Source organism: Paraflavitalea speifideaquila (assembly GCF_032395985.1).
Taxonomy (GTDB): domain Bacteria; phylum Bacteroidota; class Bacteroidia; order Chitinophagales; family Chitinophagaceae; genus Paraflavitalea; species Paraflavitalea speifideaquila.
In genome coordinates this window covers 1,234,097-1,346,059 of the sequence record NZ_CP135920.1, presented here as the reverse complement: position 1 = coordinate 1,346,059, position 111,963 = coordinate 1,234,097, and the positions used below count along the sequence as shown (strand labels likewise).

Below are 111,963 nucleotides of genomic sequence, written 5' to 3'. Positions count from 1 at the left end.
CCTGTTGAGCCAACTGACTGAAGGACTCGGGTGAAAAAGATTCAAAGAACTTTTGGTACTTATCCTTATCCCAGATCTCAATTTTGTTCATAGCCGCCACCAGCACAATGTCTTTCTCCAGTCCGGCATGATCTTTCAAATTGGGCGGCACCAGCAATCGTCCTGCACCATCCAGCTCCAGCACCGTCGCCCCGTTTAGAAAGTATCTCCTGAATTCCCGAACTTTCGGATCAAAATCATTCAATTTGCCCAATTCGGAGAATATAGGGTCCCAGCTTTTCATGGGGTATAGCGTAAGGCACTTTTCAAACCCCCTGTTAATAACAAACTGGCTTCCTGCCTCTTCCGGCAACTGCTTTTTAAAGCCAGCCGGTAAGAGGAAGCGACCTTTGCGTCTAAAGTTGCTTCATATTCACCTAGAAAGCCATTCATTTCTAACCACTTAACTACCTATCGCTTTTAATTACCACAAAATAACACATTTTCCCACTTTCTAACGTGGATTTGGAAACTTTATTTTTTCCACAGGTCTTGATTTACATACAACTGGCCCTGCATCACCATTACAGCCCCCGTAGTTCAGGCGGGAGCTTTTATCCTGTGCATTTACCGTGAATTAGTGTGCATATCCTGTGGGAAAGCCCCGCTTCAATGTGCATTGCCTATTTTCCTGGATTTACATCCCTTTTCTCCAACACCTGGCTCCGATTAATCGCCCCTTTTCTTTGTCTGAAGAGTGGGATTTCCTCCTATTTAGGTACTAAGAAGAGCCTATCATCTTAGGGTCATCCTAGGGTTTTCTTAAGGTATTTTTAAGGTTATTAAAGGGTATTTTTCTTAGGAATACCCTAAGTAGACCTTAAGAATAAGCTACAAATCAAGGAGGTAAAGAGGAGGAAAAGGAGAAGAATTGGCCTTCTTTCGGGGAAGATTGGCTGATATGCCCGGTGGCCAGTAAATTTGCGGAGACAACTCAACCAGGATTATTCCCACTAAATCCCCGGTATGGCAACAGCAGGTTATTCAGGTACGCCACTTTTGAAAAAACTGGGTATTAAGGAAAACATGAAAGTGCGCTTAATACAGGCGCCCGCCAATTACATGGATTTATTGGAAGTTGATATTCAAGGCCAGGTCGTCGGTAAAAAGACATTCCCGATCTCATTCACCTGTTTGCATCCAGCCAAAAGCAATTCGAATCAGAAATGCACAAATTGAAAGCGGTATATAAAAGCAACTCATCCGTTATTACCTGGGTCAGTTGGTATAAAAAAGTGCAGGCATACCAACCGATCTCAATGAAGAGCATATCCGCCAATATGCCTTACAGCATAACCTGGTAGATATCAAAGTATGTGCAGTGAATGAACAATGGAGTGGCCTGAAACTGGTAGTACCTAAATCAAAGCGATAAAAACTACGGCTATTAGGCCGTACCCACTATGCATCCCAAAAGTTTAGCCATTAAAGATTTTACATACGAATTACCGGAAGAACGGATTGCCAAGTATCCATTGCCCGAGCGAGATGGGTCCAAGCTCCTCATCAACCAGGATGGAAAGATCCGGGAAGATATTTACCGTAATCTCGACCAATACCTCCCCCTGATTCACTCCTTCTATTCAACAATACCCGGGTAGTAGAAGCCAGGTTACTGTTTCAAAAACCCACCGGAGCATCCATTGAAGTATTTTTGCCTGGAACCACATCCACAATACCCCGATATTACCACGGCCATGACGCAAAAAGAACGCGTCACCTGGATGTGCCTGATCGGTGGAGCCTCCAAATGGAAAAGCGGCCAGGTATTGGACAAACGTATCCCCATGGCAACGAAACCATTGTATTACGCGCCAAATACTTGGAGAAAGTAAAGGACAGCTTTGCCATTGAGCTTTCCTGGACACCAGCCCATCTCAGCTTTGCCGAAGTATTACACCTGGCAGGTATGATCCCCCTGCCTCCTTACATCAAAAGATCGGTCGAGCTATCGGATGCCACCCGCTATCAAACCATCTATGCCCTCAACGAAGGTTCGGTGGCAGCACCTACTGCAGGCCTGCATTTTACGGATGAACTTTTTGAACGACTGGATGCCCGCCATATCCTGCGGGATTATGTAACCCTGCATGTAGGAGCGGGTACTTTTCAGCCAGTAAAGGCCGATGTAATGGAAGGGCATCATATGCATGCCGAATTTATCGATGTGCCAGCTACCCTGATACAACAGCTTATTGATTATTCCAATAAGCACATCACAGTGGTAGGAACCACCTCTTTGCGTACAGTAGAAAGCCTGTACTGGCTGGGCGTGAAAACCATCCTCCATCCCTCTCTGAAACCCGAAGAACTGGTTATTCATCAATGGGATGCTTATGAATTGGAGGCTTCCCATATCTCTGTACAGAAAGCCCTGACTTCCCTTTTGCAATATATGGGTCAACAACGATGGGAACGACTGATCACCAAAACTCAATTATTGATCACCCCAGGTTATACCATTCGTATTCCCAAGGCCCTGGTAACGAATTTCCACCAGCCGCAATCTACCTTGTTATTACTGGTAGCAGCTTTTGCAGGAGACAATTGGAAAAAATGTACCAGTATGCGCTGGAACATGAATTCAGGTTTCTAAGTTATGGTGATGGATGCTTGCTGTTTCGCTAACCGCTTTTTTCTTGAGCAAGGGCAACTCTAAGGTAAATGCCGAACCACGGCCCAGTATACTTTCCACCTTGATCTTTCCATTGTGGGCATCAACGATGGTTTTTACATAACTAAGGCCAAGTCCAAATCCCTTTACATTATGGAGGTTACCGGTATGAGCCCGGTAGAATTTTTCAAAGATGCGACGCACCGTTTCTTTTGTCATACCTATACCATTGTCCTCCACCCTGATCACCAGGTTCTTATTGGTGCTATGAGTAGTTATTTTCAGTACCAGGTTTTCCTTGGAGTATTTTACAGCATTATCTATCAGGTTGGAGATCAGGTTACGGAAGTGCACAGGGTCAGCTTCTATATAATCCTGGCGGGCGCTCAGGTTAAGGTCGGCCCTGCCCTGCTTTTCATCCAGCTGCAAGGTATAATTGTCCATGATCTCATGGATCAGGTCATGCACATGGAGAGGCTGCTTATTCAATTGCAGTTCCTGCCTGTCCATAACAGCTGCCTGCAAAATGGTTTCCACATGCTTGTTCATCCGCTTATTCTCTTCCTTGATGATGCTGCTGAAATAATCCATCTTGGTTCGATCCTGCAATACTTTATCATTCCTTAAAGCATCAACAGCCAATGAGATAGTGGCCAGGGGTGTTTTGAATTCATGGGTCATATTGTTAATGAAATCATTTTTGATCTCACTCAGCTTTTTCTGGCGCAACAGGGCTGTCACGGTCACATAGAAAGCTGCTATGATCATGATGGTAAAAACACGGCTCCTATAATCATCCACTTCATCTGCTGCAGAATGATCTTTTTTACGTTCGGTACTATTACCGACATAATTTCTTCCGGCACCAGGTTTTCCAGGTCACTGCCGCTGGGAGGCTGGAAGATATAAATGAACATCAGGTTATTGCCGGTGGCTGTATCTATATCCTGCTCCGCCTTGATATATCCTCTCGATTTCAGTTCAAAAGAAAGTAAGTTAAGATTGGAAGTAATGGCAAACTCAAACTTCAGGCTATGCAAGCCCTGGTTGTCAAATGCCTTGCGTAATTTTTCCTCTACTTCAAATTCCGTAAACTTCTGCGCAATCGTTGGCGGCTTCATCAGCTCCATCTGGAACTGCTCGGAAGGCCAGGTAAAATTGGGCTTGGTACGGTAATTTTTAATGACGGAAGGGTGCCTTTCTGGTCCATGAGCAGTTTGCCCACATCATCCATGCCGCGCGTCATTTTGTATTTAAACTCTTCTTGCTTATCCACCAACATTGTTTGCAGCCAGTTGTACTGCACATAAATGGTTCCTATCAGCGATAAGCTGATCAATACAATGATGATAGGAAATACTTTCCGTAATTGCAACTGATATAATTTTAACGCCACTTCCATTTACCTGCCTGTTTCTCAACATCTCAGCCACACAGTGAGCCCCGGTCATCGTCAATTTATCCTGCAGGTAATTTCCAATCGGCAAATTTAATAAATGGGTTACAGAACCACTATAGGTACCCATTCGGGAAGATTTGATTTAACTAAGTTTTACCATGATACAGCAAAATCACTCCTTCCGGAGTGCCCTGGCAGTACCCATTTTCCCGGTGTACCAACCGCTAACTTATGAAGTTTTACTTAACGAATCCCATTTTTAAACAATCATTTTGCCAGCAGTATATAAATCTTAATTTAGAAATATGATAAAACCGGGACCTGGAACCTTGTTGATAGCCGAGCCTTTTTTGAAAGATCCTAACTTTATGCGCACGGTTGTATTCCTTTGTGATCACCAGGAAGAAGGCAGTTTTGGATTTGTGTTAAACCGGGCTTATGAACACACGCTGAATGAGTTAATGAATGACCTGGACGAGCTGAAACTACCTGTTTTTACGGCGGTCCCGTTCAGATGGATACCATCCACTTCCTGCACCAATACCCCACCCTCATTCCCGGTAGCTTCCAGGTACTGGACGATATTTACTGGGAGGCGACTTTGAAACAGCTATCAATCTCATCCGCGAAGGATCGATTGACCCCGATAAAATACGGTTCTTTATTGGCTACTCCGGATGGGGCAGTGGTCAACTGAATGACGAATTAAAAGAAAACTCCTGGCTGACCACCGAAGCCACCCAGAAACTGGTATTTCACCGGCATACCGACGAGATCTGGAGAGATGCCTTAAAGCACCTGGGCGGTGATTATGAAATGATGGCCAATTTCCCGATAGACCCGCAATTGAATTAGGACAGTGGCAGTCGGCAATCGGCAATCGATTTGTTGGAATAGGTTGGTCCGTCTATTATCCTTAATGGACGATTAAATAGGTTTCAAATTACTTTCTATAAAAAACGAGGCCCCGCAAATCAATTGCAGGGCCTTTCTCATCAAACTTTCAGCACCTAAAAATCTATTGTAAGGGGAATTTTACACCAATACCGGCGCCCCAGTTATCCATTCCTTTTAAGTCATTGTAGTTGACCGGCATGTAATTGTAATCAGCCCGTACGGTAATACCAGCCGGACCACCTTTACGAAAAGGTATAAATACACCGGCTTCTGGCCTGGCCGCAAAGCCAAACTTATTCTTGCTATTTCCAAATTCGCCCAGGTACTGGCGGTAAAGGATGATATTACCACCCACACCAATACCTACATAAGGCTGCACAGCGGCTTGTGGCGTGAAATTATATTGCACCTGTGCCAATAAAGGAATAGCTTGTACCGAATTGGAAAGCACCGCCGAAATATCACCACCGCCTTCCAGCTTATATACTTGACGTGGATACTTCTGATAAAAATCCTGGAACCCTGTTCCAAAACCTACCGACAGTTTATCATTGATACCATATAACAGACTGGCTGCCCAGCTGCGATAACTTGTTTTATTGACAAAGTCCTTAAAATCGCCGGTGGGCGTATTGATGGAATAATTGATATTTACGTTCAATCGTCCCACCTGCGCCTGTGCCATACCAGCTGTAAAAAGACCGGCCATCAGCACTGCTATTATTTTATAGGAAGTTTTCATTGTTGTAATCTTTTTTTTGTTCGTGGAATTATTGATTCGCTTTAAAATAGGGAGACTGATCAAACAGGCTCTTGATATGATTGGGTACATTAGGGGTACGGAAAATGCCCGATCCACGAACCAATCCCATCCACACACCATTGATCTTTTTATCCGTACCTACATCTTTCAAATCGAGCGCATCAATAGAAAGTGCACCTTCCCTGATCTGGTAAGTACCATAATAAGCAGGGAACCCATAACCATAACCCGGGTAACCCCAATAGAAAGGATCCCAATAACCATAATAACTGCCCCAATAATCAGGATAGCTTACAATACCTGTATATGTATTGTAGATCCTGCTTACATTAATACCCAGATCGGGGTCCTGGCTTTTATTAACCAACGTATATCCTTGTTCCCCATCCGGCTTTTGATACTTGCTATAACGGCAGCATCAAAATCCGTCAGGGCTTTCTTATCCAGCTTATTATTATTGATGATGGATACCGAATCTACAATACTGAATGTTTTATAATGATTAAAAACAGCCGAACTATCGTAGTTGGTAATGTAAATGCGGCTTTCATCTTCTGTGATGTTGTTCAGTGGTTCTTTGGTACAACTTCCCAACAATCCCATGATCGAGACCGCGCTAATCGCTAAGAATATGTTTTTCATTGCGTTATTTTTTACGCTTATTAGACGGAAAAAGAGGTGCCAGGGTTTATCACAAAGGGATAGTTAACAGGGCTATAACAGTAATTAAATTTATATTAAAATGCAGGGGATTATAAACGAAATCTTATCAAATAAGATGTAGGCAATCCTACTTCACCTTCCTGCATAGCCACAAAATGATGAACCCAAGCAGTGATAAAAGCATCAGGGCAAAGCGCAGTCCGGTTTGATGAGCAATAAAACCAATCATAGGCGGGCCTACCAAAAACCAGAAAAACCTACGGTACTCACAGCTGCCAGGGCGGCGCTGGTACTCATAGTAGTTGTTTTGGCGCTCAAACTATATACTATAGGAATTACCGTAGCAACCCCAAAACCAATCAATCCAAAACCAACGATCACTACCGGCGGATAAGAAAAATAGTAGCCAATAACAAGCCTGCCGTAATGAGTGCACCATCCAACATCAAAGCCCCTTTATAACTCAACCTGCCAATCACCCCATCACCTACCAAGCGCCCCAAGGCCATCATGCAGGCAAAAACCATATAACCTGTGGTGCTTACATGGTGCAGATCGTTCAGTACTTGCTTGTAGTAAAGCGAACTCCAATCGGCCATCGCTCCTTCACAAATAGCACAACAAAAACAAATAGCCCCCAATAACCAAAGCGTTTTGTCGGGCCAGGCAAATATCTTCTGCTCTCCTGCAGGTTTCGTCCTCCGTATCAGATAGAAGACACCGCTGATGGATAATAGCACCACAATAATGGCCACTATTATAAAATGTTGGTTGGTAGTAGCACCCGTCTTCATGGTATAACCTCCCAACGCAGCCCCCATCATTGCTCCAATGCTCCATAAACCGTGAAAAGAAGACAGCAGGGATTTATTATACATTGCAGACTGTACCAATAGCGCCTGGGTATTCATGGCAATATTGAGTACATTACCACAAAAGCCAAAGAAGAATAAAGCAACAGACAAAAAGAACACGGTATTACTGTACCCAATGCACATCAATACCAGGACGTAACTAATGGCAGCACCAAAATTCATGATCCTGCTGCCCAGTACCGAAACAGCCCAACCCGCAAATGGTAAAGCCACCAGGGCGCCCAGCGGCAACATAAACAATACAGCTCCTAATTCAGCTTCATTTAAACTAAACTGCTCTTTGATAGCAGGTATCCTTGATGCCCAGGTAGCAAATACAAACCCGCATACAAAAAAGAAGCAGGAAGCGGCAATACGATGTATGAGGGGCTTGTTACTTATCATGTTTGCGCAAAGATAACCTCACTGGTATTGAGATAGATCAAAAGCAGGCGACCAGCTTTTGCAGCATGTTGTTTTCCGGACCATAAATCTACCAGCTATTCCATGTGAAATCTACTATGCCCCTGCAAAACCCCTCGATTTTCGGCCTTTTCTCCAATGGTAACCTGTCAATAGGCCGAGTGGTATAGTAATTGTTGCTTTGGGGCAGGTACATTAATCCGTATCGGGGCGCCCTGCAATGGCCGGCATCGCAGGGAAAAGTCGGCCCCTTGTTCTATACCCAAAATCGAACCTCTATGAAAACCACTTTACTCATGGCAGGCATCCTTATGTCTGTACTTGTATCCGGACAACAGGTAGCCAAAGGCCTGGTTGCCACCAATGGCGAATCAATCGGCTTTTACCAGTACACACCTGTTGATTACAATCCCACCGGCCCCAAGTATCCCCTGATCATTTTCCTGCATGGCATGGACGAACGTGGCAACGGCACCACCGAGCTACCAAAGGTTACCATAAATGGTATTCCTAAATACATTAAGGCCGGTCATAAAATGCGTTTCTTCTGGAATGGTAAATGGCAAACTTTCCTGGTATTAGCGCCACAGCTTAGCAACTCTTATCGCTGGTGGCAAAATTTCTATACCGAAGAAATGATCAAATATGCCAAGGCCAACCTCAATATAGATACCAATCGTATTTCCCTGTTGGGACTTAGTTTGGGTGGCGGTGGTACCTGGGATTTTGCAGCCCAGTCGGTTGAAAAAGCCAAACAACTCAATGCGATAGCCCCCTGCTGTCCTACTTGTCAAACCAATGGGTACTGCCCAATTGCCGAAGCCAATTTACCCTTGTGGGCCTTCCATGCACAAAATGATGGCACCACGCCGGCCAACTGTACCAGCACCATTGTTAATTACATCAATGATAACTGCCGGGCAGCCGCAAAAGCCTATGTAACCATTTGGCCTGATGGCGGACATGGTGTTTGGGACAGGGCCTATGATACGGTATACAGGTGGCAAAATCCCAACGTATATGAATGGTTGCTGGGACAGGACAAAAGCAAACCGGTGAATAAACGTCCGGTACCCAATACTGGTCCTAATTTCACCATCTCTACCTCGCCGGGCTTTGCTTATCTCAGTGGTGCCCGTTCTACCGATGAAGATGGCACCATCCAACGTTATATCTGGAAACAGGTATCAGGGCCCGTTAACGGCGCCCTGACCAATTCAGTATCCACCAATGGATTAACCCGCATCAATGGCCTTACTACGGCTGGCACCTATGTTTTTGAATTGACGGTGGTAGATGACCGGGCCGATTTTGTGAAGAAAACCATCACCATAACCGCAATCAATGGAACAGCACCCAATATCCCCCGGTTACAGAAGCCGGCATCAATATTACCACGGGCCTACCTTCTACCAGCTTACATGGCAGTGATTCCTATGATCCCGACGGCTCGGCATTGACCTACAAATGGACCCAGATAGGCGGCCCTGCAGTGTATACATTATCCAGTGATGCAGTAGCCAATCCCGATCTCACCAACCTGCTGGTTGGTACTTACCAGTTTCAACTGGAAACGACTGATGATAAGGGAGCCAAAACTCAAGACCTGGTATCCGTTTTTCTTCGGCTATGACTTTGTCAACCAAATTAACCTGGTTCAAGGGCAGTGCTCAATCGGGCCAAACCCGCTTAGTATGGGCTACTGCACAGGAAGAAGACAATGACCATTTTGATATTGAGCGCAGTGCCGATGGCAAAAACTTTACAGCTGTTGGAACTGTACAAGCGGCCGGCAATAGCCTGCAACAACAACAGTATTCCTTTACCGATGCCCAGGAATATGGTGGTGTTTGGTATTATCGCCTGAAACTGGTCAATGCCAGCGGAAAAACCACCCAATATTCAACGGTAGTACGGGTTGAGAATAACCGGGCAGCCGCAAAGTTCGGGTATTTCCCAAATCCGGTCCAGGACCAACTCACCGTGCTGATAAATGATAACCATAAAGGGTTGTTACAACTACGCTTGTTGAGCATGGATGGCCGGATCATACTGCAGAAACAGTGGATGAAGAAGGAAGAATTGATCACCACCGTGATGGACGTTAAGCAGCTATTACCGGGTATTTACCTGGTGGAAGTAACGATTGGTAACCAGTTACGAGAGATCAGGAAGATCATTAAGGAATAAACGCAGATAATCGCTGATTTTGCTGATTGGCATGGATTACGCTGATTAATACCAATGAACAATAAAACGTTTTTGCATCGAGACCATAACCATGAATGTTGATTACACCGCCGGGCCGCTTTGTGCGGCCTGGCTCTTTATGACTGTTTGTTAAGTATTGACAGCCGGAATTAATATTTATATTCGTTGGGTTAAATAGCCATTCAATATGAAAGCAACCAAACCCATAAGAGCATCCCTACTGGCCTTACTGATTACCTACTGCCTCCAGGCACAAAACAGCGCCCCGCTTAACATCATGCTGAAAACAAATCATCCGCGGGAGGTTCAAACCAAAGAACAACTATTGCGACTGATGAATGAATATGATCTGTCGGGATGGACCTTTACCAATACGGTTACTATTGAAAATGGATTCAATGTAATTCCACATAGCCATCCCATATTAACCCTGAATACCCGGCACTTGAGAGACGATGAATTGTTACTGGCTACCTACCTGCATGAACAGTTACATTGGTTTCTGGACACGGCTGCCGGAAGCGAGGGGGCGTATAAGGAAATAAGAACGCTCTTTCCTCATCCCAAAACAGCTATTCCCCAAGGTAGTGGCGACAGTACCAGCACCTGGTACCATATAATGATTTGCTACCTCGAATACAGGTCATTGGTACAGTTCATCGGAGAATTGAGAACCTTCCAGGTGATCAACTTCTGGCAACAGGATCATTATACCTGGATCTATAAAATGGTATGGGATAACAGACAAAAGCTGGAAGGCATCGTCCAAAAGCACCGGTTAATTCCTTGACTATATGTTTGAACACCTTTTAAAGTAAATGACTTAGCTCAAGGAGCATTGATTATTGACGACTCTTCTGGGTTCCTGCCTAATCAAGGAGTGCTTTACTTGCCGGTCCATAGACCAAAAATAATCAATAATTCAATAATCACCTAAACGGCTGATAGAACGCATGCGAAGCCAACGCCAGCATGGGCTTATCGCCACTGGTATCGCCATAGCAATACACTTCTTTGTAAGCTGTGAGGTCGTATGCCTCTTTAATACGGCGTACTTTTTCTTCCCCGTGGCAGTTATTCCCTTTTATCTTACCGGTGATTTTATTTTTACTTACTTCCAGTTGAGTAGCCAGCAGGGGCAGGTTGAGGGTTGCACACCAGGGCTGTAGCCAGTTTTCGGGAGAAGCGGAAACGATCACCACTTCAGCGCCCGCTTTTTTTAACTGTTCTATTTCTTTCAACGCTTTTTACGCAACAGGCCGGGTATTTTCTCGGCAGCAAAGGACGTACAACATTGGCTAAACTGCTCAACCGTCACCCGGCCAAAGAAAAGCTTCAATACCTTTTCCTTAGCGGTTTGGTTAGAAATAATGCCGGCCTTATAAGCAACCAGGTAAGGACTGTGCAACAGGAAACCCAGGTAAAACTTAGCTTTCCCATGCCTGTATTTGATGATCTCCAACAAGGTGTCCTTGGTGGTAATCGTTCCATCAAAATCAAAAAATGCAATAAGCTGACTCACAATTTCAGTTTTTTGAACATGAATTCTGGAATACGCTTGATGATCAGCATGATCCACCGCCAAAACCATTTTACATACACCACATTCTTTTTCTTCGCCACGGCTTTATACACTGTATTGGCAACCGCCTCTGGCTGGGCTGTTAATAAGGGCGGCAAGCTGATGTTTTCTGTCATTCGCGTATAAACAAACCCTGGCTGCACACTCACTACATGAACATTTTCATGGAATAGCCGGTTGCGCAGGCCCGATAAGTAAGCGGTAAAACCTGCTTTGGCGCTGCCATAGATATAATTGCTTTGCCTGCCCCTTTCACCGGCTACCGAACTGATACCGGCAATTACCCCTTTATGCTGAGCAGCATAGTAATTGCTTACGACATTGAGGATGGATACCGCGCCTGTATAGTTAGTATGGATGATCTTTTCACTTTCGGCCCAATGCGTACGAGCCGTTTCATTTTCGCCCAGGTAGCCAAATACACATACTGTAATATCGGGCTTTACTGGTAACTGATCGAAGAATGCCTGGTGAGAGTTGAAGTTAAGCGCATCAAATTCATGTGCTGTACAACTGGTATTGTAGCGGATGCTGATATCCGATTGCAGGGCTTTAAGCCGTTGTACATTGCGGGCAGCCAATTGAATGGCATGACCTTCGGCCGCATACTTTTTAGCAATGGCCATCGCCATATCAGATGCTGCACCAAGTATTAAAATAGTCGACATGAAATGCTAAACATTGTTTTAGTAGAAGTAAAAGAAACTGTTGCCAATTACCGGCATCCGGGGCACTAGGTCAGCAGCAGCCGGTCCGATTGCGTAGAACGTATCTTACCGTCCGGGTTATATTTTTTACAATGGCTTTAAATTCTTCCAGGCGGGGATACCCTGCTTCCAGCACCTGGGGTTTCATACGGGCATCTTTACTCATGTACAGGCGGCCACCGTATTTCAATACGATCTGATCCAGCTCATCCAGGAATTCAAAAGCCCTTTACGTACCGGAATGTCCAGTGCCAACGTATATCCTTCTTCGGGGAAGGAGATCATGCTTTCCTGTTTGCCAAATACTTTCAGCACAGCCAGGAAAGAGCCAATGCCCTTATCGCTGATGCGTTGCAGTATTTCGATCAATCCCTGCTTGGCATGCATGGGCACTACAAACTGGTATTGTATAAATCCTTTTTGCCATACCCCGGTTCCAATGCAAAATGGCATCCAGCGGGTAATAGAAAGGCTCATACCCTACTACATTGTTGATCTCCTTTTTGAAGTTCCTGCCGTAGTACAGGAAGTTAAATGCTTTAACCGTAAAGGTATTCAGTACCCAGGAAGGCAGGTTGAAAGGGAAAGTGATCTGTTTCTTTTTAGGCAGCTGCAAAGGGGCTTTGCGCTGCTTGTCGTTGAGGTCATTCACCGTGGCATGCTCACCCAAAATCAGGATACTCCGTCCAAACCCTTTGCCTTTTTTGAGGCAATCGATCCAGGCCACCGAGTACGTATAATCCTTGTATTCATCAAAAGGCGGATGATATGTTCCAGGTTATCTGCCTTGATCTGCTTTTTTGCCTGATATAGGAGGTCTCGATCTTTTTAAGCCTGAATTTCACCCGGCTGATCATCCCTGTAAGGCCCATACCGCCGCAGGTTGCTTCAAAAGATCAACATGCCGGGTGGGTGAGCAGGTGATGAGCTGGCCATTGGCCAGTACAATATCCATATCTACAATATGGTTGGAGAAAGAGCCATCCACGTGGTGGTTTTTACCATGCACATCACTGCCTACGGCGCCCCCTACGGTAATAAATTTGGTACCCGGTGTTACCGGCAGAAACCAGCCCTTGGGCACAATTACTTCAGTAATTTATCCAGCACCAGGCCACTCTGACATTCAAAAACCCCTTGCTGCACATCAAAAGAAAGGATCTTATCGTATTTGAGGGTAGAAATGGTTTGTACACCCAGGAAGCATCACCATAACAACGGCCATTACCACGGGGAATAAAGCCGTTAGTGGTCTTCACTATTTGCTGCAACTGGTCGTCAAAGCTGAACTGTTGTTCATTACTTTCCATCACGGGGTAATTTCCCCAGTTGGCAATTTCTTTTTCATGCGAATAGTCGTTTTTATTTTTCGAATACAGTGATATCCTTCAAATAAAGGATAAAATAAAAACTGGCTATCCATAGAACGAGGGTAAGCTGAATAAAACGGTCTTTATAAAGGATTTCGGTGGGTGAGCCTGCTTTGTTCAATACAAAAGTGATCTGCAAATATCGCATAATACCGGCGATCACGAACAGGGATGTATAATATAAACGGTGACCAAACTCTTTGTACAAGGCGCCTGATACGGTGTAATTGATATAGGAAACAATCAGGATGGCGCAGAAAAGCCCCAGCAGGGTATTGAGGAATTCCAGGCTATACCCTTTAATGGCTTTCCGCATATCGGTGCCGGTAGCAACCTTCAGCATCACATCATCCCGGCGTTTGGCAATGGCCATGAACAGGGCCAGCAGGAAGGTCATGATCACCAGCCATTCGGTGATATGGATATTTCCCAGGGAAGCGCCTCCTTTTACCCGCAATACAAAACCTGTTGACACGATCAGGATATCTACAATGGATATATTTTTCAGGCCAAAACAGTAGCCCAGGTTCAGCAGATAATAAATGCCGGTGATGAACAGGAACTTGAAGGAGGGGTCAAGCAGGTAACTCATACCCAGGCCGGCAATTGCCAGCAGGATACAAATGACCAATCCTGTTCCTTTCTTTACTTTGCCGGAGGCCAGTGGCCGCTTGCTCTTTTGGGGTGCTTGCGGTCGTCCTCAACATCCCTGTAATCGTTAATAATGTAAATACTACTGGCAAGGAAGCTAAAAGCAAAAAAGCCGCCAATCAGCAACAAAAATTGCTCTTTGAACTCCGAGGGGTTAAACAGTTTACCTGCAAAGAAAGAGGGGATGAACAGGAAAAGGTTTTTTGCCCAGTCTTTAGGTCGTAATAATTTGATATAATCCCGCATTGAACGTCAATTCCGGGCACAAGATACAGCACAAAAAGCGCCCCTGCAAGCCCCCGGGGCAATCGGCAGGCAGGAATTAAAGAATAATTTACAGGCAGGCTTCAATTTACCCACTCCCCCTTAGTATCAGAAACACAGCTTTTTATAATCAAAGTACAATTACTTGCAATTTATTTTTCCATAGGCTACTTTCGCGTAACCTTAAACCGGCTTTCGGTACGCTTCACTACATTCAACCGATATGAAAAGAATTCTTTCCTCCGCAGAGTTACTGGTCATCGTGATTATTGCCATGGTGCCTGTATTTGCCAGCTTTCCCTATCGCATTAATATTTTTCTTTCCTGGGAAGGCGCCTACCGGATGTACCAGGGGCAGGTACCCTATAAGGATTTCGGCATGCCGGTGGGATACATGTATTGGGTAATTCCCGCCACCTTCTTTAAAATATTCGGGCCCCAGCTTATTACCCTTATCAAGGCCCAGGCATTTCTTAACCTATTGGCCGGATTGGCATTCCGCTCTATTTTCAAGAGCCTGGGCGTGCAGCCAGGCATCCGTTTTGCCGCCGTACTGGTATTCTGCCTCTCCTATACCTTTTTCAATTATTGGCCCTGGTACAACCATACGGTAATCGTATATGAGCTGATCGGTTTGGCCTTCCTCATGCATTTTATCTTCTCCCCATCCACCGGCAAGTGGCAGTATGCCTCCCTGGTGACTTCGGGCTTTTTCATATTCTGCTCCTTCTTTACCAAACAGGATGGCGGCGGGCTGGCCCTGCTTATTTGCCTGGCCTTATTGGGTTATATCGCCCTCTCCGAAAAGAAATGGCTGCCACTCCTGGTCTTTATCGCTTCGGTATTCATTACCGGCCTGGCCATGATACTGCCGGTAACCGGCACTTTTGGCTACTGGTTCAACCATGGCCAACCGCCCCATAGCTCCCGCATGTCGATCAGCGATATTTTACGCGATTTCCTGGCAGGCTCCCAATGGCTAAAATTCTACCTATTCCTTATTGTATTGCTGCTGATGGTAGCCATTAAGAACTGGAAAGCGTTTTGGCTCAACAAACAGCAAATGATCTTTACGCTGCTTACCCTGGGTATCCTGGCACAGGCCGCTATTTTCCAGGTAACAAGCTATGTACCGGTCGACAACAATATCTTCTTCCACAGCTTTGCTTTTGTGTTCATTCTTTCTTTGCTCTCTTTATTGCTGCCCATACAATTCGACAGCTGGAAACCCGTCATCATTTGTGCTGCCGGGGTCATGCTCTGGTGGAGTCATGTTTACTGGCGCTACATCGACCGTTTTGTATTGAAAGGAAGCGGTGAATCTTATACCACCATGACTCATGAAGGGCATATCTATGCCGACGTAGTGAACCGCAATACCTACATGATCAATCTTGACACCACCGATATTCCCCTCGACCAATGGCGTACCCCCAAGCTGAAGTCATTTGAAAAAGTACTCCTGCCCAATCCCACAGTAGATGGTATTGAACGCCTGATGAATATGGACCTGGTTCAACATGGCAAGAACCTGAATGTGCTCAACATGAGTGAGTTGACGCCCCTGGCAGCCGAAATACCTTACGAGTTGGAACGTGGTCCCGAATATCCCCTCTGGTTCCATAAGGGCGTAGGTATGTTCGATAAGGAAACCAATATGTTCATCAACCGTATTCAAAACAAACATTATGACCTGGTTTTGTTTGAATACATTCCTTACCTCAACAATTTCTATCCCTTTAAAATACGGGAAGCATTACAAGCCAACTATAAGAAAGTGGATGTATTTGTAGCGCCCCGCAAACCCAGTACCGATGCCTGGGTGGAAGTATATGTGAAGCCATAAGTTGATAGCCCGTAATTGGTTACCGGATGGTTATCAGCCTGGCAACAGGCATATAAAGGGATTAATTTAGTATATTTAGTAAAATTAATCCCATGAAATATCTCCTGTTATCTTTGACTATGATCGGCTGCCTGTTACACCTGCCAGCAGGCGCTCAACAGGAACAGGAAAGGCTGGACCTGCCGGGTGATAACCTGAATCTCTACGCAGTCCTGAAGCTTTTCCAGTCTTCTGAAACCCTGGAAGGATTTGAAAGAGCCCTCAATGATCAATCCAACAATATCAACAACCTCGACCTGGATGGAAATAACGAAACTGATTATATACAGGTAAGTGATAATGCAGAAGGCAATATCCACAACATTATTCTGAAGGTGGCCATGAGCCGTAATGAAGACCAGGATGTGGCAGTGATCGTTGTAGAAAAGACAAAGACGGTCAGGCCAAAATCCAAGTAATAGGTGATGAAGACCTGTATGGTAAGGACTATATCGTTGAACCCAATTATAGTTCGGGCACCAATACCAGCGGCGAAACACCCAATCCGGGTTATTCGGGCAATGCCAGTACTGGCAGCGCCCGCGCCGACAATAACAATGCCACTGTTCAATATACCACTACCTACCAGGTAGCTACCTGGCCCATTGTGCTGTTCATGTATCAGCCCGTATACATAGGTTGGCGCTCACCCTGGTATTGGGGTTATTATCCACCTTATTGGCGGCCCTGGCGGCCTTTTTACTGGCACCAGTACTATACCTATCATTACTATTGGGACTATTATTATTTTGGGCATTACCGTCGTTGGCACTATTACCGTTTTCCCGGCTGGCGCAACCGCTATTATGGCAATGGCGGCTTCAGGCGGCGGGCCCCCATCTACCAAACCCGGTTGCAGCGAGGCGACTTCCGCACCACCTATTCCCGGCCCGACCTTGCCCGCGAAGGCTCGGCCATGTTCAAAAGAGATCATCCCAAAGCGCCTTCCGTCAACAATAAACTGCCCGCCTTCGATAATGGTGGCCGGCCAGTGATGACCCGGCCAGCCGTTACGCGGCCTACCCGGCCCGGTACGACCACCCTGGCACCACCCGGCCTGTTACACGGCCCACCAACCCAACAACCAGACCGGTGACCCGGCCTGCCCCCAATCCGGGAAGCGGCACCCGACCCACCACCCGGCCATCGCAACCTACCACCCGGCCAACGACAAGGCCTACGCAGCCCACTACCCGTCCGGCTACCCGGCCTTCCACCCAACCCACTACCAGACCCACCACCCGTCCCGCAGGCCAAACCCGACCGGTTACACGGCCAGCACAGAAGCCGGGTTCATAAACCTTAAAGACGAGTAAAAAATATTCAACCATCAACAAATCTGAAAAATCATAATATCGTACATAAAGGCGGATCACCCCGGGAATGGATATACACTAAGCTTGAAAAACGGAATCAATGCATTTGGACAGGTACGATTGCCAGGCTGTTGAAGGCACCGATAGCTTTGTTTTTGAAAGTATTGGCCCTAAAGGAGCCATCAAAAGGTGGTTAACTACCAATTAATGCCATGGCATATAGGTCATATTCAGGTAGTTAACCTTGCTTTTGGAGATTGGAACCAGGAGGCACAAACAATAGATGACCTGGTTATTTCCAATAACAATGACCGTGATAAGGTATTGGCTACAGTTGCATTTACTGTATTAAGCTATACTGAAAAATGTGGCAATATAGCTATTCATGCAGTAGGTGCTACGCCTACCAAAACCAGGCTTTATCAAATGGGTATCAACGCCTACCGGCTGGAAATAGAAAAAACATTCCTGATCTTCGGCTTCATTAAAGATGAATGGTATCCGTTTCACTCCGGTATCAATTATGAAGCTTTTTTAATATTTAAAAATAATCGTAAATTCGATTAATCAAAAAAGAGGTTGCTATGTCATCCAAATTTTCCAATGAGTTAAACAATGCGAAAGGCAAGTGGAAGGTGGCTACTGTTAAGGACACAGTAGATTATAGCAAGGATGAGTTTTTTATAAAGAAAGCTGAAAAAGCAAATGAAATTCTTTCCAAATCCAAGAAAGTTCTACCCAATGGTATGATTCTAAGAAGAATAGAGCAATAATCAGAATACAACCTATCTAAATAATTCCAGCCTCCAACCAGAAGGCTTTTTCATGCCCTCATCTGTCCAACACTCTCTATCACAATGGTGTCAGAATAGCAGGGATATGGTAGGATACCAGCTCCGTTACTTCACTGTAAAAAGTCAGGTAAACAACCACTCCTTATCTTAACAAAAAAAGGGGTAAACACCGGTCAAATAGACCCGCCACCCCATTTTTGTCCGAGTTTGGTCCCTGTTTGGTCCGTCTTTGGTCCCTGATTGGTTGGAAAAAGATTGCCTTAAGGTTGTCTTAACCTAGCCTTAAGGTAGGCACTTAAAGCGCACTTACTAAGGGTTGATCATGCAGCGAGGCTACTAAAAACACCAGGAGCCTCCCAAATCAGGGTTCAGACACTTACATTTGCGCAAAGAATTCACTATCAGCAGCAGGGGCACAAATATCCTGGCCAGTCCAATTGAATACCTGAAGGGGGTAGGCCCCCATCGGGCCGAGCTTTTGCAGAAAGAGCTGGGAATCTTCACGTTCAAAGACCTGCTGGAGCATTTTCCCTACCGGCATATCGACAAAACCAAGGTGAGCCTTATCCGGGAAATTGGGCCACAAACTGATTTTATCCAGATTGCCGGACGCATTACCAGCATGGGTATTATGGGCGAAAAACGGTCCAAACGGATGGTCGCCGAAATCAAAGATGCCTCAGGCATATTGGAGCTTACCTGGTTCCAGGGCATTACCTGGATCGAAAAATGCTGGTGGTAGGTAATTCCTACCAGGTATTTGGAAAAGTAAGTTTTTTCCAGGGCGCCCCTCAAATGACCCATCCCGAAATTGAGCCCCTGGCAGAGGAGTCGCCCAGTGCCCGGAATTTCCTGGAACCGGTATACTCTACTACCGAAAAATTAAAAGCCCGGGGCCTCGGCGCCCGGCAGATCGCCAAACTTACTCAGGGGCTTTTCATGCACCTGGGTGAAAAAGAACTGCCAGAAAACCTGCCCGATTATATATTACAACCGCTCAATTGGTGCCCCGGTACCGGGCCATTAGCCATATACATTTCCCCCTTCTACCGAAGCCTGGCAACAAGCCATGAACAGGCTCAAATTTGAAGAGTTCTTCATCGCCCAGCTAAGAATGCACCTGGTCAAGGCCAAAAGGCACCGCTATTCCAGGGGAGTCGTTTTTGGTCAGGTAGGCGAACTTTTCAATACTTTCTACGAAAAATACCTGCCCTTTGAACTTACAGGGGCGCAGAAAAGGGTGATCAAGGAAATCCGGAAGGATACAGGCAGCGGCAAACAAATGAACCGCCTGCTGCAGGGTGATGTAGGCAGTGGCAAAACCATTGTAGCCCTGCTGGTTATGTTACTGGCTGCCGATAATGGCTATCAAAGCTGCCTGGTAGCCCCCACAGAAATATTGGCCCGCCAGCATTTTGCCGGCCTCACCAAACTATTGAAAGACCTGCCGGTGAATATCCGGATCCTCACCGGTTCAAGCAAAGCAAAAGAACGCCGGGAGATCCTGAAAAAGCTGGAAGCAGGTGAGATACAATTACTGGTGGGCACCCATGCAGTAATAGAAGATACGGTGGTGTTCAAAAACCTGGGTATGGCCATTGTAGACGAGCAACACCGCTTTGGAGTAGCTCAAAGGGCCAAATTATGGGGCAAGGCCTCCATCCCACCCCATATGCTGGTGATGACAGCCACCCCATTCCACGCACCCTGGCCATGACGGCCTATGGTGACCTGGATTATAGTATCATGGACGAATTACCTCCCAACCGAAAACCCATTTTAACCGTACATCGTTATGATACGGCGCGCAGCCAGGTAATGGGTTTCATCAAGGCCGAAATTGCACAAGGCAGGCAGGCTTATATCGTGTTCCCCCTCATCGAAGAATCGGAGAAACTGGATTATGAAAATCTCATGAAGGGATATGAAAATGTGAAAGCTTATTTCCCTGAGCCCAAATACTGGATGAGCATGGTGCATGGCCGTCAAACCACCGATGTGCGGGAAACGAATATGCAACGTTTTAAGAACAACGACACTCAAATTCTGGTAGCAACCACCGTGATCGAAGTGGGTGTAGATGTGCCCAATGCCAGTGTAATGGTGATTGAAAATGCAGAGAAATTTGGCTTATCACAATTACACCAGTTGCGTGGACGTGTAGGACGGGGTGCTGAAAAGAGTTTTTGCATATTATTAACAAGCACCAAGCTCAACAATGATGCGCGTGAGCGGTTAAAGACGATGGTGGAGACAACGGACGGGTTCAAAGTGGCGGAAAAAGACTTAGAATTGCGCGGACCAGGAGATATTGAAGGTACCCGGCAAAGTGGCCTGCTGAATTTCAAACTGGCCAATATTGTAGAAGACAGGCAATGGCTGGAAGCAGCCCGGACAGTGGCCGAAAAGATTGCAGAAAATGATCCCGATCTTACTGCTGCAGAAAACGGGCGACTAAAGGAATACCTGCAATCATTACAAGGTAAAACAGCCTGGAGTAAGATTTCGTAATTTGCATTTCAAGTTCAACAAACGATCTATACAGTATTCAATATCCGGTGAAAAAAACGCTACTCTTTATTAGCCCCATAATCGACTGTTTATACTGCTTAAAAATTGGATTAAAAACCCCTTGGTACCTATAAGAACCGGGGCGAATTGACGTTTTTATTAAGTAATTTGTAAAAAATAAATCTTTGGGTAGGAAAAGTTTGATAGTTACTGTGCTTCTCATAGCCGCCACCCTACAGATTGCTGCACAGAGTGGCTCTTCGGCTTTTGAATTCACAGAAAATAAAGGTCAATGGGATAAACAGGTGCGCTTCAAAGGTGAAGTATCCGCCGGCGCCTTTTATATTCAAAAGAATGGCTTTACCGTAGTACAGCACAATGGGGATGACCTGAATAATTTCTTTCGCCGTCACCATAAAGTGGATGCGCAAGGAGGTGGCGGTGGCGGGATCAGCCGGCCCGACCGTGGCCCCAATAGCAAGCCGGGAAAACCAGGCACCGGGCAACCTGCTCCTACGCCTACCGGTCCTGTGGTCCGGTCTCATGCCTACCGGGTACAGTTTCTGGGCGGCGATGAGAACAGTGTGGTAGTGCCCGACAAACAAGTCCAAACCAATACCAGCTATTTTATTGGCAATGATCCTTCCAAATGGGCCGTTAATGTATCCGTCTATCAGGCCATCGTTTACAAGAATATCTATCCCAATATTGATATTCGCTATTATTCCGAATATGGCCGCCTGAAATACGACCTCATTGTACATCCCGGTGGTGAAGTGAGCAATATTGCTATGAAATACGAAGGGGCCGACAAAATATCGGTTAAGAACAATGAACTCATCATTAAAACCTCTGTAGGTGAACTGAAGGAACTATATCCTTATACTTACCAGTTTGATATGACCACCGGCAAAAAGAAGTGACCTGTAACTATGAACTGGTGGATAAAAATACGGTGAAGTTCAGGGTGGCCAACTATTCTAAGACAAGTACGCTGGTAATTGACCCTACACTGGTATTCTGTTCCTTTACGGGCAGTCCGGCCAACCAATATGGTTATACGGCCACACCAGGCCCGGATGGCTCCCTGTTTTCGGGAGGCATTGTTTTTGGCAATGGTTTTCCCACTACGCCCGGCGCTTATCAAACCGGATATGTGGGTGGCGATAATGTGAATAGCCTGGGCGGTATTGATATGGGCATCTTTAAATTCACACCCGATGGCCGGCGTTCTTATGCCACCTACCTGGGTGGTAATAGAAACGATTACCCGCATAGTCTCATCGTCGACGGGCAAGGCAACCTGGTCGTAATGGGAAAAACCTATTCTTCCAACTGGCCAGGTACTGTAAGGGGTACAGGTGGCGGAGCTGATATTGCTGTAGCCAAATTGAATGCTACCGGTACCGGCCTTATCGGCGCTTTACGCATCGGTGGTAGCGGCGATGATGGCGTAAACATCAAGAACCAGATTGAAGGTGGCGGACAGAAAACATCTACCGTACGTTTTTATGGCGATGATTCACGCAGTGAAGTAATACTGGACAATAACAACAATATTTATATCGCCGCTCAGACGCAATCTACTAGTGGCGGTAGCCTGTTTCCCGTCACCGGGGGTGTATTCCAGGGTACACCAGGAGGCAGACAGGATGGTGTGGTGATCAAGATCAACCCTTCCTGCAATGATATTATATGGGCCAGTTACCTTGGTGGCGCCAATGATGATGGCGCTTTTGTATTGGCCCTGAATCCGCTCAACAATGAATTGTATGTAGGCGGTGCCACAACCGATGGCACACGCTTTCCCGGCGCCAATAGCCCGGGCGCTTACCAGGGTACTTACCAGGGCGGTATAGCCGATGGTTTTGTATCGAGGATATCCAATAACGGCGCTTCGCTTATCAGTACTACCTTTTTTGGGCACCGGCTTTTTTGATGCCGTATATGGCCTTAAATTCGATAGGGCAGGTATCCCCTATGCTATGGGTGTTACAGAAGGGGCCTGGCCGGTATTGAATGCCGCCTATAGCATTGCTAATTCGAAACAATTTATCGTTAAACTGAAAGCCGATCTCACGGGACTTATTTATTCCACTGTTTTTGGTAATGGTTCGGCAAGACCCAATATATCACCGGTAGCCTTCCTGGTTGACCGTTGTGAGAATGTGTACATCTCTGGCTGGGGTGGCTGGCTGGAGCCCGGCAGCGATCCTTACCAAATGGATGGTGTAGGCAATATGCCCACCACGCCGGATGCCATCAAACTGACTACTGACAATCGCGATTTTTACTTTATCGTGATCAAGCGTGATGCCTCGGAATTATTGTATGGTACCTATTTTGGGCAAAGTGGCGGTGAAGGGGAACACGTAGATGGTGGTACCAGCCGTTATGATGCCCAGGGTGTGATTTACCAGGCCATCTGCGCCAACTGTTTTGGTTCACAGGAGTATCCCATTACCCAATCCTTTCCCACAACGCCGGGTGTTTGGGCCGAGCGTAATGGCAGTCCCCAATGTAACCTGGCCGCTGTTAAGATCGCCTTCAATTTTGCCGGCGTAGCTTCGGGGCCCAAAGCATTTTTTAATAACCTCCCCGATACGGTAGGCTGTGTACCCTTTACCCTCCAGTTCAGGGATACGGTACGCAATGCCAAATCCTATGAGTGGGATTTTGATGGCGATGGCGTTACCGACCGCATCACCACCAACTTTGAGGAATCCTTTACGTTTACTACCATAGGCACTTACCGGGTACGCCTGATCGCTGTTGATCTTTCTACCTGTAACCAGCGGGATACCGCCTATGTTACTATCCGGGTAAGAGACGATCCGGCTGTTATTGACTTTGATGCAGTGAAAGACGGCCCCTGCGAATCCCTGGGTTTCAATTTCATCAATAATTCCACCCCCCGGCAAGTAAACCATTTGGTGCCACCAGTTTTGCCTGGGATTTTGGTGATGGTACGCCCATTGTACCTACCAGTAAAGATCCGGTGAAGCACTATTTTACAGCGCCCGGCACTTATCCCATCCGCCTGATCCTGCTGGATACCAACTATTGTAATGGGGGCGACTGGAAACAGGTCAATTTAGGGGTAGTAGCTAATGTGGAAGCCAGGGTAGAAACGCCCAAGATGGGTTGCGCTCCGTATGATGCCTATTTCAACAATACCTCCCTGGGCGGGCACGATTATTTATGGGATTTTGGTGATGGAACTACATCCACAGAAATGAGCCCCACCCATCGATACGATGTTATTGGCACTTATAATATCAGGTTGATCGTGATAGACTCCAATACTTGTAACAAAAGAGATACCCTCGATTTCAGTATTGTTGTCAACACCAAACCCACCGCTGCATTCAGTGTTACGCCTATACCACCCCAGGTGAATAAACCCACCATTTTCCTGAACCAATCAATTGGTGGCAAGGAATACCACTGGTTCTTTGGCGATGAAGATTCTACCAAAACCTTTACCATGGAAAATGTATCTCATCAATACAATACAACTGGTAAGTTTACGGCTAAGCTGATCACCTATAATGAATTTGGCTGTACGGATACGGCCCTGCGCACGGTGGAAACCCTGATCGATCCCCTATTGGATGTACCCAATGCCTTTACACCAGGCAGGGGTAATAAGAGCAGTATTGTGAAAGTGGCAGGATTTGGGATCGATAAGATGACCTGGCGTATCTATAACCGTTGGGGACAAAAGGTATTTGAAACTACCAATCGCAACCAGGGATGGGACGGCACCTTTGGAGGCAAGCTGCAACCCATGGATGTATACACATATACCCTGGATGTGGTGTTTACTGATGGTAGACCTTTGCGAAAAACGGGCGATATAACTTTGATCAGGTAAAGAATAATGATTGGTAAAGCCAACCGGAACAGCGGGGATAAACGTATATTGTATAAGCATAGGTTGTAAAGGGATTCTGCAATCGAAATATTAAAAATTGACTATGTGTGAGCCAAGCGGAATGAATCAGGAAGCAGCAGGCGATTCTGCCGGTACAATGTCATATTGTATCAAAACCGCCCTCTTTTTTATGCTGAGCGGGCTACTGATCAGCACTCGATCGGCCGCGCAAGACTTACACTTCTCCCAATGGTTCAATTCTCCGCTTACTACCAATCCGGCCAATACAGGTTTTATTCCGGATGCTGATTACCGTATCGGCGCCAATTACCGCAACCAGTGGTCCAATGTGATGGCGGTTCCTTATAAAACTTACAGCATCTGGGGCGATGCCCAGGTATTCCGCAACCGCATTGAAAGCGGCTGGCTGGGATTGGGTGGTGTAATATTGCGTGATGTAGCAGGTTCCAGCCAACTCACTTCCACCAAAGTGTATGCCTCGGCTGCCTACCACCAAATGCTCGGTATATCGCACCTGTTATCAGCCGGTTTTAACGTGGGCTGGTCCAACAAACGCATCAATACCAGCGCCCTGAAATTTCCAGACCAGTTCGATGGCAAGTTCTTCGACTCTAATTTCCCTTCAGATGGTATTCCCGAAGCCACCAATATCAATTATTTTGATGTGCAAGTGGGCCTCAACTACGCTTTTTTTTCCTAGTGATAAGGTCTACGTCAACGGCGGCGTGAGCGCCTGGCATATCAACAGGCCGCGGGAATCATTTTTTAGTAAAGACCCTGCAGGCTACGACTCACGTATATCACCCCGCTACAATGCCTTTGCCAATGCCAGTCTGAAGGTAACCGATGAGGTGATCCTGAATCCCATGGCCTATTACAGCTTACAGGCCAAATCGAATGAACTGGTGGCTGGCGCTTATGCACAGTACAATTTATCCGGCGAAGGGGAGAAATGCAAGTATTGGGCGGTTTATACTACCGCAACGGCGACGCCTTTATTCCCATGATCGGTTTTGAATACAAAAATATACGGCTTACTTTCACTTACGATGCAACTACTTCCTCTCTGAAACAATACAATAATACCCGGGGCGCCTACGAATTTGCGTTGATGAACCGGGGATTTTATGACGAGTACAATGGGGACAAAAGGCAATCCTTGTGTCCAACATTTTAAAGGAGCATACAACACTTAGAACACAGCATTCGGACGAATACGGCGTTTAGCATTCGAACATAGCATGCAGATTGGTGCAACACACCAACTTATTTCTATTGATCCACCTTAAAGCCATTGCCATTGACCTGGAAAAAATTGCTTGTAATGCCATTCCTCTTTTCCACCCTGCAAATGATTGCCCAGGGCGGCGCCGCTACTTTTGAATTTACCGAAAACAAAGGCCAGTGGGAAAAGCAGATACGTTTTAAAAGCAGCGTATCCACCGGCGCTTTCTTCCTCCAACAAAACGGATTTACGGTATTGCAACACAACGGCGATGACCTGAACCGCTTTTTCGACCGCAACCATGAAGGAGAACAACATACAGACAACAGTCATATACGGTTAAGCCGGCCCGACCGGGGCCCGGAGGGCAAACCCAATCCACCCAATGACGGCCCTCCGGTAATACGTTCCCATGCTTACCGCGTACAATTTGCCGGCGCCAATGAAAACTGTTTGGTGATACCCGAAAAACCAGTGCCCACCAATACGAGCTATTTCATAGGCAATGATCCTTCCAAATGGGCGCAGGATGTACCCGTTTACCAGGCCATTGTATACAAGGATATTTATCCCAATATCGATATCCGCTATTACTCCGAAAACGGCCAACTGAAATATGACCTGGTCATCCATCCCGGTGGCGATGTAAGTAAAATAGCCATGCAATATGATGGGCCCGACAAATTATTGATCAGGAACAAAGAACTGATCATTAAAACATCAGTGGGCGACCTGAAAGAATTGTACCCTTACTCCTACCAGTTTGATATGACCTCCGGCAAAAAGAAATAACCTGTAGTTATGAACTGGTGGATAAGAACACGGTAAAGTTCAGGGTAGCCAATTATTCCAAAACCAGTACCCTGGTCATTGACCCTACCCTGGTATTTTGTTCTTTTACGGGCAGTTCTGCCGATCAATATGGTTATACCGCCACACCCGGCCCCGATGGTTCCCTGTTTTCGGGGGCATTGTGTTCGATAAAGGGTTTCCTGTTACCACCGGCGCTTACCAGGTTGATTATTCAGGTGGTTCCAGTTCGGGCGGCGGGAAAGGCGTTGATATGGGCATTTTTAAATTCACGCCCAATGGACAACGGGCTTATGCCACTTATCTCGGCGGAAACGGGAACGATTACCCGCATAGTCTTGTGTGTGATGCCCAGGGCAACCTGGTGATTATGGGCAAAACATTTTCCAACAATTATCCGGGCACCCTCAAGGGCAAAGGAGGCGGATCGGATATTGTTGTTACCAAACTAAATGCTGCCGGTACCGGCCTTATTGGCTCCCTGCGTATTGGCGGCCTTGGCAATGACGGCGTGAACATCAAGGACCAGTTGGGATCTACCATGGTGCCCAATGCCACCTTTCGTTTTTATGGCGATGATTCACGCAGTGAAGTGATCCTCGACAAATCGAATAATATCTATGTATCGGCTCAAACCCAATCTTATGGACCTGACGATGGCATGCCGGTAACCCCTGGTGTATTTCAACCTGCTTCCGGAGGCGACCAGGATGGTACGGTAATCAAGATCAACCCAACCTGTACAGATATTACCTGGTGCAGCTACCTGGGTGGCAATAATAAAGATGGCGCCTTTGTACTGGCCATCAACCCGTCCAACCAGGAACTCTATGTAGCCGGCGTAACCACCAGCGGTAATTTTCCACCCACCAGCAAACCGGGTGTATATCAGTCCTCTTTTCAGGGAGGCGTTACAGATGGCTTTGTTTCCCGTATTTCCAATGACGGCACTACCCTTATCAATACCACTTATATGGGTACCTCTTCTTTCGACGCCATCTATGGTATTCATTTCGACAAGAGCGGCATCCCGTATATCATGGGCGTTACGGAAGGCAACTGGCCCGTTATCAACGCAGCTTATAGTAATCCCAATTCCAAGCAATTTATTGCCAAGCTAAAGCCCGATCTCTCCGGGTTTATCTATTCCACTGTTTTTGGCAATGGTTCGGCCAGGCCCAATATATCACCGGTGGCTTTCCTGGTAGACCGTTGTGAAAATGTATACATCTCTGGCTGGGGTGGCTGGCTGGTACCCAATGCTAACTCTGCCAATATGGATGGCGTAGCCAATATGCCCACCACCCCCGATGCTATAAAAACCACTACAGACAATCGGGACTTTTATTTTATTGTGATCAAGCGTGATGCTTCGGAATTATTGTATGGCTCCTATTTTGGCCAGGAAGGCGGCTTTGGCGAACATGTGGATGGCGGTACCAGCCGCTACGATGAACAGGGGTTATTTACCAGGCTATTTGCGCCAATTGTGCGCAGGACAGGGATTTTCCTATTACCCGGCGTTTTCCCACTACGCCAGGCGTGTGGGCTCCTACCAATGGTAGCCGTGATTGTAACCTGGCAGCAGTAAAGATCGCCTTCAATTTTGCCGGCGTAGCCGCTGGCCCCAAGGCTTATTTCAATAACCTGCCCGATACCATGGGCTGTGTACCCTTCACCCTCCAGTTTCGCGATACGGTACGCAATGCCAAAAGTTATGAATGGGATTTTGATGGCGATGGCGTTACGGATAAGGTAACCACCAATTTTGAAGAAAGCTTTACGTTTACCGCCATTGGTACCTACCGGGTGCGCCTGATCGCGATTGACCCCAGCACCTGTAACCAACGCGATACGGCTTATATTACCATCCGGGTAAGGGATGATCCGGCAGTCATTGATTTCAAGCCTGAAAAAGATGGCGATTGCGAGTCACTCACTTTCAAGTTTACCAACCTTTCCCAGCCTCCTCCTGGTAAACCTTTTGGCCCCAAAAGTTTTGCCTGGGATTTTGGAGATGGTACGCCCATAACCCCCACCAGTATTGCACCTGTTACGCATGGCTACGTTGCTGCAGGTACCTATCCCATAAGATTGATCTTATTGGATACCAACTTCTGCAACCAGGGTGATTGGAAACCATTGAACCTGGGTGTGGTGGCTAATGTGGTGGCGCGGGTTTCTACACCAGCTATGGGCTGCGCTCCCTATAATGCTTACTTCAACAACACTTCCCTGGGTGGTCATGATTATTTCTGGAACTTTGGCGATGGCAGTACCTCTACCGAGATGAGCCCTACCCACCTGTACAATAATATCGGCACTTATAATATCCGCCTGATCGTGGTAGACTCCAATACTTGTAATAAAAGGGATACCCTCGATTTCTCCATTACTGTCAATACCAAACCCAAGGCGGCATTCAGTATTAACCCCATTACACCCGATGTCAATAAACCCACTACTTTCCTCAATCAATCCATAGGTGGTGTACGGTACAAATGGTTCTTTGGAGATGGCGATAGCACGCTCACCACGGATATGCAAAATGTACAACATCAGTACAATGCCACAGGAACTTATACCGCTATGCTGATTACCTATAATCAATTTGAATGTACCGATACCGCTACGCGCACGGCGGAAGCGCTTATTGATCCCCTGCTCGATGTACCCAATGCCTTTACACCAGCCAGGGGCAATAGGGCCAGCATTGTGAAAGTAGCCGGATTTGGTATTGGTAAAATGACCTGGCGCATCTTTAACCGCTGGGGACAAAAGGTATTTGAAACCACCAACCGCAACCAGGGATGGGACGGGTTTTTCCAGGGTAAACTGCAACCCATGGATGTGTACACGTATACCCTCGACGTAGTGTTTACCGATGGCAGAACACAACGTAAAACGGGAGATATTACTTTGATAAGGTGAGGGGAGAATACAGCATTCAGAATACAGGATACAGAAGCCAATACTCGGCAATCGGTATTTGATTAAAGGCAAACACCTATAAAGTAATTTTTGTTACATTGTAGTAAATAGCCTTCCATGAAAATATTACTTCCCATCCTTTTACTGGCCTGTACCTATTCATTGGTAGCCCAGGAACTTCCCGACTCCAGGAAACAGGAAATTGTAATCCGCAATGTGAATGTGATCCCCATGGATAAGGAGCAGGTAATGCCCAATCAGGTAGTGGTAGTGAAAGATGGCAAGATTTCATTGCTAGGTGATGCCCGTATGGTCAAATACAGTGCCGGCGCCCTGGTGATTGATGGCACGGGTAAATACCTGACGCCGGGCCTGGCCGAAATGCACGCCCATGTGCCGCCAATAGATGATATAGCACCCATGAAGGAAGTGGTATTACTCTTTGCCCTGAAAGGTGTTACCACCATACGGGGTATGCTGGGCCATCCCCGGCATCTTGAACTACGCAGTAAACTATTAAGCGGCGAGATCATTGGTCCACGCTTGTATACCTCTGGTCCCTCTATCAATGGACAAACAGCCAACAATGAAGCTACCGCCATTAAAATGGTACGGGATCAAAAAGTGGCCGGATATGACTTCCTCAAACTGCACCCCGGTCTTACCGTTCCCAATTTCAATGCCATCGTACAAACGGCCAAAGAGGTCAATATCCCCTTTGCCGGCCATGTTTCTTTTGCAGTAGGTGTATGGCGGGCCATCGACGCAGGTTATGCTTCGATCGACCATATGGATGGCTTTGTAGAAAGCCTGGTGCCCGGTATTGAAAATATGACCGAGCAACAAATAGGGCTATTTGCCACCTTCATTGGCCACCAGGCCGATACCAGCCGTATACCCAAACTTATGAAGGGCCTGCGCGATCATCATGTATGGGTAGTACCCACCAGGCACTGGCCGAAAGATGGATCTCGCCCGATCAAACACCCGAAGCATTGGGCCAGGAGCCTGAGATGATCTATATGTCGGCCAACACCCGGACTAATTGGATCAATGCCAAAAAGAGCTTACAGAACAACCCCAACTATAAAACTGCTGAAGTGCAGAAATTTGTTGCCATACGCCGTCAACTGATCCTTGCCTGCCAAAAGAATGGCGTAGGCCTACTGCTGGGCTCTGATGCCCCACAGATATTTGATGTGCCCGGCTTTTCCCTGCACCATGAATTAACCTACCTGGTCAATGCAGGACTAACTCCTTATGAAGCCCTGCGCACGGGCACCGTTAATCCCGCTGTATTCCTGAAGCGCGAAGATGTAGGGGTCATCAAACCCGGTGCGCTGGCCGATCTTATTTTATTGAATAGTAATCCACTCACCAATATTCGCGCCACACAAGATATTGAGGGGGTATGCCTGGCAGGCAGGTGGCTTAGTAAAACCTATATTGAACAGGAACTGAAAAAGCTGGAGAAGAAATAAGGCAACCAGGCATAGAGGCAACGAGTGAAGACAACTGCGCCGCAAGTGCCTGAACTATGCATCCTGTATTTTACCCCTCGTTGCCTGGTTGGCTTGTTGCCTCGATGCCTGGTTGCCTTCCTACCGATGCTGATCGTAATAATTAACAGGCAGGGCTTGTCTTAATATATCCAGCTCCGCTTCGGAGAGCAAGGGCGATTCAATGGTTTTCACAGCCTCTGTCAATTGCTGTGGCGTACGTATGCCCACGATGGCGCTGCTTACCCCCGCTTGTTGCAATACATACCGGAGGGCTACTTGAGTAGCATCACGTAAAGGGGTAGTGAGCGAATGTACGGCAAGAGCAGCATGGCTCACGGCTTCCTTTGTGTAATTCAGGTAGGGGGCGGCCGGTTTATTGATCAGGAATCCTTTGGCCACACTACCCCTGGCCAATACGCCAATATTGGATTGTTTTAATAAAGGCAGGCAAGTTTCTTCAGGCCGCCGGTCCAGTAAACTATATTGCATCATTACACTCGATATGGCCGATCGCTGTACATATTCCCTGATTACATTAGGCCGGATAGAAGAGATACCATAATAACGGATCTTTCCTTGCTGCTGTAGTAGTTCAAAGGCCTCGATTGTTTCGTCCATGGGATCTTCCAGCGTTCCGCCATGCAATTGGTACAGATCAATATAATCGGTTTGCAATCTTTTAAACTGTCTTCGGCTGCTTGCAGGATATAGGCTTTACGCGGATTCCAATCCCAACCATTGCCATCTGCACGGGGTTGGTTACCCGCTTTGGTAGCAATTAACACTTCCTGCCGTTTACCCACTGCAGCGATCGCTTTACCCAATGCGATCTCGTTTTGCCCTTGCTGATAAATATCCGCTGTATCAAATAAGTTAATTCCTGCTGCTATAGCCTGATGAATCAATGGCTCACTCTGCGCATAATCATCACCCAACGACATGCAACCAAATCCTATAGCGCTGACTTCCAGTGTAGATTGACCGAGTATATGGTAATTCATGAGTAATAGGTTGAGTGCATTAACAGATGTATAACAACCGACATTATGATTTCTTTAATAAACCATTTTGCCCTTCAACGGTCTTAATAGGGTAGCAGTTAATTAGTCATTAAGAACTTAAACATAAAATTATGAAAACAATATTAACATTCCTGATGCCGCTGATTGCAGTAGTTACAGGATTAGCCAGTTACAATCTTTTAATGAAGGAAATTATATGTTATCGGCCGGACTGATCGTAGTGTCTTTCCTGTCTACCAGTGCGGGTGTATACTTATTGACCAATAATAAGAAAGCGGCATTTCAATAATCGATTTGTACAGGGTTTAAATAGGGTATATTTCAGGTGTTATTCATCGGGGTGCTATCATGGCATCCCGATGTTTTTTATAGCGTCAGAGGTGACACCTTTCGTTTTTCGGGGCCAGGGAAAGGTGTCACCTCTACCGTAGCAACAGGTATGCCCTTTGCCTGACTTTTGCCAGCAGTAAAATCCGCAGTATATTGGTGGTATGAAAAAGATCATGACTAAGCTCCTGCTTACCTGTTTGGTACTGACTATTATTTCTATGGGCAGTATTGCACAAACCAGGAAACCTGAACTGAACCATATCGCCCTATCGGTAAAGAACCTGGTCAAAAGCACCTCTTTTTACAGTAAGATCATACATCTGGATACGATTCCTGAGCCATTTCATGATGGCAAGCATACCTGGTTTAGTATTGCCGCACACAGTCACCTCCATCTGATAGAATACAGCGATCCCATCATCGTACCAGGCAAGGGCACGCATTTATGCTTTCGTGTTGCTTCCATAGAAGGCTTCATCCAACGCCTGGAAAAGAACAATATTCCTTACTCCAACTGGCAGGGCGACAACAAAGAGGTGACTACGCGGGTAGATGGCGTGAAGCAATTGTACCTGCAGGATCCGGACGGATACTGGATCGAGATCAATAATGATAAGTGAAAACCTGTAGAAGCCGCTCCCAGCAGGCTATACCCACGCGTATAAAAACTTGATCTAAGACAAAAACTAAAGCGCTTACTCCATCACGCGTAAAAATCAGTAATACTACGGAATGTTGCAAAGCAGGTAGCTGGTAAATTGGAATACTGTTTTAAATGTATAACCCAAGCCAACTAACTATGCCCGGAACTAATTATCCTTTCCTAAACAAGTCTATTAAAGATATCAGGAACGAACAATGGAGAGACATCCCCGGTTTTGAAGGCATCTACCAGGCTTCCACGTATGGCCGTATTAAATCACTCGACCGCACCATCCTCCACGCCCGCCTGGGACAACAATTTGTAGGAGGTAGGATATTAAGCCAGTCCATTGCAGAGAACAACAATATTAAAACAGGTGAACCCATGATCGACCTGCGGGTTTCATTAAGTATGGATGGTGTACAACATTACTTCAATACCCGGCGCCTGATCTACCTGACGTTTATAAATAAGAAGATCAATTACCAGCGCGATGGTTTGTATGTGATAAACAAAGACGGCGATGGCTATAATAATAAAGTAGCCAACCTGCAACTAGTCACCAAAAGTGAAAAGCAAAAGCGGGTATTCACACGCGATCGCCAGGATAGTTACCTCAAAATAGCCGACCGCTCTAAATGGCCTAAAACCTATGGCGGCTATACCCGTCGCAAACCCATTAAGCAATATACCAACCGGGGCAAGCTCATTGCCAAATACGAAAGTGTGAGTGAAGCCTCCCGCCAAACCGGTATTGGTGAAAAAGAGATCATACAGGTAGCCAAAGGCGTATACTCCCAATGGAATGGGTACAAATGGAAATATGTGAACCCATAAGAAAGCTGTTAGCGATTAGCTTTTAGGCGATGTTCTCCATCTATTTCATGAGGTCTTCCCAACGGTAAAAGTGGAAAGTTTTGTCGGTGCTCATGGCTACAAACAGGCCCTTGGAAAAGGTACTATTCAATGGCGTTGCCACCACTTCCGATCCATCACTTTCCAGGGTAGCCAGGTGCACAGTTTTTACCAATACATGGTTGTGCGGATTACCAGCACTCCCTCCCGGGTGAAAATATGAAAGCGATTGGTTTGCTGATCCGATACCAGGATGTAGCCGGTACTATCCGTTAAAGGATAGATAGAAATGCCTTCGTGGTCCTGCTTGAATCCCTTCCTTCCAAAAGCAGCCAACTCCTCCCCTCCTTTTGCCGGATCGGCATAATACTTCCGAACGCCATAACCTTCATCAGAATAATATATATACCCCAATGCATCGTCTACGGCAATGGCTTCAATCTCCTTTTTGCCGCTGAACTTACCAAACTTACGTACCAGGGCGCCTTTAACTACGCCCCGACCATCATCTTCCAGCAAATACTGCCATAAATAGCCACCATCACGGGGACCTGTCTTTCTGCCTACTATGGCATAGATCTTACCATCGGGAGCTTTGTACAGGGCAATCCCCATCAGGTCCCTGTACTCCTGGCCTGTTTCACCAACAAATACATCTACTCCTCCTCCATCAATGGGTTTCATATCCGGCACGGAAAAGATGCGGAGTTTATGGGTAAACCGCTCGGTGACGACAGCAATATCGGTGGCCTTTCCTTGCAGCATCAACCCATATTCCACATCCACATTGTTGGGCCGTTGCAGGTTGGGCACCACTTTACTGGGTATGATGTGGCCCTGCAGGTCAAATACATACAATGCCCCATCCTGGTCCTTATCCGTACCCAGTACCAGGCTGGCAGCAGGATCGGCAGGATTGATCCATATGGCCGGGTCGTCAGTATCATGGTGCACCGTATCGGTTATAATCACCGGCCTTATGATACCGGCCGTATTGGAGCGTCCTAACCCGGCAGTTGACCCGCAACCTGCATTCGCAATAAATCCTATTATTAAAAAGCCGATGCAAAATAGCGCATGTGTTGTAGATAATTATTGATCAATTATTTTTCAAGGGTAAGAACAATAGTGGCTGTTTTATCATCATCCAGTTCGCCTTCCAGTTCCAACTCCAATTTACTGCCTGTAATTTTGAAAGAACCGGCATACTTAAATTCTTTAAAGGAGTCATTTTTCAGTTCCAGCCTTTCTCCAAATTCCATATCACCTGCCAGCTTATCATCATCCAATTCTTCTATCTCCGCTTCTATTTCTATGACCTTGTACTTTGTTTTTACCTTGCCGCAGTCATTTACCTGTTCGGTAGCCTTCAATACCACCACCGCTTTTACTTCTTCAAACTCAACTTCCAGGGTGATCTCTTTTACGTCAGCCGCCCGAAGATCTTTAATATCGGCATTCACCAGGCCAAATAGTTCTTTAAAATGTGCAAAGGCCGCTGCATCTGTATGATCCAGGGTCCACTCGCCATAAATACCTTCATCATCCTGCACCTCGTACTTGAATTTAGCTGTTTTATTTACCTGTACCTGGCTATTATTGGTACCAATACCAGTAAGCTGAATGGTAAGTTCCCGCTTTTTTGTGTTGAACACCGCATCATCAAACAAGTCCTCATCCACTTCAAACTCAATCTCCACTTCTTCTACGCCGGCCGGAAGAGTAACGGTACCTGTACCATTGTTAACATCAAACTGCAAGGGCACTACAATACCTTTATCTGCAGAGGTAGTACAATCATCTATTTCATAAAACGCTTCCGCTCCTTTGATGTAATCGGCTATTTTGGAGAATCCTTTAAAGCTGGCAACTTTAAAATTAACCTGTACGGCTTCTTTAAGGTGCACTACTTTTCCGCCCAACTCTTTACCAGCGGAACCTACCCGGTCGGACAAAGTGATCTTGAAACTGAAAGCGTCTTCATCTTCGAGGCCGCCATCACCTTTATCAGACAATACCACTACCTGGGGAAACTGGTCGCCGGTTAATGGTTTTACCAGGTCATCATTTTCTTTGTCACAAGCTGCGGTGCTTAATAGCGCTACCAGCACAGCCAGTTGTATTCCTATTTTTTTCATACTGCTATAATGGAGAGGATGAATGAGATTTTTAATCCGGGTGAGCCGCCTTTGAGAAGGTGACCCACCCTTTGATTTGTATCCGGTGAGCCGCCTTTTAGAAGATGATCCACCCTTGATTTGTATTCGGTGAGTCGCTCTAGGTCGGTAAACGGTGGGTCACCCTTTGGGGTGGCTCACAGTTTACGGCTTACCAATCGAACTTGACACCGAAGCGGCCCCATTGCTGGTAATATTCCCGCTGAATGAGTTGGGTTTTATTGGCCATATACCGTTCAAAAGGCTGGTTGGTAATATTGAGTGCTTCGGCAAATACGCGCCAATGGGCATTGAAAGCATATCCTGCACTGATATCGGCCTGTAGTCTGTTCTTAACAAAAATATCTTCTGATGCCGTACCGCCTACTTCACTCAGGTATTCACCATTGAAGTTGAACGATACGCGGACATTGAATTTCTTCCTTTCAAATGCCAGGGAGATATTGCCTACATGGGTAGCCTGGCCAGGCAGGCGCAACTTTTCGGTAGCATTGGGGTTGGCTTCATTGGCCTTACGGCTCTGCAGGGTGGCCGATGAATGGGCATAGGTATAATTGAGGTACACACTGAAATACCGGAGGGCGCCCGGCAAAAAGCTCAGGTTATTCTGAAAAGCCAGTTCAACGCCTGTGACATTGGCTTTATTGCCATTTTGCGCCTGTACCACATCAATGCTGTTGATATAAGGAGTGCCGGTAAGTGGGTAAGGGCTATTGAACAATACCCGGCGGTAAATAAAATCATCCAGCCGCTTGAAAAAGAACCCGCCCGACAATACGCCTACATTGCCAAAATAATGTTCGGCCAGCAGGTCGAGGTTGAAGGCGCTCACCGGTTTGAGGGCAGCATTGCCGGCAGTGGCGATACGATCTTCCTGGTTAATTTCCTGCGAGGGGATGATCTCACTGAAGTTGGGCCTGGCATACGAAAAAGTAGCGGCTGCCCTCAGGTTGGTAAAGCGGCTAAGCTGGTAACGAATGCTCACCTGGGGCAATAGGAAATCATAATTGCTACTGCCGGTAACCGGTACAATTTCTTTCAAATCACCAGCCCCATCAATCACCACATCCTTTGAACGATAGTTTACGTTTGTATTTTCATAACGCAGGCCTGCCAATACCATTACCTTATTGAATTGCTGCCTGGCCATGAGGTAAGCAGCATATACATTTTCCTCCGCATCATAAGCTTCCAATGCTTCATCGATCGCTTTATCTTCCAGCGAGGCTTCAAATTCGGAAGGGTTGGCATTGAAGTAGCTGATAAACTTACCTACTGATAAAGGGCGACCCAGGTTATAACGTCCATCCAGGAAACTGTTCTTAATGGGGTCTTCATCAAATGCATCAAGTGTAGGTACATCGGCAATGGCGCCATAATAATCCTGACTGATGGTATAGCTTTTTCTTTGCGGCGCATCTTGGCGCCCAGCTTAATGAGGCCATTATTATTGTGCCACTTATAAGGAATACCGAGGTCGAACTTGGCCGTGATATTACGGTCTTTGGCAAGCGTATGACCAAAACCGGCTTCATCAAATTCATAAGCCTTATTGTCGGTAAAATTATCAGCCGCAATAGAAGGATATTTAGGATTGTTGTAACCAAGCGTAGATGGAATGCCAGCTATGAAACCAATTTCATTATCATAAGGCGTATTCTGCCGCCCCATGGAAAACTGGGCTTCATAATTAAGGAAGAATTGCTGAAAATTGTGTTTGGCGCCCAGGTTGATGCTCGTCACTGACTGTGCTTCAAAACGGTCCTTGGTGAGTTTTTCAATTTCTTCATCTTCTGGCTTAAATACATACCTTCTTCTCCACTCCCGGTCGGTAAAGCGACTGTACAAAGTGCGCAGGTATATTTCATGGCGCGGATTAAACCGGTAATCGATGGTACTACTCAATCCCAGTCGGGTGCGTGTAAGTGCATAATCGCGCAACTCCACTTCATTGTCTTGCGGTGATCTTTCCAGGTTATCCGATCCCAGGTCATTGTGGTAATAACTGCTGTTGAACATAAGCCCCAGCTTTTCATTCTTACCCAATCGTTGTGCATATTGCAGTTGCCCCTGGATATTGGCCTTGCGCATCAGCTGGTTATAGCCACCCGCTACCGACGCATTGATACGAGGCACCTTGCTTTGTGCAGTTCGGGTAATGAGGTTCACCGACCCACCCACCGCATCGCCATCCATATCGGGTGTTAGGGATTTGCTGACTTCAATAGATGCCAGTTGATCGGCCGGGATGGCATCCAAGGCAACAAAACGCACATCGGCTTCGGGCGAAGGTATCTGCTCACCATTCACACTAACATTGGTAAACTGTGGCGCCAGCCCCGTACAAACACGTAGCGTCCTTCACCCTGGTCGCGCTCTATATTCACACCCGGCACCCTTTGCAAGGCTTCGGCAGCATTGGGATCGGGAAAGCGGCCTATCTGGTCGGCAGCAATTACATTCTTTATATTATCGGCATTCTTCTGTTGGTTAAGCGCCTTGGCCTGCCCTTGCAATAATCCCATGACCACCACACTACTCAGGCGGGCATAACTGCTCGACAGATCAATTTGCAGGGAACGGGTTTCATTGGCTTTCAATTGTAAAGTGATGGTGGTATCCCGATAGCCAAGGTAGCGTACCACCAATTGCCGGTTGCCCGGTGTAGCATATAGAAAAAGGAACCATTGACATCAGTAACTGCTGCATTGTTGGTACCCGACAGGGTAATGGTAGCGCCGGTAAGCACTTCCTTATTGACGGCATCGGTGACCTTCCCTTTAATAATTGCCTGCTGCGCCCAGGCCCCCATACTGGTGGTGAGCAATAAGCAGCAGGTGATCCATTTTGTTCTCATAATTGGTTTTTGTTCGATGCGCAAATTTGATCGCTAGCCTGCTGGAAAGGAAGAAACCGGCGTGAACAAAAGGTATACAGGCCCGTCAACAGCGTGAACAAAGAGGCAACAAGACCGTTACCAAATTCACTAAGCAATTTGAGATCAATTGATTGAGTATCGCCAAAACAGGCATTAAGGAATTGTTACGGGAAGATGAACGCAATATTACCAGTTGCCGGTTACCTGTACCAGGTTCCGGTTGCTCCCGCCACCTGGCAGGAATGAATGCTGGTTATAAGTTATGAGATCCACCAGGATTTCCTTCCAAAACTCGAAGCTCACAGCTCATAGCTTGTATTTATAATCCTCCAATAAAAGCAGTGAGGGATTCTCCTTCGGAGAGGTTCAATTTTTGCGCAGGCGGTAACGGGCTACCCGCAGGCTATCCTGCGAAATACCCAGCAAGGTGGCAATATCGCCCGAGCTTAGGTTCATGCGCAGCAGGGCTACCAGGCGCAGTTCGGCGGGCGTGAGGTTATCAGCATGCTGTTTGAGGTTGGTAAAAAGGTTTGGTGCACCTGGTCGAAGATGGCCCTGAAATCGTCCCAATAATTATCCTGACTAAAATTGAGACTGATCTTTTGCACCAGCTGCCGCAATTGCTTTTTCTGGTCCCGTTTGTCATCTTCGGCAATCTCCTGCAGTTTGCTACGCAATTCCTCCAACAGCTGGTTCTTTTGTATGAGGTGCAGGGTATGGGCCGACAGTTCCTTACTACGTACTTCGAGGATGGTTTTTAGTTTCTCTTCCTCCAGTTGATTGTTGCGGATCTCGACTTGCATCAATTCCTTCCCTTTCTCATATATGTCCTTGTTCTGTTCGTTGAGGGCTTTCTCATTCCTGATGCGTAGGCGCTGGCGGCTAATGATCACCACGCCCAATACAATCAGTAAGGCCACCACCAATGCAATGGCAATGGCTACCACCACATTGACCTTTTTCTGTGAGGTAAGCCTGACGAGCTCGTTGTTCTTCTTTTTCTACTTCATACACGGTTTCCAGGAAAGCGATCTGCTGGTTATTGGCCGAGGCATAAATCTTTTCCACCAGGCTGCGCGACTGTTCATTGTATTGAAAGGCGCTGTCAAACTGTTTTAGCAATTCAAATCCCTGGCCATATCCCGGTAAGCGCTGGCCAGTTGATATTGCGACTGGGTTTGCAGGGCCAGTTGCAATGCCTGCCGGGTATATGCCAATCCTTCCCGGTAACGACCTGTTTTACGATCCACATCGCCCAGGTTATTCAATATTTCAATTTGGGCAATGGTATTGTTGTGCTGTTGGTTGATGGCCAGGGCTTTCTCAAAACAAAGCCGGGCTGAATCGTAGCGGGCATAATCCTCTAAAATGCTGCCCATGTTCTCAAATATCTTGGCCATGCCTGTACTATCGCCTAATTCATGGTAAAGTGTCAGCGCCTTATGCTGGTATTGGTAGGCCGTATCATACATCAGCTTCTTTTCGTACCAGTGCCCCAGGTTGCCATAGGAAAATGCCTGCCCTTTTTTATCCTTGCGGTCAATGTTGATCTGCAGGGCTTCCCTAAACTGGTGGCCTGCCAATTCTATCTGCTTGTTGGAATAATACACCGTGCCCAGGTAATTAAGGGTAGCCGCCAGCCGGTTGGATTCTCCTAGCCTCCGGAAGATCTTTTCGGCTTGCAACAAATGGTCAATGGATTGGGTAAAATTGCTGTAATTGTAAAATACCTGGCCTATCTGCTGCAAACAGATACCCTCTACCAGTAGGTCATTCTTTTCTTTGACCGTAACTACCAGCTCTTTTAAGATGATATAGGCCGAGTCGGGTTGGCGCTTCGCCAATAATTCAGTTTGGTCCAGCGTAAACAACCATTGTTTTTGTTGGGCAAAAGATGGCCTGGTTACCAGCAGCATAACCATGATCAGGAGCAGTACACGAAAGGGAAATAATGTAACAAACCGGGCATCATACATAAGTCTCGGGTAAATTCGGCTGCTAAAGTAAGTTGCTGCCGGGGTGTTTATAATTCCTTAACGCAAACTTAATAAAGCCCCGACCCAGGCAACACATGCCATAATAAAATATACGTAAGCAGGCCCGGGGATTTTTGGTAAATTGGGTATATGAGAAAAATTGACTCCAGCAGCACGCTCCTGCTACTAATGCTATTAGTCAACCTGCCGGGATTTTCCCAAAATCTAATGACACTCAGCGATCGGGAAGGTTCTAACCTTTCTCAGTTTGAAAGATCACTCAGCGGACGTCCTGTGATGGAATTCGGTGCCGATATACAGGGCACAGCCTTTTACAGCAATGACTGGTCACCCGGTGTAGTACAATTCAGGGATGGCAAAATTGCCAAGGGTCTTCCTTTGCGGTATAATATCTACAACAACAAGGTATTTTTTCAGCGTGAAGAAAAGCAGCTGGAATTCACCGAGCCGGTAAGGGCATTCTGTTTAGGTATGGACAGTGCTACTGCTCCATTGTTCCGCAATGGATATACACCCATAGACAAAAATGATGCGGAAACATTTTACGAGGTACTGGTCAATGGCAAGGTGCAATTGCTCAAGTACAGGCAAAAACCGTGCGGGAGTTCCGGGAATTGAGCAAGCCCAAGGAAAAGCAGTTTGAAGATATTGAAGCCCTGTATGTCTTTCTTCCCAATTACAGGATAGAGAAGATCAAAAGAATAAGAGCGATATCCTGAAACTACTGCCGGAATATGCTGATGCTATAAATAAGATACTGGATACCCAAAAACTGAACCTTAGGAATGAAGAAGACCTGGCCACGTTGTTTCGTGAATTGAATAAACAATGACTTGACCAATAGATGGCAGGTTCTATTTCGCATTTATCCAGGCCGAGTAGATCTTGTTGTTATTATACCGGGAAGGCATGTCGTTGATCTTTTCAATAGTGTCATAACCCAGCTCCTCAAACAATTGCTTCAGCATAGTAAAACCAATGGGATAGGGTACCCATTGATTGGCCTTGTTGGTATCGTACTCAACAATCAGGAAGGCGCTTCCCTCACTCATACTTTCCCGTATTTTATCAAGAAAGGAAAACTTGTCCTTCACAAAGTGTAGTGAATTGGCCATGAGAATACCGGTAAGGCCCGTCAGATGTAATGGATCATTGATAAAATCGGCCTTCAGGGTTTTAATAACCACCTGCGCTGGCGCCTGGATCTGTTGAAGATCGGCTATATTCTTATCTACGGCATAGATGGTACTATTGTCGCCTATTAAATGAGCCAGCGCCTTTGTGAACATACCAGTGCCTGCGCCCAGGTCAGCCCAGGATTGAGGCGTTATACTATCCAGGTAGGGCGTACGAATAAGGTCTATGGCCTCTTTTAGTTCCATGTGGTTAGTGCGGTTTCTTTTTAAACAATCCCCAAATCTGATCATGCCAGGAAATAAGGTTGCCGATCAGAAAATATTCTTTGAGGTTATTTTTGATGCTGCTGCGCATAATGCGTACTACCACATCTTTTTCAACCTCCCTACTTCTTTTACCCGGATAAGGAATTCCAGCGAAAAGAACGCCAGGGCGGCGCCTATCAAAAATAGGAAATTCATATCGTGGAGTGATACCAGGTGAAGTACTTTATTGACCTGCGGCCCCGCCCATTCGGCATTGATGACGAGTGAGCGGTGGGCAAAATAATCGGCCAGGATACCACCAATGAGGGGCGCTACTGACGAAAAACAGCGGTGATAATATTTTTCGTAGACAAATACACAATGGCGTGTTCGTTGGGCGCCAGCTTTAAACCAATATTGGTAAGCGAGAGGTTTATACCTGCCGTAGCTATACCCGTAAATAAATGAATGAACCCCAGTAATACCAGGTTGGCTGCAAAGCGCGAATAAATACCTACAAAACACCAGGCAATAATGCAAAGGATGTACACTGGAGCAGCAATGGCCAGGATGGTTTTATTACTGTACCTGTCCGAAAAACGCCCCCACATGCGTATGGTGAATATGCTGCTCAACTGACTTAGTACCGTTAGTCCAATGACATAGGTCATCGAAAGGCCCAGGTGTTTCAACATGTACACCGTAAAGAAGGGGATGGCTATGTTTAACGCAAATACCCAGGCCGAATTGAAGAGGAGTAGCTTTCTGAAATTGTTATCCTTTAGCGGTCGTTTGAATAGCTGGAAAATGTTTTCCCTGGCCAACATGGATTGAGGCTCGGGCACTTTAGACAATACGATGGCGCCGGTAATGCCAATTACACCGGCTATGATAAACATAATGGAGTAGGTAGTAAGCTCCTGGTTGGGATAATGGTCTTTCACATAATCAATGGTAAAGGCCAGTAACAGGCTCAATAGAACATTGAGCAACTGCATATAGCTGCTGCGACGGGAGAAATAAGTACCTAACTGGTTACCCGGTACCAGGTCCTTCATCCAGGCGTTCCAACTCAAACCGGCAATGGATGCAAAGAGGTAATAGAAAAAAGGAAAAAGATCAGCACCTGGATGGAGCCAGTGGCAAAAAAGGCATCACACCAATTACCGCCAGGGGTATACGTGCCAGCAGGGCACAGGTTACACTGATGGCCCGCCGGTTATTGTAACGCCGTACCAGCCAGATAGACAATAGCTGAAAAATATTGGTAAAAGTGGGCAAGGCAGCCAGTAAACCAATCTGCAAATTGGTGGCCCCCAGCAATAAGGCCATGGCTACCAGGAAGGCGCCACCCGTAAGGGTCGTCATTGCTTCGGTGGCCATACCTTCTGTGACAACCAGCCTGAGGCCTGTTTTCACTTCCTGTTCTGTAAGCAATTTCTTCGGCCTCACATCCATAGGTTAAATTCCATTCAATTTTTACCAATTTATGATTACTGGAAAGTTAGGTAGGATTAAGTGTGCAATAGAAAATATTCATTCAGTTACAATACCCTACACCAAATTCACCCTATCGTTGCAAAATAAATGCCTGCCTTCAGTATCCACGCAATCCGAAGTGCAAACAACAAATGTATGCAATCGTATGTTTTGGTCAGCTGTTTGTAAGTAGTTCTATTTGCATAATTGTGTACTTGGATTATTCCGTTTTTTTGGTTTACCTTGGACATACGATTCCAACTAACTGCTATTGCCCAACCATATGGAATATAAAGTATTTGATGATGAGATTCTGTTGAAATTGCTCAAAACAGGCGACGGAGCTGCCCTGGAAGAGATCTACAAAAGATACAGTGAAACCGTATTCTTAGCTGCTTTTCGTAAAGTACGCTCAAAAGAAGTGGCTGAAGAACTTGTTCAAAACCTGTTCATCAGCTTATGGGCCAAGCGGGAACAAGCCCAGATAGAAAGGTTGGAAGCCTACCTCCATACTGCCATCCGCTACCAGGTAATCGACTATATCAGGTCAAAAATTCTCCGGGAACGTTACTCCCAATTTGCCAAAGAACAATTGCATGTAGACGAAAACCCTTCTGAATCAAAGCTTTTATTACAGGAGTTGAGTATTGCCATTGACAATACCATCAAAAAACTGCCCCAAAAAACCCAGGAAATATTCCGCCTTAGCCGCTATGAACATCGCTCAGTGAAAGAGATCGCCCAATACATGAACCTTTCCGAAAAAGCTGTTCAATACCATGTAACCCAGTCTCTTAAATTCATGCGCTTACACCTGCGCGACTTTATTCTAATGAACACCCTATTGGGTGTCTTCACCCGTTTACTATTGGATATCAATTGAGGAGGACCTTTTAAGTATCAATTACCCTTTAGCAGTTAGCCTTAAGCTACCAGCTGTTAGCTTGCAGTACCTGCCTATTCCTACTAGCTAACACCTAATACCTAACACTTGAAACCTCATCCCTAGTAGCATTAGTTTTTTTAACATTTCCCTTAGGGTACCGCAAATCTTAACCGACAGATAGTTAAGTCCTTCTACCTGAAGACGGATTTAACTATCTCCCATGAACCGAAGAGCATTTTATCATTTATTACAGCGATATGCTGACGGCAATTGTACTGACGAAGAAAAAAAGTTGGTGGAGCAGTGGTATGAATTATTGGATGATGATCATGAGCCCGCCATTAGCCAGGAAGAAGTAAAATCAACCGTTGAACGCCTTTGGCCGGTTATTAAGGAAAAAACATTACCCATCCCTGCTTTAGCCATACCAGCTAAAACAGGCAGAAAAATACCAGCATATATACGCTGGAGCAGTGTTGCTGCCGCAGTGGCTGCCATATTTTTGGCATTTATTGGTTGACCGGCTCCTCTGAAAATGTGGAATCGTATTTGTATAACCAGCTCCCTGAAAACCTTAACCAGGCTAAAAATCAAGGGTCAGCTCCCGATACGGTTTACCTGCCCGATAAGAGCCTGGTGATACTGGAACCGGGCGCTAAGATCTATTACCCGGACAGCTTTGTGTTGTCAAAAGAGAAATATACCTGGAAGGCAATGCATTTTTTAAAGTAACCAAGAATGCGCAATCGCCTTTTTATGTATACAGCAATAACCTGGTCACCCAAGTACTGGGCACCAGCTTTTTTGTAAAGACCAATACGGTAACCCATGATGTAGAAGTATCGGTACGTACCGGTAAGGTGGCGGTATATGAACATGAAGGACAGACAAGGAACAATAAAAGAACGGACGAATCAACCGGTGTGATCTTAAAACCTAACCAGAAAGTGATCTATAACCGGCAAGACGGTCACTTCAGAACAACGCTGGTGGATGTTCCCTTACCCTTTTGCCCAATAGCCAACAGGAAGAAACGGTAACCGAATTGAATTTTGTTTTTGAAGAAACCCCTATCACCAAGGTATTGTCCTGCCTGGAGGACGCCTATCATATTGAGATCATTACAGAAAATGACAACCTGGGCAAAAGTCTTTTTCTCGGGTGATATCAAGGGGCAAAACCTGTATGACCAGCTGGAGATCATTTGCCAGTCAATACAGGCGAGCTATGAAGTACGCGGTACACGTATCCTTGTAAAAGGAGATTCAGATAACTAAACGGCTAATAACATTTATTCAACTCACCAAAACTAGCGTATATGAAAAAACACTCAAATAACATACCACCCCACTAAAAAAGCAAAAAGCTGACAATGCTACCAACATTGCCAGCCGGGCATCCGTCCGGCGGACGGATACATTATTGTACGTGCCTTGAAATTCAGCGAACAATAACAATCAAATTTATGAAAAAACAACGACTTGTTGCCTTAACTGCCATTGCAATGAGAATAGCGTTTATACAGATTTTCCTGGTCTTTTTCTGACTTCCATGGCCTACGATCATCATGCTGATGCACAAGGAATAATGGATAAAGTAGTGACCCTGACTGTAGACAAAGGACAACTGAAAGATGTATTCAATTCATTGAAGATCCAAACTGGAGCACGATTTGTTTTCAGCTCCAAAACCATTGAAGCAAACCGGAAAGTATCTATCAAAGCGAAAGAAAAAAAAGTTAAGTGATGTTTTAGAGGAGCTGTTGGCTCCCTTTGGCATCAACTATAAAATCGTAAAAGACCGTATTGTGCTGTACAGGCCTAAAGCTATGGGATTTATCTTCAACAGTGCTGCCGAAGATAATGAACTGGTAGTAAGCCTTGAAACAGCCGATAAAGAAATAAAAGGACAGATCACCGATGATAAGGGCAGCCCCTGGCCGGTGTAAGTGTAGTGGTAAAGGGTACCACCAAGGGGGTCAATACCGATGCCACTGGCTCATTTACTATTAGTGTACCGGATGATCAAAGTGTGTTGGTGATCAGTTATATCGGTTACCAACCCCAGGAGGTAAGCATAGGGGGTAAAACCTCGCTTAGTGTTGCCATGACACCGGTATCGGGACAACTTAGTGATGTAGTGGTAGTGGGTTATGGTACCCAAAAGAAAGTAACTGTTACCGGTGCGGTGGCCCAGATCAAGGGTACTGAACTCGCTAAATCGCCTACGGTGAACCTGTCCAACGCATTGGCTGGCCGCCTGCCCGGCGTTACAGCCATACAATCCGGGGAGAGCCCGGATACGATGGTTCTACCATCCGTATCCGTGGTTCCAATACGCCCAATAACAGTGGCGCACTGGTGGTGGTAGATGGTGTCCCGGATAGAGCTGGTGGCCTGGAACGTTTAAACCCGGCTGACATTGAAAGCATGTCGATCCTGAAAGATGCTGCAGCCGCCATCTATGGATCCCGCGCTGCCAACGGGGTAATCCTTATTACGACCAAACGTGGTAAAACAGGTAAACCGGTGCTTTCCTATGATTTCAACCAGGGATGGTCACAGCCTACCCGGCTTCCCAAAATGGCCAATGCTGTAGAATATGCCACCATTGTTAATGAGCTGGTATTGTTTGATTCCAAGTTAGCTGCTGATCAATGGCCTGCTGCATGGAAAGCGCTGAAAGAAACGGGTGAATACCTGCCCGCCGGGGGCGGTACGAAGATCACTGCCGATTATGCGCCCGACATCATCAAAAAACACGGGGATGGTTCGGATATCTGGCGTTATCCCAATACGGATTGGTTTAAAACAGCGCTCAAGAACTGGTCGCCTCAGTCCAAACACAACCTGCAAATATCCGGTGGTTCTGAAACTGTTAAATACCTGGCCTCTATTGGCTACAATAACCAGGATGGTTATTATAAAAATTCGGCCACTGGTTACAAGCAGTATGATATGCGCCTTAACCTGGATGCCAAGGTAAACAAGTACATCAGTACCAGCCTGGGTATTACAGCAAGGGAAGAGTTCCGCTTTTCCCGACCAAAGGAGCAGGTGCTATCTTCCGTATGCTGATGCGTGGTAAACCTACGGAACAGGAAGTATGGCCCAATGGTTTGCCGGGCCCGGATATTGAGAATGGTGAAAACCCCATTGTGATCACTACGAATGCTACGGGATATGACAAGGATAAAAGGGATTACTTTCAAACCAATGGCCGCGTGGAATTCCAGGTGCCTGGTGTAACCGGATTGAAGATAACGGGAACCGCGGCGCTGGATAAATACATCCGCCGTACGAAGCGTTGGGAAACACCCTGGTATCTCTATTTCTGGGATAAGAAAACGTATGAAGCCGATGGTGTAACGCCCAAGATGACGAAGTCGATGCGTTCTACTTTTACTGATCCCCGGCTTACTGAGTCGCATGAAGATCAACTGAACGTAAACCTGAGTGGCTTTATCAACTACGACCGTAGCTTTGGCCGCCATACGCTCAACCTGTTGGCAGCGGTGACCAGGGAAACGATCGACAACGAAAATTTCAATGCCTTCCGCCGGAACTATATCTCTCCTACCATCGATCAGCTCTTCGCTGGTGGCGATGATGCGCAGAAGAATAACAATGGCGGCGCCTTTAAACGTGCACGCCTTAGTTATTTTGGCCGGGTAAATTATAACTACGATGAGAAATACATGGCGGAATTCCTGTGGCGCTATGACGGTTCCTATATGTTCCCGCAAAGCGACCGGTATGGATTCTTCCCTGGTATCCTGTTGGGCTGGCGTTTATCGGAAGAAAACTTTATGAAGCCGCTTCATTTTATTGACAACCTGAAGCTGCGTGCCTCCTGGGGACAGATGGGTAATGACAATATCATCTTTGGTGGTGTGTTACAAGAATATCGTTATCTCTCTACTTATGGATTCAACTCGTATATCGCCGGTGGCAATATTGTGAAAACGCTTATAGAAAGCGGCGTACCCAATCCGGGTTATACCTGGGAGGTAGCCAACAATTCGAATGTGGGCCTGGAAGGCGCTGTTTTAAACAACAAACTTACTTTTGAGCTGGACTACTTCTACAATATCCGGAGCAAGATCCTGATGACGAATGAGGCCATTGTACCCGCTTCTGCCGGTATGACCTTACCTCCCGAAAACCTGGGTAAGTTAAAAACAAAGGCTGGGAATTCAACATCGGCTATAGTGATAAGGTGAGCACTGATTTCAGGTACAGCATCAGCGTTAATGGCGGTTATGCTAAAAATGAGGTGATCAAGCTACCTGAAAGTCCGGGCCTGAAACCGCACCAATTGTCCAAAGGTCATACCTATGGCACCAATGGAGCTGCGTTTCTGGTATATGAATATGATGGTGTTTTTAAAGACCAGGCCGACATTGACAAAAACAAGATCGATTACAGTGCCGCTACGAATAAGCTGCTGCCCGGCGATATGAAGATCAGGGATGTGGATGGCAATGGCAAAATTGATGCTGACGACCGGGTAAGATTGGACAAGAACCGTGACCCACTCTTTACAGGCGGTTTAAATATCAACCTGCAGTATAAGAATTTCGATTGTACCATTTTGTTCCAGGCAGCTACGGGTGGACTGTTGTTCTTTGGCACCGAGTCGGGCACGATCGGCAACTTTCTTAAATACTCTTATGATCATCGCTGGACGGTTGAAAATCCCAGTAGTACGGATCCCCGCCTGGCCAACCGCGGTAATACGTATTATTCCGGCGGGGCCTTTGGAGCCAATACTTACTGGCTGCGTAGCAGCAACTACCTGCGACTGAAAAACTTTGAAGTGGGTTACAATATGCCCGCTGCCATTTGTCAAAAGGCTGGTATGAGCAGCCTGCGTTTGTACGTGAATGGCATCAACCTGCTTACAATGGATAAAATGAAAATATGGGACCCTGAGTCCACCAGTGGTAATGGTCAATATTATCCGCAGTCGAGGATCATCAATGTAGGCGCAAGAGTAACCTTTTAAAACCGATCATCATGAAGAAACGCTTTTTATACTTTACAATACCCTTGTTTGCCGCAGCCGTTATTGCAGGCTGTAAGCAGGAATTCCTTGATACCAAACCGCTTGACAAGGTTTCTTCTGCCGATACCTGGAAGGATGGAGCCTTGTCGGAAGCCTTTGTAACAGGTATCTATTCCGGTCTCGGACAAGGAGGCTTTGATGAACAGATGCTGGCTTCTTTAAGTGATGAAGCCGTATTTACACATCCTGGCCGTGGTATCAATGTAGTGAATGAAGGTACCCTCAACCCGTCTAACCTGGGATGGGTAAATGTTAATTATCGCTGGGGCAAAGATGGAGGCAATAACGATATGTACTCCAAGATCAGGGCAGCCAACCTGGCGCTTGAAAATTTGCGGACAGCCACCTTCGAGAATGTTAATGGCCTTAAAGAGCGCTTGCAGGGTGAAGCGCATTTTATGCGTGCTTTCTATTATCACCAGTTGGTACGTTATTATGGCGCGGTGCCTATTGTAGACAGGTCGTATGGCCTGGGTGAAGATTATTCTATAGCGCGCAATACTTTTGATGAATGTGTAACCTTCATTATAAAGGAATGTGACAGCACGATCCTTTTGTTGAAGGACAAGACGCTTGCTACCGGCAGGGCCAATGAACTGGCGGCCATGGCCCTCAAGGCGCGTATGCTGCTCTATGCAGCCAGTGACCTGCATGATATGCCGACGGCAAAAGCCAAATCGACCACGCTTAATGCCTATGCAAAACCTGAGCTGCTGGGCTATCCCAGTGGTGATCGTATAGCGCGGTGGACGGCTGCTAAAAATGCCGCCAAGGCGCTTCTCGACAAAGCTGCCAGCAAAGGTTATAAGCTGGACCTTACGGCACCTGCTTCGGCCGAAGATGGCAAGAAGAATTTTGTATCTCTTTCGATGGGCGGGGGCAGTAAAGCACCCGGCGTAGATGAAGCTGCTAAAAATGAGATCCTTTTTGGACGGTACTGGACGCTTGCCCGTGAAGAAGGGGGTATGCAAATTGGCTTGTATAATGGTCCTAATGGCTACCACAACTGGGCAGGCAATGCGCCGATCCAGCAATTGGTAGATGATTATGAATATATGGATGGCAACCAGGGAGCTGTAAAATTCAACTGGGCAGTTGACTCGATGAAAAATGCACCGTATAAGAACCGGGATCCCCGTTTCTATGCCAGCATTCTTTATGATGGAGCCGACTGGAAGCCACGTGATAAGGTATCGGGTAATGTAGACCCAGCCAACCAGATACAAAGTGGCCGGTATGATGCAGGTGGAGGTACGCTGGCGGCGGGACTCGATACCAGGTCCAGCTCAATAGAAAACTGGAACGGAAGCTGGACGGGTTATTATATACGCAAGTTTACTGATCCCGATCCGGGCATTGCAGATAACAATACACGCCAAACGATTCCCTGGCCCTTCTTCCGGTATACAGAAGTGGTGCTTAACTATGTAGAAGCTTGTATAGAATTGGGTGAGGATGGTGAAGCACGTACCTGGCTTAATAAAATACGTTACCGCGCCGGCATGCCTGCGATCACAGAAAGTGGCGCAGCGCTGAAAGACCGTTACCGTAATGAAAGAAGGGTAGAAATGGTTTATGAGGACCAGCGTTATCATGATGCCCGTCGCTGGATGATCGCACCCAGTACGCTTGGCCGTAAACTGCTGTACATTGATGTAATAGGCAATTTAAAAGCAGGCGCTACGGCTCCATCACCGTATAAACGCGATGAAACAAAATATAAGTACAGCTATACGCCCATAGAAGTTAATTCACTGGAAAACAGACGATGGGATGATAAAATGTACTTCAGGCCCATACCACAGGATGAAATGAATACCAACCTTAAGCTGGTACAGAATCCGGGGTACTAAAGAAAAGATGGCAGGTATTAGCTTTTAGGTGTTAGTGAGCACTAATCAATCGACAGTCGCTTTTCGTTTGGTGTTTTAGTTTTCGTTAGCAAAGTCAGGTCGCTGTAAAGCGGCCTGACTTATTTTAAACAACCAGCCTATGATCTAATAATACACGTAAATTCAGTTAATTAAAACGTACTGCCTTGTATTTAATCAACAACAACTGCCCCCGCCTTCTGGCCGCCTGCCTACTGCTGGTAGCCAGTTGCCAGAACCACCCTGCTGCAACCTACACCACCCCGGCCAAACCGCCGCTCTTTACGTTGATGGCCCCAGAACAAACGCAGGTACATTTCTCCAATACGCTTACGGAAGGGCTCAACACGAATGTATTGATGTATGAGTATTTCTATAATGGTGGCGGCGTGGCTGTTGGCGACCTGAATGGCGATGGTCTTACGGACCTGTACTTCTCAGGTAACATGACGGATAATAAGTTGTACCTCAATAAAGGGCAGCTACAATTTGAAGATATTACGCTTGCTGCCGGAGTAGCCGGCAGACCAGGGCCCTGGAAAACGGGTGTTACTACGGCCGATGTGAATGGCGACGGGAAACTGGATATTTACCTCTGTTATTCGGGAAAGCTACAAGGAGAGAAAAGAAGGAATGAACTGTATATCAATGAAGGGAATGATGCCGGAGGAAATCCGCATTTCAGTGAGCAAGGGATTCAATATGGCCTGGGCGACACAGCTTACAGTACGCAGGGCTATTTCTTCGATTATGACCAGGATGGGGACCTGGACCTCTTCCTCCTGAACCACAACCCCAATTCATTGCCCATACTGGAGGAAGCCCGTACATCTGTGATCCTGCAACAGGAAGACCCCGCCACTGGTGTTCGGCTTTATCAAAACAACCAAAATCATTTTAAAGATATTACGCGCCAGGCAGGTTTCAGCAGTTCATCGCTGACCTATGGCCTTGGTGCAGGCATTGCCGATGTGAATGGGGATGGGTGGCAGGACGTTTATGTATCCAATGATTATGCAGTGCCTGATTACCTGTACATTAATAATGGCAATGGCACTTTTACGGACAGGCTGGCGCAAAGTGTGGGGCATAACAGCCAGTTTTCGATGGGTAATGATATTGCCGATGTGAACAATGATGGACTACCGGATATTTTCACGCTTGATATGCTGCCTGAAGACAATCGGCGGCAAAAGTTATTGTTTGCTCCTGATAACTATGAGAAATTCGAGCTCAATATCCGCTCGGGGTTTCATTATCAGTACATGCGTAATATGCTGCAGTTGAATAATGGCAGGCGGAAAGCAGACAAAGGGTTCAAAGCAAATGACGTGTATTTTAGTGAGGTAGGGCAACAAGCTGGCATATCCAACACAGATTGAGCTGGGCGCCGCTACTGGCGGATTATGACAATGATGGATGGAAAGACCTCTTCGTTACGAATGGGTACTTACGTGATTTTACGAATATGGATTTCATCAAGTACATGAATGACTATACGCAAAGTAAGGGCAGGTTGCGCCGGGAAGAGGTGTTGGAACTGGTGCATCAGATACCTGCCTCCAATATTGTAAATTACCTATTTGTCAATAATGGGAATGGATCGTTTACCAATACAACCCAAGCATGGGGCATTCAAAAACATCGAATAGTAATGGTGCTGCTTATGCGGACCTGGACAATGACGGCGATCTGGACCTGGTGATCAACAATATCAATGAGCCGGCCTTTATCTACCGCAATGAAAGTAATGGACAGCAGCACTACCTGCAAATAAAATTACAGGGGGCGGGTGGCAATACACAAGGTATTGGCACCCGGGTAATGTTGTATTACAATAATCAGCAACAATACCTGGAGCAAATGCCCTCCCGTGGCTATCTTTCTACGGTATCCGCGATCCTGCATGCCGGTTTGGGTGCTGTAAATATGATTGATTCGCTGCGTATTGTTTGGCCTGGTGGCAAGACGCAATTACTGAAAGGCATCAAGGCCAACCAATTACTTGTGGTGACGGAAAAAGAAGCTACGGGTATATACCATAACGCTGTGATGCCTGCCCCTTTATTTGCTGAAACTACCTCCCTATTCCGCACGGTTATGCGGCTAATACCATCAATGATTTCAAAAGGCAGCCTTTGCTGGTGAATCCCCTCTCCTTCAGCGGGCCTTGCCTGGTAAAAGGGGATGTAAATGGCGATGGGCTGGAAGATATTTATGCAGGTGGCGGCAGCGGGCAGGCAGGGGTATTGTACCTGCAACAAAAGAACGGGCAATTTACGGTCAGCAAGCAAACTGCCTTTGAGGCGGATAAGAATTGTGAGGACGCCGATGCCGCCTTTTTCGATGCCAATGGAGATGGCCATACGGATATATATGTAGTCAGTGGCGGCTACCACAACTACCTGCCCGATGATGGGCTGCTACAGGACAGGGTCTATATCAATAACGGCAAGGGGGTATTTACAAAAATGCGGATGCCTTACCAGCGATGCGGGTAAGCAAAAGTTGTGTACGGGTGAACGACCTCAATGGCGATGGCTTTCCCGATCTTTTGTTGGAGGCCGCGTAATACCCGGCAGGTATCCCGAAGCACCTACGAGTTATTTATTGATCAATGATGGTAAAGGGCATTTCGCTGATCAGATCAGTACGATGGCCCCGGCGCTGCAAAAAGCAGGTATGGTTACGGATGCTGCCTGGGTTGACCTGGATGGGGATCATAAGAATGACCTGGTTATTACGGGTGAATGGATGCCAGTACAGGTATATCTTCATAAAAACAATGGGCTGCAGGAATCCAGTTCCCGGTACTTTGACAAAAATATAGTGGCTGGTGGAACAAACTTACTGTGGGTGATTTCAATAAGGATGGCAAGCCCGATCTGCTGGTGGGCAACCAGGGTTTGAATACGCAATGCCGGGTAAGTGAGGAGCAACCGGCTTCGCTCTATTACAAGGACTTTGATGATAATGGTTCCATTGATCCTATTTGTTGTTTCTATGTACAGGGCAAAAATTATCCTTTCGTAACACGGGATGAACTGCTGGACCAAATGAGCATTATGCGCACCCGTTTCACGGATTATAAAAGTTATGCCGACGCTACCATGGAAAGCATCTTTACGAGGGAAGAACTGGAAGGGGTGAAGGAGTTAAAGGCCAATTACCTGGCCACCGCTTATTTTTAAGTGATGCCCAAGGTAAATTCCATTTGCAGGCATTGCCTGAACAAGTGCAGCAATCGCCGGTGTATACGATTACGCGCCTGGATTACGATAAGGATGGTATGGACGATGTGTTATTGTGTGGCAATATTAACCGTGCGCGTTTGAGGTTTGAAATTATGATGCCAATTATGGCGTGTTGCTGCGCGGTGATGGCAAGGGGCATTTTACCTATGTAAGCCAGCAGCGATCGGGCTTTCATCTCAGTGGTGATGTACGTAGTGTAGTATCCATCAATAAGCAATTGCTCTTCGGCATCAATCAGCAACCTATTAAAGCCTATACAACTCATTAAGTATGCGTATCCTTTATTGTTTGATAATCATGTTATGTTGCTGCCTTGCCGGCTGCCGGCAGGCAGCCAGGCCTTTGCCGGTCTTTACTACAAGTCATATCAGTCAGGTACTTACGCAAATGACAGAGGTAATGATCCATGATATTACCAATCCGCCACTGGCTGCCCGTTTTTTTCTTATGCCTGTCTGTCGGGATATGAAGTGATGGTCCAAAATGACAGCAATTATTATAGTATGCAGGGTATATTAAAAGCATATCCAGCTTTGCACAAGCCCGATTCGCTGCAAGGGTACGATACTATGCTTAGTGCTTTGCTGGCGATGATGGAAACAGCGAAGAAGATGCAACCATCGGGTAAAATGATCAACGACTATGAGCAGCGGTTCCTGGACTCCTGCAAGAAGATCGGTTTTCCGGAGGAGGTGATAGATCGATCGCTGGCCTATGGTTCCTGGGTAAGCAAAAAAGATACTTGCCTATGCCAAGGCGGACGGATATAATAAGATCAGCAATTATGCCCGTTATACGCCGGTGAAAAAGCCTGGCTGCTGGTTTCCGACCGGTCCAGCATATATGCCAGCCGTAGAGCCCTATTTCAACACGGTAAGGCCCTTTACGCTTGACTCCTGTTCGCAGTTCATCCCCCGCCGGCCTATAGTCTATGCCACGGATAAAAACTCTGACTTTTACCAGTTGGTATTGCGCAACTATACAACCACCAAAGATATGCCGATGGAATACCGTGTTATAGCAGCATTCTGGGATTGCAATCCTTTGCGGTGCAGGATGACGGGCACCTGCTGCTGGGCTTAAAAGATATCCCCAGGCGCCCATTGGCTGGGCATTACAGGCATTGCCTGTCAGCAGGCGCATAAAGGTTTTGGCGAAAGCATGCAGATCCATACGTCGGTAGCCATGGGGCTGATGGATGCATTCATTACGTGTTGGGATGAAAAATACCGCAGTAACCGCATTCGTCCGGAAACGGCTATCCGTCAGTTGATCGACCCTCATTGGCAGCCCTTGTTACAAACACCTCCTTTTCCTGAATACCTAAGTGGGCATTCAGTGATCTCGACTGCTTCGGCCACTATTCTATCCCATTACTTTGGGGATCATTTTACTTATACGGACAGTGTGGAGGTATCTTATGGGCTGCCGGCCCGCCAGTTTGGTTCATTCAGGCAGGCGGCTGAAGAAGCAGCCATCAGTCGTTTCTATGGTGGTATTCATTTTATGGATGCTATTGAGCAGGGTATGGTACAAGGTACCAAAGTGGGTGATCAGTTGGTAAAGAAAATAACGCGGAAACAATAAGCCTTTACAACGGCGTACTTGCTATATTGGTCAACGATTTCAAAATAACGAACTTTGATGAGCCCGGAAAAATTGACTTGGTGAGTTATATGGAAAAGAATTTCATGTTCAATATGCCCATGGAGAAATTCGGTTACCTCACAGGCAGAAGCCTCACCACTTTCAAGCGCGACTTTAAAAAGGCATTTAATACCACGCCCCAAAAATGGCTTACGCAAAAGCGGCTGGAACTGGCGCACTATCACCTTGTAGATCAAAAGAAGAAACCTATTGATGTTTGCTATGAAGTAGGTTTTGAGAATTTATCGCATTTCTCGTTTGCTTTCAAAAAGCAATTTGGATACGCCCCTACGGAATTATTAGCGGGCAACAAATAATAAACTTTGTCACCCTACCTTCCTCAATACAGGGCAGTTGAATTAAGGTAAGATGTCAGGTACTTGTCAACTTTCAGCCTTGTTGAGGGTGAGCCGCCCTTGGAGGGCGACCCACAGACGGTTTCGACAAGCTCAACCTGACATCGCAGTCTAAAGGAATAGGATGTTGTGTCTAAACGACAAAGGACTGCGCAATGGCAGCCCTTGTTCGTTTAAACGGGTTGGGGAGTAATCATTTACTGTTTGATCAGCCGGATGGTTTCGGAGCCTTGCATCCCTTCCAGTTTCAATATATACACGCCGCTTTGCAGGGCACTGATGTCCTTGCTGATGCGTGCTTCGCCCGGACGGATAGCCCATTGATGAATCAGCCTGCCATTAAGGTCCAGCAGCTTCAGCGAACGCCAGCCCTGGCCGGCCAACTGCAATACAAAGGGCCCTGCAGTAGGATTGGGAAACACCCCGGTTTTAACGGTGGTATTTGCTTCATCAGTTGTGATGGCCGTAAAGGTCTTTGGGCCGCTATTGGCAGCTTCGGTAATCCTGATGCAATCATCAATACTGAACCAGTTGAATTTAAAGCTGCCTGCTTTTACGTGGATGCCTGTATAAGTAAGTGCCGGGAGGGTCATGGTATCCTTAATGGTTTGCCAGGCACCGCCGGTATTGGGAATATCTATCAGGCCAAAGATCACGCCGCTATGTCCTACGCCTGCCTGGGCCGGAGCGGTAGTGGATACGCGCAGGCTCACGGTATATACGCCTGCCACGGGCACGCTGAGGGTATTGTAAGCAAAGAAATTATTGAGGGCCAGGCCGGCAAAATTTTGTCCGCCGCCAATATCGGTACAGGCTTGCAGGTAAGGCCCAGGTGAACGGTTGGAAGCGCTTTCGGCTTCGTATTTATTATTAACGCCACAGCTAAGGTTGTACACAGCAACGGGGGCGGTAGCAACAATGGTATCGGCGTTGACGGTTACTGTATAAGCACCCGGGTTGGTACCGGCCGTGAATAATCCCGATTGACTGATACTATTGCCCGCGCCGCTTACAGCCCAATTAAGACCGGATACTGGCATTACGTTGTTATTGCCATCATAACCAGTAGCCGCGAACTGCCGGGTTTGCCCACCCGCTATTTCCAATACAGCAGGCAGTAGTTCCAGGCGCGAAAGTACAGGCGGAGGCGCCGCGCAATTATCAATGCTGAACCAGTTGAATTTGAAACTGCCGGACACTACATGAATGCCGGTATAGGTTAAAGCAGGCAGGTTGATGTTGGCTTTGATGGTTTGCCAGGCGCCGCCGGTATTGGGCAGGTCGATGATGCCAAAGGTCAGCCCGCTATGGCCAACCTTCAACTGAGCCGGTGATGTGGTGCTGATCCTTATGCTGATGGTGTATTTACCTGCTACGGGTACGTTGAGGGTGTTATAAGCAAAATAATGCCCTACGGCCAGGCCGGCAAAGTTTTGTCCGCCGCCAATATCCGTACAGGCTTGCAGGTAAGGTCCGGAGGCGTAATTGGAGCTGCTTTCCGCTTCGTACTTTCCATTTACTGTACAACCGTATTCTACCTTCACCGGGGCTGTTTTGGTAACAGCACCGGCTGTAATAGCAAGCAGGTAATTACCGGGCGTGTTGCCCGCTGTGAAAATGCCTGCTGTATCTACACTATTACCCACACCGCCCACTGTCCATACCCTGGTAGTGGGTAAGCTCATCAGGCTATCAAACTGATCATAGCCCGTGGCTTTGAATTGGTGCGAAGCGCCTGGAGGAACGGTAGCCGAATCGGGCACCAGGGTAATACGTGTTAGTACCGGCACGGGCACAATCTTCACCACGGCTTTCCCAATGGCCTGGGGCATAATGGCCCGCACGGTATAGAAGCCGGTGGAATCGCCGGCTGTGAGTAAACCATTTGAATCGATGCTATTACCTGCTCCCGCCACATGCCAAAAGGGGCCCGCCAGCAGGTTCATATAGTTGTTGTTTTGGTCATAGGCAGCGGCTTTGAACTGTTTGATTTGCCCGGCCATTACCGTACTGCTATCGGGTGTTACGACGATCTTAGTAAGGTTTACATCACCGGCGGGAATGAATTGCAGCCAGTTGAAGTTCCAGCCACTGGCATTGGATTGAATGCGAATGGTCTTTTGTCCGGGCGCCAGCAGGAAGGGCGAAGAATTGACGGTAGCCCAGTTTTGCCATCCGCCACTGGCAGGTAGCTGTACGGTGTGGATGGTAGTGGTATCGATCAGCATTTTCAAACTGGTAGCTGAATTCACGGCCACCCGGTATTGTACGCGGTACAGCCTCCAGGAAGGAACCTGTATATCGTATTCAAACCAGGTATTGGCGCCAATATAACTTATGTTGCGGTTGCCGCTGGTATCGGCAGTAGGTTCGGTGCAACAGGCGTTGGAGTTGTCAAAGCTCTCGGCTTCTATGCGTGCCGGTATCAATTTATAATTGGTAGGCCGCACGTTTACGTTGGTTGTGCCGGCAAGGGTTACTGTATCTATAGTAGCGGTGGCTGTAACGATGCCTTCCGCTTGTACGGTGGCCAAACCACCAGCCGTAATGGTATTGCCGGCGCCGGTAATGTTCCACACGGGGTTGATGCTCATGGCCCGGCCATTTTGATCAAAAGCCTTTGCCGTGTATTGTTGTGTTTTGCCTGGCAACAGTAATAGATCGGCGGGCGTTACAGCAATGCTATCCAATATGGGTGTGCCCAATCCTTTTTGGTATACGCGCACATAATCCACCTGCATGCTATCGGGCCAGTCGGCCTCTGTAATATTGCCTCCCATACCACCGCCAATAGCGAGGTTAAGAATGATATGAAACTTTTGATCAAAGGGCCAGTCTTTCCAATCGGTATGTGGATTGGCATAGGTATAACAAACGGTACTATCATAAATAAACCGTAGGGAATCGGGGCTCCATTCCAGCTTGTACACATGCCAGGTGGTATCGGCATCGGGCAGGAAACGCGAAGCGGATAGATGACCTCCATTGGTCCAGTTATTGTTTTGTGTATGCACGGTAGAAAGTACGGTGCCAAACTTATTGCCCACATGTTCCATAATATCTATTTCACCGCTTCGGGGCCAGCCGCCATAAGCGCTGGTAGTAGGCATGAGCCAAATTGCTGGCCAGGAACCACGTGCTCTTGCCAGTTTGGCCCTTACTTCCACCTTGCCGTATAAGAAATCCATCTTGCCCTGGGAGATCACGCGGCCCGACGACCAGGGTTCGGTGGTTGTGGTATTGGGAAAATCTTTTTACCTACAATCACCAGGCTGCCATTGTGCACCCGGGCATTGTCGCGGGTGGTATCGGTATAAACCTGTTGCTCACCATTGATCCAGCCCTTGGGTTTGGGATCAACTGTCCACTTGCTTTTGTCGGGCACACCATCTACTGTAAACTCATCATTGTAGATCATGGTCCAATTGGGATTGCCTTCAAATACTACATTGCCTTTGGCAGTATAAACGGGGGTATTGGGGTTTACCAATTCCTGTCCGGCAACCTGTAATTGCAAGGTGGCACGGGAATAGTTGGCCGGCGAATTACCGCTTAACGTGATCGTGGCAGTAGTATCGTTCGTGCGTTGCACACTGCCAATCGTTACGCCCGGCGGCAGGTTGGTAGCCATCCAGTTGACAGTTGTCAATGTGGGCCTGAATACATCACCGTACAGCTTTGCCTGGAGCACTACCCCATCTTCCTGTCCCATGTTTACCCGCGTATCAGTAAGGGTAATGCTTTTAGGATTGGGAGCTTGCACCAGGTCGAAATACAAAGTACCCTTGGCTTTTTTGCCGTCGATATAGTGTACTTCAATCCGGTTGAAATCGGCTCTGTTGCTGACGCTTTGAAAATTAAAACTGGCCTGCTCCCAGCGGTTTACCTGACCTACTTTGTAGGTAAAATAAACAGCCCTGGTATAATCGGTCCCAGGCTGGAGTTTAAACATGATCTCATCGGTGGTGGTACTGTACACCAACATTTTGAAAGTTGCATTGCTCAGCAAGTCGAAAGTGGCGGTCATGTTGCAGCCTGCACTCATGTATTCAAAGCAGGTTGTGTCTTTAGTAAATTTGGCCACCAGGGGCTTGTATTCAAACCCCGGGGGCGGGATTGGGCACCCCAAATTCTACTTTACCGGTGGCGCCGGGTCCTGCGTAATAAGTCCAGCGGCCGGAGCAGGAGCCATTGCCTTCCATATCGTCGAGGAGTAATAGTTGTGCGCTCCCGTTACGGCATAGCAGTAGCAGGAACAACACGAGGAGTGTTGTAACTTTTTCATATGACAGCGTGTTTGGTTTTTTAGCGGGGAATCAACAGTACGGCATCGGCTACTACGGTACCGCCGGCGCCATCTGCTGTAATGGTTATATAAGATCTTTTCCCGGCAGGCAATTGGTACGAGCCTATGCTTACCCATTCGCCGGAGGTTTGGCCTGCTACCTGTATCGAGGCAGGGCTAATGGTAACCGGGCTATTCTTTTTCCATCATATACCTGCATCGCGATCTCACGCGCCATGTTGCTGTTTTTGGGCAGGTAGATGTATACATCGTATTTGCCAACCCGGCTAATGGTGGGCGTAAAGGTGATGGCTTTCTTTTCGGTTGTACTTTGTTGGGCTACCAGGTGCGAGGGGCCATAACCACCCTTTTGTACCGTCCACTGGCCGGTAGTCACCACTTTTTCTTTATCGTCATTATCAACAATGATCTCCGGCGCCGATCCATTGGCCAGGGGATTGGCTTTTAAGGTAGCCTGTAGTTTTGTGATGTTTACTTCCTGTACGGGTTTCTTTGCATTGATGGCCATCACGGCTGCTACGGCTGCCGATTGGCCCAAGACCATGAACACCGGTTCCATCCTGATAGAGCCATAAGCTATATGGCTGGCCGATAAGCAAACGGGCACCAGCAGGTTATTACATTCTGCAGCCTTGGGAATAATGCAGCGATAAGCAATGGGATAAGGACCAAAGCCACCTATTTGCACATCGCCTTCATTTTTACCATACCATTCACGACGAGCCGCTGGCAATTGTGTGAGTCCATGGTATAAGCTGCCATGCCTATACCATCGGTTACGGTTTCCTTGCCTTCGCAATTGGCTTGGGTCATTACATATTGGCCCATCATTCGGCGTGCTTCGCGTACATACATCTGGGGCGACCAATGACCATTGTTGGTATACTCATCTTTGGGATAACCCCACTTCAACATTTCTTTGCGCAGGTGTTCGGGCATACGGGGATCGTGGCCAATAAAATACAGGAGGCCCTTGATATAACTAGTATGAGCTTCGGTGATCTTTTTACGGGTAGCATAATCAGCTTCGGCATAATCATAGTTCATACCGATCATATCGGTTGAGAAAGGTCCATTGTTGTTGATATCTGTTTTATGGTTGGGCATGAGGTCAAACTTGAGAAAACCCCATAGGTCACCAACAGGCTTTTTCTTCAGCACGCGCAATAGCAATTCATATTTTTCCGGGTCGTATCCTTCGGGCTGGGTAATGGGTAGCAGGTTATCGGGCTGGCTGGTAAGGCAGATCCTGAAATTGTAAGCCTGGACTTTTTATCGCCTTGTCCTTGTGGTTCTAATGCAGCGGGGCTAATGCCCCAAACCAACCCGCTTTCGGGCTTACCGGGTTCTTTGTAAGGATCAATGCCATCGGGAAACTGGTGTTTTTCTCTTAGCTGCACGCCGTTGTAGGCTTCGTTGTACAAGCTATTGGCCTCACGCCCCACGGTATAGCTAACACCAGCTTTGGCCATGAGATCGCCCTCATAGGAACAGTCGATAAACATTTTAGCCTGAATCTTTTTGGCGGTTTGCGGTGTGGGTGTCAAAGGATCATTCACTTCAATTTCGCGGATGGTACCCTGTTCTTTTTACAGCAAAAAGAGCGGCATTATAAAGCACATCGACTTTGGCTGCCTGGATATAATATTGAAAGGTTTTTCTGCTATGCCGGGTTCAAATATCCAGGATTCAAACTTACCGTAATGATGGCCCAGGCGACGATAGAAATCAAGCGCCAGGCCGGTAACGGCATATTTATTCCCGATATCAGTATAGCCCAATCCACCCGAGCTAAGACCTCCCAGGCGTGTGCCGGGTTCTATCAGCAATACTGTTTTACCCGATTGTTTGGCGGTATAAGCTGCTATTACGCCGGCACTGCTGCCTCCATAAATGCAGATATCGACTGATTGGGTGGTTTGTGCGCTTGCCTGCAAGGCAAAACACGCGCAAAGGATAGTTGTCAATTTTTTGATCAGCATAAGTGTGCTTTATATGGTCATTATCGTTGAACAAGGCTGGCTTTGACAAGCTCCTTTAGAGTCCGGAAGTCGGAAAGTCCGGAAGTCCGAAAGGAAAACTTTTAGTTGCCTTCGACCAGCCTTCGACTACAAAGCCGGAGGCTTTGAAATAGGCGTCATCCGCCATACGGCGGGAAGGCTGGCGACTGACTAAAGACGGCTTCTTAATATCCCGGATTTTGGTCTTTTAGGGGATCGATGGCTTTGTTATAATTGGTTTCATTGACGGGTATGGGCCACAGCAAATGTTTATCAGTTACTGTTTTTCCTTTAGCCGCCAATATGGTTTGTTTTACTATGGCCAGGCGTTTCAGATCGAGCCAGCGCTTACCTTCATAACAGGTTTCATACATCCGCTCGCGCACTACCAGGTCGAGGAAGGATTGCAGGGTATTGTAGTCGGCCAGTTTAAAGTCAATGGTTGCATTGGCTACGGCAGGATTAACGCCATAAGCCCGGCGGCGCACCATATTCAACTTTTCCATGGCATCGGCAGTAGGTCCGTTGTTAACCCGGTTGGCCGCTTCGGCATACAGCAATAACAAATCGGCATAGCGGTACATGGGATAATCATTACCCGCATTGCTGGCCGCGGTAGCTTTGAGGTCCCTGAACTTACGATTCAATACGGTGGTGGGCCCCAATCCAAAAGTCTTAGGATACCAATTGTAAATATACCGCAGGTCGTTGCGGTCCCAGTTTTTCATAATGGGTATTACCTCCGAATCGCTGTAGTTGGTATAAAAAGCCGCCTGGCGGAAAATAACCTGAGCCGGGATAATGGGCATACATCACATAATGAAATCCCTGGTTGCTGCCCAGGCGGGAGAATTTAAAGTAAAAGATCTCTTCGGGAGTGCTCACTACTTCGGCGCCATACAGCTTTTCAAAATCATCGGCTACGGTAACATTTACCAGGGAGTGTTTTCCGGAAAGGATCACTTCATTGGCTTTGTTGCTCGCTTCGGTCCATTTGCCCAGGTTGAGGTATACATCAGCCAGGAGGGTTTTGGCAGCCCATTTGGAAGGGTGCCACCCAGGCGGGCTATATCGGGCAGGTTGGTTTCGGCAAAGAGCAGATCGTCGAGGATCAAAGCATATACTTCGGCGGCTGTATTGCGTTTTACATCTACTTCTTCCATATTGTTTTCCGTGCGTAGGGGTACGCCGCTCCAATTACGCACCATGCAGAAGTAGTTGAGGGCACGCATAAACTTTGCCTCTCCTACAAATTTGGCTACATCGGCGGGTAGTATCTTGGTGCCCAGGGGAGCTCTTTTAATGATGATATTGGCATTGCGGATAGACTGGTAAAAGTTGCGCCACATATCGCCAATGCGGGTAACATTGGTATTGTCGAGCCCGGCATAATCATTCAGGGGTGCATGGCTGCCACGGCCATACATGTAATCGGCATAACATTCGAGTTGTATGGTATACAAGCCGCCTATGCTGCTGACGCCACGCAAAGGGGTATAAATAGCATTGGTGCCCGCTGCCACTTCAGCAGCAGTATTGTAAAAAGTTTCTTCGGCTATGGAGTAAGGGCTTTCTTCCAGGGTTTTGGAGCAGGAGCCCAATAGCAGGGAGCAAGCTATGAGTTGAACAAAGTGTTTCATATAAAGAGTTGTAATCGTTAGTGATGAGATCAAAATGCACAGCGAATACCTACGGTAACGGATTTGGCAGTAGGGTACGAGAAATAATCAATACCCTGGGTAACGGAATTGGAACCACCAAAAACATTCATTTCGGATCGTACCAGCTATAGCTGGTAATGGTGATCAGGTTTTGCCCGCTTACATACAACTGGGCATTCCTCAACCATTTGGCCCTGATAGCGGTGCCGGGGAGGTTATAAGCCAGCTGAATATTTTTTGAACCTCAGGTAAGAACCATCTTCTACAAACCGGCTACTCATATTGCCGGGCAGGGTGCGGGTCAGCTTGGGATACTTGGCATTGGTATTGGTGGGCGTCCAATGATCGGTAAACACTTCGGCCGGCATATTGAGGCCCATACCCAGGTCGAGGGTAGCCGCCTTGTTAAGGTTAAAGAGGTCATTGCCTTGTGATCCTTGGATAAAGAGGGAAAACTCAAATCCTTTCCAGGCCAGGTTGGAATTAAAACCATAAATGAAATCAGGGTTGGGATTGCCAATAAAGACCTTATCGGCAGCGGAGATACTGCCATTCTTATCTACGTCTTCAAAAACAGGGATGCCTTTGTCGTTGTATCCTGTTTCTTTGTATCCATAAAAGATGCCCATGGGCTGACCTTCGCGCAATAGGTTCACTGCATCATTGAGATTGCCTGTATACAAGCTGCTACCTGGGATATCCTGTCCGCCATATAATTTCAGGACTTTATTCCTGCTGCGCGATACGTTGGCGGATACATTCCATTCAACAGGTCCGTTCAGGATATTGGCATCTATACCGATCTCAAAACCCTTGTTCTCTACCTTGCCTACATTGCGCAATACATTGGTATAACCCATTGAGGCAGGCAATTGTACACTGTTGAGCAAGTCGCGGGTTACTTTACGGTAATAATCAAAAGTGATCTTGATGCGGTTATCAAGGAGGCTCGCATCAAAACCCAGGTCAAACTGGTCGGTTGATTCCCATTTCAATTTGCCGGGCAGGGTACTGCCGGGCGCCAGGGCATTGTACAAAGCATCGCCAAAAACAGTTTTGGAACCCGAGAGTTGGTTCAGGGTAGCATAAGGACTAATAGAAGGATTACCAACGGATCCATAGCTCACCCGCAGTTTGAGGTCTGACACAAATTTTACCGGTTCAAAGAACTTTTCATCCGATACCCTCCAGGCAAATGCAGCAGAGGGGAAATGGCCCCATTTCTCGGTAAAGCGAGAAGAACCATCGGCGCGGAAACTTACCGTAAGGAGGTATTTATCCAGCAGGCTATAGTTTACCCTTCCCAGCCAGGAAAGCATTACCCATTTTTCGTAATAGGAACCAGGTATGCCGGGTGTTTCGGCCAGTCCGAGGTTGTAGGTGGCGGTATTGTCGCTGATAAAACCGGTACCGTCTGCATTTAAGGAAGTATAGGTATTATCCTGGTAGGTAAAACCACCGGTGGCGGTAATACCATGGATGCCATATTTAGCGGTCCAGGTAGCTACATTCTCATTGAGGAAACTGGTGCGTTGGGTTGAACTCACACTGGCATAACCAGTATAGTTGGTAGTGGTATCAATTTTAGCATAGAAATCCGTGCGATCAGTAGCGCGTTCTACACCACCCGATACTTTGAAGGTAAACCCTTTAAAAGGTTTGATGGTAAAAGCTACATTACCCAGTATACGGTCGGCATCAATTTTATCGGTTACATTATCAATGGTAGTAAGCGGGTTATTGATGGCATTGGAAATAAAGGGGTAGGCGGTATTCAAGCGCCGGTAGGCGCCGGTTGGGGTATAGGGCGATAAAGTAGGCGGCGCGCCAAGCATACCCGAGATCAGGTCACTGCCCCTGTTGCCCCGGCCTGAGTTCTGCCGGTTGCTTTTGATCTTTACGAGGGAGAGATTGGAAGCAACGCTGAACATTTTGCTGATCTCATGAGTAAGATTGGTACGTACGGAATAGCGGTCAAAATCGCTGTTGCGCACAATACCATCCTGCAAAAAAGCACCAGTAGAAAAGGAGAACTGTGTTTTATCATTACCGCCACTTACGCTCAGGTTGGTAGAATAAAGAGGCGCATTGTGCATCACCAGTTTTTGCCAATCCGTGCCTGATGACTTACCAAACTCCTCAATTTGTTGCTGGGTAAAAAGGGTGCTACATTATCATTTACTGCTTGTTCATTGTAGAATTGGGCATACTGTTGCGCATTCATCAGCTTCAGTTTCTTAGAAGGCATTTGCAGGGTATATGCACTTTCAAAATCAACATAGGTACGGCCGCCTTTACGACCACCCTTGGTAGTGATCATTACCACGCCATTTGATCCCCTGGCGCCATAGATGGCCACAGAAGAAGCGTCTTTGAGGATGTCAATCGACTCGATGTCAGCATTCTGCAAAAAAGTAGGATTGCCATTTACCGGGAAACCATCTACTACATACAAAGGCTCATTATTACCAAAGATGGAGTTGGTGCCCCTGATGCGGACACTGATGCTGCCACCTGGCGAGCCATTGTTTTGCAATACCTGCACCCCAGGCGCGCGGCCCTGCATGGCCTGCACCACGTTGGTAGTAGGGAAACTATTTACCTCCTTACCACTTACCTGGGCTACTGATCCGGTAAGGTCTCTTCTCTTCACGGTTCCATAACCTATCACCACAATCTCATTGAGGTTGCGTACTTCTTCCTGCAACTGGATGGCGATGGTGGTTCTATTGTTTACGGGTTCTTCATGTCTTTTATAACCTACATAACTAAATACCAGGGTAGCGTTTTCGGGCACGCGGATACTGAAGGAGCCATCAGCACCGGTATTGGCGCCTTTATCGGCTCCTTTTTCCAGGATGGATACACCGGCCAGGGGTTGGTTCTTGCTATCGGTAACAAGGCCATTGACCCTGATCTCCGGATCGCGGGTGGCCTGTTCCTGTTGCCAGTCAATATTCATCTGCAGGTCCTTATCGATGGAATCGCGCTGTAGTTTTTCTATCACTACAATGGTATTGTTCTTTACTGCATATTCCAATAAAGTATTGTCGAATAGCAGTTCCAACGTGGTGAGTAGTGAGCGGGTACGCAGGGGCAGGTTCACTTTTCTATAAGGTGATATCTGGGACTCCACATAGGCAAATCGGAAGTTGCTTTGCTTTTCGATCTGACTAAAAGCATTTTTAAGCGACTCGTCCTTCAGGCCCACCGATACTTTGGTATCTCGTAGTATTTGTGCTTTCCCCGGACTGGCCACCAGCAGGTTAGCAGTACATAGCAGGGAAGTAATGATGAAGCAGTTTAGTTTCATAATGAATAGCCATTTTTGTGAAACTGGTGTTGGGTAATGGACACAAAAACTCCCATTCCTGGCAAGAAATCTCATACCTTTAATAAGTTTTAAATGTTACGCAATATTTAAGACCCGGCTACTCTAACTTCCACTTAGGGTAGCCATTTTTACTCATACACTTGTTGTATTATTCGTTCTTACATCCTTCGCCTTCCAGCCATATTATATGCCCATCTTCTTTGCTCCAGGATGACCGGGTAAGTTGTCCCAGGATATCCAATATTTCTTCCAGCGATTTGCCGGCAGGATCAACGGTGAACCGGCAGTTGCGCAAGGCTTCGTTACGGAACCGCAGTTCCACATTGAAATGATGGCCAATAAGCTGGGCTGCTTCTTCAAACCGGATATTATCAAACAACAGGTCATTGTTTTTCCATTGTATTACTTGTTTTACATCGGCCTTTGTCAACAGGGGAACTTCGGATTGTTTATCAATGATGAGTTGATCGCCCGCCACCAAAATGCTAAGGGGCTTTTGATTGTTCTGTCGCTGCACCTGCACCTTGCCACGCTCTACCGTAATAGCCACCAGGCTGTCTGTTGAATAGGCTTTGATATTGAAAGCAGTTCCCAATACGCGGGTTACAAAAGCGCCGGAATGCACGATGAATGGCTTGTGGGGATCGTGTTGTACATCAAAATAAGCTTCGCCCGTAAGGGTTACCACCCGTACGGAATCGGTAAAAGCAGCGGGATAATCCAGGTGGCTATTGTGGTTGAGGATAACTGTGGAGCCATCGGGCAGGATAATTTTTCTACGTTCATTTTCTTTGATATGACCGGCCAATGCAGGCGGTTGCACCGGCACCCTGTTAAAATACCACCAACCTATTGCCATACACAGCAAGAGGGAAGCAGCCACACTTATATACAGTCTTCGACGACCCAAGCGGAGTACGGGGGTAGTAGTATACCCAGATTCGTACTTATCAATCTTTTGTTGTACGCGCTCAAATACGCGGTCCAATTCATCATGGGTGGTGGGATGGGCATGCTCTTCGTGGTGCCATTGTTCCTGCAACTCCTGGAGTACCAGGTCATTCTCTGATAGTTCGGACATGAGCTGCCAGAATTCTTCTAGTTCTTGCCGGGAGCAGGCATTGTCCAGGTATTTTCTAAACAGGTATTTTAACCGGATGGGGTTGGAAGACATATGGCATCGTTGTTAACCATATAAGACGACTGCCGGCAGGGGGTAGTACTATTGAGGGGAAAATAAATTTGGAGTGGCGGGTTCGTTTGATTGAAAATAAAAAAAGCTGTTTCAGGATTGCAACAGCTTTTAAAGGGAGAAAAATTCAGGGAAAACGGACACAATTATTCAGGTAAATTATAATATTGCTGCACTGCTTTAAAATCGGCAAAAATCAATTGGTGGTGCAATCTTCATTCTTCCACCGGTGGCCTCGCTATTGGCATATATTCTTATCACACGGGCCTTTGCATAATTTTCTCCTAAACCTACCTTGTCAATGTAAATACTTACTTTACCGCTGGCAAAACCCATGCTTACCCGGTATTACGTTGCGGCGGCAAGGCCATACCCTGGTATAAAATACCATCTGTCTCCTGCCTGATAATACAGGCATACAAACCATTGTGATCTGTTCATGGTATCCAATGTTGTGGTTACCTGCAATTCAGTAAAAAAGTAGAAGCCAGATTTTGGGCTCCATACGTAAACTGTTTTACGTTGGCATTCCCGCAATACCTGTCGGCCTCTGGGACCTGCCGGCCCTGCTGGTCCTTCAGGGCCTGTGTCACCTTTTTACAGGCCATCAAACAGCATATGACCATGGATACAAAAAAATACTTTTTCATATTTTTGTTTTATATAAGGGTTTAATAAATGATTACATAGCTTTTAAGCAACTGCTAAACTAATTCTGCCGGAAAATCAAGGTTCCAATGATTGGTATCCCAGATCTGCGTCATCCTTCCATCGGTAGTTATAGCATAAATAGACTTCTTATTGTCTTCTGCATTCGTCGGGAATACGGCGGCAAGACCTTGAAATCTCAGTTGACCGTGGCCTGCGCTTTCAGCAGGAAAATCGAGGTTCCAATGATCGGTGTCCCATATTTGTGCCAACCGTCCGTCGGTGGAGATGGCATAAATAGACTTCTTGTTGTCTTCTGCATTGGTTGCAAAAACAGCGACTCCTTCCTGGAATCTTAGTTGGGGGTGACCCGCCAGTTCTGCCGGGAAGTCCAGATTCCAATGATCCGTATCCCATATTTGTGCCAACCGCCCATCGGTAGTGATGGCATAGATAGACTTTTTGTTGCCCTCTGCATCCGTTGGAAATACAGCGGAATTTCCTTAAACCTTAGCCCGCCATGGCCTGCCAGTTCTGCTGGAAAGTCAAGGTTCCAGTGATCCGTATCCCATATTTGCGCCAGCCGTCCATCGGTAGTGATGGCATAAATAGACTTCTTGTTGTCCTCTGCATCCGTTGGGAATACAGCGGGAATTCCTTTGAATCTTAACCCGCCATGACCTGCCAGTTCTGCCGGAAAGTCAAGGTTCCAATGATCGGTATCCCATATTTGCGCCAGCCGTCCATCGGTAGTTATAGCATAAATTGATTTTTGTTGTCGCCGGCATCAGTGGAGAAGACAATAACTCCTTTTTGGAATCTTAACTGGACATGATTCGCCAGTTCTGCCGGAAAATCAAGGTTCCAATGATCCGTGTCCCATATTTGCGCCAAACGCCCATCAGTAGTGATGGCATAAATTGATTTTTTATTATCCTCCTCATTTGTTGCAAATACAGCCGGGAATTGCTGAAAGCGTAATTGTGTATGGCCGGCTAGCTCAGCGGGAAAGTCGAGATTCCAATGATCTGTATCCCAAAGCTGATACAATCTCCCGTGATTACTAACCACGTAAATTGACTTCTTATTGTCTTCCGCATTTGTTGGAAATACTGCCGGACGACTCTTGAAATCAACCCTTAATTCAGGCGTATTTTCAATAATAGCCCTCAGGTTTGGCATTATCCCAATGTTCCCTGCTATGCCAGTGCCTTGCGCAGTCCCTGTTGCAGGGTTGGAAAGCAAGTCACGCATTTGACGGGGAGATAATAAAGATCCGACAGCTGCCTTATGCATACCCTGTACTATTAATGCAGCACCTACAATGATTGGAGAAGCTCCGCTTGTGCCTCCAAATGCACTTGTATAATCATCATTCATTGTTGCCGTCGTATCATTTCAAGCGTACCCGTATCCCTGTTTGCATACCCGGTAGTTACAATATTTTCTCCCCAGGCATAACAATCAATACGGGAGCCGAAGTTTGAAAAATTTGCTCTGTTATGAGGAACGACAGAAAGTGAAGCGCCGGTCATTATTGCACCGGAATCCGTAAAATTCGGATTTGTTCTATCCAGTAAATCCTGCCCTGCTGCATTTGTCCAATTATCCAGATCATTACCTCCATTGCCGGCAGCTTCCACTACTATAATAGCATTCCCCACAGCTAATCTAATGGCATCAAAATCTGCCGGGTCCGTTTCCGTGGGTAAGAAATTCCGCTGCACTTCCAGTAATAGTACATCACCTGCATTCATTTTTGAAATTGCTGCAATAATAGCATCTGCCACATGTAATGGTGTGTCTGTGTCTGCTTCATAATGGGAGACCATATTTACATAACTAACAGAAGGAGCTATCCCGACGATTCCTGCACCATTATCCAGACCTACAACCTCACCTAATACAGCAGTTCCATGGTCACCGATATACGTTCCAACCCCATGCCTATTGTCATTAAAAATTAATGTTGGGCTGGCATCATTCAGATCATCATGTGTGGTTATCCATCCTTGCTCAAGATCAACAAATCCAATCCCGGCGCCTTCTCCATTCAATCTCGTCCAGGCAAACCGGGCGTCAATTCCTAAGGGTGCAGCATCCAAGTATCCCTGTCGAACAGAAAAATATCATCAGTTGGATTTATTGCAGGATCAGACACCGGCATTTCTTTATATGCCAGACCTACTTCAGCAAGTCCGTTGAATAACTCCACTACTTTGTCCAGGCTCCCTTTAAAACTGCGATAATCTAATCGCCAGTAATTGGAAAGGCTATGAAAGGGTGCAAACCCTGTACCCCGGGCGATTACTTCCAGTTCTCTCAGTTTCTGTACCGGAACGCTTTTAATACTTCTCCTTATGTTCCGGGGCATGTATTGCTCCAGTATTGACAGCAATTTCATTAACTGATGTCTTTTAGCAATCTCTATTAGATCATCACCGTCGGTATAAGCATAACTTTCAGCAAGACGAATGATAATAAAACCGCTAGATTGTTGTGATTCAGCATTTTCTCTTGCGGCTGACCTTTCCCGATCGCTTTGTTGTCATTAGGTAATGTACTCATAATGAAAAGTTTAATGGTTTACTATTGTAAAACAGTGGCAGGGAAATGAAAAATAATTTTCAGGTATATAAACCTTTTGCAAATTTCAAAACATTATCAGGGGAAAACAATCCCATTTTTGAGTGAAAGAAAAATAACATCTTACGTTTGGGACGGATAACTTGTTGATCAGATCATGAGAGATGTTAAAACTTTCCTATAAGCCATGTAGCATACCCCTATTTGAGTGATTTATCTTTTTATGGGTTGCCATTCACATTCCAAGCAATACCACTTGGGAAGAGTCAAGAACAAAGACAGGATACGATAAAAGAATTGATGGTCTATGTGTTAAAAAGTAGCATTCGGCATCAAACGCCGTTGGGAAGTTCAATCTAGTACAATTCGACATAGTTTATCCTGCTTACCGGGATTCAGGGAGACAGCTTGACTAAAGGACATTTAATCGTGTTTTTTTGCTTCGGGGCATGTTAGGGTAATTACTGGTGCATTAAGATGCCCAATACAACGGCGCCGGAGAGGTCGTGGTGTTGGAGGAACTGGCGGATGGATTTCAGTGATTCGGCAATGGTATTTCTGACGGTATTGCGGGAAAGCTGGAGGCGTTGGGCTATTTCGTCGTGGGTAAGTCCTTCTACCCGGCTCATGGTGAATACCATTTTACGCTGGGGTGAAAGCTGGTCGATGGCCTGATGGACCAGGTGCTGGTATTCGCTGTCGAGGAGTTTATGATCGGCTTGCTGTTCACGGGTGGACTCCATTTCCTTGCGGATGAGTTTATGCATCCTGGCATCGCGGGCAGCAACTTTAAAAAAGTCGAGGGCTTTATTGTGGGCTACTTTTTGCAGGAAGGCATCGAGGTGGCGGATGTCCTGGATCAGTTCGCGGCCAATCCACAGTTTTACAAAAATATCAATGGCAATTTCTTCAGCGATCTCTTTTGACTTGGTAACGCGCAAGAGATAATTGAATAGCTTGAGTAATGGAGATCAAAAAGCTGTTTGAAAGCTTTTTCATTGCCAGCCGAAACCTCAAGCAGTAAGTTTGTTTCCTCGTTCATGTGTTGCAATCGTTGAAGTGCTACTCAAAAAGGAAGGCTGAAATTAGGAAAGATTTTCCATGAATTACAAATACAGCTTGCAGGAGCGTGCCCAGGGTCCTCCCGGAGGGGTGAGAGGGCCAGCCTAAGAACCGGGTCTCTGTAAAGTCTCTATAAGGTCTCTGAAAGGTCTCTGTAAAGAGATGGATTTTAGGTACTGTTGATTGGGACAAAGTGGCTTGGGGGCAAGGAGCTTTGAGGTACATTGTCAGGCAGTGTGCATCGAGGCCGCCTTTGACAGGGGCTGGCTGTCCGTGGGCAAGACAGGGTGGTAACCTGGGTAAACCATCTAGAACCGGGAGCTGACAATCAATGTATTGCCTATCATTTCCATAACAAACCCTGGTTTCGCGGAGCATTTGAATTTGATCGTATTTTTATTTGGTAGCAAATAATCAGGCTGTTATCTTTGCCGTCCGAAAAATGCCACAGGAAGGGAAGCCTTCATCAGAATAAGGGCATTGTATGGGGATTAGCTCAGTTGGCTAGAGCGCTAGCATGGCATGTTAGAGGTCATCGGTTCGACCCCGATATCCTCCACCCAGGAAAAAGGTTCACAAATATTGTGAGCCTTTTTATTGCCTATTGGCTAACCGCAGGGGCAAGCATTGTTTTCATGATGCATCAGGGATATATGTTTTGGTACTTCAAGGCTGATGAAAATCCCGATCCAATTGTATACGGATATTATCAAAATAAATTAAAGCCGGATAGTTTTGGATTTTTATCAGAGTTTATTAAAAAATATTTATGTTGGTCATTTCATTCTTGCGTTGGAACGATAATCGTACTCTAATATAAGTGCCCAATGCAAAAGTGTATGCCCAAATGCTGAAAATATAATATTTGCAAAAAAAAAAGAGTACAAAAGGTAATTGTCTGTATAATTGGGGCAACAATTAATACTTTATGACACTCTACGACAGATATATCAGTGGACAAACTGAACAAGTTTGTCAGGAAATTCTAACCTTGAGAATGAAGTCTTTTCAAATAGCTATGGGAGCGATGTAGACCAGGTTTTAAAGGAGCTATTTAGTAGAGTAGCTGATAATCTAATCATTATTTATGCCGAGCTTAAAAGCATCGATTATCTTTTCAAGACGGAAGTCAAATACAACTTTGAGCGTCCTCTTCATAAGCCACTTCCGGAAACGAACATTTTACTTAACAAGCTTGATAAAGCTGTTGAGCCATTTGGATTTGTCCCCTTTCATTAAAATACTTTTATAATATCGTTGGCGGGGTAAATTTTGTTTGGGACTATGACACTAACGAAAACTTTATATGGCATCTTGCAGATCCGATTCAAATAGCAAGTCTTGATGCTATTGTTGATACTGTGACGGGTAAGTACTGGTATGAAGAAATGTGTGAAATTGTGGCGGAAGGAGAAATTCCTTATCTTGAACTATCGGCAGACGATTTACATAAGGATAATATTAGCGGTGGCCCACCTTATTCATTAGAAATCACGAAACATCTAAGCTTCGACAGCTTGTTTCTAAATGAACCAAACAACACAACATTTATAAACTATTTGAGAATATGTATTGATAATTGTGGATTTCCTTCAATACGGAGACTTGACTGCGATAACGATTATCAGGCATTCTTTAACAAAATAAAACCGCTATTGAAACCAATTTAAGGGGGAAAGTTTTGGCTAGTAAAAGGATCAAACAAACAAATCTAAATTCCCTAATATAGCATCAATACCCGATATACAAAAGATATTAATTATCCTTGAAGTGGCAGATAAACAAGTCTTGTTTATTATACTTGATGAGGAAGGATCTATTAACAGGAAGGGCAATGGGAGCCCTGATTGCGAGGACAATGATTTGTTTATTGGCATTACAAGCGAAAATTTATTTAACCAGATTAAGCCATTCATTACTGAAGATATGCAGGAGTTTTGGGGAAATAAATATGATTTGCCGGATAAAAAGGGACGGTTATGCTGTTTAAATATTTTATACAAGGATGATAAGATCGAGACAGGAGTACAATTCCTTTATGGAGAATTTTCTCAAGGGCCACCAAATCCGTTTAGGGCCTTAGTGAAAAAGGCTGTAGAATTAACCAATCATTGGTATGAACAGCAAAAAAGAATGGCTTTTGAAAGTATAATTGCAAGAAAAGCTAAACCCTGGTGGAAATTTTGGTAAACTATGTTGATGCTTTCCCGACTCCAGCCAATAAAGGAATTATAAAATGAGGACAGATAAATCAATTATTATTACATCTGAACTGCTGAACAGCCTGGAGAAGACAAGCAATATAAAAGAGCTGGTTACAGAACAAGAATTTCTCGATGTGCTTAAACTGAATAGGGCAATTATCTATATGCTGGTGGATTGGTCTGGTCCAGAAAGAATATCACGTTATTTAGTTTACCAGGTACTTACTGACTTTGGCCCGGAAGAAGGAGCACCAGTATTCAAAATTGATTGCTCCGATCAAACCAAAGAATATATTGTAGATTGGCTTGTTAAACAAAGAGAAAGCTATAAAGAATTCTATTATGGCGGTTGGGGTGAAACTTTATTCCTTAACCAGGGAGATATTGTCGATTATATAGGCAATCCCGCAAAAATCGGACGTATGAAAACAGAAGAGAAATTGGCAGAATGGAAAAAGAACGAATAAGATGTAGCTACGCCCAGTTGGTAGACGAAGGATTAATCGAGGTGACAAATAAACCGGTTATTCAGCTTGCTATATCCAGGCAAATTATTGGGGCCGAACTTTCAACCGATTGGAAGCACGCTGACGAATACATTGGCAACTTAAAAGTTTTGAATAGGGCACTAGAATTAGCCTGACTTAATAGGAATTATCTGGATGATATTTTATCTATTAATTGTTTTACAGAATAAATACGATTAAATAATTTCTTTAATTGGTTCGACAATCTGCCGGCGGACTCCACCCAGGAAAAAGGTTTACAAATATTGTGCGCCTTTTTTATTGCCCATTGACTCGTCATAAAAAGCAATTCAGGTTGATCCTTGAAACCTTGCTTTTATACGTAGAAAGGGCCTTTCGATCACGTAATACGAGAACAAGGCCATCAGGAAGACAAACAATACATTTTGGGGAAACCGGGCTACCCACCAGTTGGTATCACTGATAAAAATTTGCTGCCAGAGGTAAATGCTGTAAGACAAGGTACCGATATAATTTACCGGCTTCCAGTTAAGGCATTTGAACCAATAATTCCTTGGGCCAAAAACTGAATATAGGATGATGGCAGCAAGCAGGCAATTGCCGATGGTGCCATAGGTAGTGCGACCCAGGGGAATGAAGATAAATCCCAATTGTATGCGATCTGCCAATGGAGGCAGGTACCTCAACACGAATAATAGGATAAGGGAACACCAGAATATCCGATTCCAATAAGAACGCATCATGGCCAATATCCTGTCTTTGTACAAGGCCAATAAACAACCTGTAGCCACTGCATCGATGCGCCAGAAGATAGTTAACTCCCCATCCAACTTACGGGGTGAAAGTGTAAGAACACCCTGATCACCGGTACTGCCAGAAACAGAAACCAGGAAGCTGCTTTCCGGAATTGAGGGCCGCGCAAAAGATCAGGGGCCAGCACAAATAAAATTGCTCTTCAATGCTTAATGACCAGGCATGGGCGGTAAACCAATCGAGGTTCCAGTTAAAGTATTTGGTGTAAGTAAAAGCTGTTAAAAAGACTGGGCACTGATCTGGATCACCCCGACAGCATTCAGCACCACGTAAACCAGTAACAGAAAATAATAAGCCGGAAATATCCGTAATACTCTTCTTAGATAGAACTTCCTGACAGAAATAGTATTGGTCTTTGCTTCTTCGCGCAGGAGTAAGGAAGTGATCAAAAAGCCGGATATGATAAAAAGGCATTTACACCCAAATGGCCATCCTGCAGGAAACGCATCAACGGCATGATCCATCGATGTTTGGAGATGGCTTCAAAGGCATCTGTATTTTTGCCTACATGGTGCAGGATAACCAAGGCAACGCTTATTGCCCTTAGTCCATTTAAAGAGGGAAACCAGTCATTACCGGCGCTCCTTTCATTGGTCATTACCTGCTATTTACCTGTTTAATGTTGAACACGCTTCATGCTACCGCTGTTGGTACATGGTTTTCCGGGCACCAAAATACGGTGTATTTTCAAAACAGCTTTCTTTCCTGGCTCAATTGCCTGTATAAGGGCAATCAATCGGTGCAAAGGAGCTTAATTTTTAGTGCCAATACAATCACTGATGGCTGTTTTACATTACCGCGAATTGAAGGAAGAAGAGATCGGGCAGATAGGCACTATCGACCGGACGGAAGAAATACTGGCAGTATAGGGCAGAAACGTCCATTCCCGGCTTTAAACTGTCTTTTGGTCAAAGATTTTTTACCCGGGGATGTTGATGGACTAGGTTTGGGATAAATCAACCTTATATGAAATTAGCTGCGCTGCTTTATATCCCGCTCCTACTGATAGTGCCCCGTTTTACGAATGGGCAAACTATTGCAAAATCATCTACTTTAAAGCCTGCGGTCGAATGGCCTGCCTATGGTAATGATGCCGGCGGTACGCGCTACTCGCCGCTGAACCAGGTGAATGCGCGCAATGTTGCCAATCTGCAGCCTGCCTGGACATATCAAACGGGCGAACTGGCCACGTATGAAGGTACGAATGCGATGCGGCAGGCGGCCTTTGAAGCTACGCCGGTCATGATTGGCCGCACGCTGTATTTCAGTACGCCTTCGGCCCGGGTATTTGCATTGGATGCGGCTACGGGCAAGGAGCATTGGGTATATGATCCCGCCATCAACCTGGGTACGGGGTATTCAGAGGTCACCTCCCGGGGTGTTTCGGCCTGCCAGCCGGTGGCAAAACAGCAGTAAGGATTTTTGTTGCTACTATCGATGGCCGCTTAATAGCACTTGATGCCAAGACAGGCAAACCCATTGCTTCGTTTGGCGACCGGGGTTCGGTTGATCTTAACAGGGGTATGGGTGGCAATATCAGTGTTACCTCACCTCCTGCCATTGTAGGTAATACGATCATTGTAGGTTCGTCGATGGGCGATAACCAGCGGTTTGATTATCCCCCGGCACGGTACGTGCTTATGATGTACTAACAGGGGCCTTGAAATGGGGTTGGGACCCGATCCCGCGCGACTCAATGAATAAAGCCTGGCCTACCTGGAAGGGGCCCAAGGCATATAAAACGGGAGCGGCCAATGCCTGGGCGGTTATTTCAGCGGATGCTACGCGTGACCTTGTATTCATTCCTACCAGTAGTCCAAGCCCCGATTACTATGGCGGCGAAAGGCTGGGACAAAACTTATACGGCAATTCTATTGTAGCGTTGAAAGCTTCTACAGGTAAAATGGTTTGGTATTACCAGGTGGTACACCATGATCTTTGGGATTATGATATTGCGGCACAACCCATACTCACCAATATTTTTAAAGATGGTAAGCAGGTACCCGCTGTTATTGTTGGTACCAAGATGGGGCATATTTTTATCCTGCACCGCGAAACGGGCCTGCCCTTATTCCCGGTAGAAGAACGGCCAGTAGCCGCATCTGATGTGCCTGGTGAAGAAGCCTGGAGCACGCAACCCTTCCCGGTATTGCCTGCACCGCTGGGCTTGCAACGTGTTACTGAAAATGAAGCCTGGGGCTTACGGAAGGGGATAAGGAAGAAGCTAAAAAAGAATTGAGGGATACGTCAATAAGGGTATTTATACACCGCCCTCCTACCAAGGCTCTATCATGACACCCGGCAATGCAGGTGGCATTCATTGGGGCGGTATGTGTGTAGATCCCAATCAACAGGTATTGATCACCAATATCAACCTGTTGCCTGCTGTTATACGTATGGTGCCACGGGAAAAGATAAGTGAACTGGAAGGGCAAAGCAGTAAAGTGGTAAGAGGGGAAACAGGTTATCAACGGGGTACTCCTATGTGATGAACAGGGATTATCTTTTCAAAGTAGCGGCCGAGGGTAAAGGAGTGGTCATGCAAACTACGCCACCCTGGGGTACGTTACTAGCCATTGACCTGCGTACGGGATCTAAAAATGGGAAGTGCCGCTGGGTTATATGATGGACCCCGACAAGTATCCGGATGCACCCAAATGGGGATCGATCAATTTTGGCGGAGCTATTGTAACAGCGGGTAACCTGATCTTTGTAGCGGCCTCGCGCGATGGACACTTCCGCGCATTTGATACGCATAGCGGCGCTGAGCTTTGGAAATACCTGTTGCCCGCGGGTGGTCAGGCTACTCCAATGACGTATAGCTTAGATGGAAAACAATACATTGTAATCGCAGCCGGAGGGCACGGTAAACTGGGCACTAAAATGGGAGATTATGTGGTAGCGTTTGCCCTGAAAAATTGAAATAAGTAGAGCCATGATAAAGCAAAGCTGGATCTCAGGGTCTGGCTTTGCGCATTATAGGAGTTGGTTGGTAAAAATATCTTTAACCATGTTGATCTCTTTTTCATAGAGGGTTTTCTTGCGGGTGCCAAAATACAAGGTGTTTTCAACAACGTGCAGCCCCTCCCATACCAGTTTCAGCTTATCGGTGGTGATCTCTTCTTTGCATAAAAAGTCGGGCAATACGGAAAAGCCCTGACCACCGCTTAAACAACGCACAATGGAACTGATATTGGGTACAATGTAATTGGGCTTAAAATCGAGGTGGCGTTTAAAGTTCAGTTGCCAGAAGTTTTTCAGGTGCCCCATATCAGCGGCTGTACTGTACCATAGTTGTTGTTTTAACCAGCTTTCGGCTTCCTTGGGCTTATTATCCTTTATTAAAGGGTTTAAGGTTTTGAGGTTGGTCTTTGAGCCGCATACCAATACAATCCTTTCTTTAGAGAAGGGCTGGTATTCCAGGCCCTTTTGATCATCCTTATGGGGTGTGATGATCAGGTCCAATAATCCTTTATCCAGGTCATGGATCATTTGGGGATATTCACCAAACTTGATGATGACATTAAAAGGCAGGGAGGAAATATGTCTCTCCAGGGTGAATTGAAATGTTTCAAAGCACATGCCGATACTGATGGTAGCCCTATCGGCTTTGGAACTTTTATGGAAAAGCTCCTCGGCCGTTTCCAGTTTACTGAGAGGTTCCAATACAAAATTATACAACACTTTACCTCTTTCTGTTGGCACCATTTTTCGGGCGGAGCGATCAAATAATTTGTATCCGGTATAGGCTTCCAATGAGTTGAGGTGCAGGCTTACACCGGGTTGGGATATGTACAAAGCTTCTGCAGCGCCTGTTAACGTTTCTTTTTCATAGATCGCTTTAAAGGTCCTGAGCCACTCCAGATTGAGTATCATACATTATCAGTTTTCTGATACAAATGTATAATTTAAGCTATTATGCTAATAGTTCTTTTTGCTGAATTTTGCCCAGTCAAATTAAAATATATGAACACGCTTACAAAATCTATTGAACTACCGGCAGGAGAAAACGGTACACAAACGCAGCGCAGTAAGGGGTTGCCTGCTGCCCTTTGGGCATTGACCATCAGTGCTTTTGGCATCGGCACTACCGAATTCGTAATAGTTGGTCTGTTGCCCACCATGGCCAACGACCTGCATATCCCGATCCCATCAGCCGGCTTGCTGGTGAGTTTGTATGCTATAGGAGTAGCTATTGGCGCCCCCATCCTTACAGCCTTAACCAGTCGTATTCCGCGCAAACAATTACTGATCGCTCTCATGGCTTTATTTATAATAGGCAATGGGCTGGCTTCGCTGGCGCCGGGCTTTGTGCCGCTGGTCATTGCCCGTATCATTACTGGTTTTGCGCATGGGGTGTTTTTCTCTATTGATCTACCATTGCGGCAGCCCTGGTACCCGTCGAAAAAAGAGCGTCTTCTATTGCCATTATGTTTGCGGGCCTTACGGTAGCGATTGTAACGGGTGTACTCTTTGGTACTTTTATTGGTCAGCAATTTGGCTGGCGGGCTACTTTTATTGGAGTGGCCGCGTTGGGGGTAATTGGTTTGGTGGCCAGTTGGATACTGGTACCCAATAACCTCAAAATGAAAAAGCAGCTTCTTTCAAAACGCAGTTAAAAGTCATTACAAATAAACGTTTATTGCTGGGTTTCTTAATGACGGCGCTGGGATATGGAGGTACGTTTGTTGCCTTCACGTATCTTTCGCCCATTCTGCAGGAGATCATGGGGTTGTCGGAATCGGTGGTCAATGTGGTACTGCTGCTGTATGGTGTAGCTATTGCTATTGGTAATATTGTTGGTGGCAAGGCGGCCAATAAGAATCCTTTAAAGGCGTTGCGTTGGATGTTTATTTTCCAGGCGCTGGTATTGTTGTTGTTTACGTTTACGGTTCACTACACGGTTGTTGGTATCATTACGATGTTCGTTATGGGGGCGCTTTCTTTTACCAATGTGCCCGGCCTGCAATTGTATGTGGTGCAAACTGCTGAACGGTATTTACCTGGTACGGAAGATGTAGCCTCGGCCTTTAATATTGCTTCGTTTAATATCGGTATTGCTATTGGCGCTTATGCCGGCGGCCTGATCGTGGCATCTCCATTTGGGTTAGGTGCTACGCCCTGGGTGGGAGCTATATTGGTGGTGCTGGCGGTTGGGGTAACGATGGTGAGTGGAAAGGTGAGTGGTAAATAGTGATTCACCTGCTTTGATGGGGATACTTATGAGCCATGGCCAAACTTCTGAGGAATTCTTCTTTCTTGCGCCTGGCTACCATTACGCAATTGCCATTCTGCATTTCAATTTGCCCACCATCGCCTTTGATATACCGTTTGATGTAGTTGAGGTTAATGATATGGGAGTGATGGGTACGAAAAAATATATGAGGGGGCAGCACACCAAAATCCTTTAAGGTACGGCTGGCCAGCAGTTTGGGATGATTGGTAAAATGGATGACGGTATAATTACTTTGTGCCTCCAGGTGTATAATATCGGCGGTATTGAAAAAGAGCAGTCCCTCCATTGTTGGAATGGCAATTTTATCCAGGAAATGTTTGGTCTGCAGGTTTTGTTGCAATACCTCCAGTTTTTCGGCTGTGGGTTCCAAAGGCTGGTCCTGTACTCTTTCAATGGCGGCTCTAAGTTCTTCTATATCCACGGGTTTGAGGAGGTAATCAAAAGCGGCATATTTAATGGCCTTGATGGCATACTGGTCATAAGCGGTGGTGAAAATGAGGTGAAAATGCTTATCGGGTAACTGGGCCAGCATTTGAAACCCATCCATGCGGGGCATTTCTATATCGAGGAAAACGATGGCAGGATTTGTTTCTTTGATCAGCCGCAGGCCCTCTACCCCATCGGCTGCTTCACCGGCCAGTACTACTTCCGGGCAATAGTGGTGCAGCTTTTCCCGCAAGGCAAGCCGTCCTTTTTGTTCATCGTCTATGATGATGGCTGTTAACATTATTGCATTTTTAAAAGTACCTGCACTTTTGTACCGGCGGCTTCACCATTTTTTTAAGATCGGTTACAACTACTGAAGCATTGCTTTCGTTATTAAAAACCTTACCCGGTCGCTGCTCATTTGCATACCATAGGATCTATTCTTTCCTGACAGGTTGTTTTTAGAAGCATCTCTGCCCAGGCCATTGTCTTCAATCACAAATTCAATATGCTCCTGTTTTTTGGTTATGGTAACCACCAGCCTACCCCTATTACCGGGCTTATTCCTGAGTCCATGTAAGATAGCATTTTCTACATAGGGTTGTACGATCAGGGGCGGCACTTTAAAATCATCCTGCAGTAAGGATTCATCAGCATGAATAGAGGCAGTGAACTTGTTTTCATAACGCAGCTGTTCCAGGTCAATGTACAATTGCAATGTTTCCAGGTCCTTGGCCAGGGTAATGCTATTTTGTTTGGAACTATCCAGTATGTTACGGAGTAATTTGGCAAACTTATTCAGGTATACGGTAGCATGGTATTTATCATTGCTTTGTATCAGGGCATCAATGCTATTGATACAATTAAATACAAAATGGGGGTTCATTTGGGCTCTTAAGGCCATCATTTCAGTCTCGGCTATTTTTTGTTTCATTTCCGCTACATGCCGGATATTCCTGATCCTTCGCTTCACCAAAAAGTGATCAACCCGGTTACCAGCGCCAGGGAAGCCAATAGGAACCACCAGGATTGCCACCAGGGGCGCCGGATAGTAAAATGCACAGTAGTTTCCTTACTCCATGTTCCGGCATTGTTTACCGCCCTTAAAGAAAAGGAGTAATCGCCTGCCGGCAGGTTGAGAAAATTGATCTGCCGCTGATGGCCCACCCCAATCCAATCTTGCCCTTTGAGCCGGTAGAAGTATTTATTCAATGGACCATCGGCCAGGTTGATGGCGGTAAAGCTGAAGCTAATATCATTCTGGTTGTGGGGATCACATAATTGGGCCGCACAGGCTGGTCGGCATTGTCAATGGTTACATTGGTAATTTTTATAGTCAATGCAGGCGATTCGGCCATCAATTGATCGGGATAAAATGTATTGAGGTAATGGTTGGTGGTAAAGAATATCTTTCGGGAACGGGGGTCGAATACGACATCGGTTATTCCGGTTTCGGGCAGTGAATTGGGATGCATGAAATTCACAAACCTGTTTTCGCTGACCTGGAAACAGCTAAGGCCATTGGAAGTGCCTATCCATATCCTTCCTTTATCATCTGCAGTAATGCTGGTGATGGCATTGGAAGGCAATCCCTGTGCTACATCGTATTTGGTAAAGTGATGGGTAGGAATATGATAGCTGAACAGGCCATTATTGGTGGCTATCCACAGTACTTCTTTTTGGTTACAGTACAGGGCATTGATGAAGGCATTATCGAACAGGGAGAAGTAATCGGGGGTAATGATCTCAAAGTGATTGAGGTTTCTTTTCCACTGCACTAAACCAGCACCATCCTGGTTACCCATCCATAAGTTGCTTTCATGATCTTCGGCTATAGCAAGGGGGTACCGGATAGGCAGGCGGTTATCGCCCTCACGCGATGGATAGTGGATAAAGGTACGGCTGGCAGGATTGTATTGTGCCACGCCATTGCCAAACCCAATGCCCATCCAGGTAAGGCCCTTGCTGTCTTTGAAAGCTACTGTGACGGGTTTCTCATCCAAAGCTGCCGGCTTTCCTTTAATGGCCAGCAGGCCGGTACTTTTTGTAGCGGGGTTATACCACCTGGCGCCCACCTGGGTATTGAGCCATAAGGTATCTTTGGCACCTGTTTTCAGTACGCTCCAGGCAATCCGGTACAACGGGTCTTTATTCATTACAATATTATCCAGCAAGGTCAATTCTTTGGTGAGCTTAAAAACCGGAGGCTTCTGCCGCCACCCATACGGTATCATCAATAAAATATATCTTCCAAAGATTCCAAACGGTTTGCTTATTGTTATCCAGCAGGATGGATTGTACATTTTTGAGGTACCTACGGATTTGAATAAACCGTTTGAAGTGGCCAGCCAAAGGGTGCCAGCTTTATCTTCCCGGATAGCATTGATGGTTTTATCGGCAAACTGCCTGAATAAATGAATAGTTCCTTTTTGGGTAATAAAAGAGGAAGGCAGGTTGGAAAAACCGCCTTCCTGAAAAACACAGACCAGTGACTGATCGCCAGCCTTAACCAAATGAATGGCCTGGTTTTTATATCCCATAACAGTATTCTGCAATAGAAACTGCCTGGATTGCAAGGTTTGGGTAACCGGATCGAAAATACTTAGGCTATCGTCCCCGAATTTTATAAATTGAATATTGCCTTTCTCATTAAAATACCTGCCTCCCGAAATGAAGTCACTCAAAATATGGTAAGGATGCCGGGTAAGGGTTCGCAGCGGCCGTAAGGTATCAGCCTGGTAATTGTACACCATCAGTCCACCTTGATCAGTATGCCTGTCTTCCAGTGTTGCCAATATTTCATTGCCAGGCAATAATTCCAGGATGCCTACATAATTCATCCGCTCCTGGTTATAATCCTTTTCGCTGTATCCCCGGTATACTTTCAAAATATCGAGTTGAGGGCTTAAGCAATAAAGGGCTGTACGGGTGCCTGCCCAGATATTGTGGAAGGAGTCGACCACCACGGACCTAAAAGAGTTGTCGCGACTAAACATCACGGGCTTGCTTTTCACCAGGAAGTTCCTGAATTGCAAGGTGTGTATGTTAAGTAGTGAAAGGCCGGTGGTAGTAGCGATCACCAGGTGATTGGAATCATAGGAGAGGATATTGGTGATATTGTTGCCAGGTAAGGCATTCTTTTCGCGGTCGTAAAAGAAGTTCCTGAATTCAGTACCATCATAACGGCTTAACCCATTTGAGGTGCCTATCCACAGAAACCCATCCTTATCTTGAACAATGCCCGTTATCTGTGCATCGGGCAGTCCATCTTCCATTCCCAGGCGTTTGAAGCGAAGGCTATCGGACAATTGGGCTGTTAACAGTTTACAACTCAGTATTGCCAGCAGCAGCAGGCCATATGGGCGGATGCCTTCCATGCCGGTTCTTTTTTGTAAATTACTACTAATTCTGCTGACCGGCTTTCATATGGCATCATTACAGCAACTGATTGCATTACAACAAACGGGGTATGATATTTTTCCTCATTCAAAACTAACTTTCCGGATACGCTGATTATTAAAATCGGCGATATAGAGATTGCCCTGGGTATCGGCACACATATCGGAAGGGCTCATAAACTTGGCTACGGACGGATCACCGTCCTGGAATCCTGAAAAAGAAAGATCGGGTTTGCCGGCTACTGTAATGACCATGCCAGCCTTGGTTATTTTACGCAGGGTATTGCTGCGATCGTCGACCAGGTATATATTTTCCTGTGCATCTACCCACATGGCTCTTGGCCCATCAAATTTGGCCGTAGCAATGGGTCCATCCAGGTGGCCTGCAGTGGTACCGGCAATGGTAGTAACGACTCCAGCAGCTGTAATCTTCCTGATCTTTGCATTAAAATAATCAGCTACATAGAGTATACCATTGGCATCGCAATAAATACTACGAGGTGTATAGAATTGGGCGGCTGTTGCATTACCATCCAGGTATCCCCAATTACTGCCAGCCAGGGTACTCACATTGCCGGAGGGGTAATCTTCCGCACTTTATAATTGTTGGCATCAGCCACATAAAAATTACCCTGGGCATCAATGGTAATATCCTCCGGGCCGAAGAATTTGGCAGTGCCTGGCGCCCCATCCTGGTAGCCTATTGTGCTACCGGCAAATGTAGACACGATACCACCTGGTGTAATTTTGCGAATACGATCATTACCCTGGTCGGCTACAAAGATATTGCCCTGAGGATCGCTGCATAAACCCTGTGGATTCCAGAACAGGGCTACCGAGCCAGGTCCTTCAGCCAATCCCCGCACGCTGCCGGCAAAGGTGGATACGGTGCCAATTCCATCGGCCGACAAAGTGATCTTCCTGATCTTTTGGCTATAATGATCCGATACAAAGAGATTACCCTGGGGTCGATACAAATTCCACGTGGGCCATCAAATTGGGCAGCAGCGCCCACCCCATCCTGGTAGCCTTTGGTACTGCCTGCTACAGTGGACACCATTATGGTATAGGTATAATTGAATACAGGGCCTGTAACGGTTTTACTTTTTACGGTTACTGTTACAGCGCCTGTTCCTGCACCCTTGGGCACTTCGACAACGAGCTGGGTGGTAGCGGCACTGGTAATCTTGGCCGCTTTATTGTTAAATTTCACTTCATTGTCGGCCGGGGTAGTTGAAAAATTGGTACCGGTAATGGTTACCACGGTATTGAATACACCATTGTCGGGTGCAATGGTACTGATGGTTGGTGGTGTTGCAACAGGAGGAGGTGTAACCGGCGGTGGCGTACCGCCGCCTCCCCTTTGCTACAACTTACAGCTGTTGCGACCAGCAAAAACAGGCATATTTTTATGATGTTGTTTTTCATGTTAATAACTTATAATTAGGTAATACACTTCAAAGGGAAAGCGGATGTACAGGCTCCATCCTTATCCAAAATTGTAATACAAAGGCGGGAAGGGGAAACCTCAATGAGCCATTCACAGGAATGGGTGAGCCGGCGGAAAGTCGCAACCGGCCCTTTCAGAGTCCTTTTACACATCCGGTATTTGTTCATTTGGCTGTACCTTCAAACAATAAATATTCAGGTAGTGAACAGGGGAACTCAACTAAAATTCAAACAACTGTTAGTGATCGTCATTGCCTGGATGCTCATGGGATTGTTGATGACGGTTTACGACCTGCTGGTATTGCTTACAGACAATACGCTGGGTTTATCGGATAAATATTCTTTTACTATTTCAGCCACCCGCAATATTGGGGCCGGTTTGGTAGGGGCCCTGATAGGCGGCAGCCTGCTGGTATTTTATGTCAATGTAAAATACCAGGACAAGCCTTATGGTTATACGATCTTCATTGTTTGTATTTCGCTATTGCTTATTGTAGCTTTTATTTCGGTATTGATGGGTGTGATCCTGGTGCCCATGCGTACGGGAAAGTCATTGACTGATCCGGTTTCGTGGGCAGCCTTTCAAAAGTTCTTAAAAGACAGTTCGCATATCAAAGCCACTATTTTCTGGGGATTTGTAGTAGGCATTACTCAGCTATTGCTGCAGGTGAACCGCAAATTTGGACAGGGTGATTTCTGGAACATTATCATGGGCCGTTATAATACGCCCAAAGAAGAAAAGCGGATATTCATGTTCCTGGACCTGAATGCTTCCACCACCATTGCGGAGCAATTGGGCAATGAAACGTACCATGCATTGCTGAAGGATTTTTTTGCGGATATCACAGCGCCCATCCTGGAAAACAAGGGGAATATTTATCAATATGTGGGGGATGAAGTGGTAATAGCCTGGAATTATGAAGATGGCAAGGAAAACCTGCAATGTATCAGGTGTTTCTTCGACATGAAACTGCATATCCAAAAGCTACAAGGCAAATACCTGCAGCGTTATGGGCTGGTACCCACCTTTAAAGCGGGCATGCATTGCGGAAGGGTCATTGCAGGAGAGGTGGGTATTATTAAAAGGGATATTACGTATTCGGGCGATGTATTGCACACTACTTCCCGCATACTAGACAAATGCGGGGACCTCAATGAAGAGGTGATTGCCTCCTCTGACCTCTTATCAGAATTGTATTCGGTCAGAAACTACATCATCCGTTCATTGGGCGCCATTAAGCTCAAAGGCAAAGAAAAAGAAGTGATGCTGGTGGCCTTAAAACCGGCTTAGCAGCGGGTTTGTAACCTAGGCCACTTCTGCTCTTTTATTGTATTTATTCTTATAGTCGATGGGTGATAAGCCGGTGATCTTCTTAAACACGGTCCGGAAAGCCTTGGTATCGGAATAGCCTACTTCATACATCACTTCATTTACATTCTTCCGGCTACTTTCGAGTTGCTTTTTAGCAGCTTCTATTTTCACGCGTTGGATGTATTCCACAGGGGTATTGTTGGTGGCTTTCTTAAAACGCCTTTCAAAGTGCCGGCGGCCAATGGCAAATTTTACAGCCAGCTCTTCTACGGATATCTTTTCGGTTACATTCTTTTCAATAAACTCCTGTGCCTGCCGGATGGGTTCATCTTCATGTTTCTTCTGTCCATTAAACATGATAAAGGGTGATTGGCTTTTCCGGTCTATCTCCACGGCAAAGAACTTGGAAGCAAAAATGGCCATTTCCCGGCCTACATATTTCTCTACCAGGTATACCAGGAGGTTCCAATAAGAATTGGCGCCACCGCTTGAATAAAGGCCTTCTTCTTCCGTAATGATCTTATCATCCACGAGGGTTATATCAGGAAACATATCCCGGAATTCATTGGCATAGATCCAGTGGGTAGAGCATTTGCGCCCATTGAGGAGGCCGGTGGAAGCCAACAGGAATGCACCAATACAAAGGCTGGCCACTTCGGTTCCTTTGGCGTGGTGTTTTACGATCCAGGAATGAAACCTTTGTTTTTTTCAGGGCTACTACCAGGTCGCCGCTAAGGGCTGGCACAAAAATGAGGTCGGTTTTTTTAACATCCTCCAGTAGTACATCGGCATGTACAGAAAAGGCGCCCTGGTTTAAACGCACTTCTTTGGTAAGTCCTACCAGCTCTACTTTAAACAGGGAGGTTGACCCGCTCTAGCCAGAAAATCATTGACGGCTGTAAAGATCATGCGGGGGTCGGTAATACTTGTTAAAACTGCCTCTTCGGGCACCAGGATAGATATGTGTTTCATCCGTATTTTTTATTTGTTTAGTTGGCCGGATAATCCTTACGGACCATCCGGATCATGTAAAGCAATGACTGGTCACCGGGCAGGTAAATGCCATGTGGAATACTGTAAGGGGAGTAAAAAATCAGTTCTGTGGAACCAAATTTATAACAATATGGTTACACATTCAAACGATTTTTGATGACAGGGCATTACTATTTTAAGGACATTATAAAACATTCAAATAGTCATTTGGTTCAAAACCAGGGGTTGCCGGCCTTGCGCCCCGCGCCATGTCCCAATTCCTGCCATTCCCTTGGTTTTCATGTCGCAAGAACCCCTCAATTAGTCGCAACCACACGCTATGGAGGCAACCCTCGCTGTGTAGATTTGTAGGAGCAAAGAAGAAACTGATGCGTAAAATAATTGTATCGATCAATATGACCCTCGACGGCTTCATGGCCGGCCCTCACGGAGAATTGGATTGGCATTTTCCGCTGTGGAATGATGAAATGGCCAGTTTTGCGTATGAACAGTTGTGCCTGATTGACAGTATTATGCTGGGACGGGTTACCTACCAGGCCATGGCCAGTTACTGGCCTTATGAAGGCAATAACGGCAGCTATGGGAGGCTGGACTGTGACTACGCCAACAAGATGAACAATTACGCCAAGATCGTATTCTCCAAAACGTTGCGCACGGTGGAATGGCGCAATGCCCGGTTGATCAGGAAAGACATTGCCAAAGAGGTAAGCGCCCTGAAACAGCAGCCCGGGTTGGACATCATCATATTTGGCAGTGGCAGTATTGTAAAGCGGTTAATGAAACTGGGACTGATCGACGAATTTGTATTATGGGTGCACCCCGTAACGCTGGGCAAGGGTATTCCCCTGTTCCAGCAAAGCAACCAACAATATCCTCTCCGGCTGTTAAAAACCAAGGCCTTCAGTTCGGGGGTGGTGGTGCTTTATTATGAAAAGGTTGCCCGATCCGGCCGTTCCGTTCGCAGGGAGCGTCCAAAGCCTTTATTGAAAATCGCCTGACCTACCAGTACCTTCCTGCCTTGCTGATGCCGGCCTCTCCTACCTTGCTGGGAGTTATAATAAGCGCAAACGATTCCGCATTATTTAGCCCTGCTAATTACCTACCTTTTACAGGTTGTTGGTAATTCATAGCTTTAAGCAGTCTCCTTTTACCAGCAAGTCATTCACCAGGGTGATTCAATCAAAAATGCAGGGAACTCATGAAAGAACCATTGCTTCGCGCCGTAAATTCATTGGGCAAGCCGGATTAACCTCTGCTGGCTTACTTTCATTTAAGCTGCCCTTATGGACGAAGAAATTGATAGAACTGGTTTCAATAGGTAAGCAGCCGCTTCATAATATACCTGCCAATAAAAACCTGGACCCAGCCTGGGTAAGATCATTGTACCAAAGGACACATGTGACCACTTATCTCAAGTCGAAGAATGAGCTTAAATACATTGGTATGCCGGCTGGCGGATTACATGCAGGCACAGTTTACCTGGGTGGCGATGGACGCCTATGGCTTTGGGGTATTTACAACGACGCGAGGGAAGGTATTGACCCTAAAACGGTACTGTGGAATGATGGTACTCAGGAAGTAAAAGTGCGCAACCGGGATGGCGCCAGTTATGTGGAGCCAGCTATTGCCTCCAACAAGCGGGTATTGGAACAGGGATTTGCCATCAAGCTGGAATACAATGGCCATGTGTTGATCAAAGAATTAAAGGAGGAAGATTGGGAGGAAATTAAGTTTGAGGCCACCTATCCTACAGCAACCATTCATTACCTGGAGGCTGGTTGCCCGGTAGAGGTCATCGTAAAAGCAGGTGGTATATTCATCCCTTTGGATGCAGACAGCTCGGCCATTCCTGCTACGATTTATTCAATTACCCTGAAAAATAAAACCAACCACCGGCTTACAGCATCCATCGTTGGCTGGTTTGAAAATGGGGCTAGAAAGATCAGCGCCAAGGAACCTGATGGCGTAAGGCAAAACACAGCCATCCACCAGGATACCTATTGCAGTATATTGGGTGATTTCAAAGCAACGAACCTGGCTACCCCCACTACCGTGGATGAGGGAAGCACCTGCATTACGCTGGTGGGAGGTGGTGGAAAGGTAAATACGAATGCAGCACCCTGGCCTGTTGACAACGCCACCTTTACCAAACAGGATCTGCTGCCAGTTGAAAAACCAGCGACTGAAAAATTAGTCGGTTCTATTAGCACGCAGGTGGTGGTAGCGCCCGGAAAAACAGTAGAAGCCAATTTTGTGCTCAGTTGGCACTTCAATCACCCGCTTCCCAAGTTGACTAAATTGAAGGATACCAAAGAAGGTTACTATTATGGTAAGCGTTTTAAAAATGCTGGTGAAGCAGGCGCCTATATTGCCCAACATTTTCAACAGCTTTTTGGTCAAACCCTGCTGTAGCAACAAACCTATTATGACTCCACTTTACCGCATTGGTTTTTAGAAAGGTCGCTGTTAAATATTGGCACGTTGGCCACAGCCAATACGTATCGCTTTGGGACGGATCGTTTTTGGGCATGGGAAGGCGTTAATGCCTGTGAGGGCAATTGTACGCATGTATGGATGTATGCACAGGCAGCAGGAAGGATCTTCCCTTCGCTGGAGAAAGATACCAGGCAAAGAACCGACCTGGGCATTGCCTTGCGGGAAGATGGAGGCATTATCTTTCGGGCAGAATATGAAAGCCGGCCGGCCATTGATGGACAAGCCGGGGTAATCCTGCGCATTTACCGGGAACACCAGATGAGCACTGACGATACCTTCCTAAAAAATAATTGGGCCCAAATAAAAAAGGCCACCGTTTTCCTGCTGGCACAGGATAAGAATGGAGACGGCATGACGGATACGCCCATGGAAAATACGCTGGATGCGGTATGGGAAGGAGAGATTGCGTGGATCGTTGGGCTTGGTATTGCTGACACAAAAGCAGCCCAATTGATGGCTGAAGAAGTAGGTGATCCCTCTTTTGCAAACACTTGTAAGGAATATGTAGCAAAGGGGAGCAAGAATATGGCCGACAAATTATTCAATGGCTCCTATTTTATTCATCGCCCCGATGCCATCCAAGGCAGGAAAAACTGGGCTCTTACAACACCTGTCATATTGACCAGGTATTTGGACAAAGCTGGGCTTTCCAGGTAGGACTGGGCAGGTTATGGGATAAAGAAAAACTTTGCAGGCTTTGCGCTCATTGTGGCAATACAATTTTGCACCGGATGTAGGCCCGTATATTAAAACGCATACAGGCGGCCGGCCTTATGCCTTAGCAGGCGAAGGGGGATGGTGATGAATACGAACCCTTCTAATGAACCGCAATCTTATGGCGAGGATGTGACCTGGCAGTTGGGTTATTTTCATGAGTGCATGAGTGGATTTGAACACCAGGTAGCCAGTCATATGATGGCCGAAGGCATGACCAATGAAGCAATGGTATTAACCAGGGCCATTCATGACCGCTATCATGCAGCCAAAAGAAATCCTTTCAATGAAATAGAATGCAGTGACCACTACGCACGGGCTATGGCCAGTTATGGTACTTTTATTACTGCCTGCGGCTTTGAATACCACGGCCCCAAGGGTCATATTCGTTTTGCTCCCCAATGGAATAAGGACAATTTTAAAGCCGCTTTCACGGCAGCCGCCGGCTGGGGAACTTATTTACAACAGGTAATAGGAACAAAACAGCAACACAGTTTGACCGTAAAATATGGTGTACTGCGGTTACAAAGCATTAGCCTGGAAAACGTAAAGGCAACAAAGTTCAAGTCTGTTTCAGTGGTGGTGAATAAACAACTGGTGCCAGCCCACTATACACAGCAGGGTACTGAACTGGTGGTAAGGCTTGCATCGCCAGTCCTGATTCAAACCAATCAATCCATGACGGTTTCGTTTCAATAAGCAATCTCCCACGACGCTCAATTCTTTCAACAAAAACAGTGGCGCCAATGCCCGCTTGCCGGCTGTTTTGGAGGGCCCTAGGTGCATAAAAACGGGTTCACTTATTGGGGCAATAAGCTAACTTGCGCCCATGCATGCGCTCAATGATGTTCACCAGCAGTTTGCCGAATACTTTGGGATACCGGCATTGAAACCGTACGCTTATCTATTATCCAAAAACTTAGTGAAGGCCATATTTGCCTTTACCTGGATAAGCTGGGGGCCAATGTGGAAGAACTGCCTCCTTATTACCATCATTTACTGAGCAATGGTCAGTCGCTGGAAAGTATTCCCCTGGTTGGCAAAAATGGGAATGACAAACACCCTTTTGTGTTGTTTCAGAACAGGCTTTACCTACAGCGGTATTTCCGGTATGAAACAGGTTTCCTGCAGCGCATAAGGCAATTCCTGGCAGAAGAAAAAGAGCAATTGCCCCAACGACTGGCGCTATTACGTCAGCACCAAACCTATATCAGTCAATTATTTCATAAAACGGCGCCTGGCGCTTTGGATTCAAGGACGATCTGGCCGACTGGCCACTGGCAGCCGCCATTACGGGCATCCTGAGCAATTTCACCATCATTACGGGCGGCCCAGGTACGGGTAAAACCACTACGGTGGCTAAAATATTATCTATCCTGTATGCTACGAATCCCGACTTGAAAGTGGCACTGGCAGCACCGACGGGAAAAGCAGCCGCCCGTATGGCGGAGAGCCTACGGCAAACTACCATACCATTGGAGGATTCGATCCGGGAAAAGTTCCAATCGCTGCACCCTTCCACCCTTCACCGGCTGCTTAAACCGATGCCCAATACGCCCTACTTCAAACACAACCAGGCTTATCCATTGAATTTTGATGTAGTGATCGTAGATGAGTGCAGCATGATCGATGTTGCCTTATTTGCCAAATTACTGGATGCTATTGCGTCTGGCACACGGCTGATCATGTTGGGCGATAAAGATCAGCTGGCATCAGTAGAAGCAGGCAGTTTATTTGGCGATCTCTGCCTGGCGCAGCCTACGCTTAATCAATTTACCAGTGAAAGACTTTCACTGATCAATGAATTTATTGATGAGCCTAAGTACCGTATAGGCAATAGCCATATCAGCAAACAGCATGGGCATCCTTTATTTCAGCACCTGGTAGAGTTACGCCGCAGCCATCGTTTTAGAGGTCATTCGGGCATAGGTTCATTTAGTAAGGCGGTAATACGAAATGATGCAGGGGCTTTGCAGCAATTCATCCCGCCTGCCCAGGATGAGCAGGTAGTTATTGATCCTTTGTACAGTCATGAGTTGTTTGAAAAGTTCATAGCTGGCTATGCCGATTTCATCCGGGAAAAAAATATACCAGCAGCACTCAAAAAAATGAACGCCTTGCGGGTATTGTGTGCCGTACGGGAAGGGGAACAGGGTTTATACGCCATCAATAACAGGATAGAAAAATACCTGGATAATAAAAAGCTGATCCAATATACTGTTCCATTTTATGAGAACCGCCCCATTATCCTGACGCGGAATTATTATGAGCATGGATTATTCAATGGGGACACAGGTATCATACGCGCCAATGAACAAGGCACGCTGATGGCCTGGTTTGAAGACAGTAGCGGAACGATCAAAAGCATCATGCCCGGGTACCTTAGTGAAGCAGAAACGGTATTTGCCATGACGATCCATAAAAGTCAGGGATCTGAATTTGATGAAGTACTGGTAGTACTGCCCTCACTGGCCGATTCGCCCTTGCTTACGCGGGAATTGTTGTATACCGCGGTTACGCGGGCTAAGAAAAAAGTGTATGTACAGGGATCAAAAGAAACAATACTGGCAGCGGCACAACGGGTAGTAGAAAGGGCCTCTGGAATTGGCGCCCGTTTTCAACCCGGGCAACTGGAACTTATTTTCTAATTACGACGCAATAAGCCAATGGCACTGTACCTGAAAATTTCAAATTCATTGGATAGCCTTGCTACGGGGCTGGCGGGGAGCTTGTCGGAAGCTGGCGAAAGTGTATTTGATCCCCACTATATTGTAACGCAAACGGAAGGCATGAATAACTGGCTGAAGCTGCAAATAGCTCATCAGATAGGTATTACTGCCAATTGCCGTTTCCTGAAACCCAATGAACTGGTACACCAGCTTTATTACCTGCTGGGGGGCACCTATTCGGAAATGCTTTCCGCTGCTAATCTTAGCTGGTTATTATTTAAACTATTGGGAGAAAAAGAATTCATTACCCGTTTCCCTGCCATAGCCGATTATTTCACGCATGCGGGAACAGATGAAGATACACGGCGGATAGCGCTGGCAGAAAAAGTAGCCGACCTGTTTGACCAATACCAGGTGTACCGGCCAGAACTGATCAAACAATGGAATGAAGGGGTTAGTACCAATGATGCCGATCAAAGCTGGCAACAGTATTTATGGAGGAGTGCCAAAAAGAAGCGGGTGATGCATTGCCCGATAAAACGATGGTAAGCACCTGGATACTGGACAAATTGAAAGAGCCAGCTACCCGGGCGCAACTCACAGCCCGCCTGCCCCGGTTGCAGCTGTTTGGCCTATCCATTATTACGGCCTATCACGTTCAGATACTATTTGAACTGTCGTCCATCATAGACGTGCATTTCTATTTTATCAACCCGGCTCCACTGGTATACTGGTTTGAGGACCGCAGTGAAAAGCAATTGGCCAACTGGCGGCAAAAAGGGTACAAACAAGTAGAGGGCAATATGATTGGCAATACCTTGCTTACCAGCTGGGGCCGCGTGGTACAGGATTCCTTTGCCTTGTTTTTCCAGCACGATGAGTTTTTAAATGCTTATGACGATATCGGCATCCTGCCACCGGTTCCGGATAACCTGCTGCACAAAATACAGCACGACATTTTCAATGCGGCCACCACCAGCCGCAACCCTCTCACGCAAGCCGATCTTACGGATGGATCGATACATATCAATGCCTGTTATACGGTAGCGCGTGAGGTAGAGGTATTGTACAATTACCTGGTACACCTGATCGATAAAAGAAAAGAAACGCTTTCGCCCCGGGATATTGTGGTCATGGTGAGTGATATAGACAGTTATGCGCCGTATATAAAGGCTGTATTCAGCAATGCGCCCTACCAGTTCAGGTTTACCATTGCCGACGAAAGTTATAGTGAGAGTGATAATATTTTTACAGCCTTGCACACCATTCTACTACTGAATGAGGAAAATTTTAAAGCAGAGGCGATATTACAATTGCTGGACTCGTCACTGATCCGCAAACGTTTTGGCCTTACCGATCTGGGGCGTATCCGGCAGGTAGTGGATGCTGCCAATATCCGCTTTGGGTTGGATGGGCGGAAAGATGATGATACGCACCTGGTGAGTTGGGAATATGGGATCAAACGGATCATGTTTGGCATTTGCATGAGCGGTGATATGGTCTACACAGCAGGTACAGATCGTTTTTACCCGCTTGACCTGTTGGAAGGAAGTGAAGCGCAGGAGATCATCCGTTTTTGTCATTTTGCGGAGATACTGATGGATGCTATCCGGCAAAGGAAAGCGCCCGCGCTATTGCAGGCTGGGTAGAATACGTTGAATATTTATTACACAACCTGATATTAGAACCGGAGGAAGATACGGATGATGATTACCATGTGTTGATGAAACACCTGGCAGAATACAACTTGTTGTATGAATACATGACGGAGGAGATCTCCTTCGAGGTGTTTGGGCACAATTTCCTGCAATTGCTGGCTGCTACTACACACAGCAGTTTATTTGCCAATGGTGGTATTACTTTTTGTTCCATGATCCCCATGCGCAGCATCCCCTTTAAGGTAGTAGCCTTGATGGGATTGGATTATGACAAATTTCCCCGGCGGAGCAGGCGGCCAGCTTTAACCTGATGACGCGGCAGCGGCAAAAGGGTGACCGGAATGTGAAAGAAAATGATAAACACCTGTTCCTGGAAACCATTCTTTCGGCCAGGGAATACCTGTACATCAGCTACCGGGGGCAAAATGCCAAAGACAATAGTTTACTCCCGCCATCGGCACTAATAGATGAGTTACTGGATTATATAGAAGCAGGTACGGAAAATCCGGAAGCAGTAAGGGCGCAATTGGTAACGCTTCAACCACTGCATAGTTTTAGTCATCAGTATACCCGGGGAGACCAACGATTGTATAATTACCTGGACGCAGCAACGGGTACAGGCAAAGCCATTATACAACCAGGTAAACCTACAGAGGCATTGAACTTTGAAGAGATCATGTTGGACGACCTGGTACGCTTTTTTAAGAACCCGTTTAAGGTTTACTACAATAAAGTACTGGGTATTTATTATGGTGATGAGCAGGTTTTGCTGGACGATACGGAGCTGTTCAGTTTGAATAAGCTGCAACAATGGGAATTAAAGAACCGCCTACTTACCACCAAGGCCGGAGGCGCCTTGCAGGGTAAACTGCTCATGACGGGTGGACTGCCCTCAAAAACATGGCAACGGTAACACTCAACCTGGTAGAAGAAGAAGTAATACCCGTACGTAGTTTGTATGAAGGCATTACCAACCAGGCCAAGGAACAACCTGTATCCATTACCCTTTCTATTGGCAACAGTATATTGAAAGGCACCATCAGGGGTGTATTTGATCAAAAGCTGGTACACGTATCCTGGTCGAGGAATGAAACCAAGTACCTGACCGAAGCCTATATCCGCTACCTGGCAGGCGTGGCAGCCGATGAAATTACGGGTGCTGTATTTATATCAGGGGCCAAAAAGGAAGCGGCCTATATGGCGGTTCCTATCAATAAAGCGGAAGCCCTGCAACGTTTAACGAAGCTGGTATCCATTTACAAAGCAGGGTTTACGGGGTTCTCCGCTTTCTATCCTGATTTCGATATAAAACCCAAGCAGGTAGCGGACCTTGATCTTGAGCAATTCAGGAAGTTGGTAGAAAAAAAGATGGAACTAAGTGATGATCCTTATATAGTACCGGAATACCGGAAAGGGTTTTATAACAGGGAGGAAGCGCTGGAACAATACAAAGTTATTGCGAGGCATATCCTTATGCCGCTGGCAGAAGTGTTTCCCGGTTATTTTGATTAACAGTTTACTACATGACCAAGTCTAAACAATACCATGATTTCAATGCCTCCACCGTGTCGCTGGAGGAGAGTAACCTCATTGAAGCCAGTGCGGGAACGGGCAAAACCTATTCCATCGCCATTTTGGTATTGCGGTTGGTATTGGAAAGAAATTGTCCATCAAGGAAATTTTGATGGTCACCTTTACCAAGGCGGCGGTAGCAGAGTTGGAGGACAGGGTACGTCTTTTTATTCGCAGCGCTTATAAATCAGCTGAGGGAAAGGAGATCGGAGATAACAATATTGCACAGCTGGTACAATCAGCCATCACAGCGCAAGGTATTGAACCCGTACAGCAACAACTCAAAGATGCCCTCCTGTTCCTGGATGAAACCTCGGTATTGACCATTCATAGTTTTTGCCAGCAGGCGCTGAATGAATTTGCCTTTGAAACCTTCCAGTTATTTGGGGCCGATATGCAGCCTGATTTTGCTCCTGTAATTGAGGAAGAGCTCAATAAGTTTTGGCGCAGGCATATTACCACCTTGCCTGCCGACCTGTTGCACCAAATATGGTTTGAATCATTGAGGGACTATCTGAAGGAGGTATTGAAAAACCATTCAAGCGGTAAAAAATATCCGGGTTATATAGAAAGCACGCATTACGTTATTAATAAGAGTAAGCAGGATGCCTGGCTGCAGCAATTGCGGCTATTGAAAGAGCAGGCCCTTGCAAAGGAAACCACGTTACATGCTTATATCACCGATAATGATGGCGAATTAAGAACGCTGTGTGAAGGAAATGCGAACGCCAAAAAAACATTATTGCCCAGCCTCTCCGATCCTGCCGGCTTTGTAGAAATAGTACGCGACAAAAAAGTACGGCCTATGTGATCAAGTTATTTCCCGACCTGCTGAAGGCTATTGCGGAACATGACCTGATACTGGAAGCAAGGGAGGCTGTTCGCCAATCTATTTATCAACAGCTCTACTACCTGGCCATACAAGAAGCGGGAAAGGGCATCCAGTTGTTTAAAGAAAGAAATAATGTATTGGGGTATGATGACCTGATCCATAACCTGCACCATGCGCTGGCAGGAAAAACAGGGAAAGGCTGGTAACGGTATTGCGCAAAAAATACAAAGCTGTTTTTATTGATGAGTTCCAGGATACGGACCGGCAGCAATTTGAAATATTCAATACTGCCTTTGGCACAGGCACCATCCTCTTTTATATAGGCGATCCCAAGCAAAGTATTTATGCCTGGCGCAAGGCGGACATATTTACCTATTTTAAAGCAAGGGATGCGGTAACGCATCTCTATGGCATGAACCACAATTACCGGTCATCGGAAAGAATGATTGCCGGTATGAACCAGTTCTTCCTGCCTGAAAAGGATTTCGATACGTTCTATTTTGAAGAGCAGGAAAATGCCATCGACTATATCGCTGTTGACAGCCCCAGCCCCAATACCAAGGGTAGTTTACTGGAAGCTGGTGTGGAAGCGCCCCCGATCACTATTTTTCCCTGCCTAGGAAAAACCTGTTGTTGGAAGCGGTAGCCGACCAGGTAGCCTTACTATTGCAGGATAAGGAATACCAGATTGATAAAAAGGGCAGGTACGCAATATCCTACCATCAGATATTGGCATCCTGGTACGTACGGGAAAACAGGGCCGTGAGGTGAAAGCCTGCCTGTCAAAACGAGGTATCCCATCGGTAACGATCGATGATACAAAAGTTTTGCAATCAGTCGACGCCAGTTACCTATTGTACCTGATGGAAGCCATTGCCCGGCCCGACCGGTCGACGATTAACCGGGCTTTATTATCGCCCTTCACAGGGTTTACAACAGAACAACTGCTGTCGCTGGATGACGGAGCAGTATTGGAATTGTTTACCGGTTATAAGAACCGCTGGCAACAGGATGGTATTTACACCGCGCTCATGGATTTTGTGGCCGACTTCCGTGTAAAGCAGGTATTACTGGCCATGCAAACAGAAAATGGAGAGCGCATCATTACCAACCTTTTCCAACTGATTGAATTGGTACACCAGGCGGAGAGCCGGAAGGGATTATCGGTACCAGAATTGCTGTCCTGGCTCAAGAGAGGAATTGATGGTATGATGTCTGAAGGCGATGAATATACCCAACGGATGGAAAGTGATGAGGAAGCGGTAAAGATCGTCACCATTCATAAGAGTAAAGGATTGGAGTACAATATTGTGCTGGCGCCTTTCCTGGATTTTGTAGAAAGTAAAACACAAGACTTCCTCAGCTTCCGGGATCCGGATAACGGCGATTATGTAGGTGCAGAAAGAACCCGGTTATCAGACAAACAGCTGCATTGGCAACAGGTACAAGCTGAGCAGGAAAACCGTCGTTTATTATATGTGGCCATTACCCGGGGGTATATGGCTGTTATATATTCAGGAACCTGCATTATAAATCTTCTACGCTGGCCACTTTTGTAAACACGTTGAAGAATAATACGGATGCATTGATTGCTTTTCAGGAAAATGGGCCCGAGGCTACCGCCCTGCCTTACCGGCAGCCGATGGCACAGAAAACATCGGCAAGGACGCAGCCCGTACATTTTGTCTTGAAAGAGGAGCACTGGCGTAAGCTGAGCTATACTATGCTGGCTGCCAAAAATGAACAGCAGGCGCCTCCCCGGTCATTCCCTTACCGGAAGCCTATGACAATTTCATTTTTCATGTGCTGCGGCGTGGTGCGAAAACGGGCAACTTCCTGCATTTCATTTTTGAGAACATTCATTTTGGCGATGACAGTCGATGGAATAAATGGCTGGAAGAAGCCATCCGCCGATTTGTACCCGGACAGCAGGAAGCCTACCAGCCCATGCTGCATGAAATGCTGCAACAGGTATTGTATACCAATATCGGCGGAGAAGGCAACCCGTTTACCCTTTCGGATATAAGCTGGCATAAGCGGATGACGGAATTTGAGTTTGATTTTCCCGTACCGGCATTTCCACCGGAAACCTTGCATGGGCTTTCAGATAGCCAGGTCAGTATATTGATCAGGAACCTGCATGGTATGCCGGGACAGGAACTGGAAGGAATGATGAATGGAAAGATCGACCTCTTCTTTGAGCAGGGAGGGCGTTATTATATTCTTGATTGGAAATCGAATTACCTGGGCAATGAGCTGGCTGATTATTCACCGGCAGCATTGGTAAAGGCGATGAATGAACACAACTATCATTTGCAATACCTCATTTATACGCTGGCAGTTAAGAAGTACCTGGAAAGCCGTTTAACTCAATTTGATTACCATACGCAATTTGGAGGCGTCATCTACCTATTTGTAAGGGGGTAAGGGCCAATAGTGAAACTGGTATCTTTACTCATAAGCCATCGCTGGAGAAGATACAGGCTTTGGAGAAGATCATTGGAAACAAATAGGAAGAGAAAATTGGAAAGACTTTACCTGTCTTTAAATACAGTCCCTTATTAAATAAACTCCCTATTCAAATATGGATTAAACTCTTCAACCGGTCTGGGCAAGAAATAACCTTTGATTAGATTCGTGTTCAATACACAAATTTCAATATGCAGCCGATCGGTAAAATTCGCACCCTCGTAGATAGGTCCCCCTCCTGAAAAGGGCTCCGAATAGTATCATAGCGGGGCATATTTTTATTTTTGTTTGATTGATGTACAAATTTAATAACCGAACAATCAAGCTGGCGATTTGCGCCTTTATTTAAAGGCATATCCTCACCACCTGCAGTTACTGTTTCAAACAAACTGGTATGGGCCTCTTTAACTATATTAATAGAATTGGGCTCAATTAAATTCAAGCAGTTTCCCAATTCTATAATGGCTCCAATAACAAATGGAGTTGCAATTTTACCACTGAATTTTTGATGCCTGCGTGCTGCTTCTTCAGCATAAGCCAAAGCACGATAAGGGTTTTGTTCCCAGAAATAAACGCCTGGCCCTAACCAATCCCAAGGATTGTCGCTGGGCCTTAATTCGTCTGAACCGTTTAACAAACGTAATCCCAGTTCGCGATCACAACTGTGAAAACCTGTAATTTGGAAAGGCTGGTGGTAAGCCACTTATTTCTTTTTCTTCAGGCTTTTTCTTTTGCTCGTCTTTGATGATACCAGCCTCAATGAGGAATTGACGAGCAGACTCTTTGCTCTTCCGGGCTTCGGCTGAAGCTTGCCGGATGATTTCTATTTGCCGCTGAATTGCTGTTTGAGTCATAGTTAAAGTTACGACAGACCTGAACAATAACAATATATATATTCAAATATATGATACTGCCTCATAAGCTGCATTATCAGTTATTAACATTATTGGAAAACCTTACAAAATATTCGTAATCATAAGAATAGTTATACATGAATTGTATTTTCGTATCATTAACCAACTAACTGTCTAGCCTTGACACGAAAGTCATTCCTATTATGGCTCTATCTATTGGCTGCTTTTGTAGTACATGCCCAACCAGATATGCCTGCTTCCTATTCAACAGACGAACAGGCTAAAACGGTATGGGAATGGTACAAAAACCTACTGCAAACAAAAGACTCTGCTACAATCATAGCTTCACTTCAAAAGGCAGAGCAAACTTACCGTGATCAACATCAAGAACTTCCCATGCAGCAGGCCTGGCTGGTGCAACGGGTGTATCAGTCTACACGCTACCGGGGCCTGCCACAAAGTGTTGATATTATGCTGAAGGCAGAAGCAGATGCCAGGAGTAAAGGATGGCCCATGGTAGCTGCTGAATGCTGGTATTTTATAGGGGATTATTATTTTGTACTGAACAGATTCGGACCGGCATTTGAATACATGCAAAAAGCCCGTTACTTCTTTGAACAAAAGGAATTGACAATTACCCTTACACGAAACGGTATGCCGGTAGCCTGGCCGAATGTTATTACCGGTTTGGAGAATATGAACAAGCCATCCGGCATTACCAGGAAGCCATTGCCGTTCCGGCATACTGGCAAACGGTCATTTATTTTCCCAGTGTAGAAAACAGTATTGCGTTGTGTTATCAACAGCTTAAACAATATGATTCGGCTATTTATTATTTTAACAAGTCACATCGTTCTGCCGCGGCCGTAAAAGACTCCTTTTATATGTCGCTCTCCTATGGCAACCTGGGTTATACCTATCACCTGCAAGGAAAGGACTCACTGGCGTTGCCATTATTACAGTTGGATTATGCCGGCAGCATCAAGGCAGCCGAATGGGGCAGCGCCATCAACGCCGCCATGGTATTATCAACCATTTACATTAGTGAGGGCAAGGCCGATATGGCGCAACAATACCTGGAGGCTGCCCGACCCTATGTATATAGGTTTAAGGGGATTGGATCGCTTAAAAACTGGTACGAAAACCTGTACCGGTATTACCGGTTCAAAGGCAATACGAACCTGGCATTGTATTATGCGGACTCGCTGTTATTATACAAAGACAGCCTGGCCACGATACGCAATAACCGGACGCTTGATCAGGCTAAACTGAAAGTGGAAACAGAAAAACACCTCAATACGATCAGTGAGTTGGAAAACCAGCGCCGGCAGCAGGTATTTGCCCGCAATAGCATATTGATGGCCTTGTTGCTGGCGGGTATCATAGGATTATTATGGGTTAACCGCCAACGTTTAAAGCGGAATAAAGAAATACAACTGGCCGCCCTGGCGCAGGAGAAAGCGCAGCAGCAGTTACAGTTTGCCCAACAAGAGCTGGCAGGTTATACCAATAAACTCAAAGAAAAGAACGAGCTCATAGAACAATTCAGGCAAGAACTGGAGCAATTACAGCAGCTCGACCTGCAGGAAAATAAGGAGCGGATGGAAAACATTAACCACCTGCTCAATGCCACGATCCTTACGGAAGAAGACTGGCGGACCTTCCGGGAGCTCTTTGAAAAAGTATACCCGGGATTCTTTATCCGCCTCCGGGACAAAATGCCCGATCTCAGTGCAGCGGATACCCGCCTGATCGCATTGACCAAATTGCAACTACCTCCCAAGGATATGGCCGCTATGTTGGGCGTGAGTTATGATGCGATTAAAAAGCCCGGCAACGTTTACGCAAGAAGGTAAACCTCCCGGAAGAGGGTTCTCTTGATGAATTGGTGAATCTGATATAAGTCATATACCGTGAAGACCGAAAGTCGGGAAGTCCGAAAGTCGGAAAGACAGGAAGAAAAGGCTTTAGTACAATAAACAACGGACTTTGCTGACTTTGCCAACTTCCGGACTATGCTGTCCCCAAAATGTCCCCTCCCTGTCCCTGCTTTATACCCAAGAGTTATATGGGAAAAGACGTCATCAGCCCGATATTGCCTTAAAAGCCGGCATGGCAGCTAATAAGCGTTGGCTACATCGAAATTATTTAGTGGTGATCCTGGTATGCCTGTCATTGGCCATGCTGGTATGGTGGTTCTTTCACCGCCGTATTCAACACATTGAGGAGCAGCTACAGGAAGGCAAGCAGCAGCAGCAAGCCTGGTTGTCTACCCCTACCGCTAGAACAACTGCTCAACCTAACCAGCCAGCAAAAACTTTATTATATGCCTGAAAAACAATTGCCGGCAGCAGCCTTATTTTGTTGCCCGACCATCTTGGAATGGCCGTTGTAGATACGGCTTCCATCATTCGCATACAAGCCATCAGCAATTACAGCAAGCTGTTCTTCACCACGGGGCGAACGCTGGTGGTGGCCAAAGTACTCAAACGTTTTGAAGAAGAACTGGCTGTCAATGATTTTATAAGACCACACCGTACGCACCTGGTCAACAAACAATTCATCCTGCGTTATATTGAGGGAGAGGGGGTAAAATTGAATTGCGGAATGGTGAATTGATCGAGGTATCCAAACGCCGTAAACCTATATTCCTGCATCATTGGCGCATCAATGCCTGTTGACAAATCATAGCTTTGAAAAACCCACCACATAAAAAACGGCTATCGCATGATAGCCGTTTACAATATAGTAAGGAGTTACCTGATCAATTTTGCCTAATCCCCCAGATCTCATCTTCACCGTTGAGCCATTTTTCACCAGGGCCGTGGTTACTGATTTGGGCCTTTCGATGGGGAATGCGAGGGCGCGGTCCCAGATAAGGCTGGCCAATACACCCAATGCACGGCTTACACCGAACAGTACGGTATAAAACTCATATTCTACCATGCCATAATGAACCAGCAGGGCGCCGCTGTGGGCATCAACATTGGGCCAGGGTTTTTGATCTTTCCCATCGACTGGAGGATGGGAGGCACTTCCTCATAAATATTCCATACGGTTTGCACCAATGGATCTTCAGGCATATGCTTTTTACCAAATTCCATTTGAGCGGTGAAGCGGGGATCGGTCTTACGCAATACGGCATGACCATAACCCGGTACTACTTTTCCTTCGCCCAGGGTTTTCTTTACGTATTCACCTATTTGTGCGCGGGAAGGTGTTTCTGTTTTCAGTTGTTCCCGCATTTCAAAGATCCATTTGATCACTTCCTGGTTAGCCAGGCCGTGTAAGGGGCCTGCCAGGCCATTCATACCAGCCGCCAGGCTAAGGTAAGGATCGCTCAAGGCCGAGCCTACCAGGTGGGTAGTATGGGCCGATACGTTACCGCCTTCATGATCGGCATGGATGGTCATGTACAAACGCATCAATTCCTTAAAGCTCTCATCTTCAAATCCCAGCATATGGGCCAGGTTACCTGCCCAGTCGAGCAAGCCATTGGGATGGATATGCTGGTTATTTTTATACTTCCGGCGATAGATATAAGCGGCTACACGGGGCAGGCGGGCGATCAAGTCCATCGCATCATCAAAAACCGGCTCCCAGTAATCTTTTTATTGATGCCTTCGGCATAACGTTTGGCAAAATTGCTTTCTGTTTGCAGGGCCATGATACCTGTTACAAACATGGTCATGGGATGCGCTGTTACGGGCAGGGCATCAATAGCGTCAAATACATGGTTGGGCACATGCGAGCGCCTTTGCCAGATAGAACTGATATGGGCTACATCATCTTCAGTAGGTAGTTCACCAATAAGCATCAGGTAAAAAGTCCTTCGGGCAGGGGCTCACTGCCACCTTTGCCTTGGGCAGTTTTTCCTGTAGTTCGGGAATGGAATAACCGCGGAACCGGATACCTTCCTGTGAATCCAGTAAAGAGGTTTCACTAACGAGGCCGGTAATACCACGCATACCCTGGTACACCTGTGACAATTGTACTTCACCGATCTTTTTGGTGCCATGTTCCTTCAGCAGGTCCTTAATTTCTACTGCTGCGATATCTGCTTTTGCTTTAAACCTTTCTTTGAGAATGCCCATGATGCAACAAGATTATATATAAAAAACGAAGTATTTACAGGTGTTGGTTCCTTGGCCGCTAAAGTTAAATCAAACTCGTTCAATAGAACAAAATTAATTCAAGGGTGTTGACGGAAACAGCAATAAAACCGGCAAATTAATAGGCTTTTAATAAAAGGATGCAATAATTTATTTTATTCTAATCTTATCCTAATCGCTTGATTATTTCCTCTTGCCAACAGTATGAGGAGGCATCGAAGCACTAAGGCAACGAGGCATCGAGGATAGATCTTTCTTTCCGACTTTCGGTCTTGCGGATTTTCCGACCTCGGATTTCAGACTTTATTTAGGTGCCGTGCGGTATAACCAGATGGCAATGGTACCAAATAAGATATTGGGCATCCAGGCGGCTAGTAAGGGAGGGAAATTGCCCTTGGTAGAAAAAGTAAGGGAGAATTTATCCATGACCACAAATATAGCAGCGGTAATAATGCCTGTGGCCAGGTGGAGGCCACTGCCGCCACGTGTTTTGCGCGAGGCTACAGAAACGCCTATTAAAGTGAGGATCAATACTGATACGGGAGTAGCATCGCGCCGGTAGCGGGCCACTTTAAAATCATTTAAGCCCTCGGTACCCCTGGTCTCCTCCGCTTTGATAAAACGTTTCAGTTCGGGGTGGTCATTTTATCTTTCAGGTATTTATCGGGCTTGATCTCATTGGGTTTAACATTGAGCTTGATGTCCATAACAGGGATCATGGTAACGGTTTCTTTCATCCCGTCAATTTTCCTTTCCACGGCATTTTCCAGCTTCCAGGACTTTTTGGCCGTATCCCACTTAACGGTTTCGGCCCGCAGGTTATATACCACTTCATTGCCTTTCAACCGGTCCATAAAAACCCATTGGTAGCGGCTTTGGAACCTGTATCGTAATTACGCAGGCCGGCAAAGGTGTTGGCATCGATGCGGATATAATAGTTCCTCGACTTCTTGGCATTTTCACCCTGTTCGTAGGAACTTTTGCTGTCGATATAGGTAGCCTGGAAGTTGCCATAGATCACATTGGCCTTGGGGATCAGGTATTGGGTAGCATACCAGAAAAACCGCCCAACAATAAGGCGCCCATCATATAAGGACGCAACATGCGGTTAAAACGTACGCCCCAGCCAGGATGGCCACAATTTCGGAACGGCCGGCCATTTTGGAGGTGAAGAAGATCACGGCAATGAATACCATCAGGGGAAGATCATGGATAAGATAAAGGGTACAAAACCAATATAATATTTCATGATGATCTGGTAGGTAGAAAGACCCGACTTCACAAAATCATCCGCTTTTTCACTGGTATCGATCACTACCGAGATCAGGGAGAAGATCAAAGCAATGAACAAGGTAGTGGTAATGAATTTCTTTAATATGTACCAATCAAGTATTTTCATAATAGTGCGCAAAATGCCCTGCCGGAATGCTGGCAAATGTAGCGTAAAAATGATCAGTTCTCCAGCGTTAGGCCCTAAAATGCACAATCTTATAACATAATTAGGGCCATGGGCTGCAGGGCCTAAAGTTGTATCTTTAGCGCTATGCTAAAAACCACCTTAACCTTGCTTCTGCTGTATGTAACAGCCGTTGCCCTGGCCCAGGATAAGAGCCTCTATGAAAAGAAGGAGTTTATCCGCAACAACGATACTTTACGTTACCGCATCTTATACCCACTGGACTACGATCCTGCCCAAAAATACCCCTGATCCTGCTGCTGCATGGGGCGGGAGAAAGAGGCAGTGACAATGAAGCCCAATTAACGCATGGCGCTACCCTGTTTACCGATCCTGCCAACAGAAAGGACTATCCTGCTATTGTTGTATTTCCCCAATGTGCTAAAAACGATTTCTGGGCCAGGATCGACCGCGACCCCAACCGCAAAGATTCCCTCAATGGGCTATACTTCCCTTCCGACAGACCCATCGGCAAAAGCCTGGGGCTGGTAAGTCAGCTTATGGATTCTATGGCTCCCCTGGTCATTAAGAAAAAGATCTATATCGGTGGACTGTCTATGGGAGGCATGGGCACCTTTGAATTGTTGTGGCGCAAACCTGGCTTTTGCTGCCGCCTTCCCCATTTGTGGCGGTGGCGACCCTGCCCAGGTAAAAATATATGCCAGGAAATTTCCCATCTGGGTTTTCCATGGCGATCAGGACAATGTGGTAGTACCCGCCAACTCGCGCTTAATGGTCAATGCCCTGTGGGCAGCCAAAGCAAAGGTTACCTATTCCGAATACCCTGGCGTAGGCCATAACAGTTGGGACAATGCATTTAAAGAACCCGAACTGTTATCATGGCTTTTTAAGCAGAAAAGATAATTCCTAAATGTGCTAATTTGAAAATTTGAGAATTTGAAAATGCTTCGCAGGCATAGCCACGCAAACGCCCATTAGCACATTTTCAAATTTTCAAATTACCACATTAACTACAGTCTTTGTTGAAGTATCTGCACTTGTTCGTTCTTCCAACTGATGAAGTCGCCAGCCTGAATGTGTTTACGCGCTTCCTTTACCAACCACAGGTAAAAAGCCAGGTTGTGCACACTGGCAATGGTAAGGCCCAATATTTCTTTGGCTTTCATTAAATGGCGTAAATAAGCCTTGGAGTAATAATTACTAAGGGTACAATCAATCCCATCATCCAGGGGGAATTATCTTTTTCCCATTTCTTATTGTCGATATTGATCACGCCTTTGGAAGTAAACAACATGGCATTGCGCCCATTGCGGGTAGGCATTACACAATCAAACATATCTACTCCCAGGGCAATACATTCCAGGATATTCCAGGGAGTGCCCACGCCCATGAGGTAACGGGGCTTGTGTACGGGCAACAGGTCGCAGCACGATTCGGTGAACTCATACATCATATTATCAGGTTCTCCTACACTAAGTCCACCAATGGCATTACCGGCTGCATTTTTAGAAGCGATGTATTCGCTGGAAGCTTTACGCAGATCGGTAAAGGTGCTTCCCTGTATGATGGGGAAGAGGTTTTGCGTATAGCCATACTTATCGGGCGTATTGTTGAAATGATCAAAACAGCGATCGAGCCAACGGTGGGTAAGCTCCATTGATTTTTAGCATAGCTGTATTCGCTGGGATAAGGAGGACATTCATCAAAGGCCATGATGATATCGGCGCCAATGGTACGCTGGATATCCATTACACTTTCCGGAGTAAACAAGTGCCGGGAACCATCGATATGCGATTGGAAAAGTACCCCTTCTTCGGTGATCTTACGGCTGGCGGCCAATGAAAAGACCTGGTAGCCGCCACTATCGGTCAAGATGGGCCTGTCCCAGCCATTGAAACGGTGTAAACCACCCGCATTTTCCAATACGTCCAGGCCGGGGCGCAGGTACAAGTGATAGGTATTGCCCAGGATGATCCGGGCTTGTACATCCTCCTTTAATTGTTGCTGTGATACCGCTTTTACACTACCAGCTGTACCCACGGGCATAAATATGGGCGTTTGTATCTGTCCATGATCCGTTGTAATGGTTCCTGCCCGTGCTTTGGACAGCTGATCGGTAACCTCCAGTTCAAATTGTAAAACAGCCATAATGGGGCGCAAGATAAGAAAAACAAGCTTCGAGCGGCGAGCTACGAGCCCTGAGCCAACAGCCGGGCCGGCTGTTACCCGCCACAAAACAGCTCGCCGTCCAAAGCTCGTAGCTGGCTGTTTTTCCCCACCTGTGAAATGATTATCAGGCTTTCTACCTGTTAGTCACCTATTTTTGTACTTTGTTCGCATTTGACCCTAAATTGTATGTATGGCCTTTTTGTCATTAATTGACTGGTGGCAGGTATTATTTTATGTGTTTTGCCTTGTAGCCTTAATTCAATTACTTTATTACTGGATCTTTTTCAGCGGTTGGCCTGGTTTAAGCCATCCGACAAGATACAATCACAGCAACACCCTGTGAGTGTTATTATTTGTGCCCGTGATGAAGCGGGCAACCTGGCCAGGAACCTCCCGGGCGTACTGGTTCAAACCTACCCTACTACACATGAAGTAATCGTTGTAAACCACAATAGCCAGGACGAAACCCGTTACTTGCTGGAAGAATTCAAAAAACGTTTAAGAACCTGCATATTGTCAACCTGGAGCAGGAAGCCAAGGGCATTCCAGGAAAAAAATACCCCTTGTCAATCGGTATCAAAGAAGCGCACCATGAAGTCATCCTGCTTACGGATGCCGATTGTGTGCCGGCCTCTGAAAGCTGGATTCAGAAAATGCAGGATGCGTATGGAGAAGGAACAGCGGTGGTACTGGGCTATGGCGCTTACCATAAGCTACCAGGACTGTTGAATAAACTGATC

157 protein-coding genes, 1 tRNA gene and 9 pseudogenes (2 of these 167 only partly in view) are annotated in these 111,963 nt (G+C 46.3%); 96 read left to right on the top strand and 71 right to left on the bottom strand.

Going from position 1 to position 111,963, the window contains the following annotated elements; all coding sequences use genetic code 11:
• Window positions 1–352: the 5' portion of a division/cell wall cluster transcriptional repressor MraZ gene (gene mraZ, locus RS881_RS09520; RefSeq protein WP_315820864.1), read on the bottom strand. 38 nt of this gene lie to the left of the window's left edge; only the first 352 of its 390 coding nucleotides appear in the window; the start codon lies at window positions 350–352; its stop codon lies off the left edge, out of view.
• A 653-nt stretch (window positions 353–1,005) separates the two neighbouring features.
• Here mraZ and RS881_RS09515 point away from each other — a divergent pair.
• Both RS881_RS09515 and RS881_RS09510 read left to right on the top strand, forming a co-directional pair.
• The gene (locus RS881_RS09515) at window positions 1,006–1,218 is read left to right on the top strand and encodes a hypothetical protein (RefSeq protein ID WP_315820863.1); all 213 of its coding nucleotides are present in this window, start codon (window positions 1,006–1,008) and stop codon (window positions 1,216–1,218) included.
• Between the two features lie 224 nt (window positions 1,219–1,442).
• Window positions 1,443–2,635 (top strand): annotated as a pseudogene (locus tag RS881_RS09510) (S-adenosylmethionine:tRNA ribosyltransferase-isomerase).
• On the opposite strand, the gene RS881_RS09505 reads toward RS881_RS09510, so the two are convergent.
• Genes RS881_RS09505 through RS881_RS09495 form a run of 3 tightly spaced genes read right to left on the bottom strand, consistent with a single transcriptional unit; the run spans window position 2,624 to window position 4,049 of the window.
• The gene (locus RS881_RS09505; protein ID WP_315820862.1) at window positions 2,624–3,454 is read right to left on the bottom strand and encodes a sensor histidine kinase; all 831 of its coding nucleotides are present in this window, start codon (window positions 3,452–3,454) and stop codon (window positions 2,624–2,626) included. The pseudogene RS881_RS09510 and the gene RS881_RS09505 sit on opposite strands and share 12 nt — an antisense overlap.
• Window positions 3,418–3,774 carry a hypothetical protein gene (locus tag RS881_RS09500; RefSeq protein WP_315820861.1) on the bottom strand — a complete coding sequence of 119 codons (357 nt, stop codon included), beginning with the start codon at window positions 3,772–3,774 and terminating at the stop codon, window positions 3,418–3,420. Before RS881_RS09500 ends, RS881_RS09505 begins: the two co-directional genes overlap by 37 nt.
• Window positions 3,774–4,049 carry a hypothetical protein gene (locus tag RS881_RS09495; RefSeq protein ID WP_315820860.1) on the bottom strand — a complete coding sequence of 92 codons (276 nt, stop codon included), beginning with the start codon at window positions 4,047–4,049 and terminating at the stop codon, window positions 3,774–3,776. Before RS881_RS09495 ends, RS881_RS09500 begins: the two co-directional genes overlap by 1 nt.
• Before the next feature lie 308 nt (window positions 4,050–4,357).
• Here RS881_RS09495 and RS881_RS62235 point away from each other — a divergent pair.
• Window positions 4,358–4,907, top strand: a pseudogene (locus RS881_RS62235) (YqgE/AlgH family protein).
• Between the two features lie 163 nt (window positions 4,908–5,070).
• Here the strand turns inward: RS881_RS62235 and RS881_RS09480 are convergent.
• The 5 genes from RS881_RS09480 to RS881_RS09460 form a co-directional block, all read right to left on the bottom strand.
• Window positions 5,071–5,691, bottom strand: coding sequence for an outer membrane beta-barrel protein (locus RS881_RS09480; RefSeq protein ID WP_315820858.1), 621 nt, complete (start codon window positions 5,689–5,691; stop codon window positions 5,071–5,073).
• Between the two features lie 28 nt (window positions 5,692–5,719).
• On the bottom strand, window positions 5,720–6,079 hold the full coding sequence (locus RS881_RS09475; protein ID WP_315820857.1) for a DUF4136 domain-containing protein: 360 nt from the start codon (window positions 6,077–6,079) through the stop codon (window positions 5,720–5,722).
• Window positions 6,037–6,354 carry a DUF4136 domain-containing protein gene (locus RS881_RS09470; protein ID WP_315820856.1) on the bottom strand — a complete coding sequence of 106 codons (318 nt, stop codon included), beginning with the start codon at window positions 6,352–6,354 and terminating at the stop codon, window positions 6,037–6,039. Before RS881_RS09470 ends, RS881_RS09475 begins: the two co-directional genes overlap by 43 nt.
• A 258-nt stretch (window positions 6,355–6,612) precedes the next feature.
• The gene (locus RS881_RS09465; protein WP_315820855.1) at window positions 6,613–6,756 is read right to left on the bottom strand and encodes a hypothetical protein; all 144 of its coding nucleotides are present in this window, start codon (window positions 6,754–6,756) and stop codon (window positions 6,613–6,615) included.
• Window positions 6,756–7,634, bottom strand: a complete 879-nt coding sequence (locus tag RS881_RS09460; protein WP_315820854.1) for an MFS transporter — start codon at window positions 7,632–7,634, stop codon at window positions 6,756–6,758. The genes RS881_RS09465 and RS881_RS09460 overlap by 1 nt, the downstream gene beginning before the upstream one ends.
• Window positions 7,635–7,930: 296 nt before the next feature.
• Here RS881_RS09460 and RS881_RS09455 point away from each other — a divergent pair, with 296 nt between their 5' ends.
• The 4 genes from RS881_RS09455 to RS881_RS09440 all read left to right on the top strand — a co-directional run bounded on the left by RS881_RS09455 (window position 7,931) and on the right by RS881_RS09440 (window position 10,653).
• Window positions 7,931–9,112, top strand: coding sequence for a carboxylesterase family protein (locus RS881_RS09455; protein WP_315820853.1), 1,182 nt, complete (start codon window positions 7,931–7,933; stop codon window positions 9,110–9,112).
• Window positions 9,037–9,285, top strand: coding sequence for a PKD domain-containing protein (locus RS881_RS09450; RefSeq protein WP_425476376.1), 249 nt, complete (start codon window positions 9,037–9,039; stop codon window positions 9,283–9,285). The genes RS881_RS09455 and RS881_RS09450 overlap by 76 nt, the downstream gene beginning before the upstream one ends.
• Window positions 9,286–9,287: 2 nt before the next feature.
• Window positions 9,288–9,842, top strand: coding sequence for a T9SS type A sorting domain-containing protein (locus tag RS881_RS09445; protein WP_315820851.1), 555 nt, complete (start codon window positions 9,288–9,290; stop codon window positions 9,840–9,842).
• Between the two features lie 208 nt (window positions 9,843–10,050).
• A complete protein-coding gene (locus tag RS881_RS09440) occupies window positions 10,051–10,653 on the top strand; it encodes a hypothetical protein (protein ID WP_315820850.1) in 603 nt (200 codons plus the stop codon).
• A 139-nt stretch (window positions 10,654–10,792) separates the two neighbouring features.
• Here the strand turns inward: RS881_RS09440 and RS881_RS09435 are convergent, their stop codons facing one another.
• The 8 genes from RS881_RS09435 to RS881_RS09400 all read right to left on the bottom strand — a co-directional run bounded on the left by RS881_RS09435 (window position 10,793) and on the right by RS881_RS09400 (window position 14,419).
• Window positions 10,793–11,104 (bottom strand): HAD-IB family phosphatase, encoded by a 312-nt coding sequence (locus tag RS881_RS09435; RefSeq protein ID WP_315820849.1) that lies wholly within the window; start codon window positions 11,102–11,104, stop codon window positions 10,793–10,795.
• On the bottom strand, window positions 11,101–11,385 hold the full coding sequence (locus RS881_RS09430; RefSeq protein WP_315820848.1) for an HAD family hydrolase: 285 nt from the start codon (window positions 11,383–11,385) through the stop codon (window positions 11,101–11,103). Before RS881_RS09430 ends, RS881_RS09435 begins: the two co-directional genes overlap by 4 nt.
• Window positions 11,382–12,113 (bottom strand): SDR family oxidoreductase, encoded by a 732-nt coding sequence (locus tag RS881_RS09425; RefSeq protein WP_315820847.1) that lies wholly within the window; start codon window positions 12,111–12,113, stop codon window positions 11,382–11,384. Before RS881_RS09425 ends, RS881_RS09430 begins: the two co-directional genes overlap by 4 nt.
• 225 nt (window positions 12,114–12,338) lie before the next feature.
• Entirely contained in the window at window positions 12,339–12,629 is a 291-nt protein-coding gene (locus RS881_RS09420; protein ID WP_315820846.1) for a hypothetical protein, read from the bottom strand.
• 376 nt (window positions 12,630–13,005) lie between these two features.
• Complete coding sequence (locus RS881_RS09415) at window positions 13,006–13,236, bottom strand: FAD-binding protein (protein ID WP_315820845.1); 231 nt, start codon at window positions 13,234–13,236, stop codon at window positions 13,006–13,008.
• A 7-nt stretch (window positions 13,237–13,243) separates the two neighbouring features.
• Window positions 13,244–13,465, bottom strand: a complete 222-nt coding sequence (locus RS881_RS09410) for a hypothetical protein (RefSeq protein WP_315820844.1) — start codon at window positions 13,463–13,465, stop codon at window positions 13,244–13,246.
• A 49-nt stretch (window positions 13,466–13,514) separates the two neighbouring features.
• Window positions 13,515–14,153 carry a UbiA prenyltransferase family protein gene (locus RS881_RS09405; RefSeq protein ID WP_315820843.1) on the bottom strand — a complete coding sequence of 213 codons (639 nt, stop codon included), beginning with the start codon at window positions 14,151–14,153 and terminating at the stop codon, window positions 13,515–13,517.
• 14 nt (window positions 14,154–14,167) lie between these two features.
• Window positions 14,168–14,419 carry a UbiA prenyltransferase family protein gene (locus RS881_RS09400; RefSeq protein WP_315820842.1) on the bottom strand — a complete coding sequence of 84 codons (252 nt, stop codon included), beginning with the start codon at window positions 14,417–14,419 and terminating at the stop codon, window positions 14,168–14,170.
• Between the two features lie 241 nt (window positions 14,420–14,660).
• On the opposite strand from RS881_RS09400, the gene RS881_RS09395 reads away from it, so the two are divergent.
• The 23 genes from RS881_RS09395 (at window position 14,661) to RS881_RS09285 (ending at window position 31,288) form a co-directional block, all read left to right on the top strand.
• Window positions 14,661–16,283, top strand: a complete 1,623-nt coding sequence (locus tag RS881_RS09395; RefSeq protein WP_315820841.1) for a hypothetical protein — start codon at window positions 14,661–14,663, stop codon at window positions 16,281–16,283.
• A 92-nt stretch (window positions 16,284–16,375) separates the two neighbouring features.
• Entirely contained in the window at window positions 16,376–16,741 is a 366-nt protein-coding gene (locus tag RS881_RS09390; RefSeq protein ID WP_315820840.1) for a hypothetical protein, read from the top strand.
• 188 nt (window positions 16,742–16,929) lie between these two features.
• Window positions 16,930–17,418, top strand: a complete 489-nt coding sequence (locus RS881_RS09385; protein ID WP_315820839.1) for a hypothetical protein — start codon at window positions 16,930–16,932, stop codon at window positions 17,416–17,418.
• Entirely contained in the window at window positions 17,415–17,621 is a 207-nt protein-coding gene (locus RS881_RS09380; RefSeq protein WP_315820838.1) for a hypothetical protein, read from the top strand. The genes RS881_RS09385 and RS881_RS09380 overlap by 4 nt, the downstream gene beginning before the upstream one ends.
• Before the next feature lie 224 nt (window positions 17,622–17,845).
• Window positions 17,846–18,205 (top strand): DUF6934 family protein, encoded by a 360-nt coding sequence (locus RS881_RS09375; protein WP_315820837.1) that lies wholly within the window; start codon window positions 17,846–17,848, stop codon window positions 18,203–18,205.
• A 17-nt stretch (window positions 18,206–18,222) separates the two neighbouring features.
• Window positions 18,223–18,411 carry a hypothetical protein gene (locus tag RS881_RS09370; protein WP_315820836.1) on the top strand — a complete coding sequence of 63 codons (189 nt, stop codon included), beginning with the start codon at window positions 18,223–18,225 and terminating at the stop codon, window positions 18,409–18,411.
• A gap of 403 nt (window positions 18,412–18,814) precedes the next feature.
• A complete protein-coding gene (locus RS881_RS09365; protein WP_315820835.1) occupies window positions 18,815–19,174 on the top strand; it encodes a hypothetical protein in 360 nt (119 codons plus the stop codon).
• Entirely contained in the window at window positions 19,168–19,521 is a 354-nt protein-coding gene (locus RS881_RS09360; RefSeq protein ID WP_315820834.1) for a hypothetical protein, read from the top strand. Before RS881_RS09365 ends, RS881_RS09360 begins: the two co-directional genes overlap by 7 nt.
• Window positions 19,502–20,149, top strand: a complete 648-nt coding sequence (locus RS881_RS09355) for a DEAD/DEAH box helicase (RefSeq protein WP_315820833.1) — start codon at window positions 19,502–19,504, stop codon at window positions 20,147–20,149. The genes RS881_RS09360 and RS881_RS09355 overlap by 20 nt, the downstream gene beginning before the upstream one ends.
• A complete protein-coding gene (locus RS881_RS09350; RefSeq protein WP_315820832.1) occupies window positions 20,077–20,943 on the top strand; it encodes a helicase-related protein in 867 nt (288 codons plus the stop codon). The genes RS881_RS09355 and RS881_RS09350 overlap by 73 nt, the downstream gene beginning before the upstream one ends.
• Window positions 20,944–21,128: 185 nt before the next feature.
• On the top strand, window positions 21,129–21,866 hold the full coding sequence (locus RS881_RS09345) for a DUF7948 domain-containing protein (protein WP_315820831.1): 738 nt from the start codon (window positions 21,129–21,131) through the stop codon (window positions 21,864–21,866).
• On the top strand, window positions 21,863–22,882 hold the full coding sequence (locus tag RS881_RS09340) for an SBBP repeat-containing protein (protein WP_315820830.1): 1,020 nt from the start codon (window positions 21,863–21,865) through the stop codon (window positions 22,880–22,882). Before RS881_RS09345 ends, RS881_RS09340 begins: the two co-directional genes overlap by 4 nt.
• Entirely contained in the window at window positions 22,863–23,945 is a 1,083-nt protein-coding gene (locus RS881_RS09335) for a PKD domain-containing protein (RefSeq protein ID WP_315820829.1), read from the top strand. The genes RS881_RS09340 and RS881_RS09335 overlap by 20 nt, the downstream gene beginning before the upstream one ends.
• On the top strand, window positions 23,918–24,820 hold the full coding sequence (locus RS881_RS09330) for a PKD domain-containing protein (RefSeq protein WP_315824412.1): 903 nt from the start codon (window positions 23,918–23,920) through the stop codon (window positions 24,818–24,820). The genes RS881_RS09335 and RS881_RS09330 overlap by 28 nt, the downstream gene beginning before the upstream one ends.
• Before the next feature lie 190 nt (window positions 24,821–25,010).
• On the top strand, window positions 25,011–25,541 hold the full coding sequence (locus tag RS881_RS09325; protein WP_315820828.1) for a PorP/SprF family type IX secretion system membrane protein: 531 nt from the start codon (window positions 25,011–25,013) through the stop codon (window positions 25,539–25,541).
• A 25-nt stretch (window positions 25,542–25,566) separates the two neighbouring features.
• Complete coding sequence (locus RS881_RS09320; protein WP_315820827.1) at window positions 25,567–25,848, top strand: hypothetical protein; 282 nt, start codon at window positions 25,567–25,569, stop codon at window positions 25,846–25,848.
• Window positions 25,845–26,018, top strand: a complete 174-nt coding sequence (locus RS881_RS09315) for a hypothetical protein (RefSeq protein ID WP_315820826.1) — start codon at window positions 25,845–25,847, stop codon at window positions 26,016–26,018. Before RS881_RS09320 ends, RS881_RS09315 begins: the two co-directional genes overlap by 4 nt.
• Window positions 26,019–26,165: 147 nt before the next feature.
• Window positions 26,166–26,858, top strand: a complete 693-nt coding sequence (locus RS881_RS09310; RefSeq protein WP_315820825.1) for a DUF7948 domain-containing protein — start codon at window positions 26,166–26,168, stop codon at window positions 26,856–26,858.
• Between the two features lie 17 nt (window positions 26,859–26,875).
• The gene (locus tag RS881_RS09305) at window positions 26,876–27,244 is read left to right on the top strand and encodes a hypothetical protein (RefSeq protein ID WP_315820824.1); all 369 of its coding nucleotides are present in this window, start codon (window positions 26,876–26,878) and stop codon (window positions 27,242–27,244) included.
• A gap of 2 nt (window positions 27,245–27,246) precedes the next feature.
• Window positions 27,247–28,467 carry a hypothetical protein gene (locus tag RS881_RS09300; RefSeq protein ID WP_315820823.1) on the top strand — a complete coding sequence of 407 codons (1,221 nt, stop codon included), beginning with the start codon at window positions 27,247–27,249 and terminating at the stop codon, window positions 28,465–28,467.
• Window positions 28,419–29,807, top strand: coding sequence for a PKD domain-containing protein (locus RS881_RS09295; RefSeq protein WP_315820822.1), 1,389 nt, complete (start codon window positions 28,419–28,421; stop codon window positions 29,805–29,807). The genes RS881_RS09300 and RS881_RS09295 overlap by 49 nt, the downstream gene beginning before the upstream one ends.
• A gap of 117 nt (window positions 29,808–29,924) precedes the next feature.
• On the top strand, window positions 29,925–30,824 hold the full coding sequence (locus RS881_RS09290; RefSeq protein ID WP_315820821.1) for an amidohydrolase family protein: 900 nt from the start codon (window positions 29,925–29,927) through the stop codon (window positions 30,822–30,824).
• On the top strand, window positions 30,803–31,288 hold the full coding sequence (locus RS881_RS09285) for an amidohydrolase family protein (RefSeq protein ID WP_315820820.1): 486 nt from the start codon (window positions 30,803–30,805) through the stop codon (window positions 31,286–31,288). The genes RS881_RS09290 and RS881_RS09285 overlap by 22 nt, the downstream gene beginning before the upstream one ends.
• A gap of 120 nt (window positions 31,289–31,408) precedes the next feature.
• Here the strand turns inward: RS881_RS09285 and RS881_RS09280 are convergent.
• Window positions 31,409–32,250, bottom strand: a pseudogene (locus tag RS881_RS09280) (aldo/keto reductase).
• Window positions 32,251–32,834: 584 nt separating this feature from the next.
• On the opposite strand from RS881_RS09280, the gene RS881_RS09275 reads away from it, so the two are divergent.
• Both RS881_RS09275 and RS881_RS09270 read left to right on the top strand, forming a co-directional pair.
• The gene (locus RS881_RS09275; RefSeq protein WP_315820819.1) at window positions 32,835–33,281 is read left to right on the top strand and encodes a VOC family protein; all 447 of its coding nucleotides are present in this window, start codon (window positions 32,835–32,837) and stop codon (window positions 33,279–33,281) included.
• 179 nt (window positions 33,282–33,460) lie between these two features.
• Entirely contained in the window at window positions 33,461–34,141 is a 681-nt protein-coding gene (locus RS881_RS09270; RefSeq protein WP_315820818.1) for an NUMOD4 domain-containing protein, read from the top strand.
• Window positions 34,142–34,181: 40 nt separating this feature from the next.
• Here RS881_RS09270 and RS881_RS09265 read toward each other — a convergent pair whose 3' ends face one another.
• The 10 genes from RS881_RS09265 to RS881_RS09220 form a co-directional block, all read right to left on the bottom strand.
• On the bottom strand, window positions 34,182–34,334 hold the full coding sequence (locus RS881_RS09265; RefSeq protein WP_315820817.1) for a hypothetical protein: 153 nt from the start codon (window positions 34,332–34,334) through the stop codon (window positions 34,182–34,184).
• Window positions 34,328–35,113 carry a phytase gene (locus tag RS881_RS09260; RefSeq protein ID WP_315820816.1) on the bottom strand — a complete coding sequence of 262 codons (786 nt, stop codon included), beginning with the start codon at window positions 35,111–35,113 and terminating at the stop codon, window positions 34,328–34,330. The genes RS881_RS09265 and RS881_RS09260 overlap by 7 nt, the downstream gene beginning before the upstream one ends.
• A 149-nt stretch (window positions 35,114–35,262) precedes the next feature.
• Window positions 35,263–36,297 (bottom strand): hypothetical protein, encoded by a 1,035-nt coding sequence (locus tag RS881_RS09255; RefSeq protein ID WP_315820815.1) that lies wholly within the window; start codon window positions 36,295–36,297, stop codon window positions 35,263–35,265.
• A 190-nt stretch (window positions 36,298–36,487) separates the two neighbouring features.
• On the bottom strand, window positions 36,488–37,630 hold the full coding sequence (locus tag RS881_RS09250; RefSeq protein WP_315824411.1) for a TonB-dependent receptor domain-containing protein: 1,143 nt from the start codon (window positions 37,628–37,630) through the stop codon (window positions 36,488–36,490).
• Complete coding sequence (locus tag RS881_RS09245) at window positions 37,609–38,646, bottom strand: TonB-dependent receptor (protein WP_315820814.1); 1,038 nt, start codon at window positions 38,644–38,646, stop codon at window positions 37,609–37,611. The genes RS881_RS09250 and RS881_RS09245 overlap by 22 nt, the downstream gene beginning before the upstream one ends.
• The gene (locus tag RS881_RS09240; protein ID WP_315820813.1) at window positions 38,643–38,981 is read right to left on the bottom strand and encodes a TonB-dependent receptor plug domain-containing protein; all 339 of its coding nucleotides are present in this window, start codon (window positions 38,979–38,981) and stop codon (window positions 38,643–38,645) included. Before RS881_RS09240 ends, RS881_RS09245 begins: the two co-directional genes overlap by 4 nt.
• Complete coding sequence (locus RS881_RS09235; RefSeq protein WP_315820812.1) at window positions 38,933–39,193, bottom strand: carboxypeptidase-like regulatory domain-containing protein; 261 nt, start codon at window positions 39,191–39,193, stop codon at window positions 38,933–38,935. Before RS881_RS09235 ends, RS881_RS09240 begins: the two co-directional genes overlap by 49 nt.
• Window positions 39,194–39,681: 488 nt before the next feature.
• The gene (locus RS881_RS09230) at window positions 39,682–40,164 is read right to left on the bottom strand and encodes a hypothetical protein (protein WP_315820811.1); all 483 of its coding nucleotides are present in this window, start codon (window positions 40,162–40,164) and stop codon (window positions 39,682–39,684) included.
• Complete coding sequence (locus RS881_RS09225; protein WP_315820810.1) at window positions 40,097–40,336, bottom strand: hypothetical protein; 240 nt, start codon at window positions 40,334–40,336, stop codon at window positions 40,097–40,099. Before RS881_RS09225 ends, RS881_RS09230 begins: the two co-directional genes overlap by 68 nt.
• Window positions 40,330–41,190: a tetratricopeptide repeat protein gene (locus tag RS881_RS09220; RefSeq protein WP_315820809.1), complete on the bottom strand. Its 861-nt coding sequence runs from the start codon at window positions 41,188–41,190 to the stop codon at window positions 40,330–40,332. The genes RS881_RS09225 and RS881_RS09220 overlap by 7 nt, the downstream gene beginning before the upstream one ends.
• Window positions 41,191–41,340: 150 nt before the next feature.
• Between RS881_RS09220 and RS881_RS09215 the strand changes: the two genes are divergently transcribed.
• Both RS881_RS09215 and RS881_RS09210 read left to right on the top strand, forming a co-directional pair.
• Window positions 41,341–41,829, top strand: a complete 489-nt coding sequence (locus RS881_RS09215; RefSeq protein WP_315820808.1) for a hypothetical protein — start codon at window positions 41,341–41,343, stop codon at window positions 41,827–41,829.
• The gene (locus tag RS881_RS09210) at window positions 41,808–41,930 is read left to right on the top strand and encodes a hypothetical protein (RefSeq protein WP_315820807.1); all 123 of its coding nucleotides are present in this window, start codon (window positions 41,808–41,810) and stop codon (window positions 41,928–41,930) included. Before RS881_RS09215 ends, RS881_RS09210 begins: the two co-directional genes overlap by 22 nt.
• Before the next feature lie 135 nt (window positions 41,931–42,065).
• Here the strand turns inward: RS881_RS09210 and RS881_RS09205 are convergent, their stop codons facing one another.
• From RS881_RS09205 to RS881_RS09195, 3 genes are all read right to left on the bottom strand, one after another.
• Window positions 42,066–42,593: a class I SAM-dependent methyltransferase gene (locus RS881_RS09205; RefSeq protein WP_315820806.1), complete on the bottom strand. Its 528-nt coding sequence runs from the start codon at window positions 42,591–42,593 to the stop codon at window positions 42,066–42,068.
• Between the two features lie 332 nt (window positions 42,594–42,925).
• Window positions 42,926–43,669 (bottom strand): MFS transporter, encoded by a 744-nt coding sequence (locus tag RS881_RS09200; protein WP_315820805.1) that lies wholly within the window; start codon window positions 43,667–43,669, stop codon window positions 42,926–42,928.
• A gap of 43 nt (window positions 43,670–43,712) precedes the next feature.
• The gene (locus RS881_RS09195) at window positions 43,713–44,051 is read right to left on the bottom strand and encodes a hypothetical protein (protein WP_315820804.1); all 339 of its coding nucleotides are present in this window, start codon (window positions 44,049–44,051) and stop codon (window positions 43,713–43,715) included.
• Between the two features lie 292 nt (window positions 44,052–44,343).
• Here RS881_RS09195 and RS881_RS09190 point away from each other — a divergent pair, with 292 nt between their 5' ends.
• The 24 genes and pseudogenes from RS881_RS09190 to RS881_RS09080 all read left to right on the top strand — a co-directional run bounded on the left by RS881_RS09190 (window position 44,344) and on the right by RS881_RS09080 (window position 57,114).
• On the top strand, window positions 44,344–44,955 hold the full coding sequence (locus RS881_RS09190; protein ID WP_315820803.1) for an RNA polymerase sigma factor: 612 nt from the start codon (window positions 44,344–44,346) through the stop codon (window positions 44,953–44,955).
• A gap of 223 nt (window positions 44,956–45,178) precedes the next feature.
• Complete coding sequence (locus RS881_RS09185) at window positions 45,179–45,478, top strand: hypothetical protein (RefSeq protein ID WP_315820802.1); 300 nt, start codon at window positions 45,179–45,181, stop codon at window positions 45,476–45,478.
• A 29-nt stretch (window positions 45,479–45,507) separates the two neighbouring features.
• The gene (locus RS881_RS09180; RefSeq protein ID WP_315820801.1) at window positions 45,508–45,690 is read left to right on the top strand and encodes a hypothetical protein; all 183 of its coding nucleotides are present in this window, start codon (window positions 45,508–45,510) and stop codon (window positions 45,688–45,690) included.
• Window positions 45,657–45,761 (top strand): annotated as a pseudogene (locus RS881_RS59210) (FecR domain-containing protein); the annotation flags it as partial. The gene RS881_RS09180 and the pseudogene RS881_RS59210, both read left to right, overlap by 34 nt.
• A gap of 57 nt (window positions 45,762–45,818) precedes the next feature.
• Window positions 45,819–45,998 (top strand): hypothetical protein, encoded by a 180-nt coding sequence (locus RS881_RS09175; RefSeq protein ID WP_315820800.1) that lies wholly within the window; start codon window positions 45,819–45,821, stop codon window positions 45,996–45,998.
• Between the two features lie 18 nt (window positions 45,999–46,016).
• Complete coding sequence (locus RS881_RS09170) at window positions 46,017–46,235, top strand: hypothetical protein (RefSeq protein WP_315820799.1); 219 nt, start codon at window positions 46,017–46,019, stop codon at window positions 46,233–46,235.
• 274 nt (window positions 46,236–46,509) lie between these two features.
• A complete protein-coding gene (locus RS881_RS09165; RefSeq protein WP_315820798.1) occupies window positions 46,510–46,704 on the top strand; it encodes a hypothetical protein in 195 nt (64 codons plus the stop codon).
• Window positions 46,705–46,765: 61 nt separating this feature from the next.
• Window positions 46,766–46,906, top strand: a complete 141-nt coding sequence (locus tag RS881_RS09160; protein WP_315820797.1) for a hypothetical protein — start codon at window positions 46,766–46,768, stop codon at window positions 46,904–46,906.
• Window positions 46,907–46,911: 5 nt separating this feature from the next.
• Window positions 46,912–47,328: a carboxypeptidase-like regulatory domain-containing protein gene (locus RS881_RS09155; RefSeq protein ID WP_315820796.1), complete on the top strand. Its 417-nt coding sequence runs from the start codon at window positions 46,912–46,914 to the stop codon at window positions 47,326–47,328.
• A complete protein-coding gene (locus RS881_RS09150; protein ID WP_315824410.1) occupies window positions 47,241–48,035 on the top strand; it encodes a TonB-dependent receptor plug domain-containing protein in 795 nt (264 codons plus the stop codon). Before RS881_RS09155 ends, RS881_RS09150 begins: the two co-directional genes overlap by 88 nt.
• Window positions 48,035–49,180 carry a SusC/RagA family TonB-linked outer membrane protein gene (locus RS881_RS09145; protein WP_315820795.1) on the top strand — a complete coding sequence of 382 codons (1,146 nt, stop codon included), beginning with the start codon at window positions 48,035–48,037 and terminating at the stop codon, window positions 49,178–49,180. The genes RS881_RS09150 and RS881_RS09145 overlap by 1 nt, the downstream gene beginning before the upstream one ends.
• Window positions 49,177–49,965, top strand: a complete 789-nt coding sequence (locus RS881_RS09140) for a SusC/RagA family TonB-linked outer membrane protein (RefSeq protein ID WP_315820794.1) — start codon at window positions 49,177–49,179, stop codon at window positions 49,963–49,965. The genes RS881_RS09145 and RS881_RS09140 overlap by 4 nt, the downstream gene beginning before the upstream one ends.
• 11 nt (window positions 49,966–49,976) lie before the next feature.
• Window positions 49,977–51,878, top strand: a complete 1,902-nt coding sequence (locus tag RS881_RS09135) for a RagB/SusD family nutrient uptake outer membrane protein (RefSeq protein WP_315820793.1) — start codon at window positions 49,977–49,979, stop codon at window positions 51,876–51,878.
• Window positions 51,879–52,063: 185 nt separating this feature from the next.
• Complete coding sequence (locus RS881_RS09130) at window positions 52,064–53,278, top strand: FG-GAP repeat domain-containing protein (RefSeq protein ID WP_315820792.1); 1,215 nt, start codon at window positions 52,064–52,066, stop codon at window positions 53,276–53,278.
• Entirely contained in the window at window positions 53,275–53,601 is a 327-nt protein-coding gene (locus RS881_RS09125) for a hypothetical protein (protein ID WP_315820791.1), read from the top strand. Before RS881_RS09130 ends, RS881_RS09125 begins: the two co-directional genes overlap by 4 nt.
• Window positions 53,523–54,044 carry an ASPIC/UnbV domain-containing protein gene (locus RS881_RS09120; protein ID WP_315820790.1) on the top strand — a complete coding sequence of 174 codons (522 nt, stop codon included), beginning with the start codon at window positions 53,523–53,525 and terminating at the stop codon, window positions 54,042–54,044. The genes RS881_RS09125 and RS881_RS09120 overlap by 79 nt, the downstream gene beginning before the upstream one ends.
• The gene (locus RS881_RS09115) at window positions 54,041–54,397 is read left to right on the top strand and encodes an FG-GAP repeat domain-containing protein (RefSeq protein WP_315824409.1); all 357 of its coding nucleotides are present in this window, start codon (window positions 54,041–54,043) and stop codon (window positions 54,395–54,397) included. The genes RS881_RS09120 and RS881_RS09115 overlap by 4 nt, the downstream gene beginning before the upstream one ends.
• A 109-nt stretch (window positions 54,398–54,506) precedes the next feature.
• Complete coding sequence (locus RS881_RS09110; protein WP_315820789.1) at window positions 54,507–54,806, top strand: hypothetical protein; 300 nt, start codon at window positions 54,507–54,509, stop codon at window positions 54,804–54,806.
• Window positions 54,749–55,087 (top strand): FG-GAP repeat protein, encoded by a 339-nt coding sequence (locus RS881_RS09105; protein ID WP_315820788.1) that lies wholly within the window; start codon window positions 54,749–54,751, stop codon window positions 55,085–55,087. Before RS881_RS09110 ends, RS881_RS09105 begins: the two co-directional genes overlap by 58 nt.
• Before the next feature lie 172 nt (window positions 55,088–55,259).
• A complete protein-coding gene (locus RS881_RS09100; RefSeq protein WP_315820787.1) occupies window positions 55,260–55,418 on the top strand; it encodes a hypothetical protein in 159 nt (52 codons plus the stop codon).
• A 235-nt stretch (window positions 55,419–55,653) separates the two neighbouring features.
• Window positions 55,654–55,920 (top strand): hypothetical protein, encoded by a 267-nt coding sequence (locus RS881_RS09095; protein ID WP_315820786.1) that lies wholly within the window; start codon window positions 55,654–55,656, stop codon window positions 55,918–55,920.
• A gap of 73 nt (window positions 55,921–55,993) precedes the next feature.
• A complete protein-coding gene (locus tag RS881_RS09090; protein ID WP_315820785.1) occupies window positions 55,994–56,233 on the top strand; it encodes a hypothetical protein in 240 nt (79 codons plus the stop codon).
• Window positions 56,234–56,311: 78 nt separating this feature from the next.
• Window positions 56,312–56,737 carry a vanadium-dependent haloperoxidase gene (locus RS881_RS09085; RefSeq protein WP_315820784.1) on the top strand — a complete coding sequence of 142 codons (426 nt, stop codon included), beginning with the start codon at window positions 56,312–56,314 and terminating at the stop codon, window positions 56,735–56,737.
• Window positions 56,738–56,826: 89 nt separating this feature from the next.
• A complete protein-coding gene (locus RS881_RS09080; protein ID WP_315820783.1) occupies window positions 56,827–57,114 on the top strand; it encodes a helix-turn-helix domain-containing protein in 288 nt (95 codons plus the stop codon).
• Window positions 57,115–57,350: 236 nt separating this feature from the next.
• On the opposite strand, the gene RS881_RS09075 is transcribed toward RS881_RS09080, so the two are convergent.
• From RS881_RS09075 to RS881_RS08995, 18 genes and pseudogenes are all read right to left on the bottom strand, one after another.
• Window positions 57,351–60,359, bottom strand: a complete 3,009-nt coding sequence (locus RS881_RS09075) for a carbohydrate-binding protein (protein WP_315820782.1) — start codon at window positions 60,357–60,359, stop codon at window positions 57,351–57,353.
• Window positions 60,356–61,237, bottom strand: coding sequence for a glycoside hydrolase family 16 protein (locus tag RS881_RS09070; RefSeq protein ID WP_315820781.1), 882 nt, complete (start codon window positions 61,235–61,237; stop codon window positions 60,356–60,358). Before RS881_RS09070 ends, RS881_RS09075 begins: the two co-directional genes overlap by 4 nt.
• Window positions 61,238–61,250: 13 nt before the next feature.
• Window positions 61,251–61,415: a hypothetical protein gene (locus RS881_RS09065; protein WP_315820780.1), complete on the bottom strand. Its 165-nt coding sequence runs from the start codon at window positions 61,413–61,415 to the stop codon at window positions 61,251–61,253.
• Between the two features lie 43 nt (window positions 61,416–61,458).
• Window positions 61,459–61,551, bottom strand: a complete 93-nt coding sequence (locus RS881_RS62230; protein ID WP_484557617.1) for a hypothetical protein — start codon at window positions 61,549–61,551, stop codon at window positions 61,459–61,461.
• 44 nt (window positions 61,552–61,595) lie between these two features.
• Entirely contained in the window at window positions 61,596–62,192 is a 597-nt protein-coding gene (locus tag RS881_RS09060; protein ID WP_315820779.1) for an FAD-dependent oxidoreductase, read from the bottom strand.
• Window positions 62,138–62,671 (bottom strand): FAD-dependent oxidoreductase, encoded by a 534-nt coding sequence (locus RS881_RS09055; protein ID WP_315824408.1) that lies wholly within the window; start codon window positions 62,669–62,671, stop codon window positions 62,138–62,140. The genes RS881_RS09060 and RS881_RS09055 overlap by 55 nt, the downstream gene beginning before the upstream one ends.
• Window positions 62,614–63,441 (bottom strand): annotated as a pseudogene (locus RS881_RS09050) (FAD-dependent oxidoreductase). The gene RS881_RS09055 and the pseudogene RS881_RS09050 overlap by 58 nt, the downstream one beginning before the upstream one ends.
• Window positions 63,442–63,644: 203 nt before the next feature.
• Window positions 63,645–64,187, bottom strand: a complete 543-nt coding sequence (locus RS881_RS09045) for a RagB/SusD family nutrient uptake outer membrane protein (RefSeq protein ID WP_315820778.1) — start codon at window positions 64,185–64,187, stop codon at window positions 63,645–63,647.
• Window positions 64,135–64,422 (bottom strand): hypothetical protein, encoded by a 288-nt coding sequence (locus RS881_RS09040; RefSeq protein ID WP_315820777.1) that lies wholly within the window; start codon window positions 64,420–64,422, stop codon window positions 64,135–64,137. Before RS881_RS09040 ends, RS881_RS09045 begins: the two co-directional genes overlap by 53 nt.
• The gene (locus tag RS881_RS09035) at window positions 64,419–65,099 is read right to left on the bottom strand and encodes a RagB/SusD family nutrient uptake outer membrane protein (RefSeq protein WP_315820776.1); all 681 of its coding nucleotides are present in this window, start codon (window positions 65,097–65,099) and stop codon (window positions 64,419–64,421) included. The genes RS881_RS09040 and RS881_RS09035 overlap by 4 nt, the downstream gene beginning before the upstream one ends.
• 236 nt (window positions 65,100–65,335) lie before the next feature.
• Window positions 65,336–67,219: a SusC/RagA family TonB-linked outer membrane protein gene (locus RS881_RS09030; protein WP_315820775.1), complete on the bottom strand. Its 1,884-nt coding sequence runs from the start codon at window positions 67,217–67,219 to the stop codon at window positions 65,336–65,338.
• A complete protein-coding gene (locus RS881_RS09025; protein WP_315820774.1) occupies window positions 67,216–68,433 on the bottom strand; it encodes a TonB-dependent receptor plug domain-containing protein in 1,218 nt (405 codons plus the stop codon). The genes RS881_RS09030 and RS881_RS09025 overlap by 4 nt, the downstream gene beginning before the upstream one ends.
• A 169-nt stretch (window positions 68,434–68,602) precedes the next feature.
• A complete protein-coding gene (locus RS881_RS09020; RefSeq protein WP_315820773.1) occupies window positions 68,603–69,628 on the bottom strand; it encodes a FecR domain-containing protein in 1,026 nt (341 codons plus the stop codon).
• Window positions 69,629–70,350: 722 nt separating this feature from the next.
• Window positions 70,351–70,722: a hypothetical protein gene (locus tag RS881_RS09015; protein ID WP_315820772.1), complete on the bottom strand. Its 372-nt coding sequence runs from the start codon at window positions 70,720–70,722 to the stop codon at window positions 70,351–70,353.
• 325 nt (window positions 70,723–71,047) lie between these two features.
• On the bottom strand, window positions 71,048–71,674 hold the full coding sequence (locus RS881_RS09010; RefSeq protein ID WP_315820771.1) for a hypothetical protein: 627 nt from the start codon (window positions 71,672–71,674) through the stop codon (window positions 71,048–71,050).
• Window positions 71,671–72,351, bottom strand: coding sequence for a S8 family serine peptidase (locus RS881_RS09005; protein WP_315820770.1), 681 nt, complete (start codon window positions 72,349–72,351; stop codon window positions 71,671–71,673). Before RS881_RS09005 ends, RS881_RS09010 begins: the two co-directional genes overlap by 4 nt.
• Window positions 72,352–72,380: 29 nt before the next feature.
• Window positions 72,381–72,698, bottom strand: coding sequence for a hypothetical protein (locus RS881_RS09000; protein ID WP_315820769.1), 318 nt, complete (start codon window positions 72,696–72,698; stop codon window positions 72,381–72,383).
• A 643-nt stretch (window positions 72,699–73,341) separates the two neighbouring features.
• Window positions 73,342–73,821 carry a sigma-70 family RNA polymerase sigma factor gene (locus RS881_RS08995; protein ID WP_315820768.1) on the bottom strand — a complete coding sequence of 160 codons (480 nt, stop codon included), beginning with the start codon at window positions 73,819–73,821 and terminating at the stop codon, window positions 73,342–73,344.
• 607 nt (window positions 73,822–74,428) lie between these two features.
• On the opposite strand from RS881_RS08995, the gene RS881_RS08990 reads away from it, so the two are divergent.
• From RS881_RS08990 to RS881_RS08975, 4 genes are all read left to right on the top strand, one after another.
• Window positions 74,429–74,501: transfer RNA gene (locus RS881_RS08990), tRNA-Ala, on the top strand.
• 413 nt (window positions 74,502–74,914) lie between these two features.
• Entirely contained in the window at window positions 74,915–75,181 is a 267-nt protein-coding gene (locus RS881_RS08985) for a hypothetical protein (RefSeq protein WP_315820767.1), read from the top strand.
• Between the two features lie 531 nt (window positions 75,182–75,712).
• Window positions 75,713–76,132 carry a hypothetical protein gene (locus RS881_RS08980; protein ID WP_315820766.1) on the top strand — a complete coding sequence of 140 codons (420 nt, stop codon included), beginning with the start codon at window positions 75,713–75,715 and terminating at the stop codon, window positions 76,130–76,132.
• A 46-nt stretch (window positions 76,133–76,178) separates the two neighbouring features.
• On the top strand, window positions 76,179–76,613 hold the full coding sequence (locus tag RS881_RS08975; RefSeq protein ID WP_315820765.1) for a hypothetical protein: 435 nt from the start codon (window positions 76,179–76,181) through the stop codon (window positions 76,611–76,613).
• 350 nt (window positions 76,614–76,963) lie between these two features.
• Here the strand turns inward: RS881_RS08975 and RS881_RS08970 are convergent, their stop codons facing one another.
• The 3 genes from RS881_RS08970 to RS881_RS08960 all read right to left on the bottom strand — a co-directional run bounded on the left by RS881_RS08970 (window position 76,964) and on the right by RS881_RS08960 (window position 78,045).
• A complete protein-coding gene (locus RS881_RS08970; protein ID WP_315820764.1) occupies window positions 76,964–77,464 on the bottom strand; it encodes an acyltransferase family protein in 501 nt (166 codons plus the stop codon).
• Window positions 77,465–77,665: 201 nt separating this feature from the next.
• Window positions 77,666–77,836, bottom strand: a complete 171-nt coding sequence (locus RS881_RS08965; protein WP_315820763.1) for a hypothetical protein — start codon at window positions 77,834–77,836, stop codon at window positions 77,666–77,668.
• Window positions 77,833–78,045 carry a hypothetical protein gene (locus tag RS881_RS08960; protein WP_315820762.1) on the bottom strand — a complete coding sequence of 71 codons (213 nt, stop codon included), beginning with the start codon at window positions 78,043–78,045 and terminating at the stop codon, window positions 77,833–77,835. The genes RS881_RS08965 and RS881_RS08960 overlap by 4 nt, the downstream gene beginning before the upstream one ends.
• Window positions 78,046–78,413: 368 nt before the next feature.
• Between RS881_RS08960 and RS881_RS08955 the strand changes: the two genes are divergently transcribed.
• The 4 genes and pseudogenes from RS881_RS08955 (at window position 78,414) to RS881_RS08935 (ending at window position 80,369) form a co-directional block, all read left to right on the top strand.
• Complete coding sequence (locus RS881_RS08955) at window positions 78,414–78,863, top strand: hypothetical protein (RefSeq protein ID WP_315820761.1); 450 nt, start codon at window positions 78,414–78,416, stop codon at window positions 78,861–78,863.
• Window positions 78,836–79,686, top strand: a pseudogene (locus RS881_RS08945) (PQQ-binding-like beta-propeller repeat protein). Before RS881_RS08955 ends, RS881_RS08945 begins: the two are co-directional and overlap by 28 nt.
• Before the next feature lie 52 nt (window positions 79,687–79,738).
• Window positions 79,739–79,936, top strand: coding sequence for a hypothetical protein (locus RS881_RS08940; protein ID WP_315820758.1), 198 nt, complete (start codon window positions 79,739–79,741; stop codon window positions 79,934–79,936).
• Window positions 79,937–80,054: 118 nt separating this feature from the next.
• Complete coding sequence (locus RS881_RS08935) at window positions 80,055–80,369, top strand: PQQ-binding-like beta-propeller repeat protein (protein ID WP_315820757.1); 315 nt, start codon at window positions 80,055–80,057, stop codon at window positions 80,367–80,369.
• A gap of 54 nt (window positions 80,370–80,423) precedes the next feature.
• Here RS881_RS08935 and RS881_RS08930 read toward each other — a convergent pair whose 3' ends face one another.
• Entirely contained in the window at window positions 80,424–81,323 is a 900-nt protein-coding gene (locus RS881_RS08930) for a LysR family transcriptional regulator (RefSeq protein ID WP_315820756.1), read from the bottom strand.
• A 42-nt stretch (window positions 81,324–81,365) separates the two neighbouring features.
• Between RS881_RS08930 and RS881_RS59200 the strand changes: the two are divergent.
• Window positions 81,366–82,066, top strand: a pseudogene (locus RS881_RS59200) (MFS transporter).
• 23 nt (window positions 82,067–82,089) lie between these two features.
• Entirely contained in the window at window positions 82,090–82,641 is a 552-nt protein-coding gene (locus RS881_RS59195; protein ID WP_350340103.1) for an MFS transporter, read from the top strand.
• Window positions 82,642–82,645: 4 nt separating this feature from the next.
• Here the strand turns inward: RS881_RS59195 and RS881_RS08920 are convergent, their stop codons facing one another.
• From RS881_RS08920 to RS881_RS08890, 7 genes are all read right to left on the bottom strand, one after another.
• A complete protein-coding gene (locus RS881_RS08920) occupies window positions 82,646–83,410 on the bottom strand; it encodes a LytR/AlgR family response regulator transcription factor (RefSeq protein WP_315820755.1) in 765 nt (254 codons plus the stop codon).
• 69 nt (window positions 83,411–83,479) lie between these two features.
• Window positions 83,480–84,082: a sensor histidine kinase gene (locus tag RS881_RS08915; RefSeq protein WP_315824407.1), complete on the bottom strand. Its 603-nt coding sequence runs from the start codon at window positions 84,080–84,082 to the stop codon at window positions 83,480–83,482.
• The gene (locus RS881_RS08910) at window positions 84,079–84,321 is read right to left on the bottom strand and encodes a triple tyrosine motif-containing protein (protein ID WP_315820754.1); all 243 of its coding nucleotides are present in this window, start codon (window positions 84,319–84,321) and stop codon (window positions 84,079–84,081) included. The genes RS881_RS08915 and RS881_RS08910 overlap by 4 nt, the downstream gene beginning before the upstream one ends.
• Window positions 84,318–86,486, bottom strand: a complete 2,169-nt coding sequence (locus RS881_RS08905) for a ligand-binding sensor domain-containing protein (RefSeq protein WP_315820753.1) — start codon at window positions 86,484–86,486, stop codon at window positions 84,318–84,320. Before RS881_RS08905 ends, RS881_RS08910 begins: the two co-directional genes overlap by 4 nt.
• A gap of 105 nt (window positions 86,487–86,591) precedes the next feature.
• Entirely contained in the window at window positions 86,592–87,077 is a 486-nt protein-coding gene (locus RS881_RS08900) for an NHL repeat-containing protein (protein WP_315820752.1), read from the bottom strand.
• Window positions 87,074–87,373 (bottom strand): NHL repeat-containing protein, encoded by a 300-nt coding sequence (locus RS881_RS08895; protein WP_315820751.1) that lies wholly within the window; start codon window positions 87,371–87,373, stop codon window positions 87,074–87,076. The genes RS881_RS08900 and RS881_RS08895 overlap by 4 nt, the downstream gene beginning before the upstream one ends.
• On the bottom strand, window positions 87,340–87,771 hold the full coding sequence (locus RS881_RS08890; RefSeq protein ID WP_315820750.1) for an IPT/TIG domain-containing protein: 432 nt from the start codon (window positions 87,769–87,771) through the stop codon (window positions 87,340–87,342). Before RS881_RS08890 ends, RS881_RS08895 begins: the two co-directional genes overlap by 34 nt.
• Window positions 87,772–88,158: 387 nt before the next feature.
• Here RS881_RS08890 and RS881_RS08885 point away from each other — a divergent pair, with 387 nt between their 5' ends.
• Window positions 88,159–89,247: an adenylate/guanylate cyclase domain-containing protein gene (locus tag RS881_RS08885; RefSeq protein WP_315820749.1), complete on the top strand. Its 1,089-nt coding sequence runs from the start codon at window positions 88,159–88,161 to the stop codon at window positions 89,245–89,247.
• A 15-nt stretch (window positions 89,248–89,262) separates the two neighbouring features.
• Here the strand turns inward: RS881_RS08885 and RS881_RS08880 are convergent, their stop codons facing one another.
• A complete protein-coding gene (locus RS881_RS08880; RefSeq protein ID WP_315820748.1) occupies window positions 89,263–89,922 on the bottom strand; it encodes a GlxA family transcriptional regulator in 660 nt (219 codons plus the stop codon).
• A 707-nt stretch (window positions 89,923–90,629) separates the two neighbouring features.
• Between RS881_RS08880 and RS881_RS08875 the strand changes: the two genes are divergently transcribed.
• The 19 genes from RS881_RS08875 to RS881_RS08785 all read left to right on the top strand — a co-directional run bounded on the left by RS881_RS08875 (window position 90,630) and on the right by RS881_RS08785 (window position 102,629).
• Window positions 90,630–91,259 (top strand): dihydrofolate reductase family protein, encoded by a 630-nt coding sequence (locus tag RS881_RS08875; RefSeq protein WP_315820747.1) that lies wholly within the window; start codon window positions 90,630–90,632, stop codon window positions 91,257–91,259.
• Between the two features lie 187 nt (window positions 91,260–91,446).
• Complete coding sequence (locus RS881_RS08870) at window positions 91,447–92,673, top strand: GH116 family glycosyl-hydrolase (RefSeq protein ID WP_315820746.1); 1,227 nt, start codon at window positions 91,447–91,449, stop codon at window positions 92,671–92,673.
• A 69-nt stretch (window positions 92,674–92,742) separates the two neighbouring features.
• Window positions 92,743–93,414 (top strand): GH116 family glycosyl hydrolase, encoded by a 672-nt coding sequence (locus RS881_RS08865; protein WP_315820745.1) that lies wholly within the window; start codon window positions 92,743–92,745, stop codon window positions 93,412–93,414.
• 138 nt (window positions 93,415–93,552) lie between these two features.
• Window positions 93,553–94,170: a hypothetical protein gene (locus tag RS881_RS08860; RefSeq protein WP_315820744.1), complete on the top strand. Its 618-nt coding sequence runs from the start codon at window positions 93,553–93,555 to the stop codon at window positions 94,168–94,170.
• A gap of 130 nt (window positions 94,171–94,300) precedes the next feature.
• Window positions 94,301–94,474 carry a hypothetical protein gene (locus tag RS881_RS08855; protein ID WP_315820743.1) on the top strand — a complete coding sequence of 58 codons (174 nt, stop codon included), beginning with the start codon at window positions 94,301–94,303 and terminating at the stop codon, window positions 94,472–94,474.
• On the top strand, window positions 94,438–94,776 hold the full coding sequence (locus tag RS881_RS08850) for a hypothetical protein (protein WP_315820742.1): 339 nt from the start codon (window positions 94,438–94,440) through the stop codon (window positions 94,774–94,776). Before RS881_RS08855 ends, RS881_RS08850 begins: the two co-directional genes overlap by 37 nt.
• Window positions 94,734–96,119, top strand: coding sequence for an exodeoxyribonuclease V subunit alpha (gene recD / locus RS881_RS08845; protein ID WP_315824406.1), 1,386 nt, complete (start codon window positions 94,734–94,736; stop codon window positions 96,117–96,119). Before RS881_RS08850 ends, recD begins: the two co-directional genes overlap by 43 nt.
• Window positions 96,120–96,137: 18 nt before the next feature.
• A complete protein-coding gene (locus RS881_RS08840; RefSeq protein ID WP_315820741.1) occupies window positions 96,138–96,689 on the top strand; it encodes an exodeoxyribonuclease V subunit gamma in 552 nt (183 codons plus the stop codon).
• Window positions 96,635–97,789, top strand: a complete 1,155-nt coding sequence (locus RS881_RS08835) for an exodeoxyribonuclease V subunit gamma (RefSeq protein WP_315820740.1) — start codon at window positions 96,635–96,637, stop codon at window positions 97,787–97,789. Before RS881_RS08840 ends, RS881_RS08835 begins: the two co-directional genes overlap by 55 nt.
• Complete coding sequence (locus RS881_RS08830) at window positions 97,717–98,109, top strand: hypothetical protein (protein WP_315820739.1); 393 nt, start codon at window positions 97,717–97,719, stop codon at window positions 98,107–98,109. The genes RS881_RS08835 and RS881_RS08830 overlap by 73 nt, the downstream gene beginning before the upstream one ends.
• Window positions 98,109–98,711, top strand: a complete 603-nt coding sequence (locus tag RS881_RS62225) for a hypothetical protein (RefSeq protein ID WP_315820738.1) — start codon at window positions 98,109–98,111, stop codon at window positions 98,709–98,711. Before RS881_RS08830 ends, RS881_RS62225 begins: the two co-directional genes overlap by 1 nt.
• Window positions 98,699–99,310 (top strand): hypothetical protein, encoded by a 612-nt coding sequence (locus tag RS881_RS62220; RefSeq protein WP_315820737.1) that lies wholly within the window; start codon window positions 98,699–98,701, stop codon window positions 99,308–99,310. Before RS881_RS62225 ends, RS881_RS62220 begins: the two co-directional genes overlap by 13 nt.
• An 11-nt stretch (window positions 99,311–99,321) precedes the next feature.
• Entirely contained in the window at window positions 99,322–99,483 is a 162-nt protein-coding gene (locus RS881_RS08815) for a UvrD-helicase domain-containing protein (RefSeq protein WP_315820736.1), read from the top strand.
• Window positions 99,462–100,181 (top strand): UvrD-helicase domain-containing protein, encoded by a 720-nt coding sequence (locus RS881_RS08810; protein ID WP_315820735.1) that lies wholly within the window; start codon window positions 99,462–99,464, stop codon window positions 100,179–100,181. Before RS881_RS08815 ends, RS881_RS08810 begins: the two co-directional genes overlap by 22 nt.
• Window positions 100,178–100,408, top strand: coding sequence for a hypothetical protein (locus RS881_RS08805; RefSeq protein ID WP_315820734.1), 231 nt, complete (start codon window positions 100,178–100,180; stop codon window positions 100,406–100,408). The genes RS881_RS08810 and RS881_RS08805 overlap by 4 nt, the downstream gene beginning before the upstream one ends.
• 5 nt (window positions 100,409–100,413) lie before the next feature.
• The gene (locus tag RS881_RS08800) at window positions 100,414–100,848 is read left to right on the top strand and encodes a UvrD-helicase domain-containing protein (protein WP_315820733.1); all 435 of its coding nucleotides are present in this window, start codon (window positions 100,414–100,416) and stop codon (window positions 100,846–100,848) included.
• Window positions 100,833–100,973 carry a hypothetical protein gene (locus RS881_RS08795; RefSeq protein ID WP_315820732.1) on the top strand — a complete coding sequence of 47 codons (141 nt, stop codon included), beginning with the start codon at window positions 100,833–100,835 and terminating at the stop codon, window positions 100,971–100,973. Before RS881_RS08800 ends, RS881_RS08795 begins: the two co-directional genes overlap by 16 nt.
• A complete protein-coding gene (locus tag RS881_RS08790) occupies window positions 100,970–101,761 on the top strand; it encodes a 3'-5' exonuclease (protein WP_315820731.1) in 792 nt (263 codons plus the stop codon). Before RS881_RS08795 ends, RS881_RS08790 begins: the two co-directional genes overlap by 4 nt.
• A gap of 244 nt (window positions 101,762–102,005) precedes the next feature.
• A complete protein-coding gene (locus RS881_RS08785; RefSeq protein ID WP_315820730.1) occupies window positions 102,006–102,629 on the top strand; it encodes a PD-(D/E)XK nuclease family protein in 624 nt (207 codons plus the stop codon).
• 214 nt (window positions 102,630–102,843) lie between these two features.
• Here the strand turns inward: RS881_RS08785 and RS881_RS08780 are convergent, their stop codons facing one another.
• Complete coding sequence (locus RS881_RS08780; protein WP_315820729.1) at window positions 102,844–103,374, bottom strand: hypothetical protein; 531 nt, start codon at window positions 103,372–103,374, stop codon at window positions 102,844–102,846.
• A 331-nt stretch (window positions 103,375–103,705) separates the two neighbouring features.
• Between RS881_RS08780 and RS881_RS08775 the strand changes: the two genes are divergently transcribed.
• The 4 genes from RS881_RS08775 (at window position 103,706) to RS881_RS08760 (ending at window position 106,144) form a co-directional block, all read left to right on the top strand.
• Window positions 103,706–104,302, top strand: a complete 597-nt coding sequence (locus RS881_RS08775; RefSeq protein WP_315820728.1) for a hypothetical protein — start codon at window positions 103,706–103,708, stop codon at window positions 104,300–104,302.
• On the top strand, window positions 104,191–105,381 hold the full coding sequence (locus RS881_RS08770; protein WP_350340199.1) for a tetratricopeptide repeat protein: 1,191 nt from the start codon (window positions 104,191–104,193) through the stop codon (window positions 105,379–105,381). The genes RS881_RS08775 and RS881_RS08770 overlap by 112 nt, the downstream gene beginning before the upstream one ends.
• Before the next feature lie 256 nt (window positions 105,382–105,637).
• Complete coding sequence (locus RS881_RS08765; RefSeq protein WP_315820726.1) at window positions 105,638–105,859, top strand: hypothetical protein; 222 nt, start codon at window positions 105,638–105,640, stop codon at window positions 105,857–105,859.
• 48 nt (window positions 105,860–105,907) lie between these two features.
• Window positions 105,908–106,144, top strand: coding sequence for a LytTR family transcriptional regulator DNA-binding domain-containing protein (locus RS881_RS08760; protein WP_315820725.1), 237 nt, complete (start codon window positions 105,908–105,910; stop codon window positions 106,142–106,144).
• A 66-nt stretch (window positions 106,145–106,210) separates the two neighbouring features.
• Here RS881_RS08760 and RS881_RS59185 read toward each other — a convergent pair whose 3' ends face one another.
• The 8 genes from RS881_RS59185 to RS881_RS08725 form a co-directional block, all read right to left on the bottom strand.
• The gene (locus tag RS881_RS59185; protein ID WP_350340102.1) at window positions 106,211–106,471 is read right to left on the bottom strand and encodes a hypothetical protein; all 261 of its coding nucleotides are present in this window, start codon (window positions 106,469–106,471) and stop codon (window positions 106,211–106,213) included.
• Window positions 106,465–107,103, bottom strand: a complete 639-nt coding sequence (locus RS881_RS08755; protein ID WP_350340101.1) for a citrate/2-methylcitrate synthase — start codon at window positions 107,101–107,103, stop codon at window positions 106,465–106,467. Before RS881_RS08755 ends, RS881_RS59185 begins: the two co-directional genes overlap by 7 nt.
• Window positions 107,094–107,342, bottom strand: a complete 249-nt coding sequence (locus RS881_RS08750; protein WP_315820724.1) for a citrate/2-methylcitrate synthase — start codon at window positions 107,340–107,342, stop codon at window positions 107,094–107,096. The genes RS881_RS08755 and RS881_RS08750 overlap by 10 nt, the downstream gene beginning before the upstream one ends.
• Window positions 107,329–107,619, bottom strand: a complete 291-nt coding sequence (locus RS881_RS08745; protein WP_315820723.1) for a hypothetical protein — start codon at window positions 107,617–107,619, stop codon at window positions 107,329–107,331. The genes RS881_RS08750 and RS881_RS08745 overlap by 14 nt, the downstream gene beginning before the upstream one ends.
• A 321-nt stretch (window positions 107,620–107,940) precedes the next feature.
• A complete protein-coding gene (locus RS881_RS08740; RefSeq protein ID WP_315824405.1) occupies window positions 107,941–108,255 on the bottom strand; it encodes an LptF/LptG family permease in 315 nt (104 codons plus the stop codon).
• A gap of 8 nt (window positions 108,256–108,263) precedes the next feature.
• Window positions 108,264–108,491: a hypothetical protein gene (locus RS881_RS08735; protein ID WP_315820722.1), complete on the bottom strand. Its 228-nt coding sequence runs from the start codon at window positions 108,489–108,491 to the stop codon at window positions 108,264–108,266.
• The gene (locus RS881_RS08730; RefSeq protein ID WP_315820721.1) at window positions 108,479–108,658 is read right to left on the bottom strand and encodes a hypothetical protein; all 180 of its coding nucleotides are present in this window, start codon (window positions 108,656–108,658) and stop codon (window positions 108,479–108,481) included. Before RS881_RS08730 ends, RS881_RS08735 begins: the two co-directional genes overlap by 13 nt.
• A gap of 174 nt (window positions 108,659–108,832) precedes the next feature.
• Window positions 108,833–109,036 (bottom strand): hypothetical protein, encoded by a 204-nt coding sequence (locus RS881_RS08725; RefSeq protein WP_315820720.1) that lies wholly within the window; start codon window positions 109,034–109,036, stop codon window positions 108,833–108,835.
• A 165-nt stretch (window positions 109,037–109,201) separates the two neighbouring features.
• Here RS881_RS08725 and RS881_RS08720 point away from each other — a divergent pair, with 165 nt between their 5' ends.
• Window positions 109,202–109,345, top strand: a complete 144-nt coding sequence (locus tag RS881_RS08720; protein WP_315820719.1) for a hypothetical protein — start codon at window positions 109,202–109,204, stop codon at window positions 109,343–109,345.
• A 294-nt stretch (window positions 109,346–109,639) separates the two neighbouring features.
• Window positions 109,640–109,957, top strand: coding sequence for a carboxylesterase family protein (locus RS881_RS08715; RefSeq protein ID WP_315820718.1), 318 nt, complete (start codon window positions 109,640–109,642; stop codon window positions 109,955–109,957).
• A gap of 107 nt (window positions 109,958–110,064) precedes the next feature.
• On the opposite strand, the pseudogene tgt reads toward RS881_RS08715, so the two are convergent.
• Window positions 110,065–111,202, bottom strand: a pseudogene (tgt, locus tag RS881_RS08710) (tRNA guanosine(34) transglycosylase Tgt).
• 237 nt (window positions 111,203–111,439) lie between these two features.
• Between tgt and RS881_RS08705 the strand changes: the two are divergent.
• Window positions 111,440–111,667, top strand: a pseudogene (locus RS881_RS08705) (glycosyltransferase); the annotation flags it as partial.
• A 119-nt stretch (window positions 111,668–111,786) separates the two neighbouring features.
• Window positions 111,787–111,963, top strand: the 5' portion of a protein-coding gene (locus RS881_RS08700; RefSeq protein WP_315820717.1) for a glycosyltransferase. 144 nt of this gene lie beyond the right edge of the window; only the first 177 of its 321 coding nucleotides appear in the window; its start codon is at window positions 111,787–111,789; its stop codon lies off the right edge, out of view.

Excerpts from the sequence above, each read along its gene's own strand:
- RS881_RS09235 (WP_315820812.1), bottom strand. The coding sequence starts at position 39,193 with ATGAGAACAAAATGGATCACCTGCTGCTTATTGCTCACCACCAGTATG.
- RS881_RS09145 (WP_315820795.1), top strand. The coding sequence starts at position 48,035 with ATGCGTGGTAAACCTACGGAACAGGAAGTATGGCCCAATGGTTTGCCG.
- RS881_RS08745 (WP_315820723.1), bottom strand. The coding sequence starts at position 107,619 with ATGGGCATTCTCAAAGAAAGGTTTAAAGCAAAAGCAGATATCGCAGCA.
- RS881_RS09420 (WP_315820846.1), bottom strand. The coding sequence starts at position 12,629 with ATGAGCCTTTCTATTACCCGCTGGATGCCATTTTGCATTGGAACCGGG.
- RS881_RS09165 (WP_315820798.1), top strand. The coding sequence starts at position 46,510 with ATGGCCTACGATCATCATGCTGATGCACAAGGAATAATGGATAAAGTA.
- RS881_RS09470 (WP_315820856.1), bottom strand. The coding sequence starts at position 6,354 with ATGAAAAACATATTCTTAGCGATTAGCGCGGTCTCGATCATGGGATTG.
- RS881_RS09325 (WP_315820828.1), top strand. The coding sequence starts at position 25,011 with ATGCTGAGCGGGCTACTGATCAGCACTCGATCGGCCGCGCAAGACTTA.
- RS881_RS09350 (WP_315820832.1), top strand. The coding sequence starts at position 20,077 with ATGGGGCAAGGCCTCCATCCCACCCCATATGCTGGTGATGACAGCCAC.
- RS881_RS09045 (WP_315820778.1), bottom strand. The coding sequence starts at position 64,187 with ATGAAAAACTGGGACCGCAACGACCTGCGGTATATTTACAATTGGTAT.
- RS881_RS08875 (WP_315820747.1), top strand. The coding sequence starts at position 90,630 with ATGCGTAAAATAATTGTATCGATCAATATGACCCTCGACGGCTTCATG.
- RS881_RS08735 (WP_315820722.1), bottom strand. The coding sequence starts at position 108,491 with ATGGACCGGTTGAAAGGCAATGAAGTGGTATATAACCTGCGGGCCGAA.
- RS881_RS09290 (WP_315820821.1), top strand. The coding sequence starts at position 29,925 with ATGAAAATATTACTTCCCATCCTTTTACTGGCCTGTACCTATTCATTG.
- RS881_RS09215 (WP_315820808.1), top strand. The coding sequence starts at position 41,341 with ATGAGAAAAATTGACTCCAGCAGCACGCTCCTGCTACTAATGCTATTA.
- RS881_RS09515 (WP_315820863.1), top strand. The coding sequence starts at position 1,006 with ATGGCAACAGCAGGTTATTCAGGTACGCCACTTTTGAAAAAACTGGGT.
- RS881_RS09025 (WP_315820774.1), bottom strand. The coding sequence starts at position 68,433 with ATGAAACTAAACTGCTTCATCATTACTTCCCTGCTATGTACTGCTAAC.
- RS881_RS09275 (WP_315820819.1), top strand. The coding sequence starts at position 32,835 with ATGACTAAGCTCCTGCTTACCTGTTTGGTACTGACTATTATTTCTATG.
- RS881_RS09390 (WP_315820840.1), top strand. The coding sequence starts at position 16,376 with ATGAAATATCTCCTGTTATCTTTGACTATGATCGGCTGCCTGTTACAC.
- RS881_RS09255 (WP_315820815.1), bottom strand. The coding sequence starts at position 36,297 with ATGAAAAAAATAGGAATACAACTGGCTGTGCTGGTAGCGCTATTAAGC.
- RS881_RS59185 (WP_350340102.1), bottom strand. The coding sequence starts at position 106,471 with ATGGTAGAATATGAGTTTTATACCGTACTGTTCGGTGTAAGCCGTGCA.
- RS881_RS08975 (WP_315820765.1), top strand. The coding sequence starts at position 76,179 with ATGAGGACAGATAAATCAATTATTATTACATCTGAACTGCTGAACAGC.
- RS881_RS09315 (WP_315820826.1), top strand. The coding sequence starts at position 25,845 with ATGATCGGTTTTGAATACAAAAATATACGGCTTACTTTCACTTACGAT.
- RS881_RS08835 (WP_315820740.1), top strand. The coding sequence starts at position 96,635 with ATGGAGGAGTGCCAAAAAGAAGCGGGTGATGCATTGCCCGATAAAACG.
- RS881_RS08930 (WP_315820756.1), bottom strand. The coding sequence starts at position 81,323 with ATGATACTCAATCTGGAGTGGCTCAGGACCTTTAAAGCGATCTATGAA.
- RS881_RS09120 (WP_315820790.1), top strand. The coding sequence starts at position 53,523 with ATGGGGCATTCAAAAACATCGAATAGTAATGGTGCTGCTTATGCGGAC.
- RS881_RS09135 (WP_315820793.1), top strand. The coding sequence starts at position 49,977 with ATGAAGAAACGCTTTTTATACTTTACAATACCCTTGTTTGCCGCAGCC.
- RS881_RS09205 (WP_315820806.1), bottom strand. The coding sequence starts at position 42,593 with ATGGAACTAAAAGAGGCCATAGACCTTATTCGTACGCCCTACCTGGAT.
- RS881_RS09085 (WP_315820784.1), top strand. The coding sequence starts at position 56,312 with ATGCAGATCCATACGTCGGTAGCCATGGGGCTGATGGATGCATTCATT.
- RS881_RS09425 (WP_315820847.1), bottom strand. The coding sequence starts at position 12,113 with ATGTCGACTATTTTAATACTTGGTGCAGCATCTGATATGGCGATGGCC.
- RS881_RS09035 (WP_315820776.1), bottom strand. The coding sequence starts at position 65,099 with ATGAAACACTTTGTTCAACTCATAGCTTGCTCCCTGCTATTGGGCTCC.
- RS881_RS08750 (WP_315820724.1), bottom strand. The coding sequence starts at position 107,342 with ATGCTTATTGGTGAACTACCTACTGAAGATGATGTAGCCCATATCAGT.
- RS881_RS08920 (WP_315820755.1), bottom strand. The coding sequence starts at position 83,410 with ATGTTAACAGCCATCATCATAGACGATGAACAAAAAGGACGGCTTGCC.
- RS881_RS09375 (WP_315820837.1), top strand. The coding sequence starts at position 17,846 with ATGCCATGGCATATAGGTCATATTCAGGTAGTTAACCTTGCTTTTGGA.
- RS881_RS08855 (WP_315820743.1), top strand. The coding sequence starts at position 94,301 with ATGCATGCGCTCAATGATGTTCACCAGCAGTTTGCCGAATACTTTGGG.
- RS881_RS08960 (WP_315820762.1), bottom strand. The coding sequence starts at position 78,045 with ATGACCAATGAAAGGAGCGCCGGTAATGACTGGTTTCCCTCTTTAAAT.
- RS881_RS08905 (WP_315820753.1), bottom strand. The coding sequence starts at position 86,486 with ATGGAAGGCATCCGCCCATATGGCCTGCTGCTGCTGGCAATACTGAGT.
- RS881_RS09195 (WP_315820804.1), bottom strand. The coding sequence starts at position 44,051 with ATGGATGTGAGGCCGAAGAAATTGCTTACAGAACAGGAAGTGAAAACA.
- RS881_RS09020 (WP_315820773.1), bottom strand. The coding sequence starts at position 69,628 with ATGTCTTCCAACCCCATCCGGTTAAAATACCTGTTTAGAAAATACCTG.
- RS881_RS09500 (WP_315820861.1), bottom strand. The coding sequence starts at position 3,774 with ATGAAGCCGCCAACGATTGCGCAGAAGTTTACGGAATTTGAAGTAGAG.
- RS881_RS08955 (WP_315820761.1), top strand. The coding sequence starts at position 78,414 with ATGAAATTAGCTGCGCTGCTTTATATCCCGCTCCTACTGATAGTGCCC.
- RS881_RS09080 (WP_315820783.1), top strand. The coding sequence starts at position 56,827 with ATGGAAAAGAATTTCATGTTCAATATGCCCATGGAGAAATTCGGTTAC.
- RS881_RS08755 (WP_350340101.1), bottom strand. The coding sequence starts at position 107,103 with ATGGACTTGATCGCCCGCCTGCCCCGTGTAGCCGCTTATATCTATCGC.
- RS881_RS09010 (WP_315820771.1), bottom strand. The coding sequence starts at position 71,674 with ATGAATGATGATTATACAAGTGCATTTGGAGGCACAAGCGGAGCTTCT.
- RS881_RS09090 (WP_315820785.1), top strand. The coding sequence starts at position 55,994 with ATGCCAGCCGTAGAGCCCTATTTCAACACGGTAAGGCCCTTTACGCTT.
- RS881_RS62225 (WP_315820738.1), top strand. The coding sequence starts at position 98,109 with ATGACGCGGCAGCGGCAAAAGGGTGACCGGAATGTGAAAGAAAATGAT.
- RS881_RS09000 (WP_315820769.1), bottom strand. The coding sequence starts at position 72,698 with ATGAAATTGCTGTCAATACTGGAGCAATACATGCCCCGGAACATAAGG.
- RS881_RS09355 (WP_315820833.1), top strand. The coding sequence starts at position 19,502 with ATGAACAGGCTCAAATTTGAAGAGTTCTTCATCGCCCAGCTAAGAATG.
- RS881_RS09455 (WP_315820853.1), top strand. The coding sequence starts at position 7,931 with ATGAAAACCACTTTACTCATGGCAGGCATCCTTATGTCTGTACTTGTA.
- RS881_RS09220 (WP_315820809.1), bottom strand. The coding sequence starts at position 41,190 with ATGTATGATGCCCGGTTTGTTACATTATTTCCCTTTCGTGTACTGCTC.
- RS881_RS09300 (WP_315820823.1), top strand. The coding sequence starts at position 27,247 with ATGGGCAAAACATTTTCCAACAATTATCCGGGCACCCTCAAGGGCAAA.
- RS881_RS08760 (WP_315820725.1), top strand. The coding sequence starts at position 105,908 with ATGGCCGTTGTAGATACGGCTTCCATCATTCGCATACAAGCCATCAGC.
- RS881_RS09310 (WP_315820825.1), top strand. The coding sequence starts at position 26,166 with ATGCCATTCCTCTTTTCCACCCTGCAAATGATTGCCCAGGGCGGCGCC.
- RS881_RS08765 (WP_315820726.1), top strand. The coding sequence starts at position 105,638 with ATGGCAGCTAATAAGCGTTGGCTACATCGAAATTATTTAGTGGTGATC.
- RS881_RS09395 (WP_315820841.1), top strand. The coding sequence starts at position 14,661 with ATGAAAAGAATTCTTTCCTCCGCAGAGTTACTGGTCATCGTGATTATT.
- RS881_RS62220 (WP_315820737.1), top strand. The coding sequence starts at position 98,699 with ATGGCAACGGTAACACTCAACCTGGTAGAAGAAGAAGTAATACCCGTA.
- RS881_RS09480 (WP_315820858.1), bottom strand. The coding sequence starts at position 5,691 with ATGAAAACTTCCTATAAAATAATAGCAGTGCTGATGGCCGGTCTTTTT.
- RS881_RS08725 (WP_315820720.1), bottom strand. The coding sequence starts at position 109,036 with ATGAAAATACTTGATTGGTACATATTAAAGAAATTCATTACCACTACC.
- RS881_RS08860 (WP_315820744.1), top strand. The coding sequence starts at position 93,553 with ATGGTGATGAATACGAACCCTTCTAATGAACCGCAATCTTATGGCGAG.
- RS881_RS09095 (WP_315820786.1), top strand. The coding sequence starts at position 55,654 with ATGCAGGGTATATTAAAAGCATATCCAGCTTTGCACAAGCCCGATTCG.
- RS881_RS09460 (WP_315820854.1), bottom strand. The coding sequence starts at position 7,634 with ATGATAAGTAACAAGCCCCTCATACATCGTATTGCCGCTTCCTGCTTC.
- RS881_RS09440 (WP_315820850.1), top strand. The coding sequence starts at position 10,051 with ATGAAAGCAACCAAACCCATAAGAGCATCCCTACTGGCCTTACTGATT.
- RS881_RS08840 (WP_315820741.1), top strand. The coding sequence starts at position 96,138 with ATGGCACTGTACCTGAAAATTTCAAATTCATTGGATAGCCTTGCTACG.
- RS881_RS08940 (WP_315820758.1), top strand. The coding sequence starts at position 79,739 with ATGACACCCGGCAATGCAGGTGGCATTCATTGGGGCGGTATGTGTGTA.
- RS881_RS09185 (WP_315820802.1), top strand. The coding sequence starts at position 45,179 with ATGAACCGAAGAGCATTTTATCATTTATTACAGCGATATGCTGACGGC.
- RS881_RS09370 (WP_315820836.1), top strand. The coding sequence starts at position 18,223 with ATGTCATCCAAATTTTCCAATGAGTTAAACAATGCGAAAGGCAAGTGG.
- RS881_RS08815 (WP_315820736.1), top strand. The coding sequence starts at position 99,322 with ATGACCAAGTCTAAACAATACCATGATTTCAATGCCTCCACCGTGTCG.
- RS881_RS08870 (WP_315820746.1), top strand. The coding sequence starts at position 91,447 with ATGCAGGGAACTCATGAAAGAACCATTGCTTCGCGCCGTAAATTCATT.
- RS881_RS09400 (WP_315820842.1), bottom strand. The coding sequence starts at position 14,419 with ATGCGGGATTATATCAAATTATTACGACCTAAAGACTGGGCAAAAAAC.
- RS881_RS09270 (WP_315820818.1), top strand. The coding sequence starts at position 33,461 with ATGCCCGGAACTAATTATCCTTTCCTAAACAAGTCTATTAAAGATATC.